The organism is Xanthomonas sp. CFBP 8151 (assembly GCF_011761885.1).
Classification (GTDB): Bacteria; Pseudomonadota; Gammaproteobacteria; order Xanthomonadales; family Xanthomonadaceae; genus Xanthomonas; species Xanthomonas arboricola_B.
Genome location: NZ_JAASQZ010000004.1, coordinates 57,672 through 173,014, shown reverse-complemented (window position 1 = coordinate 173,014; position 115,343 = coordinate 57,672). Strand labels below are relative to the sequence as shown.

Here is a 115,343-nt window from a genome sequence, read left to right as displayed (position 1 = left end):
GCGGACACTTGCAGCGCATCAGGTCTGACGCGGTCGCTCGGGCCGCAGATGGCAGCGCAGCACGCAATGCGTGGCAGAAGCTGCAGCACCCGTCGCCTGCGATGGAAGATGAAGACTTCGTCCTGCCGCCGCACGGCGCACGCGCCCTGCGGGTCAAGCTGCATACCACGCATATTGTCGCGTCCGCCACTCGCCGACGCCTCGCCTCTTCGATGACGCACTCGCCCCACCGCGTACATGACCTGTGGCCCAAGCCCCCGGTGGAAGCAAGCTGCTAGGCTTGTCCGCTCCTCGTTGCGTCCAGTTGTCACCGATGCCCAAATTGTTGCCGCTGTCCTTGTTGTTGCTGGCTGTCACCGCGCATGCGCAATCGGCCACACCGCTCACCATCGAACAGGTAATGGCCGATCCGGACTGGATCGGGCCGTCGGTGGATCAGGCCTGGTGGCAGTGGGACGGCAAACAGGTGCAATACCTGCTCAAACGCAACGGTTCCCCGGTGCGCGACACCTATCGCCAGGGCGCCGGCGGCGGCACCGCCGAACGCGTGGCCGACAACGCACGTGCCGGCCTGGATGCGGATAACCCGAGCTACGACGCGGCCCGCCAGCGCATGCTGTTTGCGCGCAATGGCGACATCTTCCTGCGCGATTTGCGCTCTGGCGCGCTGACCCAGCTGATCCGCAGCAACGAGGTCGAATCGCGGCCGCAATTTGCCAGCGATGGCGGCGCGATCTGGCGCGCGGGCAACGACTGGTACCACTGGCGTGCCGACGGCGGCACTGCGCAGGTTGCGGTGGTCAAGGCCGAGCGCGATCCCAACGCTGCGCCCAAGGCTGATGTGTTGCGCGCGCAGCAACTGGCCACGCTGGCCACGCTGCGGCACGACCGTGAGCAGCGCGATGCGTTACGCACGCAGGAAGACATCTGGCGCCGCGCCGATGCCACACGTGCGGCAGCGCCGGTGTACCTGGGCGATGAGGTGGAGATCGTCGACAGCGCGTTGTCGCCGGACGGCCGCCATCTGCTGGTGGTCACCCAGGCCAAGGCTGCCGAAGAGGGCCACGCCGGCAAGATGCCCAAGTACGTGACCGAATCCGGCTACGAGGAATTCCAGGAGGTGCGCACCCGCGTCGGTCGCAATGCGCCGGTGGCGCATGCGCTATGGTTGGTCGATGTCGGTGCCGGCACTGCAAGACCGCTGTCCTTCGACACCCTGCCGGGTATCGCCACCGACCCGCTGGCCGCGCTGCGCAAGGCCGCCAAGCGCGACGCGCTCAAGGGCAACCGCGCCGTCCGTGTGGAAAGCGACGGCGACGGCAGCGGGCCGGCGGTGCACTGGAGCGATGACGGGCGCAATGTGGCGGTGGAGATTCGCGCGGTGGACAACAAGGACCGTTGGATCGCCAGCGTGGACCTGGCCAATGCCACGTTGCAGCCGCGGCATCGCCTGAGCGACAGTGCCTGGATCAACTGGGACTTCAACGACTTCGGCTGGCTGCCCGACAACCGCACGCTGTGGTTGCTGTCGGAAGAATCCGGCTATTCGCAGCTGTACACCGTGGAAGGCAACGGCAAGCCGCGCCGGCGTACCCGCGGCAAGTGGGAAGTGTCGATGCCGGTGCCCAGCGCAGACGGCAGCAGCATGTTCTTCCTGTGCAATCAGAAATGGCCGGGCGATTACGAGGTGTGCAAGCTGGATCTGGGCAGCGACCAGCTCACCGAGGTCACCGCACTGAATGGCGTGGAAGGCTTCAGCCTGTCGCCAAACGGGCAGCAGTTGCTGGTGCGTTACTCAGGCAGCTACCTGCCACCGCAGCTGGCGGTAGTGCCGGCCGCAGGCGGCCAGGCCACGCTGCTGACCGACACCCGCACGCCCGCCTTCAAGGCGCAGCCGTGGATCGAGCCGCAGTATGTGCAGGTACCATCCCGGCATGGCGCCGGCACGGTGTGGGGCAAGTACTACGGGCCGCAGAACCCCGAGCCCGGCAAGCAATATCCGATCGTGATGTTCGTGCATGGCGCGGGCTATCTGCAGAACGTCTCGCAACGCTATACGCCGTACTTCCGCGAGCAGATGTTCCACAACCTGCTGGTGCAGCAGGGCTACATCGTGCTGGACCTGGACTACCGCGCCTCGGAAGGCTACGGCCGCGACTGGCGCACCGCGATCTACCGCAACATGGGCCACCCGGAGCTGGAAGACTATCTGGACGGGCTGGAGTGGCTGGCGACGCAGAAGCAGGGCGACCGCGCGCGCGCCGGCATCTACGGCGGCTCGTACGGCGGCTTCATGACCTATATGGCGCTGTTCCGCAGCCCCGGCACCTTCAAGGCCGGCGCGGCATTGCGTCCGGTCGGCGACTGGATGCAGTACAACCACGAGTACACCTCCAACATCCTCAACACGCCCGAACTCGACCCCGACGCGTACAAGACCTCGTCGCCGATCAACTATGCCGACGGACTGCGCGACCATCTGCTGATCGCGCACGGCATGATCGACGACAACGTGTTCTTCAAGGACTCGGTCGACATGACCCAGAAGTTGATGGAGCTGCACAAGGACAACTGGCAGGTGGCGCCGTATCCGCTGGAACGCCACGGCTTTACGCGTGCCGATTCGTGGCTGGACGAATACAAGCGCATCCTCAAGCTGTTCAATGAGCAGGTGAAGCCGTAAGCCATGCCGCTGCGGGCGGGCGATGCGTGATGCATCGCCCGCCCGGTGACATGTCGTGCGTCTGCGGCGGCATCCGCATCTTGCAGCAAGCACCAGATCAGCCATGTTGCACGCGTGATGCGCTCCTGCGTTGCGCATCACCACGCCACACCATGCCTGGCACTCACCTGTACGTACGCAACTGGCCCTAAGCTTGGCGCAGGATCGGCAGAATCGCTGGCGCATTGCGCGTCCCTCTGCCGGCCCGCCGCCCGACCGGAGCGCCGCCGGCACCGCGGCGGTTTCCACTTTGTCGCGCGCACAAGGTAATCGCGATGGGCCTGTGGGACCGTTTGTTTGGACGCAAGACCCCGGTGGCGAAGACACCCCGAGCCGAACCGACCGCAGCGCCGGTTGCTGCCGCCGATGACACCGATACCGATGTCGGGATCGAGCCGGCACTGCAGCCCGCACTGACCCTGTTCCAGCACGGCGATCAGCTGGGCGCCTACAACGCTGCGCAGGCACAACTGCACCTGGGTGCCGACGCGCAACGCCTGTGCGCGCTGGCGTTGAGCGCGCTGGACCGCTATCGCGAGGCGTACCCGCACTGGCTGGCGCTGTACGAGCTCGAGCCCACCGCGCACAACGCACTGCAGTTGGCGACCACCTCGGTGATGTGCAACGAGATCGATCGTGGCGAGCAGTGGTTGCTGACTTTCGATGACTTGAACGCGCAGGAGCGCTCCACCTCGCCGGCCACCGCACGCACCAGTTTCCTCACCGCGCTGACCCGGGCCGGCCACGGCGCACACGCGCTGCCACATCTGGAGTGGTTGCGCGAGGCCTACGCAGGCATGTCGATCACCGACAGCCACTTCCTCTACATGCGCGGGCTGCCCTTCTTCGAAGCCTTCCTGGAACGCAGCACACCGTTGCTGCGCCAGTGCCTGCCCGCCGACGCGCTGCCGGGTTGGTACGCGCAGCTGCAGCCGGCCTTGGATCCTCCAGGCCAGGCCGCCGTGGCCGCCCATATCGCATCGCTGCAATGAGCGCGCCGACGCCGGGACCTCGCCCGCGCGGCGGCTTCGTCACGCCGTTGGCATGGGTGTCCCTGTTGCTGGGTGTCGTCAGTGCACTGTCCAACCTGCTGCAGATCGTGATGATCGTGCTGATGCCCGACGCGGCAGCGCTGGGCTTGCCCGAAGGAATCACCCTGCCCGCCTCGTTGCAGTGGTTGATCGATCATGCGTTGTCATTGTCCGTCATAGGCATGGTGCTGTCGGTGGTCTTCGCAGGGCTGAGCTGGGCCTTGCTGCAGCGACGCGAGTGGGCACGGGTCGGGTTCGTGGCGGTGTTGCTGGGGACAGGATTGCTCAATGTCGGTGCCCTGGCGTTGATCGGTCCGCTGTTCGAGGGTGTGCAGGCAATGCTGCCTGCCGATGTCGTGCACAGCCCCGAGTGGCCGCAGCTGCAGGCACGCCTGCAGGCGACCCGCCAGGCAGCGTTACTGCTGACAGGCCTGGGCGTGGTGGCAATCGGCTGTCTCCACGCAGCGCTGGCATGGCGGTTGTGCACGCCTGCAGTGCGCGCCGAATTTACTGCCGCGCGCGGGCGCAACGCATGAGGGATAGAGACTTCGGGCCGTGGCGACGGTTGGACACGGTACGGGCTTGAATCACAAGCTCGGTGAGTCGAGGCCGCGGCAAGGACGCCGCACCGGTTGCCCGCTGTTTTTGTTGAAACCATGCGCGCCGACCAGCGCGACGGGTCCAAGCTAGGGAACACCCGGCATATGGATCCTGGTGTGAGACGACCCGGCAAAGCCTGACTGGTCAGGCACCCTATGCCCACACGATGCACCGCCTGGCCCTGCGACAAATGGGCGCGTTTGCCCGACTGCATGAAGTGCGATGCAGCGCTTAGAATCGTGGCATGAACGAATTCGACCGTGTACGGGATTATTTGACCGGCCTGCAGGACCGTATCTGCACTGCCGTGGAAGCCATCGATGGCAGCGCGCGTTTTGCCGAAGACCTGTGGCAGCGCGAGGAGGGCGGCGGGGGACGCACCCGCGTCCTGCGCGATGGGGCGGTGTTCGAGCAGGCCGGCATCGGGTTTTCAGATGTGTCCGGCTCGCGCCTGCCGCCTTCGGCCAGCGCACATCGGCCCGAGCTGGCGGGGGCGACATGGCGCGCCTGCGGCGTGTCGCTGGTGTTCCATCCACACAATCCGCACGTCCCCACCACGCACGCCAATGTGCGCTACTTCCGCGCAGAGCGCGATGGCGAAGTGGTAGCGGCCTGGTTCGGTGGCGGCTTCGATCTGACCCCGTTCTATCCGGTCGACGAGGACGTGCTGCACTGGCACCGCACCGCGCAGGCGCTATGCGCGCCATTCGGCGAGGAGCGCTATGCAGCGCACAAGCGCTGGTGCGACGATTATTTCTTCCTGCGTCACCGCAACGAGACGCGTGGCGTGGGCGGGCTGTTCTTCGACGACCTGGGTCAGGATTTCGAACGCGACTTCGCCTACCAGCGCGCGGTCGGCGATGGCTTCCTGGATGCCTACCTGCCGATCGTCGAGCGCCGCAAGGACACGCCCTATGGCGAACGCGAGCGCGAGTTCCAGCTCTATCGCCGTGGCCGCTATGTGGAGTTCAACCTGGTATATGACCGCGGCACGCTGTTCGGCCTGCAGAGTGGCGGGCGGGCCGAAAGTATCTTGATGAGCCTGCCCCCGCAGGTGCGCTGGGAGTATGGCTTCACCCCGGAACCGGGCAGCGCAGAGGCACGGCTGATGGACTATCTGGTTCCGCGCGACTGGTTGGGTTGAATCCGTCAATTGGAAAACATAGCGTTGATGAGACGCTGTGTTGATTAATTGAATAAATTAAGCCTATTTAAATTTGTGATTGCCAAGGCTAGCAGTGAATGGTGCAATCCGATGAACCGGTTATGTTGCGTAGCAAAATAACCGGAGGCCGAACAATAAAAAGCCCCGCAGACCAGGGGGAGGTCGGCGGGGCCAGGGAACGGAAAACTTGGGGAGTAGTTTCCGCTCCTAGATCTGCTCCAGGGGATGGGAGAGATCTGCCGACAGGCGTTGCGCCCGTCGAGGGATATAACACCATTTTCTACATTGATGGATCGTGAAGATATCTGTTAAAAAAATGTAGAATTTAACGCTTATTCATTCCATCAGCATATGCGCGACGCGCATTATGTCTGGTCTGCACATTCAACATATCAGCCTGATCTGCTGCGTCAGTGCGCCTGGTCCCAGTTATCGCCAACGCCGCAATCCACCACAAGGGGCACGCGTAATTCGGCAGCGGCCGACATGCGCGTGGTCACTTCGCTCAGCAGCGTATCGACGAAATCGGTCTCGGCTTCGAACACCAGTTCGTCGTGCACCTGCAGGATCATCAGCGCCCGCTCGGCGTGGTCGGCGATCCAGCCGTCCACGCTGACCATGGCGCGTTTGATGATGTCGGCCGCGGTGCCCTGCATCGGTGCGTTGATGGCGGCGCGCTCGGCGCCGGCACGCTGGCCTTGGCTGCCGGCGTTGATGAAGTCCAGATATAGCCGGCGGCCGAACACCGTCTCCACGTAGCCCTTGTCTCGTGCCTGCTGGCGGGTGGTTTCCATGAAATCGCGTACGCCTGGGTAACGGCTGAAGTACAGCGCGATGTAGTCCTGCGCCTCGCCACGGCCGATACCCAGCTGGCGGGCCAGGCCGAAGGCGCTCATGCCGTACATCAGTCCGAAGTTGATTGCCTTGGCGGCGCGGCGCTCGTCAGCGCTGACGGTGTCGATGGTGCGGCCGAACACCTCGGCGGCGGTGGCGCGGTGTACGTCGGCGCCGGACTCGAACGCGCCGACCAGGCCGGGGTCGCCGGACAGGTGCGCCATGATGCGCAGCTCGATCTGCGAATAGTCGCAGGCGACCAGCTTGCGTCCGGCCGGGGCGACGAAGGCGCGGCGGATGCGTCGACCGTCTTCGGTGCGGATCGGGATGTTCTGCAGGTTGGGATCGGACGAGGACAGCCGCCCGGTGGCGGCGCCGGCCTGGTGGTAGCTGGTGTGCACGCGTCCGGACTGCGGGTGGATCATCTCCGGCAGCTTGTCGGTGTAGGTGCTGCGCAGCTTGGTCAGGCCGCGGTACTCCAGGATCACACGCGGCAGCTCGTGCTGGTCGGCAATGGCTTCCAGGGCCTCCTCGTTGGTCGAGGGCTGGCCCTTGGGCGTCTTGACCACGGCGGGGAGCTTGAGCTCGTCGAACAGCAGCGCCTGCAGCTGCTTGGGCGAATCCAGGTTGAAAGTACGCCCGGCCAGCTCGGTGGCTTTCTGCTGGGCGGCAAGCATGCGCTTGGACAGGTCCGCGCTCTGGCGGCGCAGTTCGGTCGCGTCCACGCATACGCCGTTGGCTTCGATGCGTGCCAGCACTTCCACCAGCGGCATCTCGATCGTGCGGTAGACACGCTCCAAACCCGGCTCGGCGGCCAGCCTGGGGCTTAGCACCTGGTGCAGGCGCAGGGTGATGTCGGCATCTTCGGCGGCGTAGCGGGTGGCGTCTTCCAGGCTGATCTGGGCAAACGGGATCTGCTTGGCGCCCTTGCCGCAGACGTCTTCGTACTTGACCGTGTCGTAGCCCAGGTAGCGCTTGGCCAGGCTGTCCATGTCGTGGCGGGCGCTGCCGGAATTGAGCACGAAGCTCTCCAGCAGGGTGTCGTCGCTGTAGCCGGCCAGGGCGATGCCGTGCCGGCGCATCACATGCAGGTCGTACTTGCCGTGCTGGCCGAGCTTGCGCACCGCAGGGTCGGTGAGCAGCGGCGCCAGTTGCGCCAGCGCCTGGGCACGGTCGAGCTGGGCCGGGGCGCCGGGGAAGTTGTGGCCGAACGGCAGATACGCCGCCTGGCCGGGCTCGGCCGCCACGCTGAGGCCGATCAGGTCGGCCTGCAGCGGATCCAGGCTGTCGGTTTCGGTATCGAAGGCGAACTGGCCGGCGGCGCGCAGGCGTGCGATCCAGCTGTCGAGCTGTTCCTGGGTCAGGATGGTGTCGTACTGGCCGGGCGCCGACAGCGCGGGGTCCACTTCCACCGGGGCACTGACCGGGCCGGACACGAAGCCGGTGCCGCGCGCGCGGCCGGGTTCGGTGCGGGCGCTGGCTGCGGCAGCGCCGAGTGCCACCGGCTCGGTCGGCAGGCCGGCCTGGGCGACGGCACCGCCGAGTTCGCGCAGCGCCTGGGTGAAGCCGTAGCGTGCGTACAGCACCGCCAGCGTTTCGGCGTTGGGCTCGCGCAGGTCCAGCGCGCGCGGGCCGCTGGCCAGGGTCACGTCGGTCTTGATGGTGACCAGGTCGCGGTTGAGCGGCAGCCGTGGCAATGCGGCGCGCAGGTTGTCGCCGATCTTGCCCTTGATCTTGTCGGCGTTGGCGATCACGCCATCGAGCGACGCGTACTCGGCCAGCCATTTGGCGGCGGTCTTGGGGCCGCACTTCTCCACGCCGGGCACGTTGTCCACGGTGTCGCCCATCAGCGCCAGCAGGTCGACGATCTGGTCGGGGCGCACGCCGAACTTGGCGATCACCGCCTCGTCCGAATCCATGCGGCTGCCGCTCATGGTGTTGACCAGTTCGATGCCCGGGCGCACCAGCTGGGCAAAGTCCTTGTCGCCGGTGGAGATGGTCACGCTCAGGCCACCGGCGGCCGCCTGCAGGGCCAGCGTGCCGATCACATCGTCGGCCTCCACGCCATCGATGCGCAGGATGTCGATGCCCAGCGCATGCACGATGTCGCACATCGGCTGTACCTGCGCGCGCAGGTCGTCGGGCATCGACGGGCGATTGGCCTTGTAGTCGGCATACAGGTCGTCGCGGAAGGTCTTGCCTGGCGCATCCACCACGAACGCGACATAGGCCGGGCGTTCCTTCAAGGTGGCGCGCAGCATGTTGACCACGCCGAACAAGGCCCCGGTAGGCTCGCCCTGGGCATTGGTCAGCGGCGGAAGCGCGTGGAACGCGCGGTACAGGTAACTGGACCCGTCGATCAGGACTAATCTGCTCATGCGCCAATTCTACGCTGCACACTCACGCCACACCGTGCCAGCGCATACTTGCCGACGACCTAGAACGGATGACGACAATGAAGAGAGCGAGTCTTTTGCTGCTGCCGTTGCTGCTGCTCGGCGGCTGCGCCACCAGCGGTGCGGTCGGCGACGTGCCGGCCGGTGCGGATGTCACCAGCAAGACCATGGGCAACGGCGACAAGGTCGACGAGTACCGCGTCAATGGACAGCTGGAAATGGTGCGGGTAACGCCTGCCCGCGGTGCGCCCTACTTCCTATACGACCGCGATCACGACGGGCATACCGATGCGGAGAAGGACAAGGTCAACAAGGTGTATTGGAAGCTGTATAGCTGGTGATTCGGGATTCGGGATTCGGGATTCGGGATTCGGGATTCGTAGAGCGTAAACCTGGCGGGTCTTGGGGCGCTGGTTCGGTGACGTCCGCCTTGTGTGGCTGATGCCGGGCGAGATGGCCCGCCGGTTTCGGTACGCCGCCGCATGGCGACAGGGATTGCCTGTGCTGTCGCCCTGCGGCGGCTGTCGGCCGGCGGCACTTGGCCGACCCGACGCTTGATCTCAGCGTTGCGCAACCGAGGTGGTGGTTTCTACGCTGGAAGTCGCAGGAAGCGCCTTGGCCGGTGCGACCAGCGCCAAGGTCTGGCGTACGGCACGCAAGGGTTCTTCGGCATCGCCGTAGATGCCGGTCAGAATCTGCAGCGCCTGCTCGGCGTGATCGCGCGCGGCGGCCATCTGGCCGAGCCTGCGCTCGGCTTCGGACAGGCCGCGCAGGATCTCGGCGGTCTGTGGATGCGCACGGCCCAACACGCGTAGGGATGTCGCGAGCGCAGCGCGCTGTTCGGCCAGCGAGGCATCCAGCTGGCCATCGTCCAATAGCCAGAACGCATGGTTGCTGCGATAGGTGATAGTGGCCGGCGCATCGTCGCCAAACAGGGCGCTCGCACGCTCCAGTGTTGCGCGGTAATGCGGGCCGGCCTCTGCCAGCTTGCCCTGCTGCCGCAATGCGTGGGCCAGGTTGCTTTCCACCATCAAGGTGTCGGCGGCGTTGTCGCCGTAGAGCTTGCGGGTCAGGCGCAGCAACGAGGCCAGTTCGGCTTCGGCAGCGGCAAAATCGCGCTGCATCAGCAAGAACACCGCCAGGCTGTTGCGCATCGACAGCACCAGGGGGTGCTCCGGCCCGCGCATGGCGATGCGCTCGCGCAGCAAGCTGCGCTGCAGGGCAATCGCCGGCACCAGCTGGCCGACGTCGGCCAGGATGCCGGCATGGACATTGCCGGCATCGATGCGTTGATCTGCAGTGGTGGCGGCGTTGGCCAGCGCGGCGACATAGGCGTGCCGGCTCTCTGCCATGGCATCGGCCATGCGGCCCTGGTCGCGCAACGCCCAGGCCAGCCGTGCACGCATCTCGTTGCCCAGCGCCTGCTGTTCTGCGTTGCCGCGTGCTGCCTGCGCCATGCCTTGGCGTAGCGCCTGTTCGCCTTCGTTCGCCTTGCCGGCGCCGACGAGCGCCTGGCCGAGCATGCAGGCCGCTTCCAGGGCCGGCACGCTGGCCGCGCCGGTGTGCTGCTGCGCCAATGCCTGGGCGGTACGCAAATGCAGCATCGCCTGCGGGTAATCGCCCAGCGCGATCAGTGTGCGGCCCAGGGTCAGCTCCACTTGCGTGCGCGCGTCCGGCTGATCGGCCAACTCACGCGCGGCGCGCTGCGAGGCCTGCTGCAGCACGCGCAGCATCAGCGTCTTGTCCAGACCCTGCGCAATACCCGGGTCCACGCTGGACAGCACCGAGCTCATGAAGTCGCCAGTGACCTGCGCGCGTTGCGCATCGCGTGCGGCCTGCTGCTGCGACCACAACGAGGCGCCCAGACCGCCGATCAGCGCAATCGATGCCAGCCCACCGGCCAGCACGCCACTGCGATGGCGCTGGGTGAACTTGCGCAGCCGCAACCAGCCGCCGGCCTGCAGTGCGCGTGGCGGATAACCGTCCAGCCAACGGTGCAGATCGTCCAGCAAGGCCGACACCGACGCGTAGCGCGCGCCCGGTTCCGGCGCCAACGCGCGCAGCACGATCGCATCCAGGCCATCGCGCAGCCGATCCTGCAGCTTGCCGTGGGTGGTCGCGCGGACCGCGCAGATCCGCGCGCGCGCATCGGCCGGCACTGACGCCACCCGCTGCGATGGCGGCTGCGGCACGCCGTCGCGGTCTGCCACCGGGGCCAGCCCGCAACTCAGTTCGTAAAACATCGCACCCAGCGCATAGATATCGCTGCGTGCGTCTACGTCCGGCGCGCCGCGCGCCTGTTCCGGGCTCATGTAGCCGGGCGTGCCGCGACCATGCGCGGAGATCATGCCGGGGTTGGACACATCGATGGCGATCCCGAAATCGATCACGCCCGGCATCGGTCGCCCGTCGACCGCGCTGACCAGCACGTTGCTCGGTTTGAGATCGCGATGGATCACGCCTTTCTGATGCGCGTGCTGCACCGCCTCGCCCACCCGCAGCATCAGCAGCACGCGCGCCTGCAGCGACAGCTGGTGCGCATCACACCACCGGGTGATCGGCTCGCCGCGCAGATACTCCATCACCAGATACGGACGGCCATGCGCGTCGGTGCCGACGTCGTGGATCTGCGCGATCGCCGGGTGCACCATCTGCGCCAGCAGCCGGCATTCGAATTCGAACAAGGCGCGGCCCTGCGCATCCAGGGCTTCGGCGGCCACCAGCTTGATCGCCACCTCGCGCTCGTAGGCACCGTCGGCGCGATGGCCCAGATAGACCTGGCCCATGCCGCCGGCGCCGATCAGGCGGTCGATCGCCCATGCACCGAAGCGCGTGCCGGCAGGCAGTTCCGGCAGCGGCGCGCGCAGTGCCGCGGCGGCCTGTTGCAGCGGCGCACGCACGCGCAGGGTGGCCTGCGCTTCCACCGCCAGCATCGCCAGCAACTCATCGCGCAGCGCAACGTCGTCGCCGGCCTGCGCACGCGCGAATGCCTGGCGCGCCTCCACCGGCAGCAGGCACGCATGATGGAACAAGGCCTCCAGCCGCTGCCAGGAGGTAGCGGCACTGCTCACAGCTGCGCCGCCAGCCACACGCGTGCAAAGCGCAGATCGCGCTCCAGCGTCGGCACCGACACCTCCAGTTGCTCGGCCGCCTCGGCCACGCTGAAACCCACCAGCTCGGTCAGCGCGAAGGCCTTGGCCTTGCGCTCGTCCACCCGCGCCAGCTTGTCGAAAGCATCGGCGACCACCATCAAGGCCTCCGGCCGCGGCGCACCGTCGGACAAGCTGATCGTCAAGGTCACTGCCTGCCCAAGCCGCTTGGCACTGACCTGCTGCCGCGCCAGATCCACCAGCAGATGACGCATCTGCAGTGCCGCCACTGCATAGAAATGCGCGCGCGAGCGAAACCCCTGCTGGCCTTGCTCCAGCCGCATCCACGCCTCGTGCACCAGTTCGGTTGCCTGCAGGCCGGCACGCGCATCGCGCCGCAGCTCGCGCAATGCAGTGGCGCGCAGCACCTCGTAGACCTGCCGCGCCAATGCGTCGCTCGCGCCGGGTATGTCGCGCTGCCAGGCCTGCAACAACTCGGTGATCGGCAGCTCGGACATCCGGTCCATCTCGCCTGCGTGGAAGCGCAGTATCCCGCATTGGCGACCGGAGCGCGGTGGCGCATCGAGGACAGGGCCGGCCGGTTGGCCTGGATCGCGGTCGATCGCGCTAATGCGTGACGCAGCGCCGGGTTCACGAAAGACGATGATGGGTTGGCGCAGCTTTTCTCGGTTGATCAGGTGACAGGCCCCGGGGAGTGGGCCGCAGGCAGCACCCGCATGAGCAACACCAGCGATTACAGCGCCATCGTCCCGCAGGCATCGGCATCGGGGGTGGCACCTGCGCCGCTGATGGTCGATCTGCTGGCCTACATCGAGCAGCACATCGGTGAGGCCGAGCTCGGTACCGAGTCCCTGCAGCAGGCGTTCGGGCTGTCGCGTGCGTCGCTATACCGGCTGTTCCAGTCGCGCGGGGGCGTGGCCAGCCATATCCGCGCGCAGCGCCTGTACACCGCGTACCGTTATCTGCAGGCCTACCCGGAGTGCAGCCTGACCTGGTTGCTGTATGAAATGGGCTTTGCATCGGAGCGGCAGTTTCAACGCTGTTTCCAGCAGCGTTTCGGCATGCCGCCGATGCAGTGGCGCCGCCAGTGCCGCGCCGCACCGCCGCCACATGCGCCACGCCGCGGGCACTACATGCCGGTGTGGCGTTTCATGCGCGAGCTGAGCCAGCACACGCACCGGGATGACATGCCGGTGCGTGCAGGCATGCCGCTGATGCACCTCGCACCCCTGCGTACCGACGCGTTACGGCGTGTTGCGCGGCCGACCGGCCGCGTTGCCGCTCAGCCCGAGCCAGTGTAGAAACGCCCCTCAATCGGCGTAGGAGCGTGCCTGCGCGCGAAGAGGCGTTACCGGTAATGCCTCGTCGCGCTCGGGCGCGCTCCTACGACAGAGCGTGCGACTTGAGCGTGGGATGTACCGAGCGTGTCGTTGCGCAGCAGAACATCCGACGATCAGCGGATCACCAGCACCGGAATCGAGCTATGCGTGAGCACCTCCACCGTCTGGCTGCCGAGCAGCATGCGGCGCATGCCACGGCGGCCGTGCGAGGTCATGATGATCAGGTCGCTGTTGCACTCCTTGGCGGTCTGCACGATGCCTTCGGCGGCGAAGCGGTCCAGCACGTGACGCGACGTGGCCTTGATGTTGGCTGCGGCCGCCAGTTCCAGCGCCGGGCGCAGGATCTTTTCTGCGGCAGCTTCCCGCTCCTTGCGGTACTCCGGACTTGCCTCGTAGCCCACGCTCCAGCCCATCGCGTCGTACATGCCCATCGCCCACGGCTCGGACACGGTGACGATATCCACTTTCGCGCCCGTCGCCTTGGCCAGCTCGAGGCCCTGAAACAAACCACGATGCGACAGCTCGGATGCATCAATGGCGATCAGGATACGTTTGTACATGGTGACCTCCGAAGTGACCGGCTGCGTCGCCGGTAATGGCAGCCTGACAGGGTGCAGCGACGTCGACCTTGATGCGGATCAATTCTGCTGCTGGGTTGCAGTAGCACTCAAGCAGGATTGTAGAGCTCGCCTGCTGGCCTCATTTTATGCACATCCGCTCGTGTGTTCCTCTGCGTCCGATTCGATCGCAGGGTGTCATGGATGACGCGGTGATGCATCGGGCAGCGCACAACGGCGCGTCCGCAAGGACAGTCAGATGTCCAGTTTACGACCGCACCTTGGGTGTCGGATGCGTCGCACGTGTGCGCATCATATTGAAGCTTTCGCTGACCGCTATATTGCCCAGACCAACAGCTTTTAACAGGATTGGCTGGAAGTTACGAATGTTCCAGTGTGCTCATCATAGAAAATGTACAGCTGCGCCGTGTCGTGACGAAGACTGCCAATGTCGATCTGCCCTACAAACACCAACGGTCTTCCTTCAACAAAGGGCCAATCGGGACTTTGCAACCACTTCGGTGCAGCTTTCAAGAAGCGAAAATCCTGCGCGATCTTCTTCTTCAACATCCCCACCAGCGCCTTCCCCTTGCTAGCGCCTTCACCATCGATAGCGCGGGAAAAGTACCACGCTGGAAGATCAAGCCATTTAGGCTGAACTTTCAGCGTCAACTCGAATAATTCGCCATATTTTTCACTGCAAATATGCGCAATCTCGTGTTTCTTCAAGAAGCTGCAAAGTAGTTGTTGAACATTGTAGACAGAACCGATCCGACTGTAGTCTTGACTGATCAGATGCGTGTAGAGATCAGCTTCCTGGATGTAGGCAGGCAGTCGCACTTCATTCTTTAGAAGACGTTCAAAGGATGCATCGGACTGAATACTCCGTTCAAATTCCTCCGCAGAAATCGAGGCTTCCACAAAAGCTTTTATAGTAGCTTCCACCATCATTGCCTCGCTCCGTGCTGTCGAAATTTTCTCATCGCCACTGCCAGCGTCGCCGAGCGCATCGATATCTCCTCGACTGCATTGCATGCGAGATCAGCGTTCCAGGCATTATAAGAAGCAACGTTTTGCCTGTCTGCAAGACTAAGTCTGTACAGGCGTGTGGCGTTATATCGCCACGACGTACCCTCATCCGGCGCTGCGCGCCACCTTCTCCCGTTGGGAGAAGGAAACGCCTCGTCGTCCAATTAGCGGCGGCTACTACGGTGCTTCTCCCAGTAATAGAAGAAACGCTTACATCACCGTCAAATTCGCATACGCCATGACCAGCCACTTGGCGCCGACGTCGTCGAACTGCACCTGCACGCGCGCATGCGCGCCGGCGCCTTCGTAGTCCACGACCACGCCGCCGCCGAAGGTGGGGTGTTCGACATTGGCACCGAGCTTGATCGGTGCGGCTTCGACCACGCCATGCACCGGTCCGCCGCGGGCTGCGCCCAGCGAGGCAGTGCGTGAGACCTGCACTTTCGGGCGCACCTCGTGCAGCAACTCGCGCGGGATCTCGCGCAGAAAACGCGAGGGCACGTTGTAGTTGTCCTGGCCGTGGATGCGCCGCGATTCGGCGTAGCACAGCACCAGCTTCTGGCGCGCGCGGGTGATGCCCACATAGGCCAGGCGGCGCTCTTCTTCCAGCCGGCCGCTTTCTTCCAGCGAGCGTGCGCTCGGGAACAGGCCATCTTCCAGGCCGACCAGGAACACGATGGGAAATTCCAGGCCCTTGGCCGAATGCAGCGTCATCAGCTGCACGCCCTCTTCGCCGGCCTGCGCCTGGCCTTCGCCGGCCTCCAGCGAGGCGTAGGCCAGGAAGGCGACCAGCTCGGTCATGCCCTGGCTGTCTTCATCGTCCGGACGGGTGAAGCGCGAGGCCACCGACACCAGCTCGTCCAGGTTCTCGGTACGCGATTCCGAATCCAGCCCGCTGCGGCTTTCCTTGGCCCAATGTTCGCGCAGGCCCGAGCGCATCAGCACATGGTCGATGCGTTCGGCCAGTTCCATCTGCCCGGTTTCGGCATGCAGCTGGCCGACCAGGCTCAGGAACGCGGCCAGCGCATTGCGGGCGCGGGCGGCCAGTGTGTTTTCCTGCGTCGACAGCATCGCCGCTTCCCATAGCGACAACGCATTGGCGCGTGCCAGGCGACGCACTTCATCCAGCGTGCGATCGCCGATGCCACGCGTCGGCGTATTGACTGCGCGCTCGAACGCGGCATCGTCGCTGCGGTTGGTGAGCAGGCGCAGATACGCCAACGCGTCCTTGATTTCGGCACGTTCGAAGAAGCGCATGCCGCCATACACGCGATACGGCAGCTGCTCGGAAATCAGCGCTTCTTCCAGCGCGCGCGACTGCGCGTTGCTGCGATACAGCACCGCCACTTCGCCGTAACTGCCGCCGTCGCGCACCCACTGCCGCGCGCGCTCGACCACATAGCGCGCCTCGTCGACCTCGTTGTAGGCCGCATACAGATCGATCGGATCGCCGTCGCCGGAATCGGTCCACAGCTGCTTGCCGATCCGGTCCGGATTGTGCGCGATCACCGCATTGGCCGCGCCCAGGATATTGGCGCTGGAGCGGTAGTTCTGCTCCAGCCGCACGGTCTGCGCGCCGGGGAAATCCTTCAGGAAGCGCTGCACGTTCTCGACCTTGGCGCCGCGCCAGCCGTAGATGGCCTGGTCGTCGTCGCCGACCACGAACACGTGCCCGGTCTCGCCGGCCAGCACGCGCACGAAGGCGTACTGGATGGCATTGGTGTCCTGGAACTCGTCGACCAGGATCTCGCGGAAGCGCGCACGGTAATGCGCCAGCAAGGCCGGGGTGTCGCGCAGCAGTTCGTGCGCGCGCAGCAGCAACTCGGCGAAGTCCAGCAGGCCGGAGCGGTCGCAACGCTCCTGGTAGGCGGCGTAGACCTGCCGGCGCACCTCGGTCCAGTCGTCGTTGGGCTCGGGCTGGATATGCTGCGGACGGCGGCCTTCGTCCTTCTGCTCGTTGATCCACCAACTCATCTGCTTGGGCGGATACTTGCCCTCGTCCAGCTCCAGCGCCTGCACCACGCGCTTGACCAGCCGCAGCTGGTCGTCGCTGTCCATGACCTGGAAGCCTTCCGGCAGCCGCGCATCCTGCCAGTGCAGACGCAACAACCGATGCGCCAGCCCGTGGAAGGTGCCGATCCACATCCCGCGGCTGCCGTTGCGCAGCTGCAGGTCGGTGCGGTGGCGCATTTCGCCGGCGGCCTTGTTGGTGAAGGTCACCGCGAAGATGCCGTGGTTGGGCACGCCCTGGACTTCATTGAGCCAGGCGATGCGATGGATCAGCACGCGCGTCTTGCCGGAGCCGGCGCCGGCCAGCACGAGGTAGTGCCCCGGCGGCGCGGAAACGGCCTCGCGCTGGGCGGGGTTTAAATGATCGAGCAAATGAGAGACATCCACCGCCGCATTTTACCGGGTGTGGCGTCGCTGCGGCTGAGATTGCGATGAAGCGGTTGGGAATGCGGGGCTTCGCTCGTACCCTCATCCGCCGCGACGCGCCGCCTTCTCCCGGCGGGAGAAGGGAACAGCGCCCCTCACCGCCCCGGCAATTCCAACAGGTCCCGCGCAATCGCCGTTGCCTGCTCACGCAACTCCGGCACTGCCAGGCTTTCCCACAACGACCCGATCCGCAGGCTGCCGATCACCCGCAACCGCGGATTGGCATGCCCATCGGCATCGATCAGACAGCCATCGGCATCGGTATCCACCCCGATCCCATGCGGACCGGCTACCGCAATGCCCTGCCCCAGCAGCTGCTGCAGCAGCGGGTTGCGCATTGCCTGCACGCGCATTTCCACGCCGGTGGCGTTGACCAGCGTCTGCACATCCAGCTGCAAGGCATGCCCTGCACTGGCGCCGGCACTGACCCGCACGCACGCGCCGGCCTGGAATGCCACATCCAGCCGCGCGCGATGCAGCTGCAATTGTCCGCGCGCGCGCATCGCCTGCAGTTGCGCATGCACCGGCGCGGCGATGCGGTGACGATGCACATCCCAATAGCGCACCACGTGGCGCAGGAAGCGGCGTTGGTCGGCAACCGACAGCGTTTGCCACAGAGCCTGACTCAACGGGCGCAGACGCTCCATCACGCTCTGCCAGGGCAGGCCCTGCGCCACCGCAACCCGCGCATGCTGCCGCAAGCTGCGCATCCGCGCACGCAGCGACAGCGCCAGCAACGGTTGCGGATCGAAGTCCGCCGCCACGCAGTGCGCCTGCGGCAACGGCAGCAGCCCATGCCGCGACACCACGTGCACCGCCCCGCGATGCGCCTGCGCGGCCAGCGTCACCACCGTGTCGGCCATGCTCAGTCCCGAGCCGACGATGCATACCGCCGCGTCCTGCGGCAACGCCGCGATTGCGTCGGTATCCCAGGCTTCCACCCGCTGCGCTGCCGACAGGCCGGTGGCCCCGCGCAGCGGCAACGGCCGCAACGCATTGCCTACCGCCAGCACCACGCTGTTGGCCTGCACGGTCTGTCCATCGTCAAGCTGCAACAGCGCGCCATCGGCATCGGTTTGCAACCTCTGCACGCGGGCGCTGTGGACGGTGAGCGTCGCCGGCCCCTGCGCCCGCGCGGCCTGCAGACGATCGCGCAAGTAGGGCGCGTAGTGCCTGCGCCCGACGAAGTGCTGCGGCAGCTGCGCGTCCTCCAGCTCCGGGCAGCAGGCGTGCGCACGCAGGTAATCGACGAAATCCTGCGGCGCCTCCACCAACGCACTCATCCGCGCGGCGGGCACATTGAGCAGATGTTCCGGCCGCGCGGTGGAGTACGCCACGCCCTCGCCCAGCACCGCGTGCGGCTCGATGAGCACGATCTGCACCGGCGCCACGGCCTGACGCAACAGCTGCAGCGCCACCAGCACACCGGATGCGCCACCGCCAACGATGGCGATCACTGCATCGCCGGGATCACGCAGTTCATTCATCCGGCGATTGTAGGCGATGCGTCGCGCCGCACCGATGACAGCGGCCATGCCCGCCGCGATGGCCGGGATAGCCACGCAGACGTGCCGGTCGCCTGACGCGTCCGTTCGAACGCGGGCACGCGCGCACCCAGCGGGAGCTTGCCGGCGCAGGCCGCCTAATCACCACGACACCTGCCGCCGCAGACATCACCCCATGCCCCATGGGCACTGCATCCGCACGGACCGGGTACACACGCAACCTCTACATCAACGCATCGGCCAGGCGCGCAATGCCTTCGCGGCTGCGGCGCCAGGCCGGGCGCGTGCGCCACTGCTCCAGCTCCAGCTGGCGTGCATTGGCCAGATAATCCTGCTCGATCGCACGCAGCCGCTGCACCACGCCCTTGTCGTAGCAGAGCATGCCGATCTCGGCGTTGAGCGCGAACGAGCGGATATCCAGGTTGATCGAGCCGACCAGCGCGATGTCCTCATCCATGCTCAAGTGCTTGGCATGCAGGAAGTGCGGGCGATACAGCGCGATCTTGACCCCGCAGCGCAGCAGCTCTTCGAAATACGCCTCCTGCGCCCATGCCGCCAGGATCTGGTTGTTGCTCTCCGACAGGATCAGCTGCACATCCACGCCCGACACCGCGGCAATGCGCAATGCGCTGAGCAAGGCTTCGTCGGGGACGAAATACGGCGTCACCAGCACCACCTTGCGCCGCGCCAGATGGATCACCGCGTTGATCGCATCGCGCGCGTTTTCGAACGGATACGCCGGCCCGCTGGGCAGCAACTGCGTGGCGATGTTGGCCTCGCACACCGACGCATCCGGCCATACGTCCAGACGCTGTCCGGTTTCGGTGAACCAGTCGCTGGCGAACACCGCTTCCAGATGATTGACCACCGGCCCGCGCACGCGCGCCACCAGCTCGCGATTGGGCACCCCATCGATGAAGCCGGCCTCGGCCAGATTCTGCGAGCCGACAAAGCCCACCTGATTGTCGATCACCGCAATCTTGCGATGGTTGCGCAGATCCATGCGCCCGCTGCGGCGCCAGCGCAGGCCGCCGGGCAACACCGCCAGCACGTCCACCCCACCGGCCTGCAGCCGTTTGCGATAGTGGCGCAGACCGCGCTTGGCGCCCACCGCATCCAGCAGCACGCGGCAGCGCACGCCACGCGCACCAGCGCGCAGCAGTGCGGCAACCACCGCATCGCCCACCGCGTCGTCGAACATCAGGTAATACAGCAGATGCACGCGCTTTTCCGCCGTGTCGATCGCGGCGATCAAGGCCTGCAGCGACTGCGTGTAGTCGTCCAGCAGTTCCACCGCGTTGCCCAGCGTGGGCATGAAATCGCCCTGGCGTTCGATCAGCGGCACCACCTCGGCGCTGCTGGTGTCCGCCTGCGGGGTCCAGCGCAAGGCGTGCAGGGGCAGTTGCTGCTCGCGGATCACCTGTGAGGCGGTGGCCTGGCGCTGCACCCGCACCCGCGACAACCATGGGTGGCCGAACAGCAGATACAGCGGCAGGCCGACCACCGGCACGAAGCCGATCAGCAGCAACCAGCTGCGCGCCGCACCCGGCGTGGTGCGGGCCGGAATCCACAACAGCGCGGCCAGGCGAATCACCCAGTCCAGCGCCAGCAGCCAGGTCCCTTGCAACCAGTCAGGCAGCATCAGCGATCCGTTCTCAAGAAGGCTCCGATTCTGACGGCCCGGTGCGTGAACGCAATGGGTCCGGCATGCCCGGCACCGCTGCACCGAGTGCTGGCGTTTACCGACATCGCCGGCTCCTGGTGTGGCGCATTGCTGCCAACCGGCACCAGGGTGGACGCCCTGGATGGCGTAAAGGTGCTGTCCCGGAGATAGTCGGTGCGGTGCGCGGCATCGGCCCGCAAACTGGCCAGTACTTCGACGGCACCAAGCGCTACCTCGATGCATTGGCGCTTTCCGACGCCGACCAGGGCCAAGTGTTCGAAGGCAATGCGCAGCGGGCGTATCCGCGCCTGGATACGCAATTGCGCGCGCGGCTGCAGCTGTGCTTCCTTCTCCCATCGGGAGAAGGTGTCCCGCAGGAGCGGATGAGGGGGCGCCTCGGAGAACGGTCACCGCCTGCGACGTAAAACGCGTCGCCACGCGCCTTCAGAAGTGAAACGCCGGCTGCTTCGCCTCGAACTGCAAGCCACTGACGGTGCGTGCAATCGGAAAAACGAGGTCTCGCTCCCTTCTCCCATCGGGTGAAGGTGCCTCGCAGGGGCGGCTGAGGGTACGTGCGAAGCCTCTGGTGCTCCAACCACTGCGAGTGGCTTTGCCCCGTACCCTCACCCCAACCCCTCTCCCCGAGGGAGAGGGGAGTGCACGCCGACCATTGTTGCGATCAAACCCCGCAACGCTCCCCAAACGCAAACACCCGCCTTTCGGCGGGTGTTTGCTGGAATGCAGATCGGGTAATCGGTGGATTACTTGATCTTGCCTTCCTTGTACATCACGTGCTTACGCACGACCGGGTCGTATTTCATCATTTCCATCTTCCCCGGAGTGTTTTTCTTGTTCTTGTCCGTGGTGTAGAAGTGGCCGGTAGCGGCCGAGGAAATCATACGAATCTTGTCACGCTTGCCTTTTGCCATGACTGCTTACTCCTCAGACCTTTTCGCCGCGCGCACGCAGCTCTTTCAGAACGGCATCAATCCCGTTCTTGTCGATGGTGCGCAATGCATGCGCGGAGACACGGAGCTTCACCCAACGGTTCTCGCTGGCGACCCAGAAGCGACGCTCGTGCAGGTTGGGCAGGAAGCGACGACGGGTTCTGTTGTTTGCGTGGGAGACGTTGTTACCCGTCTGCACACGCTTGCCGGACACTTGGCATACGCGGGACATTACGCACCTCGATAAATGAATTGCCACCCATAGCCTGGGGAGCGGCGGCCCCGACAGCGTCAAGCTGCCACGCAACGTTGGGAATCAAGAACTTACGCTGGGAACAAGCCGGCAACCCCATCGCGTTGGGTGCCGCCATCCGGAGCGATCCGGGCACAGCGAGCCGCGCATTATGCACGGCTTTCCTATGTGCCGCAAGCACTTAGCCCGCACTGGCAGGCCCCGCCCGCTCGCGGTGCAGCCAGCGATACAGCACCGGCAGCACCAGCAGGGTCAGCAAGGTGGACGAGACGATGCCGCCGATCACCACCGTGGCCAGCGGGCGCTGCACTTCGGCCCCGGCGCCGACATTGAAGGCCATCGGCACAAAGCCCAGTGCGGCCACCAGCGCGGTCATCATCACCGGGCGCAGGCGGCTCAGCGCGCCTTCGCGCAAGGCCTGCTCCAGCGACATGCCCTCGGCCCGCAGGCTGCGCACGAAGGCGATCATCACCAGGCCGTTGAGCACCGCCACCCCCGACAGCGCAATAAAGCCGACACCCGCGGAGATCGACAACGCCAGGCCGCGCAGCGCCAGCGCCACCACGCCGCCGGTCAGCGCCAGCGGCACGCCGCTGAACACCACCAGCGCATCGCGCAGCGAACCGAACGACCAGTACAGCAGCGCGAAGATCAGCAACAAGGTGCCCGGCACCACCCAGGCCAGGCGCTGGCCGGCGGAGATCAGTTGCTCGAAGGTGCCGCCGTAGCCGATCCAGTAGCCGGTGGGCAGCACGACCTCGGCCTGCACGCGCTGCTGCACCTCGGCCACAAATCCACCCAGGTCGCGGTCGCGCACATTGGCGGTGATCACGATGCGGCGCTTGCCGTCTTCGCGATTGATCTGGTTGGGCCCGAGTACGGGTGCGATCCTTGCAACCTCGCGCAGCGGCACCGTGGTCGGTTCGCCGCTCCGCCAGCCAGCCGCGCGGCTGGACTCGTCGACATCGGCGCGCTCGCCATCGCCACGCAGCGGGATCGGCAGATCGGCCAACGCCGTCGGGTCCTGACGCAGGCCTTCCGGCAGGCGCACCACGATGTCGAACCGGCGGTCGCCTTCGAACAACTGCCCGGCCGCCTGCCCACCCACCGCGGCCGACACCGTGTCCTGCACCACGCCGGGATTGAGCCCGTACCCGGCCAGTGCGGCACGATCGGGCACCACCGCCAGCATCGGCAGGCCGGTGGCCTGCTCCAGGCTCACGTCGGCCGCGCCCGGCACCGTGCTGGCAACCTCCTGCACGCGCTGCCCCAGCTTGACCAGGGTGTCCAGGTCATCGCCGTAGACCTTGATCGCCACATCCGCGCGCACGCCGGAAATCAGCTCGTTCATGCGCATCTGGATCGGCTGGGTGAACTCGTAGTTGTTGCCGGGCAGCTGCTTCACCGCCTGCTCGATCTCGGCTACCAACTGCGCCTTGGGTTTGCGCGGGTCCGGCCACCGCGCGCGCGGATGCATGATCAAGAACGTATCGGCCACCGACGGCGGCATCGGATCGGTCGCCACTTCGGCAGTGCCGAGCTTGCCGAACACATGCGCCACCTCCGGAAACTGCTTGATGCGTTTTTCCAGCGTGGATTGCATGGTGATGGCCTGTTCCAGGCTGGTGCCGGGAATGCGCAGGGCGTGCAGCGCGATGTCGCCTTCGTCCAGGTTCGGGATGAACTCGCTGCCCAGGCGCGTGGCCAACACCGCGCACAGCGCCACCGCCGCCACCGCGCCGTGACCGACCCAACGGCCGTGACGCAGCGCGCGATCCAGCAAGGGCGCATACACGCCGCGCGCCCAGCGCATCGCGCGGTTCTCGTGCTCAGCCACCTTGCCGCCGAGCAACAAGGCGACCGCTGCGGGGACAAAAGTGAGCGACAGCAGCATCGCGCCGCTCAGCGCCAGCACCACGGTGATCGCCATCGGATGGAACATCTTGCCTTCGATGCCGGTGAGCGCGAATACCGGCAGATACACCGCCGTGATGATGCCCAGGCCGAACAGGCTGGGCCGGATCACCTCTGCGGTGGCTTCGGCGGTCAGTTCGAAACGCTCGTCGCGCTCGAGCACCCGCCCCAGCCGCAGTTGCGCCTGGCCGAAGCGGCGCAGGCAGTTCTCCACGATGATCACCGCGCCATCGACGATCAGGCCGAAATCCAGCGCACCCAGACTCATCAGGTTGCCGGACACGCCACCGCGCAGCATGCCGGTGAGGGTGAACAACATCGCCAGCGGGATCACCGCCGCGGTGATCAGGGCCGCGCGCACATTGCCCAGCAGCAGGAACAGCACCACGATCACCAGCAACGCGCCTTCGATCAGGTTCTTGGCGACGGTGGCGATGGTGCGGTCCACCAGCGCGGTGCGATCGTAGACCGGCACCGCCTGCACGCCGGCCGGCAAGCTGGCATTGGCCACTTCCAGCCGCTGCGCGGCGGCCTGCGCCACAGTGCGGCTATTGGCGCCGACCAGCATGAACACCGTGCCGAGCACCACTTCGGTCCCGTCCTGGGTGGCCGCACCGGTGCGCAACGCGCGCCCCTCGCCGACCTGCGCCACATCGCGCACCCGGATCGGCACGCCTTGCCGCCGATCCAGCACGATCGCCCCGATCTGCGCGATGTGGTCCACCTGCCCCGGCACCCGCACCAGGAACTGCTGGCCGTTGCGTTCGATATAGCCGGCACCGATGTTGCGATTGCTCGCGTCCACCGCGCGCGCCACGTCGTCCAGCGTGAAACCCAGTGCGACCAGGCGTGCCGGATCCGGAGTGATATGGATCTGCCGCGCATAGCCGCCGATGGTGTTGACCTCGGTCACGCCGGGCACGTTGCGCAACTGCGGGCGCACCACCCAATCCTGCAGGGTGCGCAAATCGGTGGCCGTCCACGCACTGCCATCGGGTTTGCGCGCATTCGGTTTGGCTTCGACCGTGTACATGAAGATCTCGCCCAGGCCGGTGGCGATCGGCCCCAGCTGCGGCTCCAGGTCGGCCGGCAGTTGCGACTTGACCTGCTGCAGCCGCTCGGCCACCTGCTGCCGCGCAAAGTACAGATCGGTGCCATCGGCAAACACGGCGGTGACCTGCGACAAGCCGTAGCGCGACAACGAGCGCGTGGACTCCAGCCCCGGCAATCCTGCCAGCACCGTCTCCAGCGGGAACGTCACCCGCTGCTCCGACTCCAACGGCGAATACCCCGGCGCGGCCGTATTGACCTGCACCTGCACATTGGTGATGTCGGGCGTGGCATCGATCGGCAGGCGCGAAAAACTCCACGCGCCGATCGCAACCAACACCGCCGTCAACGCCAGCATCAGCCACCGCTGCGCGATCGCGAACCGGATGATGTTAGTGAGCATGACGCGCACCTCCGCGCACACTCGGCGCAACGGCGTGCGCAGCCACACCGATCAGTGCGTGCGTACGCACGCACGACGCCTGTGCAATCGCAGCGGGCTGCCGTCGGCCGGCGGCACTGCAGCCGGGATCCCGACCTCCGCCAACATCGCGATCGCCCCTGGCGCATCCGATCTTCGCCGCGCAGATTCTCACCCGGTTGCGTGTGTGATCGCCTGCGACGTGAGCGCGTGGATGACGTAAAAAAGGTTTCACCGAAGAATGGACGAGCTGTTCGCAAGCACGCGCTTGCGGTCGAGGCAGACACAATCCGGAAGCGCAGCGATCAATGATCATGCGACGCCCCCGACTTCTCGATATCGGCCTTCACCAGATAGCTCTGCTCCACCACCACTGCATCCCCGGCCGCCAAACCCGACACCACCTGCACCTGCCGTGCATCGCGCGCGCCCAACTTCACCGGCCGCACCTCGTACACATCCCCCACCCGCACGAACACCACCTCCCAGTTGCGAAACTGCTGCAAGGCCCCCACCGGCACCACCATCGCCGCCGGCTGCTGCGCCACCGTCACCCGCGCCTTCACCGCCGAGCCCGGCCGCCACAGACCGTCGTCGTTGCGCAAGACAGCGCGCGCCACCGTGCTCTGACTCGCGGTGGCCGTGCCCGGCAACACGCGCTCCAATGTGGTCTGCGCCACCACGCCATCGCTGATGCGGGTCACCGTCACCGGTGCGCCGGCGGTGATGTGCCCGGCATCGGCACCGAAGATGTGCAGATCCACCCACAGGCGCGACAGGTCGGCAATCTCGAACAACGCCTGGCCTTCGCTGGCGTTGCTGCCCAGGCTGGCGTTGCGGGCGAGCACGGTGCCGCTGATCGGTGCGCTGACCGAATACGTGGTCAGGCTCAGATTGCTCTCCACCGTGGCCAGCACCTGGCCGGCACGCACCTGGTCGCCGACGTTGACGCGCAGGCTGCGCACCGGCCCGGGAAAGCGCGCGGCGGCCTGCGCCTGCGCACCTTCTGCCGGCGTCAGCAGGCCTTGCACTTCGTGCTGGTCGGCGATGCTGCCGGGACCGACCGGCGCGACCCGGATGCCGGCGTCCTGCGCGATCTTCTGCGCGATGGTGGTGCGCCCTTCATAGCTGGGATAGGCCCAGCGATGCGACTTGTCCTGCACGGTGGCGCGCACCTCCACATCGAACGAATGCGGCTCGCCGACCGTGCTGTCGGCCAACAGGCTGCCATCGTCGCGCGCGCGCAACCGATGCACTTCGTTGATGCCACCGAGCCGGGTCAGGCGCACTTCGACACTGCCGGCGCCGGGCGGCAAAGGCTTGCCGTCGCGGTACAGCCAGGCGCGATAGGTCGGCGGCGTGCCGTCTTCGGCAATCGCCAGCTCCACGCTGTCGCCGTCCTGGCGCAGCAGGCGCCCGCCGTGCGCGCCTTTTTCGGCTTCCTCGCCATGGGCGTCGGCTTCACCTTCGGCGCCGGGCGTTGCGTGGTCATGGGCTTCTTCGCTGTTGCCGCTGTTGCCGCCGCAGCCGCTCAGCAGCAGCGCCAGCACAAGCGGCACAATCAAAAAACTTTTCATCGAAATTGGTCCTGGTTGGCGCCGGCGCAGTGCGTCGGGCGAACGAACGAAGAAGATGTGCGCCGGATGCCTTGGGTGCGCGCTAGGCGCGAGCAGCGCTTGGCGACTGCTGGATGCCGACGCAGTTGCAGGCGTCGATACCGATGCCGGCACAACAGATCCAGGCGGACGCAGGCAGGCAGGGCGAAAACGCGCAGCGGAGGTAGCGCTCATGGCCCCACCTGCGTAGCGCTGTCGGCCACGAACGGCTGCCCGGTCAGGCGCTGGATCTCGATCAATGCGGTCTGCGCTTCCAACGCGGCGGCCAGTTGCTGCTGGCGTGCATCGCTGCGCTGTGCCTGCAGTTGCGCCCAATCCAGATAACTGGTGGCACCGGCGCGGTACGCGCGCTCGGCGGCGGCATCGGCACGCGCAAGTGCGGGCAGCACATCGCTGCGCATGCGCGCCACTTCCAGCTGCGCGGCGCGGTAGCGTCCATGCGCGTCGGCCAGCGTGGTGTAGAGCACCAATGCCTGCGATTGACGTTCGATGTCCAGCAACGACAGCTCCGCTTCGGCGGCGCGGATCTCCGGTTGCGCACGCGCGGCGCTGCCCAGCGCCAGCGAGACGCTGCCGAGCAGTGCGGTGGCATCGTTGGCTTCGAGCCGGCGCACGCCCACCTGCCAGTCCAGATCCGGGCGCGCCTGGCTACGTGCCAGCCGCACCCGTGCCTCGCGCACGCGCTGCTCACCGTTCAAGCGCGCCAGTTCGGGGGTGGCATCGAGCAGCTGCGCCAGCACCTCGAACTCGGGAACCGCCGGCAGCTGCAATGGGTCGCCGGTGACATCGCCGAAGTCCGGCGTGCGCCGCCCCCACAGCACCGCCAGCTGGCGACGTGCGGCCAGCAGTTCCTGCTGGGCGCGATCGCGCTCCAGTTCCGCGCGCGCCTGCAGGGCCTGGGCGGTCAGCAGCACCGATTCGGGCGATGCGCCGGCCTGCAGCCGCTGGCGCGCGGCACCGACGGTGCGTTGACGCTGGGCCAGGGCTTCCAGCGCGACCGCATGCCGCTGCGCGGCCATGCCAATGGCCAGATAGCGCCGCGCGACTTCGGCCAGCACGTCCAGGCGCGCCAGCGCACGCTGCGGGGCCAGTGCGTCGATGCGTGCCTGGGCCAGGGTGCGGCGCGCGTCCAGCTTGCCGCCACGCTCCAGCACGCCGGCCAGGGTGACGGTGAGCTCGGCCTGGTCCAGCGCGCGGCTCGAGCCGCTGCCGAATACGTTTTCCAGTTCGGCACCGACGCGCAACGGCGGACGCAGCGCGTCGCGCTCGGCTTCGGCGGTGAGGACCGTGCGCTGGCCATCGGCCAGGCGCAGGTCGGGGTGCTGCCGGGCGACGCGCGCGATGGCGTCGTCCAGGGTCAGCACGGGTTTGGGCGGTGCGTCCTGCGCCATGGCGCACGGCACGACCGCGAAGACGGCAAGTGCCGTCAGTCGCAACCACATGGGGTGTCTCCGGAATCGGGATCGATGGACAGGCCGGCAGCTGCCGGCGATGCATCAGGCCGCGATCGGGGGACGCAATCCGGTCTCGCTCAGCTGCGAGCGGTAGTGTGCGAACACGGCCACGGGCTGGGCCTGCGGGTACGTGGACAACGGCAGCCAGCCCAGCGCCGGCACCACGGCCGGATTCTGGCCGTGGCAGTAGCCGCTGTGCATCAGGGCGTGCATCAGACCGGCCCCATCACGCTCGCCGGCATCGCCTTCGTCGGCGCCGTCATGGCCGTGCGGCGCGGTGTCATCCAGATGCATCCGGTCGTGCGCCAGCGCATGCACATCGCCCAGCGCGCAGGCCACCGGTGCGACCAGCACGCCCATGGCCAGCACCGCCAGCGCCATCAGCCGCAGCAAGGGGTGCAACAGGCGGGCGCGGCGCAGCAGCATGGGCGCAGCGTATCGGCGCCGGGACAGTTACACAATCGCATGCCTGCCGCGCAGCATCGTAGGAGCGGACCTGGCCGCGACGCCGTCCGGTCGGATCGATGGCATCACGCCAAGATGCCGGTTTCTCGCGCACAGCGCGCGGAACGTCGGTCGCCAGCGACCACCTGGATGACCCAAGCCGCGGCCGCGCCAGGGTCGGCACGGCATCGCGGCCGGGTCCGCTCCTACGTGGAGCGGACCGTTGGCCAGCGCCATCAGACGCAACAGGCGGGCGAGACGCAGCAACATCGGCGCATGCGTATCCGGGGGCCGGGCAGTTACACAATCGCATGCACGGCCTGGCACGCAGCGTCGTAGGAGCGGACCTGGCCGCGACGCCGTCCTGGTCAGCTCGATGGCACTCCGCCTACAGCTGGTTGTTCGCAGACAGCGCCCGGGAGGGCGAGAAGCTGCCGACGATTACCTGGAACTGGGATCGAGGCCATGACGGCGCCAGGGTCGGGACGGCGTCGCGGCCGGGTCCGCTCCTACGTGGAGCGGACCGTTGTCCTGGTCAGGGCGCGGCGGCGCTGGGCTTGGACGTTGCCGGGCGCGCCTTGCTCGCGGCGATAAACGCGCGCACCTGCTGCTCCAGCACCGGCAAGGTCACCGAGCCCTGCTTCAGCACCGCGTCGTGGAAGGCCTTGATGTCGAAGCGGTCGCCCAGCTCCTGTTCGGCCTCGGCACGCAGCTTGACGATGCTGATCTCGCCCAGCTTGTAGCTCAGCGCCTGGCCGGGCCAGGAGATGTAGCGGTCCACCTCGGTGGTGACCTCGTGCTCGCTCAGCGCGGTGCGCTCGCGCAGGTAGGCCAGCGCCTGCTCGCGGCTCCAGCCGTCGTGGTGCACGCCGGTGTCGATCACCAGCCGGCAGGCGCGCCACATCTCATAGGTGAGCCGGCCGAATTCCTCGTACGGGGTCTCGTAGATGCCCATCTCCTGGCCGAGCTTCTCGGTGTACAGCGCCCAGCCTTCGCCATAAGCAGAGATGTAGTTTTCGCGGCGGAACGCCGGCTGGTCGCCCTGCTCCAGCGCCAGCGAGCCCTGCAGCGAATGCCCGGGCGAGGACTCGTGCAGGGTCAGCGCCGGCAGGTTGTACAACGGCCGCGACGGCAGGTTGTAGGTGTTGACCCAGTAGGTGGTGGCGCCGCCGCGGCCGGCGGTCCAGAACGGGGCGATATCGTCCGGCACCGGCTTGATGGTGAAGCGCCCGCGCGGCAGCGTGCCGATGAACCTGCCGACCTGCCCGTCCACCCGCTTGGAGATCCACGCGGCGCGATCGAGCAGTTCCTGCGGGGTCTTGGCGTAGAACTGCGGGTCGGTGCGCAGGAAGCTCAGGAACTGCGCGAAGCTGCCCTTGAAACCGACCTGCTGGATGATCGCGTCCATCTGCGCCTGGATGCGCGCCACCTCGTCCAGGCCGATCGTGTGGATCTGCTCCGGGGTCAGGTCCAGCGTGGTGTATTCGCGGATCTGCTGGCGATAGAACGCCTTGCCCTCGGGCAGCGCTTCGGCCGCCAGCGTGGTGCGCGCCTTGGGCATGTACTCGTCGCGGAAAAAGCTCAGCAGCTTGCTGTAGGCCGGCAGCACTGCATTGCTGAGCGCGGCCTTGGCCTGTGCGCGCAACTGCGCCTGTTCGGAGGCGGACATCTGCGCCGGCAGCTGCTTGAACGGCGCGTAGAAGCTGGACGCGGTGGGATCTTTGACATCGGCCACGGTGGCGATGGAAACGTCGCGGCCATCCAGCACCGCGCGCGGCACGCTGAACCCGCGTGCCAGGCCGGCGCGCATGTTGGCGGTCTGCTGGTCGAAGTAGCGCGGCACATCGTTGAGGCGCGCGATGTAGGCGCGGTATTCGGCAGCGGTCTTCATCGGCCGCTGCGCCATGAAGCCGAGATTGGACCAGAACGAGCTGTCCGAATTGAACGGCATCTCGTACAGGCGCAGGCGCACCTCGGCGGCAAGGTTTTCCACCTGCGGGCGGTAGATGGCGTAGTTGACCTGGTTGGCGGGCGAGAGCTGTGTCGGGTCGATGCCGTCGAGCTGCTTGAGCACGCCGTCCCATACCGCCAGGCGCGCCTGCTGCGCGGCCGGGCCGACATCGGGCAGATGGGTATTGTCGCCGGTGGTGTCGCTGTCTTCGTCGGCCTGGCCGGTCTCGGCCTGGCGCCAGCTCCATTCTTTTTCGTAGATGGCGCGGAAGCGCGCATCGGCGGGGCGCTCGGCGGTCAGCGTGGCAGGCGCTACTGGTGCCGGTGCGGCGGCCTGCGCCGAGGTGGCGGCAAGGCTTGCGCCCAGCAGGGCGAGCGAGAGTGCGGCGGCAAGAGGAGATGTCACGTGCGGGCGGCCTGCGTTCGGATCGAACGTTCGATCATGGCAGCCCGGGCGGCAGCTGCCATGGGCCGGAAGTCCCAGCGTGGGGATTGGGGATTGGGGATTGGGGATTGGGGATTGGGGATTGCGGGTTGCAGAGTGAATGCACGCGACCGGACAGGCCGGCCGTTTCAGCCTGCTTTGCGCACCACCACCAGATGCCGCTCGCCGTCCAGGCCGGGCACCTGCAGCGGATGCACCTCGCCCACCGTCCAGCCGGCGGGCAGTGCGGCGATCTCGTCGTGCGGGTAGATGCCCTTCATCGCCAGCAGGCTGCCGCCCGGGCGCAGCAGGTGGCCGCCGACCTCAATGATGCCGGCCAGCGTATCCAGCGCCCGCGCGGTGAGATGGTCGTAGGCGGCCGGCTCGTCCAGCGCCTCGGCGCGCGACTCGGCCACGCGTGCGTTGCCCAGCGCCAGCTGGCGCAGCGCCTCGCGCATGAAGCGGGCCTTCTTGCCGTTGCTTTCCACCAGGGTCACCTGCAGCTGCGGGCGGGTGATCGCCAGCGGGATGCCGGGCAGGCCGGGGCCGGTGCCCAGATCGGCCAGCGTGCCGCTGGCGATGTAGGGCTGCATGGCCAGCGAATCGAGCAGATGGCGGGTGACCATCTCGCGCGGGTCGCGCACGGCGGTGAGGTTGTAGGTCTTGTTCCAACGCACCAGCAGCGTCAGATAGCGCAACAACGGCGCGGCAAAGGCCGCATCCAGGGACTGGGCCTGCAGGCCGTCGGCCAGCGCAGCGGCTACATCGGGGGGAAGTGCGACTTCGTTCATGCCGCGATTATCGCAGCTGGCTGGCGTGCAGGTGCATGCATGCCGCGCATGCTGGCGATGGTGGCGTGGACCACATGGGTACGTGGGCAGGATCATCCGCTGCTGTGGCACACCTTGTCTCGGTGACGCTGCGCGATCCTGATGGGGTGGCGCTGTTCCGTCAGCCGATTTTGCCGCACGCGGCGGCGCGGCCGGAACGTGCCTGAGACGCCGGTCGGGCCGGCCGCGGCAGGAACCCACGGCCGGCATATCCCGCATTCCGGTCCAGGACGCAGCGCCCACCTGCGCTGCAGACAGGCGGTGAATCGATTGCCGCGCCTATTCGGTGGGCAACGGATAGAACGCCAGTGCCGCGCGGCAGTCCGGTGCGGCCCACCATTCGTGCAACTGCCATCGCGCGGCTTGGCCAAGCGCCGGGTCGCACCACTGCAACCGCAATGCGCCATCGGGCGCCACTGCGTAGGCGAGCCGATGCAGGCCAAACGACAGGCCATGCCCATACGCCTTGAGCAGCGCTTCCTTGGCACACCACAGGCGGAAAAACAGCGCCTGCTGCGCGTCCGGCTCCAGGCCGGCCAGCAGCGCGATTTCATCTGCATGGAAAAATCGCTGCGCGATCTCCAGCAAACGCGCGCGCGCGCGGATGCGTTCCAGGTCCACGCCCAGCCGCACGCCCTGCCCCAGGCCGACCAGCAGATAGCCGCCGCTGTGGCTCCAGCCAGTGTCCCGGTCGGGCAAGGCCGGTTGCAGCGAAGGCCGCCCGCGCTCGTCACGCAGCAGCGGGACCCGGGACGGTTCCAGCGCCAGGGCCTGGCCCAACAGTTCACGCGCCTGTGGTTCGCCGCGCTCGCCGGGCCGGTGCGGACGCAGCCACAGTTGCACCGGACCGATCTGCCAGCTTGCGTGCGCTGTCACGCCACGTGCACCAAGCAGAACAGCCACCCGCGCATGTGATCGCGCTCGACAGTCACTTCACGCCCATCTGCGTTGAATGGCGCCCATGCACTACTTCCGGTGCAATCGCATGAGGAGTTCGGCACCATGGGCATCATCATCTGGTTGATCGTCGGCGGCATCGTGGGGTGGCTGGCCAGCATCATCATGCGTCGCGATGCGCAGCAAGGCATCATCCTGAATATTGTGGTGGGCATCGTCGGCGCGCTGATCGCCGGGTTCCTGTTCGGTGGCGGGATCAATCAGGCCATCACGTTGTGGACCTTCGTGTGGTCGTTGGTGGGCGCGGTGATCCTGCTGGCGATCGTCAATCTGTTTACGCGTGGACGCGTGCGCTAACGTTGCGTACAACGCTGGACCATCCAACGCCCGGGCTCGCCCGGGCGTTGTCGTTTCAGCCATCGGCCGGAGCACGATCGGATGGATGGTGCACCCCGTCTTCCACCGGCACGGCGATATTCAACGCGTAGGGATTGACGCCTTCCAGGCAACCGACGTTGTAGCCGTACTGGTTGGGATTGGAACGCCGCCGATGATGCGTGTAGATACCGCACACGCCGCAGAAGTAATGCGCCGCCGCGTGCGTGTTGAACTGATACAGCCGCAGCACGTCTTCGCCCTGCAGCACGTGCAGGCCATCCAGCGTCACCGAGGCGACGATGGCGCCGCGGCGGCGGCACATCGAGCAGTCGCAACGGCGTGGATCGAGCAGGCCGTGCGGCAGATCCAGATCGATCTGCACCGCGCCGCAGTGGCAACTCAGCCGATGCACCGGCCCCAGGGTGACATCACCGATCTTGTGCGTGCTACGCCGCAGGTGCCGCTCGCTCATGCGCCCGCCTCGGCCAGGCGTACCCAGGCCGGCGCATGGTCGCTGGGACGCTCCCAGGTGCGCGGTTCGCGATCGATGCCCGACTCCACCGCGCGTGCGCGCAAGGCTTCCGAGACCAGGGTGAGATCGATGCGTAGGCCCAGATTGCGACGGAATCCGGCCTGGCGGTAATCCCACCAGCTGAACTGCTCGGCGGCGTCGTGATGCAGCCGGAACGCATCATACAGGCCCAGCGCCAGCAGTTGTTCCAATGCGGCGCGCTCGGCGGTGGAGGTGAGGATGTGGTGCTCGTTCCACACCGCCGGATCGTGCACATCGCGCGCATCCGGGGCGATGTTGAAGTCGCCCAGCAGCACCAGCTGCGGGTACTTGTGCAGTTCCTGCGCCAGCCAGTCGTGCACCGCCGCCAGCCAGCGCAGCTTGTAGGCGTACTTGTCGGTGCCCACGTCCTGGCCGTTGACCACATACAGGTTGACGATGCGCACGCCATCGACGGTGGCGGCGATCACGCGCTGCTGCACGTCGTCGAAGCCGGGGATGCCCATCTGCACGTCCAGCGCCGGCGAGCGCGACAGGATCGCCACGCCGTTGTAGGTCTTCTGCCCGCAGAACACGCTGCGATAGCCGGCAGCGGCCAGCGCCGCATCCGGAAACTTGTGATCCTCCAGCTTGGTTTCCTGGATACCGACCACGTCGGGCGCGAATGTGCCCAGCCACTGTTGCAGGTGCGGCAGGCGCACATTGAGCGAGTTGACGTTCCAGGAGGCAATCTTCATGGCGTGGCGCGGACCGTGGTTCAAACCGCCAATGGTACCGTGGCCCCGCCAGTCAGTCCGGCACGCCCATCCGGCCATGACGCCCGGGGCGTTCCATCATGGCCGCGGTCTGACCACCCGGTCCTGATTGCGCTACTGCTGCGTGGATCGCGTGGGTCGACGTTGGCGCACAAACGCTCTTCACACGGCACGACGTCGCGGTTGGCCACGGCGTGCCTCGATCATGACGGCCAACATGCAAAACGCCGGCACGAGGCCGGCGTTTGCGTATCACTTGACCGCTTGTCCTCAGTGGCCGGATGCACCGGTGGCACCCAGGCCGGTTTCGGCACGGATCTGCTGCGCCTTGAATGCGGCACGTTCGTTGGCGGCCTGCGGGCTGCGATCCAGGATCGAGAACAGCCAGATGCCGACAAAACCGATCGTCATCGAGAACAGCGCCGGCGAGGTGTACGGGAATGGCGCCGAGCCGGCTGCATTGCCCAGCGTGTCCACCCACACCGACGGCGACAGCACCGTCAGCACCAGCGAGGAGATCAGACCCAGGAAGCCGCCGACCACCGCACCACGGGTGGTGCAGTTCTTCCACAGCAGGGACAGGATCAGCACCGGGAAATTGGCCGAGGCCGCGATGGCGAATGCCAGCGACACCATGAAGGCCACGTTCTGCTTCTCGAACACGATGCCCAGCAGCACCGCGATCACGCCCAGCACCAGAGTGGTAGCACGCGAGACCTTCAGCTCCGAACCCGGCGCCGGATTGCCCTTCTTGATCACCGTGGCGTACAGGTCGTGCGACACCGCCGAGGCGCCGGACAGGGTCAGGCCTGCGACCACCGCCAGGATGGTGGCGAAGGCCACCGCCGAGATGAAGCCCATGAACACGTTGCCGCCCACTGCATTGCCGACCAGCACCGCCGCCATGTTGGCCGCGCCCTTGCCGCCATGGATGGTGCCGGTGGCGACATCGGCAAACTGCGGGTTGGTCAGCACCAGTGCGATCGCACCGAAGCCGATGATGAAGATCAGGATGTAGAAATAGCCGATCCAGGTGGTGGCCCACAGCACCGACTTGCGCGCCTGCTTGGCATTGGGAACGGTGAAAAAGCGCATCAGGATATGCGGCAGGCCGGCGGTGCCGAACATCAGCGCCATGCCGAACGAGATCGCCGAGATCGGATCTTTCACGAAACCGCCCGGCCCCATGATCGACAGGCCAGCCTTGGCTGCGTCCTCGGGCGATGCACCGCCATTGGCCGCGATCGCGGTCTTCACCCGTACGCCCTCGGCAAACAGCGCCTCGAAGCTGAAGTTGAAGTGCCACATGATCGCCACCGCCATGAAGGTCACGCCGGTCAGCAGCAGCACCGCCTTGATGATCTGCACCCATGTCGTGGCGGTCATGCCGCCAAACAGCACATAGACCATCATCAGCACGCCGACCAGGGTCACCGCCACCCAGTAGTCCAGGCCGAACAACAGCTTGATCAAGGCGCCGGCACCGACCATCTGCGCGATCAGATAGAACAGCACCACCACCAGCGTGCCCGATGCGGCAAAGCTGCGGATGGCGGTCGGCGCGAAGCGGTAGCCGGCCACGTCGGCGAAGGTGTACTTGCCGAGGTTGCGCAGCCGTTCGGCCATCAGGAAGGTCAGGATCGGCCAGCCGACCAGAAAGCCGATCGCATAGATCAGGCCGTCGTAGCCATTGGCCATCACCGCTGCGGTGATGCCCAGAAACGAGGCGGCGGACATGTAATCGCCGGCGATCGCCAGGCCGTTCTGGAAGCCGGTGATGCCGCCGCCGGCGGTGTAGAAGTCCGACGCCGAGCGGGTCTTGCTGGCCGCCCACTTGGTGATCCACAAGGTGCCCAACACGAAGAAGGCGAACATGCCGATCGCCACCCAGTTGGTGGGCTGCTTGTCGACCTGGCCGAGGTCGCCACCGGCTGCCAGCGCGATGCCGGCCGGCATCAGGCCGGCCAGAATCAGGAGAAGGCGCGAATACTTGCTCATTTGCGGGCGTCCTCGAGGATCTGCGCGGTCAGCTGGTCGTAGGTGTTGTTGGCGCGACGCACGTAGATGGCGGTGATGGCGATGGTGAAGACCATCACCCCGATCGCGATCGGGATGCCGATTGAGGTCACGCCGTTGCCGATCGGTCTGGCCAGGAAGGCCTTGTCGAAGGCGATCAGGCCGATGTAGCCGTAATAGGCCAGCAACATCAGCACGGTGAGGGTCCAGCCCAGCGTATTGCGCTGGCGCTTGAGTGCGTGGTACTTCGGATTGGCATCGATCTTGGCGATCAATGCGTCATTCGAGACGGTCATTGTCTGTCTCCTGGTAGAGCGCGGGTAAAACGACGGTGGCCTCGCCCGTCCCACCGCAGTGGAACAAGCCGCCTGTGGCAAAAACTAGAAGCTGTACTTGGTGGTGAATTGCATGCGCGAGATGTCGCCGCTGTCGCCATTTTCGGCTTCGCGACGGCCGTACATCAGCTCCGCACCCACATCGACCTTGGGCAACGGCGAATAGAACACGTTGGCGCGGATGCTCTGCTGGGATTTGCTCGCAAGCGCGCCGGTATTGGCGATGTCGTGGTCGTAGTTCACGCGCGAATACATGATCGTACTGCGCAGCTTGGCGTTGTAGTCGTGGCGCCAGGCCACCCAGCCGGCGATCGTGCTGACGGTCTGGATGTTGCCGTCCATGTCGATCTCCACATCCGAGCCGTTGCCCAGGCCCAGGTAGCGCCCCAGGCCCTCGCCGTAGCTGAGCTGGTAACGCAGATCGTTGTTGGAATTGATGATCCAGCGGCCGCCGCCGGCAATCGCGCCGCCGAAGTCGGTGTCGTTGGTCAGCGCGCTACGCGTGCGGTACTGCCGCGCGATCGCCGACAGGCCGAACGTGCCCCAGGTGCCCTTCCAGTTGTAGCGCGCGGTCAGGTCCGGCATCGCGCCATGGTCGGAGGCCAGGATGGTGTTGCCGCCCTGGTAGGGCGTGGTCAGCGTCTCGGGGTTTTCCGCCGACACGCTGAAGGCGCCGCGGGTATAGCGGATCTGGGCCTGACGGCTGAACAGCGCGCCGTCGGTCGGCCCGACGATATCGGCCGCCTCGGGCAGGATCGTGGCATCGATGAAGTTGGACCAGGTCTGGCCGGCCAGCCAGTTGTTCCAGCTCATGTAGGCGTGTCGCAAGGTGCCGCCATACAGATTGTTGACCTGGCTGGCCAGCGCGTTGCCGAAGAAATCCAGTTCGATGAAGCCGGTGAGCTTGTCGCCGTTTTCGGTGACCGTGTCCACGCCCAGGTTGAAGCGCGAGAACTTGGCGTGGAAGTCGGTGTCGGTGCTCGAGGCCTGGCCACCGACCGGCGTCTGGGTCGGGATGTACAGGTACCGGCCCACCGCGCCCTCGGGCAATGCGCCGTCGGAGGTGCGGGTGGTCAGGAAATCGGCCTTGATGAAACCACCGTAACGGAACGTCGTCCCCGCCGCCGCGTTCGGTGTGATGCTGGTTATCTGGATCGGCCGCTTGCCTGCCGGCACCGCAGGCGCGGCAGGTGCCTGCGCCTGCACGGCACGCACCTCGGTCACCTGGGTCTGCGTCTGGGCGATCTGGCCTTGCTGCTGTTGCTGCGCGGACACCAGCAGCTGCACCTGACGCTCGAGCTCGGCAATGCGCGTTTCCAGCGCCTTTTCCTTGGCGGTCTGCGCGAACGCCACGCCCGGCAGGAGACTGGCCACAAACAAGGCAGCCGCCAACGGATGGCGCACCAACGGTGCAGTACGGTGTGTCATGGACCCCTCTCCCCGATATGGCCTCGCACTTGATGGCGATGCTGTGCGGAGCGTGAGGCAGTGGGCGCTTTGGAGCCTATTCGCCTTTGGTCGTAGCTGCAACGCAGCATTCCACAAGGTGACAGATCGTCGCATCAGGACCGGCAACGGATTGCGGAGCATCGGCGGTGACGGTTAAGACCAAGGTCTAAGGCCCGGTTGAACACCGGGACAGAATGGATACGGCACACTGATTGTCTACCGAGGGCGGCTGTCGCGCCCTCTTCCGACAAGCTCATCGCAAGTGAGGGTGCCATGGCTGATGTTTATCCCGTCGATTCCGCGTTCGCCGCCGATGCGCGCGTTACGCGCGAGCAGTACGCAACGCTGTACCGCGAATCGATCGAACACCCCGAGCAATTCTGGGGCAAGGCCGCACAGCGGCTGGAATGGTTCAAGCAACCCACCCAGGTGAAGGACGTCAGCTATGCGCTGGACGATTTCCATATCCGCTGGTTCGGCGATGGCGAGCTCAATGCCAGCGTCAATTGCCTGGACCGCCAGCTGGCCACGCGCGGCGACAAGACCGCACTGTTGTTCGAACCCGACAGCCCGGACGCGCAGTCCTACCCGGTCACCTATCGCGAGCTGTACGAGCGCGTCTGCAAGCTCGGCAATGCGCTGCGCAATCTCGGCGTCAAGAAGGGCGACCGGGTCACCATCTATCTGCCGATGATCGTCGATGCCGCCGTGGCCATGCTCGCCTGCGCGCGCATCGGTGCGGTGCACTCGGTGGTGTTCGGCGGGTTTGCCGCCAACTCGATCGCCGACCGTGTGATCGATTGCCAGAGCAAGCTGATCATCACCGCCGACGAAGGCCTGCGCGGCGGCAAGAAGATTCCGCTCAAGGCCAATGTCGATGCGGCGCTGAAACTGCCCGGCACCAACACCGTGGAAACGGTACTCGTTGTGCGTCACACCGGTGGTGCGGTCGAGATGCAGGCACCGCGTGATCGCTGGTTCCACGATGTGGTCGACGGCCAGCCGGCCGAGTGCGAGCCCGAGCGCATGAACGCGGAAGATCCGTTGTTCATCCTCTACACCTCCGGCTCCACCGGCAAGCCCAAGGGCGTGCTGCACACCACCGCCGGCTACCTGCTGTTTGCCAGCTACACGCACGAAGTGGTGTTCGACCTGCGCGAGGACGACATCTATTGGTGCACCGCCGATGTAGGCTGGGTCACCGGCCACAGCTACATCGTCTACGGCCCGCTCGCCAACGGCGCCACCGCAGTGATGTTCGAAGGCGTGCCCAATTACCCGACCGTGTCGCGCTTCTGGGAAGTGATCGACAAGCACAAGGTCAGCATCTTCTACACCGCGCCTACCGCGATCCGCGCACTGATGCGCGACGGCGAGGAGCCGGTCAAGAAGACCTCGCGCAAGAGCCTGCGCCTGCTCGGCAGTGTCGGCGAGCCGATCAATCCGGAAGCCTGGCGCTGGTACTACGAGGTGGTCGGCGACAGTCGCTGCCCGATCGTGGACACCTGGTGGCAGACCGAAACCGGCGGCATCCTGATCTCGCCGCTGGCCGGCGCGGTCGATCTCAAGCCGGGTTCGGCCACCCTGCCGTTCTTCGGCGTGCAGCCGGCGCTGGTGGATGCCGAAGGCAAGATCCTGGAAGGCGCCACCGAAGGCAACCTGGTGCTGCTGGATTCGTGGCCGGGCCAGATGCGCTCGGTCTATGGCGACCATCAGCGCTTCATCGACACCTACTTCCGCACTTATCCGGGCAGCTACTTCACCGGCGACGGCTGCCGCCGCGATGCCGATGGCTATTACTGGATCACCGGCCGCGTGGACGATGTGATCAACGTGTCCGGCCACCGCATCGGCACCGCCGAAGTGGAAAGCGCGCTGGTCTCGCATCCGAAGGTCGCCGAAGCGGCCGTGGTCGGCTTCCCGCACGACGTCAAGGGCCAGGGCATCTATGCCTATGTCACCCTGATCGCCGGCGAAACCCCGAGCGAGGAACTGCACAAGGAACTGGTGAGCTGGGTGCGCAAGGAGATCGGCCCGATCGCCTCACCCGATCACCTGCAATGGGCACCGGGCCTGCCCAAGACCCGCTCGGGCAAGATCATGCGCCGCATCCTGCGCAAGATCGCTGAAAACGCACCCGATCAACTCGGCGACACCTCGACCCTGGCCGATCCGTCGGTGGTGGATTCGTTGGTGAGCGAACGGTTGGCGCGCTGACGCGCGTCGGGAATGGGGAATCGGGAGTGGGGAATGGTTAGAGCCGTTCCCTGAGGAGCGGGGAGTAAATGTTCGGATTGGGGACTCATAAAAGCGGTCCCCGGCCCACTCCTCTCCACTGCAGATCTTGATTTTCAACCCCGTCACACTGACGTCGCCGTTACCTCGCCGTCGCCGTCTTGCTGTTGCTTGCCTTGCTGCCTTCGCTGTTGCCTTTGCGATTCCCGATTCCCCACTCCCAATTCCCGATTCCCGGCCCCTCAATGACCACCCTGCTGATCGCCGATGACCATCCCCTGTTCCGTGAGGCCTTGCGCGGGGCTGTGCAGCGCGTGATGCCGGGGGTGCAGTTGTTCGAGGCCGACACGGTGGATGCGCTGTATACCCTGGCCGATGCGCAACCGGATGCCGATCTGTTGTTGATGGACCTCAACATGCCGGGCGCGCAGGGATTCAGCGCGCTGGTGCACATGCGTTCGCTGCATCCGCAGCTGCCGGTGGTGGTGGTGTCGGCACGCGAAGAGCCGACGGTGATGCGGCGTGCAATCGACCATGGCGCGTTCGGGTTCATTCCCAAGTCCGCCGATTCGGACACCATCGGCCGTGCCCTGGCCACGGTGCTCGATGGCGAGCGCTGGATCCCCGCCGAAGCGCAGAACCTGCCGCCGACCGACAGCGAAGAACGCGAAGTGGGCCAGCGCCTGCGCGATCTTACTCCGCAACAGTTCCGCGTGCTGCAGATGCTCGGCGCCGGGCGTCTCAACAAGCAGATCGCCTACGACCTGGGCGTCTCCGAGGCCACCATCAAGGCGCATGTCACCGCGATCCTGCGCAAGCTCGGCGTCACCAACCGCACCCAGGCGGTGCTGATGGCCGGCAAGCTCGCCATCGATGCCGACGGCATCGTGCTGCCGCCGCCTGAAGAAGACTGAGCGCGTTCGTCGGCCGGCCTGCGAAAACGAAGGCCGATCGCCGCAGCGAAGCGTCGCGTGGGGTCACCACCACAGACGGCAATCAGCGCAACGGCTGGCCCGTGCAGACCTTCGACGCGCTTTGCGGCGAGGGCACATGCCACACCGCGTTTTCGTTTGCGTCCTCGCCTTCATAGATCGCATAGCGCCCATTGTCCTGGCGATGCATGGTGGGGCTGAAGGTGACGAAATCGGTGCGGCCGTCGGGGCCGATGAAATGCATGTCGCCTCCGCACACGATATTGGAATTGGTTTCCTGCCCCAGGGCAGCGCAGGTGACCTGCGAGGTCTCCGCGCGCACCACGCGACTGACGCGTGGCCGGACCAGCCCGCGATCGGCGGCCTCGCAGAAGTAATCGGCAAGCACCGTGCGCATCTCACGCTGCGACGGCATCCAGGACGGGCAGCTGCTGTACGCATCGGCGGTGCAGCTTGAGACCACGGCGGCGGGCTGGCTGCGATCGGCCGCAGCAGCGAGGCTGTCTTGCGGTGGCAGCAACAGGCAGGCGGCGACAGCCAGCAGGGAAACGTAGGAAGGCATCGGAGCGTGGGATTGGAGTGCGCAGGGCGTGCGACTGTACGCCATGGGTGGTTGATACCGTGCATGCCCGCGCTGCGGCATCGGCAGGTGCGTGGCATGCTGTGCGCCTGCGGCGCGTCGGTGCGTGCCGGTGCCAGGGGATCCATGCAGCCACTCTCTTTTCCGCGCGGCCCGCTCTGGCTGCTCCTTGCGCTGGCCGCGCTCGGCTGCGGCAGTGCGCAGGCCAATGACAGCAGCTTCGGCGATGACAACGGCACCATCCGGCTGTTGCATCAGCCCGATATCAGCATGGACAAGGAAGCGCTGCTGCTCAGCGAGGAGCGCGTGCAGGTGGACTACGTGTTCACCAACCACAGCGCGCGCGTGTTGAGCGTGCCGATCGCCTTCCCGATGCCGCCGATGTATTTCGGCATGGCCGATCACAGCGAACTGACCGAGTTCAACCTGTGGGTGGACGGCAAGCCGGTAACCACCACGCGCAAGCTGGTGGTGCTGCTGGACGATGGCAGCGACATCTCCAAGGCCTTCGCCGCAACCGGCTGGAGCGCCGACGATATCGCCGCGTTCGCCGAATCGGGCAACGTGCCGACCGGGCGCACGCCGTTGCCGGCGCGCTGGATCGACCGGGACCAGCAACCGCGCTTCACGCTCAGCGAGTACTTCGTCTGGCAACAGGTCTTCCCCGCACGCGGCAGCGTGCAGATCCGGCATGCCTACGCGCCCAGCCTGTCCACCGGCGTGCCGCAGAGCAGCGCGTTCCTGCTGGAATCATATGCAAAACACACCTGCATCGAACCGGCCACCAAGGCCAGCATGCAGCGGCGCGAGGGTGCGCACGGCCTGGGCTGGGCCAACCTGCGCTATGTGCTGACCACCGGCAAGAACTGGAACGGCCCGATCAAGGACTTCCAGCTGACCATCCGCAAGCAGAACGCCAGCGACATCCTCAGCCTGTGCTTCGACGGCGAGCTGAAGAAGATCGATCCGCTGACCTTCCAGTTCAGGCAGGCCGACTTCGTGCCGATGCGCGATCTGGAGCTGCTGTTCGTGCGCGGCGTCGAATGACCGGCGGCCAACACCCGCTGGCCGAACGCGCGTCGGCATGCTGCCAGCATGTTGAAGCTGCGCTGCAGATCAGCGCTGATGGATCGTGCACCGCTTGTGCTCGCCTGGCGGCAGGGCGCCGCGTCATCGGTCGGCAATGGTCGGTGCCAGCGGCAAGGATCAGATGACGGCGGAAACGCTCGCAGCCACTGATCGCAGGAACACGCGCAGGCGTTGCAGGCACCGTTTCATCAATTTTTCGGATGGTGCTGCGTGCCCCGCAGACACGGCGCAGTGCTGTTGATCGACACGCCACACTACAGTTGCGCAATCGATCCCTGCCAACCGCTGCGAGACTGGCAAGCCCAAGCGCAGCGGCGTGACCGCCTCCACAACCCCGCACCGCGCGACATCGCAGTTGTCGATATCACCATTGACCATCAGCTCATGCCTGGGCAAGGCTCGGGCTTGATGACGCTAACGGAGCTGGCATGGCGCGACGTTTCCCCTGGCTCTGGATCGGGCTGCTGATTGCCTGTGCATTGATCGCCGTGCTGGCATGGCAGAACAAGCAGCTGCGGGCGCAGCAGCAGTTGCTGCAGGCCCGCATCAGCGCGCCGTATGACGGCATGTACGTGCCGCGCATCGAGGTCACCGATACCGCCGGCCAGCGCCATCTGCTCGGCGTACCGCAGGGACAGGCGCAGGTGCTGTTCTTCTTCACCACCACCTGCCCGTATTGCCAGCGCTCGGCACCCACCGTGCTGCGTGCAGCGCGGCAGTTACAGGCCAATCTGCCCGGCCGTCCGCAGTTGCTCGGCGTGTGCCAGTGCGACGCGACGCAGGCTGCGCGCTATGCGCATGTGCATGGCTTCGATTTTCCGGTGGTCACGTTGACCGATCGTCGCGCGTTGATGCTGTTTCGCGCGCGCAACGTGCCACTGCTGATGGCCATCGACGGGCAGGGGCGCGTGCGCCATTCCCGTCTTGGCGTCTTCGATACCACGGAGCAGGTGCAGGACCTGGTCGCCGCCTTGCGCCGCACGGATGCGCCAGCGGCTTTGGCAACGGTGAAGGAGTAATGCATGAAGAAGCGTTGGGGTACCTTGCGGACTGCGTTGATGGCGGCCACGTTCCTGGCCAGTACCGGTTTCGGTGCGTTCCAGGTGATGGCGGTCGATAACGCACAGCCGAAGACCGAATCGTGTAGTGCGTGGGCCTGCAAAGCCGAATGTCCGGAGTTTGGCGGCGACCTGGGGCAGGGCAACGTCTGCTACTGCTGCGGCTGACAGCGGTTATCACACCTACTGCGCAGTTCAGCCTCATCAGTCGCTTTAGGTCTGACGGCGGGGTCCCCCCGGGCCCCGCCGTTTGCCGGCAGCACCGCGCTCAGCGCAGCGCGCGATAGCGGAAATCGCGCAACACCACTGCGCCCTGCTGCGCGGCGTAGATGCCGAGCTGCAGGCTCAGGAAGCCGCCGAATACGTTGTGGTGGAAGCCGGACATTTCCATGCGCGTCGGGTGGCGGATCCACTGCCGGCCCTGGTCGAACGAATAGTCGAAGGTCACCACGTGCGCCTCGTTGCTCAGACGCAGGCGGATGCGTCGGTGCGTGTTGGGCGCGCGTGCCCACACCAATTCTTCTGAATACTCGTAGGTCTTGATGGTGTCGGGCGTAACGCCGATGCCGACGAAGGCCTTGTGGTTGTAGAACAGCAACAGGCCGCCCTCGGCATTGCCGATGAGTTCCAGCGCGACCTCGGCGACGTAGCCGCGATCGGGCACGCCGCAGGTCAGTGGCGAGCTGTCGGCCGGTGAGCTGCCGGAACAGGCCAGCGTGAGCGACCGATCTGCCCGTTGCACGCGCGCCTGCTCGCCGGGCCCGGGCGCATGCAGGCTCCATTGGGTGCCGAACCTGTCGCTGGAAAAATCGTCCGACAAGGCGAAACCGCTGAGCGCCGCGTTGCCGGTGGCGTTTGCGCGCGCAGGCGTGCGCAATCGCCTGGACAGATCGCCACCGGTGGCGCGGAACCAGCCATCGGCGGTCCACTCGATCGGCTCCAGCAGGGTCTGCCGGCCCAGCGTGCGGAAGCCGTTTTCGTAGCCGTGATAGACCATCCACCAGTCGCCACGCGGGCCTTCCACCAGCGTGGCATGCCCGCGCGACCACCACGGCTCCTGTTCGGACTGGGTGCGCACCAGCGGGTTGTGTGGGCAGTGCTCCCATGGCCCATGCACCGAGCGCGCACGCGCGGCGATGACCATATGCCCGGTGACCGGACCGGCGGTGCCGCCGACCGCGGTGACCAGGTACAGCCAGCCGTTGTGCCAGGTCAGCTTGGGGCCTTCGGGGGCAAAGTTCTCCACGATCCAGTCGTCGGGATAGCGCCAGGGCGCGTAGGCCGGTTCCACCTGCCCGTCGGTGGCCAGGCCGTCGTCGCGCAGACGCAGCTTGCGGATGCCGTTGACGAACAGATAGCGCTTGCCGTCCTCGCCCAGCACATGGCCGGGATCGATGCAGCCGGCGATCTGCAGATCGATCGGGTCGCTCCAGGGTCCGCGGATGTCGTCGGCCCAGATCACGAAGATCGACCAGCCGGTGTCGTCCGGATTGGCCGGGATATAGATGAAATAGCGGCCATCGTGCTTGCACAGGTCCAGTGCCCAGATCGTGCCCAGCTGCTTGCGCAGCGCCGGGCCGAGCGGCGTCCAGTTGACCAGGTCGGTGGAATGCCACAGCACGATGCCCGGATAGGAAAGGAACGACGAAAACGTCATGTAGTAGTCGTCGCCATCCTTGAGGATGGTGGGGTCGGGATGATCGCCGGCCACGATGGGATTGAGGTAAGTGCCGTTGCCCAGGTCTGCCTTGCGCTGGCCTTCGATGCCGCGCGCCCACTGCGGAGTGCCGGTGCAGGCCGCGCGCGCGTCGCCCGCCAGTGCGGCCGGCGACAGCGGGGCGACAACGGCGCCGGCGGCAAGCACCTTGAACAGGTCTCGGCGGGTGGTGGTTGGCATGGGTGCGCGTTCGTGCGGGATGGGCTGGTATCTAGCCCCAGGCATCGGACCGGGGCAACCACGCAGGCGGCGTTATAGGAAGCGCTCATGCCAGCTGCGGATTTCGACATAGATCAGCTGCCACGGCGTGCGGAGCTTGCAAACGGGCAAGGTGCTGGAATCGATGCAGGACCCACGTGCTGAACGCCGCCAGCTGCGATGCTGCACTGCAGCGTGATCTGTTCACTTATGATTGCGATATTCATATGCGAACAGTCCGGCACCGGCCGGCTGGTGGACGTTGCGATGCCCAGTGACTGCTTCAACGATTGCGTCAGCACCTGCTCGGCGACCGCCAGATGCGCGGAGCGTGCAGCGTGACCATTGCACGGCAGCGTCTGGGCGACACCGACGTGCAGCTCTCGGCACTGGGCTTTGGCGCCGCGCCGATCGGCAACCTGTATGCCGAGGTCGCTGAAGACCAGGCACTGGCCGCCGTGGCAGCTGCGTTCCAGGCCGGCATCCGCCATTTCGATACCGCGCCTTACTACGGCTACGGGCTGAGCGAGAGCCGCCTGGGTCGTGGCCTGGCCGGCGTGCCGCGCGGCGCCTATACGCTGTCGACCAAGGTCGGCCGCTGCATCTACGACGATGCGCAGGCCGCCGCCGGGCGCGACGGCTTTGCAGTGGCGGGCCGCCGCGCCGAGTTCGACTACAGCGCCGACGGCGTGCGGCGCGCGTTCGCCTCCAGCCTGGAGCGCCTGGGCACCGACTACATCGACGTGCTGCTGCTGCACGACATCGGTGCGCTGACCCACGGCGACAACCACGCCAACGTGCTGCGCCAGGCCTTGGAGGAGGCCTTGCCGTCGATGGCGGAGCTGAAGGCAGCCGGTGCCTGCGGTGCGATCGGGCTGGGCGTCAACGAGCAGGACGTGGCACTGGAGGTGCTGCCACGCTTTCCGCTCGACTGCGTGATGCTGGCCGGCCGCTACACGCTGCTGGAACAGCACGGCGCCCGCGCCCTGCTCGAGCAGGCGCAGCAACGCAACGTGGCGATCCTGTCGGCCGGCCCGTACAGCTCCGGCCTGCTCAGCGACGCGCGCGGCCCCGGCGCCACCTACAACTACGCCCCGGTCGACGCCGCCACCCTGCAGCATGCGCAGCGCCTGTACGCGGCCTGTGCGGCATTCGAGGTGGATATCGGCGCGGCGGCGTTGCAGTTTCCGCTGGCACATCCGGCGGTGACCACGGTGGTGGCCGGCATGCGGACGGTGCCCGAGGTGCAATCGGCCGCCGCGCGCCTGCAGGCGGCGATCGCACCGGCGTTGTGGCAGCGCCTGCGCGATGACGGCCTGCTCGATGCGGACCTGCCCACGCCATGAGCCGCATCGACGCGCACCTGCATTTCTGGCAGCTGGCCCGTGGCGATTACCACTGGCTGACGCCCGAGCTGGCGCCGCTGTATCGCGACTTCGGCCCGGCCGATATCGGCCAGGCGCTGGACGCTGCCGATGTCGACCGCGTGGTGGTGGTGCAGGCCGCCGCGACCGAGGCCGAAACCCGTTACCTGTTCGAGCTGGCGCGCGCCGATACGCGCGTTGCCGGCGTGGTGGGTTGGGTCGATTTCGCCGCGCCGGACGCGGCCGCGCGCATCGACGCGCTGGTGCAAGCCGGCGACGGCGTGCTCAAGGGCCTGCGCCCGATGGTGCAGGACATCGCCGATGTGCAATGGCTGGCCCAACCCGAACTGGATGCCGCCTTCGACGCGCTGCTCGCGCACGACCTGGCCTTCGACGCCCTGATCCGCAGCGTGCATGTGCCGGCACTGCAGGCGCGCCTGAAGCGTCATCCGCAGCTGCGCGTGGTCGTCGATCACGGCGGCAAGCCGCAGATCGCCGCAGGCGAATTCGTCGCATGGGCCGCCGGCATGGCCGCGCTGGCGCAGCATCCCAACGTGCATTGCAAGCTCTCCGGCCTGCTCACCGAAGCGGCGCGCGGCGCCGGCGTGGAGGCGCTGGCACCGTATGTCGCGCATCTGTTCGCACGCTTCGGCCCGCAGCGTGTGCTGTGGGGCAGCGACTGGCCGGTGCTGACCCAGCGTGCCGATTACGCGCAGTGGCTCGACATCGCACAGCACCTGGTCGCCACCTACGCCGACGGCCATGCCCAAGCGGTGTTCGGCGACAACGCACGCACGTTCTATCGTCTGCCACGGCCGGCGGCCCCCACCCACGGAACCTCTTCGGTATGACTGTCTCGATCCCCGCAACTCCCAACGACCGCCTGCATGGCAAGCGCTGCCTGATCACCGCCGCCGGCGCCGGCATCGGCCGCGAAAGCGCGCTGGCCTGCGCACGCGCCGGTGCGCAGGTGATTGCCACCGATATCGACGCCGCTGCCCTGCAGGCGCTGGCGGCCGAATCTCAGGCCATCACCACCCAGCTGCTGGATGTCACCGACGCGGCGGCGGTTGCCGCGCTGGTCGCGGCGCACGGCCCGTTCGACGTGTTGTTCAACTGCGCCGGCTTCGTGCACCAGGGCAGCATTCTGGATTGCGACGAGCCGGCCTGGCGGCGCTCATTCTCGATCAACGTCGATGCGATGTACTACACCTGTAAAGCGGTGCTGCCAGGCATGCTCGAACGCGGCCGCGGCAGCATCATCAACATGTCCTCGGTGGCCTCCAGCATCAAGGGCGTGCCCAACCGCTTCGTCTACGGCGTCACCAAGGCCGCCGTGATCGGCCTGAGCAAGGCCATCGCCGCCGATTACGTGGCCCAGGGCGTGCGTTGCAACGCAATCTGCCCCGGCACCATCAAGACGCCGTCGCTGGGCCAGCGCGTCAAGGCACTGGGCGGCGACGAACAGGCGGTGTGGAAGAGCTTCACCGACCGCCAGCCGATGGGCCGCCTGGGCGACCCGCGCGAAATCGCGCAGCTGGTGGTGTATCTGGCCTCGGACGAATCGTCGTTCACCACCGGCCAGACCCACATCATCGATGGCGGCTGGTCCAACTGAGAACGGCAACGAACCGCGCTGCGGCTCATTGCAACGTGGCTAGCGGCACATGCGATCTCTATCGCTCGTCCGCCTCGATCTGAGCACGCCGCCCTTATCCACTTGATGCACGCGCGCCAGCGTTGCTGGCCGCTCCATTCCTCACCTGCAAAGGAAGACTGCATGAAACTCGTACGCGTTGGCGCCCCCGGCCAGGAACGTCCCGGCCTGATCGATGGCGAAGGCCGCATCCGCGATTTGAGCGGCGTGATCGACGATGTGGCCGGCGCGCACATCACCAATGCCGGCCTGGACACACTGCGTGCGCTGGATGTGTCCACGCTGCCGCTGCTCGACGGCGAACTGCGCTATGGCGCCGCAGTGGGGCAGATCGGCAAGTTCATCTGCGTGGGCTTGAACTACGCCGACCACGCTGCCGAATCGGGCATGGACGTGCCCAAGATGCCGATCCTGTTCATGAAGGCCACCACCGCGGTGACCGGCCCCAACGACACCGTGATCATCCCGCGCGGCTCGGTCAAGAGCGACTGGGAAGTGGAGCTGGGCGTGGTGATCGGCGATGTGGCGCGCGATGTCTCGGTGGACGACGCGCTGAACCACGTCGCCGGCTACGCGGTCATCAACGATCTGTCCGAGCGCGAATTCCAGCTCGAACATGGCGGCCAGTGGGTCAAGGGCAAGAGCGCCGACACCTTCGGCCCGATCGGCCCGTGGCTGGTCACCCGCGATGAAATTGCCGACCCGCAGAACCTGTCGATGTGGCTGGAGGTCAACGGCCACCGCTACCAGAACGGCAGCACCCGCACGATGGTGTTCGGCGTGGCCGAGCTGGTCAGCCACATCAGCCGCTACATGACGCTGATGCCGGGCGATGTGATCAGCACCGGCACCCCGCCGGGCGTGGGCCTGGGCCAGAAGCCGCCGGTGTACCTGAAGCCGGGCGACGTGATGGAGCTGGAGATCGAAGGCCTGGGCCGCCAGCGCCAGCCGGTGGTGGCGCATCCGCGTGATGCTGCCTAAAGCCCCTCTCGCACCGGGGCACTAAGGCACGGCTTGCGCGCCACTGGCGCGCGTGCGTTGGTGCGCCCGCGCCACAAGCGCGGGCCGGGGCGCGTAGCGGGGGTTGGGGTGAGGGTACGTAGCGACAGATCCAAAAAGTTCGTCGCGATGTGCGTTTGTCGTTAGGCGTGACATGTTGGCATGTGTGTTGATGTGTCATGCGCAAATTTTTTAAGCGACGTGCGAGAGCGTTGAACTTCCAGGCGCTGTCGCGCGTTGATATCAACACGCAGTTGGTCGTGCAGTGATGCGTTGATCTGTGTTGTTCGTTGATCTGCGTTGCAAACGCATGAGTACCTGCAGCGCTTCAACATAGTCGGCGCTTCGCGTCCGTACCCTCACCCCAACCCCTCTCCCGAGGGGAGAGGGGCTCAAGCGCACTGCGTTGCTTACGTTTTTTTTGCCAGTTTTCCCATTTTCCGTTTCCATCGCCCAGGACTTCCATGAGTACCATCATCGCCCTCGACACCCACGACGTCCGCTTCCCCACCTCGCGCGAGCTGGATGGGTCGGATGCGATGAATCCGGACCCGGATTACTCGGCCGCCTACGTCGTGCTGCGCACCGATGCGCCGGATGACCTGGCCGGCTACGGCCTGGTGTTCACCATCGGCCGCGGCAACGATGTGCAGACCGCCGCGGTGGCCGCACTGGCCGAGCACGTGGTCGGCCTGTCGGTCGAGGAAGTCATTGAAGATCTGGGCGCGTTCGCGCGCCGGCTCACCAACGACTCGCAGCTGCGCTGGCTGGGCCCGGAAAAGGGCGTGATGCACATGGCGATCGGCGCGGTGATCAACGCCGCCTGGGACCTGGCCGCGCGCGCGGCGAAAAAGCCGCTGTGGCGCTACATCGCCGAGCTCAGCCCGGAACAGCTGGTCGACACCATCGACTTCCGCTACCTCACCGACGCGCTCACCCGCGACGAAGCGCTGGCAATCCTGCGCGCTGCGCAACCGCAGCGTGCGCAACGCATCGCCACGCTGATCGAACAGGGCTATCCCGCCTACACCACCTCGCCCGGCTGGCTCGGCTACTCCGACGAAAAGCTGGTGCGGCTGGCCAAAGAAGCCGTCGCCGACGGCTTCCGCACCATCAAGCTCAAGGTCGGTGCCAACGTGCAGGACGACATCCGCCGCTGCCGCCTGGCGCGTGAGGCGATCGGCCCGGATATCGCGATGGCGGTGGATGCCAACCAGCGCTGGGACGTGAGCCCGGCGATCGACTGGATGCGCCAGCTGGCCGAATTCGACATCGCCTGGATCGAGGAACCGACCAGCCCGGACGACGTTCTCGGCCACGCCGCGATCCGCCAGGGCATCACCCCGGTGCCGGTCTCCACCGGCGAACACACCCAGAACCGCGTGGTGTTCAAGCAGCTGCTGCAGGCCGGCGCGGTGGACCTGATCCAGATCGACGCCGCGCGCGTGGGCGGCGTCAACGAAAACCTCGCCATCCTGCTGCTGGCCGCCAAGTTCAACATCCGCGTGTTTCCGCATGCCGGCGGCGTCGGCCTGTGCGAGCTGGTGCAACACCTGGCCATGGCCGACTTCGTCGCCATCACCGGCAAGATGGAAGACCGCGCGATCGAATTCGTCGACCACCTGCACCAGCACTTCCTCGACCCGGTGCGCATCCGGCACGGCCGCTACCTGGCCCCGCAAGCCGCCGGCTTCTCCGCCGAGATGCACCCGGCCTCCATCGCGGAATTCAGCTACCCCGACGGCCGCTTCTGGGTCGAGGACCTGGCCGCAGCGAAAGCGTGACCCAACACGCCGCATCACCTGATCGCAGAATCTGTAGGAGCGGCTCAAGCCGCGACGGGCTTTCCCGATGCCTGATCGCGACCGAGGCCGCTTCTGGTTGGGGCATATGCGATGCAGCTGTCACGCCTTCGCTACGCAGCGCAGCGCCACTCACGATGTGCCTGCAAAGACACCCTGCTTTAATGCTCGGCGCCAGCGCAGCAGCAAAGATACCCAAGACCAACGCCCCACTGCGGATGCACCACATCCGCAAAAAACTCAGGGCAACACCCTAACCCTGCGCCGCTTCAACCGCCGCACTCAAGGCAAAAATCCGCCCGGCCTCGCGCCACTTCTCTCCCGGCGCACTGCCAGGCAACGGCTTTTGAAACCGCCACATCAAGTCTTCCCAGGCCTGGATGCGCGGATCGGCCGCATCCCGCGCCGCCTTGGCTGCCGGATCGTAGTCGTCGCCGACCTGCATCAGCATCACCAGGCGGTCGCCGCTGCGAAAGATCTCCAGCTCCTCGATGCCGGCCTGCTGCAACGAGGCCACCACTTCCGGCCAGACCTCGCCGGGCCGATGCCAACGCTCGTACTCGGCGATCAACTGCGGGTCGTCGTGCAGATCCAGCACGTAGCACAGACGCCGCGTGCTCATGCGCCCGCTCCTGCAACTACCGGCGCAGCGCGGCGTGCGCGCAACGCGAACAGCAGGATCACCGCAAAGCAGCCGCCCGGCACCACCATCGCCCAGTGGATACCGGCCATGTCCGACACCGCGCCCATCACCGCCGTGAGCAGCGCGCCACCGATGATGGACATCACCAGCAACGACGAGCCCAGCTTGCGCGCATCGTCGTGCATGCCATCCAGGCCCAGCGCAAAGATGGTCGGAAACATCACCGACATGAACACGCTTGCAGCCACCAGCGCGTACAACCCGGTCCACCCCGGCAACGCGATGGCAACGGCGCACAACACCAGATTGATCGTGGCAAAACTCGCCAGCAATCTGGCCGGCGCCAGGTAGCGCAACAGCGCGGTGCCGATGAAGCGGCCGGCCATGAACAGCACCAGCGAGATGGTGAGGTAGGTGGCGGCGGTTTTTTCCGGCGTGCCCGGCACCGCGTCCTGCAGGTAACGGATCAGATAGCTCCAGATACCGACCTGCGCGCCCACGTAGAAGAACTGCGCCACCACCGAAAACACGAACAGCCGGTTGCGCAGCAACTCGCCGAAGCGTGCACGCCTGGGCGCAGCCTCGCCCACGCCGGCATCGCCGGTGGGAAAGCGCACCAGCGCGATCAGGATCGCCCACAGCACCACCACCACGCCGATCACCAGGTACGGCGTCTGCACTGCCGCCGATTCGGTGGCGAAGAACGCAGCGCGCGCGGCCGGCGTCATCGCCGCCAGCTCGGCCGGGGTGTGTTCCACCCCGGAGAAAATGAAGTGCTGGCCGACCAGCACGCCGGTGATCGAGCCCAACGGGTTGAATGCCTGGGCCAGGTTCAAGCGCCGCGCCGCGCCTTCTGCCGGGCCGAGCACGGTCACCAGCGGGTTGGCGGTGGTTTCCAGGAACGCCAGGCCGCTGGCGATGACGAACAAGGCCAGCAGGAACAGCCAGTAGGTGTGCACCTGCGCGGCCGGATAGAACAGGAACGCGCCGCAGGCATACAGCAGCAGGCCCAGCACCACGGCCGCCTTGTAGCTGTAGCGGCGCATGAACATCGCCGCCGGCATCGCGAACACGAAATAGCCCAGGTAGAACGCGCTCTGGACCAGCCCTGCCTGCAGATCGGTCAGCTCGAAGGCCTTCTTGAACTGCTTGATCAGGATGTCGTTGAGGTTGTTGGCCATGCCCCACAAGAAGAACAGGCTGACGATCAACAACAGGGGAACCATGGCGGTACGCGCCAGGTTGCCGCGCGGCGACGCGGCAATGTCACTGTGATGCATGCGACCGATCCCCTCCCAAGGCTGTGGCGCTTGCGTTGCTGTGCGGCGAGCGTACTGCGCACGCCAGCGCCATGCAAATATAAAATCTTTGTTTATATTTGCACGCAAGCGCCATATCTCACCGCTGCCCGCGATGCCTGTACGCTGGCGCGCCGCAGCCTTGCCTGGAGCCGCAAACGGATGAGCACCGAACCCGCCAAGTACCGCGCCCCTGCCCTTGACAAGGGTCTGGACATTCTCGAGCTGCTTGCCCGCCAGGCGCAGCCGATGAGCATGGGCGCGATCTCGCAGGGCATCGGGCGCTCGCGCGGGGAGATCTTCCGCATGCTGCAGGTGCTGGAGGAGCGCGGCTATCTCACCCGCGACGGCGAGGGCGACTACGTGCTGACCAATCGGCTGTTCATGCTCGGCATGCAGCAGCCGCAGGTGCAAAGCATCAGCGAAGCGGCATTGCCGGTGATGCGGCGGCTGGCCGATGCGATCTATCAGCCCTGCCACCTGGTGGCGCCGTCCGGCGACCAGATCGTGGTGATCGCGCAGATGGACGTGCCCAGCGACCTGGGCCTGGTGGTGCGCCCGGGCCATCGCCGGCCGCTGACCCATTCCAGCTCCGGGCTGGTGCTGTTCGCGTTCCAGCAGCCGGAGGTGCAGGCGCGCTGGCTGGACATGCTCGACGCCGGCGAGGTGCCGTTCGAGCGTGCGCAGTTCCTGGCGGCCGCGGCGCAGGCGCGCAACGATGGCTACGCCATGCAGCCCAGCGAAGCGGTGGTGGGCGTGGTCGACCTGACCGCACCGATCCTGCAACGCGGCAGTGCGAGCTATACGCTCACCGTGCCGTTCATCGCACGTCGCCCGGAGCTGGTCGGCCCGCACGCGGCCTTGCAGGCCCTGTGTGCGGCGACGGCGGAGATCTCCGCCGCGTTGATGTAGCCGCGGCACGCGCCGGGAATCTGCGTTGGTGCCGGTGTCTGCTGTCGCGCGCGTCCAAAGGCTGACTTCTGCGTTCCTCCCGCAGCGCGGCCGACCCCGTGCGTGGGGCGCTACGCGCTGTTTCCGCAGTGCTGCGATGGCAGCCTGGCCATCGCACTCCATCCCAACCGCTTCGCCAGTACCCGCAAGCCGTGCAAATCGAGACGCCATGGAGATCGCGGCATGGTTGCCGATCGCTGCACTCCGGCACGACGTCCTGAAAGACAGCACGAAGCAGGCGCTGGCGCATGCACGCGCATCCAGACATGACGTTCCCCTCTCGCGCTGCTTGCAGCACACCCCACATCAGCGGCTTTCCCTGCGTTTTCCGCTGCCTGCTTCACCGGCATGCAGACCGTTCGTCGCTATAGCCAAGGCTATCGGGCGCCGCATCGCGCCGTTGCGTGGACATGCCTTCCTAGCTCTCACGCCTGAAAACAAGGCAAAAAACCGCCTCACCCCTGGTCGCAATAGCCATGGCTATAAAGATCAGGCCGACCTTCGCGTGCAGCGCAGACGCACCGGAAGCGGCCATGCGTTGGTACACTGCGCGCCCCTTGGGGAGTAGCCTGCTTTCGCATCGTCGGGAGCGCCTGCATCAACATACTCGGCCGTTGCGCCGTGGTGCAGGCAACCAGTTCCGGTTTGGCGAGACCAACGGCATGCGTGCACGACGACGGTTGGCGCGGGCGCATGTCGTTGTGACCGTGCCCAACCCGAGAATGCCGATGTCCCCTTTTTCCATTGTTTTGATCGGTTTCGCGATGTCGACCGATGCGTTTGCCGCGGCGATCGGCAAGGGCGCGGCGATGCGCAAGCCACAGTGGCGCGATGCGCTACGCGCCGGCTTGATCTTCGGCTGCATCGAGGCGATCACCCCGGTGATCGGCTGGCTGCTGGGGCGCGCCGCGTCCAGTTATGTGTCCGACTACGACCACTGGATCGCGTTCGTGCTGCTCGGTGCGCTGGGCACGCACATGATCGTGGCCGGGCTGCGACACGATGCGGACGACGCTGAAGAAGCAACGTCCGAGACGCCGAAACGGCATGGTTTGCTGGCCCTGGCCACCACCGGTTTTGCCACCAGCATCGATGCGATGGCGGTCGGCGTGAGCCTGGCGTTTCTGGACGTACATATCGGCGTGGTGGCGGTGGTGGTCGGGCTGTGCACCTTCAGCATGGTTACTGCAGGCGTCATGCTGGGCCGCGTGCTCGGCAACCTGATCGGCAAGCGCGCCGAGATCCTCGGCGGCTTGATCCTGGTGATCGTCGGCAGCGTCATCCTCTACGAACACCTGAGCGGCGCAGCGTAAGCACCTCCCCTCGTAGGAGCGTGCCTGCGCGCGACGGAGCGTTATCGGTAATGCCCAATCGCGCGCAGGCACGCTCCTACGCTGCAGTCGCACCGGTCAGCGCGTTTTCGCATCGTGATGCGCACTCAGGAACGCGCGTAGCGAGGCCGGCTTCACCGGTTTGGTCAGCAGGCGATAGCCACGCGCACGCGCCAGTTGCTTGAGTTCGTCGCGACCATCGGCGGTGAGCAGGGCGCCGGCAATCGGTGCGGTGGCGACGGCCTGCAGCGCATCCAGCGTGTCCAGGCCATCGAGCCGGTCGTGCAGGTGGTAATCGACCAGCATCAGGTCCGGTTGTTCGCGCGCGCGTTCCAGCGCCTGATCCACCGTGCTGGCGGTGATCACCTCCACCTGCCAGCGACCGAGCAGCGCGCGCATGCCGTCGAGGATTTCGCGGTCGTTGTCCACGCACAGCACGCGCAGGCCCGCCAGCGAATCGCCGCTGGGCAGCGCGCGCGCAACGGCCACCGGCCTTGCCGGCGGCAGCGGGACTGCCGCCACACGTGGCAGCAGGATCGAAAACATGCTGCCGCGGCCGACCTGGCTGCGCGCGCTCAGGTCGTGGTCAAGCAGGCGCGAGATGCGCTGGCAGATCGACAGGCCCAGCCCCAGGCCCTGCTCGCCCCAGTCGAACGGCTGCTGATAGCGGCGGAATTCTTCGAAGATCTGCCGCATGTGGTGCTCGGGAATGCCCGGGCCGGTATCCCATACCTGCAGCTCCACCTGGTCGCCGCGGCCGCGCATGCCCAGCACGATGCGGCCCTGGCGCGTGTAGCGCAGCGCATTGGCGAGGAAGTTCTGCATCACCCGGCGCAGCAGGCGGCGGTCGCTGCGCACCCACAACGGGCGGCAATGCACCTGCAGCTGCAGGCCGCGGCTGGACGCCACCGGCGCATATTGCGCGGCCAGTTCGTGCATCAACGCGCTGGCATCGAAATCCTCGACCGTGGGCCGCAGGCCGCCGGCGTCCAGCCGCGAGACGTCGAGCAGGCCATCGAGCAATTCCTCGGCCGCGCGCAGCGAGGCATCCACGCGCTCGGCCAGGTGGCGTTGCTCCTCGTTGTTCTGATGGCTCTCGCGCAGGGCCGAGGCGAACAGCCGCGCGGCATTGAGCGGCTGCAACACGTCGTGGCTGATCGCAGCCAGAAAGCGCGTCTTGGATTGCTGCGCCAGCTCGGCCTCGCGCGAGCGGTCGGCCACGCGCTGTTCCAGGTTCTCGTTGGCGTCCAGCAGCGCGCGTTCGGCGCGCTTGTAGTCGGTGATGTCGTTGTAGCTGGTGACATAACCGCCGCCGGGCAGCGCCTGGCCGCGCATCTCGATCACCTTGCCGTCGCTGCGGGTGCGCTCGAACACATGCGGCGAGCCGGCGCGCATGTGACGGATACGGCGATCGATCTGATCTTCGATATCGCCCTCGCCCAGCTCGCCGCGCTCGGCGTTGTAGCGGATCAGATCCGCCACCGGGCGGCCGACATACAGCATCCCGTCCGGATAGCCGAACAGCTGCTGATAGCGGCGGTTCCAGGCGGTCAGGCGCATTTCCGGGTCGACCACGCTGACCGCCGCGCTGATGTTTTCCAGCGTGGTGGACAGGATTTCGCGATTGAAGCGCAGCTCCTGGCCGGCCTCGTCCAGCACCGCCACCACCTCGCCCAGGTCCATGCCCGAGCCGCGCAACAGGCTGGTCAGCACCAGGCGTGCGGAGGCCGCACCGATCGAGGCGGCCAGCAGGCGTTCGGTGAACTGCACCCAGGCGCGATCGGCTACCACGCTGGGTTGCAGCTCGCGCTCCAGCAGCGCCGCCTGGTCGACGAAGGCGCGGTGCGCATGCCGCTCGCCCACCACGCGCTCGGCCAGGGCCTGCAGGTCGGCAACGCGCACATGCCCGGGCCAGTCGCCGGCCACCGCCGGACGCTGTGCGTACGGGTCCAGGAATGGGGCGGCGCGCAGGCGTTCGTCCACCCCGGGGCGCCAGCGTGCGGAAACCAGCATCATTGCGCCGACATTGATCAGCAGCGACCAGAACGTGCCGTGCGCCAGCGGGTCCCAGCCACGCATGCCGAACAGCTGCTGCGGCTGCAACCAGGCGATGCCGAACGGCCCGTCCACCAGCCAGTCCGGCTGCATCCATCCTGCGCGCGTGGCAGCCGGCAGCAGCAGCGTGTAGATCCAGGTCATGAAGCCCAGCACCATGCCGGTCTCCACGCCCCTGCGGCTGGCCCCGCGCCAGTACAGCCCGCCGATCACGCCGGGGGCGAACTGCGCCACTGCCGCAAAGGCCATCAGGCCGTAGGCCGCCAAGGTGGTGTCGTTGGCCACGCTGCGGTGGTAGCCGTAGGCGATCAACGCCAGCAACAGGATGGCGACGCGACGGATCCACAACACCCGCGACGCCACTGCCGCGCGCGCATCGGCGCTGCCACGGCGGCGCAGCAGCACCGGCATCACCAGGTCGTTGCTGATCATGGTGGCCAACGCGATGCTGGCCACGATCACCATGCCGGTGGCGGCGGAAAACCCGCCCACATAGGCCACCAATGCCAGCACGGTATTGCCCTGACTCAGCGGCAGCGCCAGCACCACCGCGTCGTCGACCACCGTGCTGCCCTTGCCGAACAGGGCCATGCCGGCCGATGCGATCGGCACGACCATCGCCGAGATGATCACCAGATAGGCGCCGAACCACCAGCGCGCGCGACGGATATCGCCCACGTCGCTGCATTCCACCACCGCCACATGGAACTGGCGCGGCAGGCAGATCACCGCCAGAAAGCTCAGCAAGGTTTGCGAAATGAACCCCATCGACGGGGTGTGCTCGAACAAGGTGCGCGCCGAGTCGGCGATGGGCATCTGGTGATCGCTCAGCCACACCCAGGCGAACAGGCCCACTGCGACGATGGCGACCAACTTGATCACCGACTCCAGCGCGATCGCCAGCATCATGCCGCGGTGATGTTCGGTGGCATCGACCTGGCGGGTGCCGAACAAGGTCGCAAACAAGGCCATCAGCAGCGCCACGTACAACGCCGGATCGGCAAAGATGCCGCGCCCGGCGCTGCTATGCCCGGTCAGCACCTCCAGGCTCATTGCCACTGCCTTGTACTGCAGCGCCAGATACGGAACGATGCCGACCAGCGCGATCACCGCCACCAACGCCGCCAGCCGCCGCGAGCGGCCATAGCGCGAAGAAATGAAGTCGGCGATGGAGACGGTGTTTTCGGCGCGTGCGATCAGCGCCAGCCGCTCGATGATGCGCCAGCCGAACAGCAGCAACAGCAGCGGGCCCAGGTAGATCGGCAGATAGCCGATGCCGTTGCGCACCGCCGAGCCGACCGCGCCGTAGAAGGTCCACGACGAGCAGTACACCGCCAGCGCCAGGCTGTAGACCGCCGGCCGCAGCCAAGGCCGCTCCGGATACAGCGGGCGGCGGTCGCCCCACCACGCCACGCCGAACAGCAGCGCGGCATAGCCGACGGAAACCAGCAGCAGGATCCAGCTTGATACCAAGGGGCGTTCCTAGGCGGCGCTTCGCGAGCCTGGGAGTTTACGCAGTGGGGATTGGGGATTGGGGATTGGGGATTGGGGAATCGGGAATCGGGAATCGGGAATCGGGAATCGGGAATCGGGAATCGCGACAGCGGGACACGGCTTGACCCTTGGCGCAGCTCGAGTGGGAAAAGGTGCATCGAAAACGCGGGGGTTCTGTGCGGTCAGTGGCGTAGGTGGCGTAGAGCGTGTGGTGGATGCCGCGCCGGACGACGGCTGTGCCCGCCTGATAGTGCGCCCAGCCGTTTTGTGTGTCGCTCTTGGAGCGGCTGATAAAACGCCTTCGGGCTGTCTATGCAGAGCGGATGATCTGGGCCTTCGCTGCTGGGCGGCTGGGCTGCGGCTGGGCTGCAGAGCGGCTGATCTGGGGCCTGATTGCAGGGCCCTTGCCCGCCCACCATCGCAGGACACGCCGCAAGGACGTCCATGTAGGCTCTTACGCGGCATCCATGCCGCGTAAGGTCCCGCGACGGTGAGCGGGCAAGGACCAGTCGAGATGGTCGGTATGTGGTTGCAAGCAGAGCGTGACGCACCGTTGTTCGAGTCGTGATGCGTGCGAATCATCCGTCGCGCCTGACAAACGCCAGATTTTCAGCAGGCAACCTACAAAACTTTCAGCGAGCCAGCGCAAGGCTTGCAACAAGCAGTTTTCACCAAACGGCCGACCAACTTCCTGGTGCCGTGTCCTCGCCGATTGCAGGCCCCTTGGCGGCATGGATGCCGCCAAGGGGCCTCCGTGGACGGATTCACGACGTGTCCTGCAAGCGGTGAGGGCACCGCGCCCTCCGGCCAGCCAGGCGTTTGACTGCATCCAACAAGACGAGGCGCTGATGCTGCCGCGGCGCTCACCACCAGACCGGCGCTACGGCTTGTCATCCTCCCCTAGCCAGGCAGGCGCACCTGCACCTGATAGGTGCGGCCAGCCGCGATGTCGTAAACGCGCTGATCCGGGCTGGCTTCGCCGTCCACCAGTACCTCGATGTCGCGACGCCCCGGTTCACGCGTCAGCGTCACCTCGAACTGCGCACCGCGGAACTGACGCGTCGCCCGCGCCTGCGGCCAGTGCGAGGGCAGCTGCGGGCGGATCGCCAATGCATCGCCTTCGCCGACCAGGCCGAACAGACCTTCCAGCACGCAGCGATACACCCAGGCCACCGTGCCGGTGTTGAACAGCTGGCTGGAACGCCCGGCCGTGCGCGGGTACTGGTGCCAGGCACCGCGGTAGTAGTTGGGCAACGACACCGGCAGGTGACCACGCTGCAGCACGTCCTCGCGGGTGGGGCCGGGCAGCAGCGCGCGCAGGATCTCCCAGGCGCGGTCGGCTTCGCCGATCTGGTACAGGCTGTACAGGTAGAACGCCGCCGCGTGGTTGTAGACCGCGCCGTTTTCCGCAGCGCCCGGCCACTTCTGCGTCAACCGGCCCACGTCATCGCGCATCCGCGTATAGGCCGGGGCCAGCATCACCGGGCCGTACGGCGTATGCAGCTGCTCGCGCACCGCCTCCAGCAAGGCTGCGCGCTGCGCGCTATCGGCGGTGCCGGCCAGCAGCGCAAAGCTCTGCGGATTGAGATAGATGCGTCCCTCCACATCCTCGGCGATACCGAAACGCACGCCATCGTCGGTGATGCCGCGCGCATACCAGTTGCCGTCCCACAGCTCGCGGTTGGCATCGGCGTTGATCGCCTGTACGGCCTGCGCAAACGTGTCCGCCTGCGCGCTTCGTCCATGCGCTGCACAGATGCCCGACCACAGCCGCAGCGCATACGCGGTGGCCACGGTAAGCCAGCCGGAGACGCCCTTGCTGCGCCAGCCGACCATGTTCATCGGGTCGCACCAATCGCCCTGTGCGATGAAACTCAAGCCACGTGCATCGCGCGCGTCCAGCAGCCACTGCATCGCCGCATCCAGTCGCTCGGCCACGCTGAGCGCCTGTCCATCGTGCGTGCGGACCACCGCATCGAGCACGCTGGCATCGCCGGTTTCGGCCACATAGGCGCTCAGGAAGATCGGCAACCACACGCAGTGATCGGTATGCGGCACCTGGTTGATGTATTTCAGCTCGGCGCCTTCCACCAGCAGGATGCCGTCCGGCATCGCACCGCTGGGCTCCTGCTGCGAGAGTGCGTGCAACAACGCCGCGCGTGCGGTGGCAGGCTGCAGGTAGGCCATGCCCATGTGGTCCTGCAGATAGTTGCGCGTCTGCGGATCGGTGGTCAGGCGATTGACGTCGCCGTGATAGAACACCTGCCGCGGCAACCAATGATTGACCAGGTTGTCCAGGGCCGGATCGGGCGTGGCGATCTGTGCACAGCCCTGCCCGCCCTGCAGATACTGCGCGTAATCGCGCGCGGCGGCGGCAAAGCCGGCTTCGGACAGATAACGCGCACGCAGCGCGGCGATTTCTGCGTCGTCCCGGGCCGGCCCGAACGCGAAGCGATAGACGCGTGCCGCATCGGCGTCCAGCGTCAGCCGATACTGCAACGCGGCGGCCGGGTTCTCGTAGTGCGCATCGCTGTTGCCCAGCTGCTCGGCCTGGATGGCCGAGGGCGCATGCAGGCCGCCCTCGCCTTCGAAGGCCATCTGCTGCGCATCCCAGGCCACCGGCGGCTGCTCGTGCAGCAGGAAGGTGCAGTCCTTGAAATCGCGCTGACGGAAATAGTCGTCCACCTTCTGGTACGGCGCCACGCTACGGCAGACGATGCCGCCCAGCGCCGGCTCGTAAGCGCCGCCCTGATGCATCCACGACATGTAGCCGATCGGAAAGTAGGGGTACAGGCTGAGCCGGCGGGTACGCCCGGACTGGTTATGCACGCGGCATTCCCACAGCTCCACCGCATCGTCGGTGGGCAACGCCACGCACAGGTCCACCACGATGCCGTCGTGGCGCACCCGCCAGCGCACATCGTGCTTGCCCGCCGAGAACTCGAACTGTTCCGGCGTTGCGCGCACCGGCTCGTGCGGCACCGAATACAACGCGCCGCTGTCTTCGTCCTTGAGATAGAAGAAGCGCCCGGGATGATGCGCGTAGTACGGCTGCTCAGGCATCATGAAGTTGCGCGCTTCCAGCAGCGGCGCATGCGCGTATTTGGCCGGTTCCGGCTGCATGAACTGCCCGGTGGCGTAACCACGGCAGGTCAGCTGCAGCATCATGCGGCGGTTCCACAAGAACCCGCCCGCGTTCGGCATCGCGGTGGGGCTGTAGAGCGCATAGCGCGTGCCGTCGGCGCTGGGCGCGAGCAACGCGGAAAGATCGTCGTTGGACGTGGAACTGGAATCGGCGTGGGAGAGTGCAGACACGGTCAACGGTGCTCCTGTTCGTCGCGCTTGCGCGCGGCCAGTTCGTGTTGGATGCGGCGCAACAAGCCATCATCGAGTCGATAGAAACGCATGGTCCAGGCTGCCAGCAGCGCCACCGCGCCAGGGATCACCGTCAGCAGCAGCACGATGCCGGTCAACGACCCCGCCGACTGCGCACTGTTGGCCACATAGCCCATGCCCGCCAGCACCCAGGCAATGCCGGCCGACGCCAGCGCGCCACCGAGCTTTTGCGAGAAGGTCGCGGCGGCGAAGGTCATCGCGGTGGCGCGCCGGCCGGTGCGCCATTCGGTGTAGTCGGCGCTGTCGGCATACATCGAAAATGCCAGCGGCGACTTCGGCCCCAATGCCAGCCCGATCAGCATGTTCAGCGCAAAGATCGCCCACACCGCATCGGCAGGAATGAAAAACATCAGGCAACTCAACACGCCCACCACCGCCATCAGCGCGGTCATCAACTGGCGCTTGTCCCAATGCCGTGTCAGCAACGGCGTGATCGCCGCGCCCACTGCCAGCGACACCGAATAGCCGCCCAGAAACAGCCCGGTCAGGTCCGTCCGCTGCACGTAGTACTTGAGGTAATACACGCCCGCCCCACCGCGCATGACAATGGTGATCATGATGATCAGCGACAGCACGAACAGCACGCACCACGGCTTGTTCTGCAGCAGGTCGGCGATATCCCGGCGGATCGGCGTGCGCTGTTGCGGCGGTGGCTGTACGCGCTCGCGCGTGGTCAGCGCCACGGTGACGAACAGCGCCACCGCCACCGCGCCGTACAGCATCATGGTGCGCTGCCAGCCCAGCGCATCGTTGCCGGCGCCGAACCAGGCCACCAGATCCAGGGTGCAGTAATTCACCAACGTGGTGCCGGCGAACGCGGCGATGAAGCGCAGGCTGATCAAGCTGGTGCGCTGGCTGCTGTCGGCAGTGATCACGCCGGACAATGCCGAGTACGGAATGCTCACCACCGTGTAGGCCAGCATCATCACCAGGAAGCTGATCGTGGCCCACCACATGCGCCCGTTCTGATCCAGCGCCGGCGTGGTGTAGGCGAGCACGCCGGTCACCGCCATCGGCACGGCGCCCCACAACAGATACGGACGGAATTTGCCCCAGCGGCTGCGCGTGCGATCGGCCAGTGCACCCATCGCCGGATCGGCGATCGCATCGGCGATCTTGGTCAACAGGATCATCGTGCCCACCGCCGCTGCCGGCAGATGCATGGTGTCGGTGTAGAAGATCAACAGGAATGCGGAGATGTTGGCCCAGTACAGATTCAGGCCCAGATCGCCGGCGCCGTAGCCCAGCTTTTCGCGCCAGCGCAGGCGCGCCGATGCAGGAGACCTTGCAGGCGATGACGTCATCGGCAGACCTTGGAGTGCGTTGAACCCGGCCGAGCGCGCCGTTACGCTGGGCGGCCCGCGCACCTGGCGAGGAGCGCCGACGCTACACCACGCATCGGCTGCCGCCAACGTGAAATCCGGCAGAATGCCGAATCGATCCGGAGATATAACCTGACGTGATGGACACCGCCTCCCCCGCTACACCCGCGTCCGCTTCACCCGTGGCCATCGTGGTGATGGGCGTTTCCGGCAGCGGCAAGACCACCATCGCACAGGCCCTGGCAGCGCATTACGGATACCGCTTTCTGGATGCCGACGACTACCACAGCGTGGCCGCGCGCGCACAGATGGCTGCAGGCCAGCCACTCACCGATGCGATGCGTCTGCCGTGGGTGGAGTTGCTGGCCGCCACCCTGCGCGACTGCGTAGAGGCCGGCGAGTCGGTGGTACTCGCATTCTCGGGCTTGCGCGGCACGCACCGTCAATTGCTGCGCCGCAGCGGCATTCCGATCCGCTTCGTGTTCCTGCACGCGGCCCCGCATGTCATCGCCGCACGCCTGAGCGCACGCGCCGGCCACTTCATGCCGCCAAGCCTGCTGGATAGCCAGTTGCAGACCCTGGAATTGCCGTTGGACGAAGCCGATGTGGTGTCGGTGGATGTGGACGCCACGGTGGCGGAGGTGGTGCAGGATGCGATCGCGCAGTTGGCGCTGATCGGTCCCGCTGCAGTGCATATAGCCGAGAACTCGCCTCAAAGCGCATGACGCGCCAGATAACGTAGCCGTACATGCCTATTCCCTTCTCTCTCCGGGAGAAGGTGCCCCGAAGGGGCGGATGAGGGTACGTGCGAAGCCTCGTGCATTTTGACGACACAGAGGCTTTGCCCTCACCCCAACCCCCGCTCCGCGCCCCGGCCCGCGTTTGCGACGCGGGCGCTCCAAGGCACGCGCGCCAGTGGCGCGCAAACCGTGCCTTCTCGCCCCGCGGGGTGAGGCGCTCTGTTCAACACAGTGGCCAACCTCACAAGGTAGCGCAACATTTCCTGGTTACTTTTTGCAGACCATTGATTTGCTGGCAAATACACACACGCCGCGACCAATCATTTTTTCTATCGCAATGGCGCCATCGACGGTGAATCATCACCATTTGTGCGAATAACGAGCGTGCTGAACGCAATTTTTTCGAGCTGGTGGCACCAGATGCGAGCGGACCCGACCGCTGAATGAATGCGGCGACCTTGCTGTGTTGCACGGTCGCCACAATCGGCCATCTTCACTCGGCAGATCTGGGGGGATCCAGCGCTTCCTTCCATCTATGGACATGCCGTGATGACATATTCAATTCGCCGCTTGCGATTTCGCAGTTTGACGCTCGTTCCCTGCCTGCTTGCCAGCGCAGTGGCCTTTGCCCAGGCCGGCCCCGCAACCGCACAACAGTCGGTATCGTCGCTGGATACCCAGGCTTTCGCACGCTCCGGCCAGATCTGGCGCAGCTTCGGCAATCAACTGCCGTTCGCCAGCCCCAGCAGCTGGACCACCGCCGGTGGCGGCTACTTGAACCAGCGCTTCGCGCCGGGCGAGTGGAAGATCAATCGCACCACTGCCAGCACGCTCAAGCCGGCCTGGACCCTGACCACCACCGGCGACATCTCGGCCACGCCGAGCGTGGAAGGTGGAACGCTGTACGTGCCGGACTGGGGCGGCACGCTGTATAGCGTCGACACCCAGACCGGCAAGCCGAACTGGCAGGCCAAGCTGTCCGACTACACCGGCAATGCCAACTCGGTGACGCGCAACACCCCGGCCATCAGCGCCAACAGCATCATCGTCGGCGACCAGGCCGCCGGCACCGTGCTGGCCATCGACAAGAAGACCGGCAAGCTGCTGTGGAAGACCACCGCCGAAGCCAACCCGCAGGCGCGCATCACCTCTTCGCCGGTCATCTACGGCAACCGCGTTTACGTACCCGTGTCCTCCGGCGACTGGGGCAACCTCGACCCGACCCACACCTTCAGTTTCCGGGGCAGCGTGGTGGCGCTGGATCTGAACACCGGCAAGAAGGTGTGGCAGTTCTATAACGTGCCCGAGGGCTATACCGGCGCATCGGTGTGGGGCCAGGTGGCGATCGACCCGATCAGCCGCCGTCTGTATTTCGGCACCGGCAACAACTACAACATTCCCGCCAGCGTGGGTAACTGCGTCTCCAACGCGCGCTCCTACCGCGGCAGCGAACTCACCGTGCAGGACGAACTGGCGTGCATGGCGCCGGACAACTACGTCGACTCGGTGGTCTCGCTGAATCTGGACACCGGCAAGCTGGTCTGGGCCGACCGTGCACAGGGCTACGATGCCTGGAACCTGTCGTGCATCGTGGCGCCCACCAATGGCCTGTGCCCGAACACCCAGGCAACCAACCTGACCGGGCCCGATTACGACTTCGGCGGTGCCGGCGTGCAGCTGTTCACCGTGTGGCGCGACGGCAAGGCGCAGCAGCTGGTCGGCGCAGGGCAGAAGAGCGGCATCTACTGGGCCTTCGACGCCAAGACCGGTGCCAAGGTGTGGTCGACCCAGGTCGGCCCCGGCGGCACCACTGGCGGCGTCGAGTGGGGCACTGCGTTCGATCCGTACAAGTCGCAGGTCTATGTGGCCATCAACAACAGCTCCAACGCTACCTATACGCTGGGGCCAGCAAACACCCAGAGCCACAACGGCGGCTCGTGGGCAGCGCTGGATGCCGCCACCGGCAGGATCAAGTGGCAGGTCAAGGTGCCCGGCATCAACCGCGTGAATCCGAACGTGCCGGCCGGCGGTCAAGGCTCGCTGACGGTGTCGCCGAACCTGCTCTACGCCGGTTCGATGGCCGGCAATATGGTCGCCCTGGATACCGACACCGGCGCCACGCTGTGGAACCACGACGCCACCGGCTCGGTGATCAGCTCGCCGGCCATCGTGGACGGTGCGCTGTACTGGGGCGCAGGCTACGGCCGCTTCAACTTCGGCACTGCCGCAACGGCCAACCAGCTGACCAAGTTCGTGCCGGAGGCCAGCCCGGCCAAGTAAGCGTCAACCCATGTGATCTGCGTCGAGCGACGCACAATCACGGCAGAACGACGGCGCCACCTTCGGGTGGCGTCGTTGTGTGTCACGCCGCTACAGCCGCGTGACCTGGCACAAGCGGATCTGCCCCGCTTCCAGCCCATGCGCCTCCGCCGCACGGCGGCGCAACGCGGTGACCAGCCCGGCGGCATCCAGCACGCCATCGGCAGGCACGTCCACGCTATGGGCCAGTTGCCCCCACAGCACCGGCCGACCGTCGCAATAGCCCTCGTAATCGGCGAAGTAATGCAGCTGGCGCAGCTCAGGTACCGACGTGGACATCGCCCTGGATCTCCGTGCAGCCCAGATGTTCAAGCGCGATTTCCAGCCCGAGCAGATAGCTCTGCGCGCAGTAACCGCGCACCGTCGCAATGCGTTGCCCGAATCCCTCCGGCAGGCAACGCTCCGGACGGTCTACGCTATCGTCGTGAGCTTCCACGAACGGATACGGCAACGCGCTGAGCACACGGTGCAGGCGCGCACTGTCCACGCAGCTACCCGGATCGATCAACGCGATTTCCATCCGCGCCTGCCCGGCCACACGCAAGGCATCCAGCAGCTCCTGCTCCGACCCACAGGCACGCAAGGCCACCGTCTTGCCCGCGTCGCCGGCACATTGCACGAGCTGCCGAATGACGGCCCGCGGCAACGGCTGCGGCCCACGCACCAGCGGCATTGCCGCCTCCGGCCCACGCACGATCATGATCGACATGGCGGCCTCCTCAGGCAGCAGCGCGCAAGGGCGCGCATAGCGACGGCAGACAACGCGCCGCAATACCCAATGACATCGCATAGGCGCGCGGCGCATCGTGCGGCGTAATCACCACCGCCAGCGGCGCATGCTGCGGATGCAGCCACGGCTCCAGTTCCTGGTCGGCATCGGTGTGCAGCTCGATATACGGCGCAGACAGCGCATCCAGTGCAGCACGCAATGCGCTCGCATGCACCTGCGCACGCTCCGACGGCGCCAGATCACCCGAATCCAGCAACACCAGCTCCACCTCGGCATCGCCACCGGCGGCCTGTAAGCCGGCGATCAAGCCATCGACATCGGCACACGCCAGCGTGCGCAACGCACGTCCGGCACACTCAGGCAGCTGCATCGGCGCCACCTGCGCCGGATCGGCCTGCGGACCTTGCAAAATCAGGATACACATCGTGTTCGACTCAGCGCACCACAGTGCGGGAGTGCCAAGGTAGGCGCGCAGGGCATAAAGGGGCTATTTGCGGATTAGTGGTCGGGCATAAAGAATGCGTACTATTTTCCACGCGCAGTACCAAACACAACTGGAACCTGTTCTCACACTGTGGCAACCTAGACGTGGGGCGTATAGGTTCGAATTGGGGAAACAGGGGCGATAAGAAACAATTATTCCAGTCACCGGATCTGTAAGTACAGGACCGGCAGCGCATTGAACAACGCAGCTTGAATTAATTCACTCACCTTACTTCGGTATTTTTATGATCCGTAGACTATTTTTTCTAACTTTGATGTTGGCAAGCTCCCAATGCTTCGCGGCCTACTCACTCGGGGGACAGAAGATAAAGAACATAGCCACTGGATGGGGAGGAGAAGCCATATACGTAGTCACTGAAGGCCCGCTACCTGCGGGAACAGGCTGCGGCGGTGGAAATCGTTTCATGATTACACCCAACGCATTGATGTACAAAGAGATTCTTTCTATGGCACTAACATCTCTGCAAAGCAAGAATACGGTAGAAATTTACGTGGACGGTTGCAACGGAACTTCAATGCAAATTAAGGCCTTCACTGTAGCTGAATGAGTGAAGACTTAAACACCAAGTGCGGACTCCCCAATAAATAGTGCCAGCTTAAATTTAGAGGTCTGCGGAGATATGGATCACGGAACTCGGCGGGCGTTAGCCCGCCCAAGCTGTCGTGCGAGATCTGTTGGTTGTAGTCGGCCAGCTAATGTCAGGTCTGATCGCGGACTTCGCTCATGGTGCGGTAAAAATGTGCATTTCTAGTACGCCGCGTCGGTAGCTGTCGTTGGAACGTTCGATGAAGCCGTTTTGCATCGAACACCTCGGCCCGATGAAACTCAATGCAATGCTTTTGCGCTCAGCCCACTCAACCAAGTCAGCGCGACAAATTAAGGTCCTTCGTCCAGACAAAGCCTGTTCAGATTGCCGCGCCAGGCCGCGATGCGTTCCGATGTTCGGATGACGCGTGCAGCCGGCAGATTCAAGTCCACTTCGATCGCCAAGGCTTCCCGACTGAAATCGTCGATGACACTGAACGTGCGGAACCGTCGACCGTCCCATAGCGCATCGGACATGAAATCGATCGACCATCCAGCCTTGGGTCGATCACCGCATGCCAGGGGCTGTGATTGGCGCATCAGTATCCGGCGCTTGCTGCGACGACAATGATTGAGCTCCATCAGGCAGTGCACATGCCAAACGCTCCGGTTGTTCCACACATGTCCGCGACAACGGATGGTCTGAAACAGCTCTCCAAAACCACGCCCAGGAAGGCGCTCGGCCAACTCGGACAACAGCGCAATGGCTTCTTGGTCGCGATCGGGACGACACCGATAGCGCGCTGTCGAGTGAGCCACGCCTGAGCCACGCCAACCACTGAACAGTCGCGGCGCTCGCTCCAGCCATGCTGCTCGACGAACCAGGCAAGAAGCGGGCGCTTGTGCGCCGGGTCTACAGCTTTTTTGCGATTAAATCCTTCAAAGCATCGTTCCCACCGCAAGCTCGGCATACATGCGCTTGAGCTTGACGTGCTCGGTCTTCAGCTCGCGAAGACGTTGCACATCAGCAGCCTCCGTGCCTCCGTACTTGACTTCCGGACGTAGTACGTCGCGTCGGAAATTCAGCTCACGGCATACATCCTTGACTTGGCCCCCCCCTCCCAACCTGCTTCAGTGTGGCGACGATCTGGTCATCGGTAACCTTGCTCTTGCGCATCGTTGTTCTCCTTGGGGACTAATGTAATCGGAGACCTGAAGTTATGGCTGGATCAATTTTACGTGAGGCTGACAAACCATGGACTCTAAACCCGCCCCCACTCAGACCGCGGACGTCGGAACGACCGCAAATGTCATCTGGATCGGAAGGCTCACCTCCGCTAAAGAGCGGATAGTAGATGCGTCCGCAAATAGTTCACATGTCCCACCACCGAAATCATCTGAATATTTCGCAAAAAATATATCTAGAAAAGCATAACTCACGCCAGGAATTTCAAAGCATGAAATCGAATTTTTAGCAACAACCCCGCATATTCTTTGAATAATCTCTGAACACTCTTCCCCTGCGCCTTGCAAAGATAACTTCCAAAGCCCTGTTTTTTCAACAACCTCCTTGCCACTAGAAGTTAGCCAAGACTTTCCTTTCGCATGGGACTTAGTTGGTTCAACACCCAACATCTCAGTCACCACGCTTGGTTCAAGCTCATCACCTTTGAGGTAAAGAGCAACTTCTATAGAATATTCATTTTTGATCATATCTTAACCACTCTCCAAGTTACCGATAACCTCACCCTCGGGATTCACTACATCGCCGGTGTCGGGATTTACCCCATAATTGTCTAGTCCTTTACCTCCGCCCTGACCTTTATCATTTTGCTTTATCCCATGAAATATTCGCCTTCCCTCGATTGCCCCAATTCCCCTGCGGCGTCCCCACTCCTCAGAACCTCGATCCGCAGGCCAGTAGCCCGGCGGATGCCGACGAGATTCTTGCCAGCTCAGCTCACCACATCGTGCTCCACCGCAGGCATCGGGTGAAGCGAAAAATAGTACTGGTGTTAATACTATTGAGCCCGCAATCGGCGAAACCCAGCTCACAGCAGCCGGAGCTGTTCTTTCCACCAGGACGGCTCCCAGTGTTAGTACAGCTGGTAGTTGTACAGGCTGGGGGGCAGGCGCGACAGCCGTAACTCGTTCCATGTCTCGAATTTTTGTTGATTCTCTACCATCTGGATCAGTAAAACTGTACGGGTTATTGTCAGCGTACCAATATCGGTTGAAAGCTCTTATCGGGCTGCCATAGGCTTGAATAGGATCCACCGATAGAAACCTTCCGACTTCCGCGTCATAATATCTCTGTTGCATATACGTTAGCCCGGTCGCTGAGTCCATTGGATGTCCGGTGTAGCCAACGCCATCTACAGTCCCTCCCAGGCTTGCTCCATAGGGCTCATATTCTCGCCACTCAGTAATATTGCGGTTTGCATCTGTCAGAACGGTAACAGAGCCTATACCATCGGTGTGCACATAACGAACAGTCTGCGCCGAGACGCTCCAGCAGAATCCTAAGTTCACCGTCACCAGAGCAGTTGCCAGTAACAAACTAGCAAATAGTTTTTTGATTCTACTCATCCATGCCACCCTTATAGCTTAAAAATACATTACTCGATGGTTAGAGTTTTTGGTCAGAAATAGAATTTATTCACCTGAGATAAACCTCAATTATTTCACAACCAGCAGCGTGGCAATCTACCTTCAGCTTATTTACCAGTGCAGATACTAGTAACGCATCGATGACTTAACTTTCGACTTAGCATTGTCAAACGAATTTTCGGACGGCTCTGCATTCCTGCGATAAGAATACAAACCAAAAAAATGGTGTGTTGTCTCTTGATATGCTTTTAGCTGAGTTACGTCTACATCTCGTGTCCACTCGTTCGCTGGCGCTTGAGACGTCGAAAAAATGAGCACTACCAGCAGACCAACCAGAAAAAAAATCATGTCATCGCCTCTTATCTATATAGACTGCTTCTGCATTTGAAATGCACTCATTGGAGCTTTAGTGCTTTCTAAATTCAAATTTCGCGCTAGTCAATTGAGCAGAAGCTGATAGAGCAGCGGGACGATATCTGCCACAGAACGCTTGACATGCGAAACGCCGGACAAAGCACTGCACATACCGCCCTGCGTACAGGCAAGCACACGATACGAATACGTTCCTGAGGGACGGGACAGCGAAGTCCACGTGGTTTGATCGCCCTCGTAAACGGAAGTCCAGGTCAGCCCGTCGATACTTTCCTCAACCACATAGCGCACGCTCCCTGGGCTTGCAGTCCAGGTTAGAGCGTCTTTCATCGCTGGCGCTTGTCCAAATGACCACTCGACTTCCGCCACGTTGCTGCCACCCAACAAAACATATTCTGTCATTTTGGAACGGCGTTGATTCTTCTGAAAGCGTAAAACGCCAGATTGATCATACATCGACCCTACGGTGCCGCTCGATTGTGTTGCCTGGGTACGCCTACCGTTGCCGTCGTACCGATAGCTTTCTTTATTTATTGCCTCACGCAAGCGATTCCCGAAGTCGAAAACGTACCCCTGCCCATTCTTGTTGGTGAGATTACCCTGCAGATCGTATGCAAGACCGACAACGGTGCTTCCGGAGCACTCGTTAATCTTAATATTGGTGAGATGCCAATACGGATCGTAGCAATAGAAATGCTCGCGTCCAGGTGCTTTAACGTAGGTCAGATTATCCAGTGCGTCGTAGCGATACTCCGCGGTGCCGAACATTGGAGATACGGTAGATCTCAAACGATCCAGCCCGTCATATGTCATCGTTCGGTTACCGCGCTGATTGCGGCCAGTCGCCCCGTCTGTTATGGCTGCAACATTACCGTTTGCGTCATAGTCATAGCCATCACTTAATACGACATTGCCACCAAAAGCATCTTCGCTAGTGTCGGGCAGCTGTCGTGCATTCTGCACCATATTGTGAACAATGCCATTTCCATATGTAAACTGCCGAAGCGCTCCGTTTGGATAATAGCTAGCACCTGTCGCGTAGCTCCCGGCCTGCAGGGCTTGACCCAACGCGTTTGGCGCGTAGTCAACAGTCATACCGGTTGGATAACGTTGCATCGCTAGGTGACCGTTTGCATTGTAGATCGAGCTGATCGCCCAGGTTTCTCCATCAGCCTGCGCTTGGCTCTCTCCAACAAGAAGACGACGCCTGTTATAGGTATAGCTGTTGTAATTGGCTACGCCGCTGTTGATCGTCGTGATTTGCTTGACCAAGCCATCCGGCCAGTACGTCCAGCGCTGATTTCCGTTTCCATCAGGGAAGAGCAAGGCGCTTAAACGGTTGCGAGAATCATAGGTTCGATCTACTCGACGCGCCGCGATCGTTCCGTTTGAGCCATTCTGGTCGCACCCAGTATCTGACGGCAATCCGGCAGCTGACCATTTCATGTTTCCGACAGGGTCGTATCCCATCAACGTGGCGCCCGTCTCAGGCTCCACTGAACGGCAGAGCTCTTGGTTCGCGTTGTAGACGTAACTACGCGTCAGCACTTGAGAGGAGCTAGCGTTGCGTCGGGTGATCGATGTTGGTTTGCCAAACAGATCCCGCGCAATATCGGTGTAAGTTCCTTCAGGATGCTGGATCCAAACAGGCTTTTCATAAGCCGGCTGGTCGAAGACCTGATAGCCCGTCACAGTGACCTGGCCGCGTGGATTAGCAACACTGGTCTGATTGCCAGCGAGATAGCTAGTGATTGTATTTAGTCGACCAAGCTCAGAGTCCTGAGATGATGAAGTGATTCTTCCTAGAACATCGTAGCCGTTTCGATAGCCCGTACTCAGCGAGCTATTACTTCCCGGGTAGGAAGAAAATATCAACTGACCTACCGTGTCATATGAAAAACGCTGAAACCGCTGCGTCCCAGTCTCATTTGCCGCATCGTACTCACGCGTAATTAGCGGCTTCAGCATCGCATCGAAGTACGTGATCTTTCGAGCGTTTCCGGTAACTACCGTTTGGCGCCAATGACCCGGCGCGATATCGTACTCCGAAGCACCTATTTGCTCGAAGGATTGCACAGTTGCATTCCATGCCAAGCTGTCGTTCGTAGGATACGCGGTTGTAGCCAGGCGCCCCATCGCGTCATAGCTATAATTAGTCGTGTAACCATTCTGGTCAGTCACTGACGTTATCCAACCATTGTCATTGACGCTTGCGGAAATTGCGGTTCCGTCCATGAAGCGAATAGATTGTGGCACTCCCCTCTTCCAGGAACCAAGCGTAGTGGAATTGTTATTAGCATCCGTAACATAAGCAATATTTCCATCACCGCTATAGCCAATGGTTTGCTTTAGTTTTCCGAATTCCGTAATGGAGACTGGCTGGGCATTACCATTATAAGAGATTTGCCGCTCTACTAAACCGGTGTCGCTATTCGTAGAGCTTGCTTCTTGGCCAAGTATCCATTTCTGAGTGTTGTCATAATATGCCGTGACATCAGTTCGGCCATGCCAAGGGGTATACCTCGCAACCGTGGTCGGCCTTGCAAAAGCGTCGTAACCGCGCACCGAATATGTATATGCCGTACCGTCCTGACCTATCACTCTTGAGCTGAGTGGGGAGACACGTGTCATTTGATCTGAATTTAAATTATTTGCAAAAGTTGCTCCGTAACGAGCCGGCCACGGTCCATTCGTAGCGGAGGCATATGAAATTTGCTGAGTTTTAATCAGGTTCGTGCCGACAGCTCCTGAGAACTGCTCGGATTTCAGCAATTGACTTTCGCTCACGTCAAATCTGTTGCTATAGGTATAGCGCGTTGCGCTCCCCATAGGATCTATAACGTCGGTCCAGACTGTAGAAGCGCAACCGGCATTGCAATCCTTACTCCAGCTATTGTTTGGAGGCGAGTACGCATAGGACCATACCCGAGACGCAACTCCCGGGCCATAAAATTCTTTCTTTGCAAGTGTCCGAGCGCCATAGACATTGGGATGAACGAGCGTTCTACGATTGAACGAATTATCACAAAGATAAGGGACGTAAGAACGACCTCTGATTGTCGAGCCCACTGTAAAGACGCCTGTTAGCCCCGAAGGGTGGCGTATGGTTCCTGTGGCGGTAGCTGTGCTTGGCTTGGTGACAAAAGAGCATCCGTTGTCAGTTGGATAAGTAATAGCCGAATATTCCCCCGCTCGACTAAATCCTCCGAGGTCAAATGCCCATGACGAGCCATCGGGCTGTGTCAGCCCAACTAGATGTGTACGCGTGTCTGCAAGTACGCCATACTGATACGACCACGTTCTAGGTGCGCTATCTGAAGTTTGCAGCACAGTCGACGTGATGCGATTACCAGATTCAGTTGTGCCGGATGCCCACTGCTGGGACCATGGTTCGTAGTTTATAGAGAGAACTCGCCCGTCACTCGCGATTATTCTCGTCAAATTCCCGTCAGCATTGTATTGATAGTTAAGCGAGTTTCCGAACCTGTCCTCTATCTTGGATACGAGTCGCATCGCTACACTACGTGCAACACCACCAAAGTTTGGCTGAGCAAAGCCTACGTTGTCGTATCGCTTAGTAACTGCCCAATCCATCCAGTATTTTGTACCCTCTGGAGAGACCACAAAGAATCCATCGCCTCCAGCCAAACCATTAGAGGTTTTCTGCAGGCAACCGATCATCCATTGACTTTTTGTCAGAATCGGAAAATCGACTGCAGCGCCGTCTACATTCATAGCTTGCGGTGCCAAGCCGTTAGATACATCGCGCTTTAATAAATCTTGGCGGCCACTTCCAGGTATGACTAGCTGATAGCCTCCCCACCACTGTTCAGGGGGATAAAAGATCGGACTGGACGAGGCACTACTGTTCAAAACAATAGTTGGCGCGCCCGAAATGTTCACGCATTTTAGGTTGAATCTTTCGGCAATTATTGTTTCGATTCGCGGCACTTCCAGGCGCCAGTCGGTAAAAGCACGCGAATCAGTTGTGAAAAAACTGCGATCGTTAATTTCTAACGTTCTGGAAAGCTCGATGGGAAGACCTTGTCCTTCTTGAACTATGTCTACCTGCCTAAATGAGACTGCGCCCGTGTAGAGGTCGATGAGCTCACCAAACGGCTTATCGCCAAGTGGTTGAACTGACTGAGAGCTACGTACACGCTTATCGAACTCGGACTCAGGAGTAACTATTTGTGCCCACAACGGCGCTGCCGACATAGCCATCAGCAGTGCAGCAATGCTTTTTGATCTTAGACCCAACATAGAAACCCTCTGATTCTTAGGTAATTCGATAACACGAGCAATGCACTTCTTGAAAAAGTGGCACACTTCCATTGTTATTATTAAATTCGAGAATTCTAGCGCTAATATCAATGGAGCCCCCCGCCTCATTGCGTGAATTCAGCACAGCTTGAATTGTGTCATGACGTGTTTGGTCGCTCAGTTCTCAAGGTATAAGAACTTTCCTTTGCACAATTTGTCGTCATCGTCAATGATGAAAGTTATTTTCTTCCCTGTGGTCAGCGAAGTTACCAGTGCAGCATAAATAGCTTTGTTGTTATCTATACTTGGATTTGCCCAATACACTGGCTTTCCTGCAGGACAAGCGGCATTTCCTGAATTCAATACAAAGGGAATTTGCGAAGGCATATAACTCGCTTCAATGGATGTCACTTGACCTGAAATGTACTGAAGTGCATCCGCCTTACCACAAGCTATTGCCAGACCAAACAGAACAATAGGATAGAGACTCTTTCTCACTTATCCACCTGAATTGTAAAGAATTGATGTCAGATTACATACCCGCATGATCATCGCTTGAGCGGCAAGCATGAGATCACTAGTTTTTTAAACAGTAGTCAAAGGCGGCAACTTCTATTTACTCGACCGTATCGCCATTATTTTAGTGCGCCCACCAAATCCACAGTCGCCTTTTTCTACAATCAGCTGCACATCAAGATCACGCGTATACGCTGTCAGAGCCATGGCAAGCAGCTCTTGGTATGCCGCATGGTTGCGATCAATAACGAAGTCGTTTGGACCAGCGCTGCAACCTGTGATCGACGCAGTGGAATGATGTAGAGCGATGCCCTCGCCATACCAGCCATTCTCTACGTAAGTGGTTTTTCCGGGGCCAGTTCCCTCGGCGGCCATCGTCGCACCAGACAATGACGCCATTAGCGCCAGCAAGTACTGCAAGCACGACCTTTTACCGAGATGCACCTTAGCTTCCCTTGCTATCAGCTATAAAACGATATCAACGGCCACAAATAGCGCCACGCATGTGCGCAGGCTAGTTAGTAGTTACGTTCCCCTGGTACCTCTGCACGACAAGCAGAGCTAGCCACCCCGGCACAATGAACAGCCAAGTCAGCTTTGTCAATATGTGATGAAGAGCAAGCGGCGGGTTATTTTTCCCGCCGCCAGTTCACAGACCCCTTGGTCTCCACCGTGCTGGATTCGGCTTCGATGTCGAAGCCGCGGCTGAGCAGGTATTTCAGTGTCAGGACCGAGCCGCTGCCGACCATCGAGACGCCGTAGCCCACATAAAGTTTCGGCGAGAGATACTTGCCGAAGCCCACGACCGAGCCGACGGTGCTGGATTCGCTCACCCCCGCTTCGTCCAGGCCGAGCTTGGCGCCGATCTGCGAGGCGATCAGGCTGCTGCCGGCCGACAAGGCGGCCGAGGCCGCGCTGACCTGCTGGGTTTCGTCGCTGCTGGCGGTGGACAGGCCGCGGCCGAGCACCAGGTACGACAGCGCTTCGGATTGCGACATCGCCGGTTCCGACCACACATCGGCACGTGGCGATTCGGCACGGCCGCTGACGTCGATGCCGGCGGTGACATCGCCGACCTTGCGCTCGGCGCGCAGGCTCACGCGCGGGTCGGAGACGATGTTGTTGTTCCAGGTCAGCTGGCCGCGGCTGATGGTCAGGTCCTGGCCGTAGGCCTTGTAGCGGCCGCGCACGTCCAGCCCGCCGTTGGCAGTCATTTCGCGGCCCGGGCGGGCGCGGATCTGCATCTGCCCGCTCAGCCCGCCCTTCAGGCCGAAGCCGCTCATGTTGACCTTGTCGCCAAGCACGATGGCCAGGTCCATATCCAGCGGCGAAGCGGGCGCTTCTTCCGGATCCACCGGGTCCAGCACCACCACGTCCTCGGATACCGAGGTGCCGCGATCCAGGCGTTCCAGGTCGATGTCGGCTTCGGGCACGGTAACCTTGCCACGCAGTTGCATGGTGTTGTCGGTGATGCCGAACTGCATGTCCGGGTTGGCAATGATGCGCAACTCGCTGGTGTTGTAGGCCAGCACGTTTTCGCCGCGGATATTCAGCAGCAGCGGCGTGCTGGTGCCGAACCACGACAGCCCGCCATCGATGTTGAGCGTGCCCTGCCCCGACTTGGCAGAAGCAGTGATCTTGGCCGAGCCATCCGGTAGCGCGTCGAAGCGGCCCTTGCCCTCGCTCAGGGTCAAACCCATCGACGGATATTCAGCAGTGAAATTGCTCAAGGTGGCGTCGCCGCCCAGCAGCGGCTTGTCGCGGGTGCCGCGCAGGCTCACATGGCCTTCGACCAGGCCCTTGGGCTGCACCACGTCGGCCACCACCAGCTCCAGCCAGTACAGCCGCGACATATTGAGATACAGCTCGCCGTTGAGCGGCGCGTACGCATCCCAGCCGGTGTTGAACTTGGCATCGACAAAGCCGGCGCCCTGGAAGCCGATACCCAGCTTGGCCTGGATCTGCTGCGGGGTGAAATCGGCCTGCACGCTGAACTGGTCGTAGCGCAGCAACTCGCCGCGATTGGGATTGCCGGCCACCGCCGCATAGCGGGTTTCGCCCAGGCGAATGCCGCCTTCGGGCGAGGCGATGCGGAACGAGCCTTCCCAGGCATTGCCGCGCGGCTTGAAGCTGCCATCGAGCGCAAGTTCGCCACGCAGATAGATCTGCCGCCCCTCCTGCTTGGGCAGCCACGGTTGCACCAGCGACAGCGGCAGTGCATCGCCATGCACCACCATGCCCTCGCGCGGCCAGTTGGCGCTGGCGCAGAGCGCACCGCCGGTGGCCGCGCCCAGGCAGGTGTCGGAGAGGGTAAACGCGGCGCCATCGGTGCTGAACTGCGCCGGCTGGCGCAACGCCCAGGCATCGCCCTTGGCCGGTGCGATCCGCAGCGTGGCGACCTGGCCTTGCCAACGCTCGCCATTGCGACGGACATCGCCCTGCAGCGCGACGTTGGCCATGCTGTTGGCGATATCGGCATCCAGGCGCAGCGCTTCCACCGCGCCGCGTGCCTGCACGCGCACGCTGTCCAGCACCACGCCGGCTTCGATCGCGGTGCCCTGCAGGGCCAGTTGTCCGTCGCTGCCGCGCCACGGCAAACGCCCGCGCAAGCTGATGCTCTGCGCGCTGTAGTCGTTCCAGCGCAAGCCGTTGCCGACCAGGTCGGCAGTGATGTCGGGCGCGTCGCGACGGCCGCTGACCTGCAGCTGCCCGCGCATCGTGCCGGTGGCGCCGGGCAAGACATCGTCCAGCTGCAGCGGCTGCAATTGCGCGGCGATATCCAGCTGGTCGCCGACCTTGCCTTTGGCAGTGATGCGGCTATTGCCCAGCGACAGCTGCAATTGGCCCTCGCCCTGTTCACCACGCAAGGCGAACTTGCCGTTGGCCGACAGCGCGCGTTGACGCAGCTGGCCGGTCAGGCTGGGGATATCCGCAGTGGCCTCGAAGCCCGGCGACACGCCACCAGCCGGTGCCGGCAGCTGGCGGCCCTTGGAGGCGACCTTGCCGGAGAGATTGCCGTTCCAACCCGGCGCGAAGTAGCCCGGATCGAACTTGGCCAGCTGGGCGCTGACATCCCACTGCAGCTCCGGGGTCCAGCCCACCTCGCCGGTGAGATCCAGCGAGCCGCCCGGGGTCTTGGCCTGCACCTGCTTGAGCTGCGCACGTTGATCGTTGCCGCGGCTGTCGAACACCAGCGCGGCCTGCTGCCCATCGCGCTCCAGCGTGGCACGGCCGATCGCCGCCCACGCCTTCAGGTTACCGGCCACGCCCAGGCGTGCATCGACCAATTCCACCGGCACCACCGGCGCATCGGGGGTGGCGGGGTCCGGCGTCGGGGTGAAGCGCAGGCCACTGGCGTTAACCGCAAAACGGAAGCTCGGATTCTGCGTGTCGCGGAAATCGGCAGTCCCACGCAACTGCGCGCGGCCTTCGAAGGCATCGATCACCAACGGCGCGACGGTGATGACTTGGTCCAGCAGGCTGATGTGCGAAGGCTGCAAGGTGGCGCTCAGCTCGCCCTGCTTGACGCTGCCTTGCAGGTCGGCGTTGCCGCCCTTGCCGGAGGCCTGCAGGTTCAATGCGATCGGTGTGGCCGGGGCGGCGTACTGCCCATTGGTGGCCGGCATCAGCAGCGAGGTATCCAGCGCGTCGGTGACGGCCTTGAAGGCCCAGGTCGGATCGTCGCGCCCGGTGAACACCAGGCTGGCCTGCAGCGGTGCCGGCGCGCGGCCGGCGATGGCCACTTCCATCTTGTCCAGATCGCCGCGTGCGACCAGCCCCAGGCTGGCCGGGGTGCGCCCACGTGCGGCCGGCAGCACTGCGGTGGCGGTCAGGTCGGCGCGGTAATCGTCGTTGGGCACGTAGTCGCCGTGCAGGCGGAAGTCGCCCATGTCGGTATCGACCACCAGATTGCGCGTGCGCAATTCGCCGGTGGCCACTTCCAGCCCGCCCTGCACCTTATGCAGGACGATCATCGGCTGCTGCAGCTGGGTGATGCGCAGATTCTCCACGGCGATCTTGTCGGCCTGGATCGCCAGCGGCACGTTGATCTGCGGCAGCGATTCGGGCCAGCTCGGCAGCGTGAACGGCTCCTCGCTCTTGCCCAGATTCAGGCTGGCATTGCTGACCTGCACTGCATCCAGTTGCAGCTTGCGCCCGAGCAGCGGGCGCAGGTCCGGCTCCAGGTACACACGCTCGGCGGTGAAGTGGATGTCCTGATAACGGAAATCGACATCGCGCAGGGTCAGCGGGCCGGCCACCGGGCCTTCGACCTTGCCGTAGGTAAAGGTGGCACCGACCGGCAGGCGCGCGGTCACCTGCGCCAGCAACACGTCGCGCCCGGCCACAGTCTGCAGCAGCCAGTACACCGCGATCAGCGCCAGCAACACCAGGCCCAGCACGGTCAGCCCGGAGCCCACCCAGAAGCGGCGGCGGCGGTAGAAACGCGCGCGGCGCGGTGCGGGGGGTGGCGTAGGGGTCGGCGTACTCACAGGTTGGCCCCGATATCGATATAGAGCTGGAACTGCGAGTCGGGGTCGTTCAGGCCATGCGCGATGTCCACGCGCACCGGGCCCACCGGCGAGCGCCAGCGCAGGCCGAAGCCAATACCGGTGTGCCAGTCGGGCGTGTCGTCGAAGGCACTGCCGCTATCGACGAACACCGCGCCGCCCCAGGGGCCGCCCTTGAGGTAATGCTCGTATTCGGCACTGGCGGTGACCACGTGCTTGGCACCGAGTGCGAATTCGTCCGGCTTGGGCGTGCGCGGGCCCACTTCGCGGAAGGCATAGCCGCGGATGCTGTTGGCGCCACCGGCAAAGAAGCGCAGGCTCGGCGGCATCGCCACCAGGTCGCTGGTCCAGGTGGTGCCGCCTTCTCCGCGCAGGATCACCCGGCCGTTGTCGCCGGCCCCCAGGAACCAGCGCAGCTGGCCATAGAGCTGGCCGAAATTGGTATCCGAGCCGGCGCCTTCGGCACCGCCGCGGATGAACGCCTGCCCGGATACGCCACTGCGTGGGAACAGGCGGTCGTCGACATTGACGTAATTGACCTGCAACTGTGGATAGATCAGCGTGGAGGTCTCGTAGACCGCATCGGTGAAATCGCTGCCGCTGCTGAACCGCCAGCGCTCGCGCAGGGCGTTGATCGAGGCGATCGCACTCCAGCGCTCGTTGATCTGGCCGCTGCGGCTGCCGGTGAGTTTGACGTTGCGCAGGTCGATGTATTCGGTCTGCTCGTCGTAGAGCCGCGCCGACGCGGTGTACCAGCCATCCAGCCAGCGGAACGCCGGCACGCGGTAGCTGGTGGTCAGGCTCTTGCGGTTCTGCGCGTAATCCAGCTGCGTGTCCATCTTGTGGCCGCGCGAATTGACATAGCGCCGCTCCACGCCGCCACGCACACCGGCGCCGCTCTCGCTGCCGTAGCTCAAGCCGGAGGTGTAGACGGTACGCTTGGCGCGGGTGAGCTTCACATCCACCGGTACCCGGCCCTGGTCGTCGGCTTCTTCCGGCTTGGGCTGGATGTCGATGGTGCTGAAGTAATCCAGCTTGGTCAGCGACTCGCGCAGGCGATCCAGCTTGCCTTCGTGGTAGTAGCTGCCCTCGTCCCAATACACCAACGGCTCGAACAGGCCAGGACGGAAATAGTCGTAGTCAAAGCGCACCTTGCCCATGTCGTAGCGGCGGCCGCTGTCCCAGTTCAGATCGATATCGGCGGCGTGCTCGGCGCGCGTCACCGCGACGCGGCGTTGGGTGAAGTCGGCATCGAAGTAACCGCGCTCGGCCAGCCGGCGGGTGATGCGCACCTTGCTCGCTTCGTACTGCGGATGGCTGAAGACCTGGCCTTCGCGCGGTTCGAACTGCTTGAGATCCTGGCCCAGGTAACGGTCCTGCTCGGCCCAGCCGGTAATGGAGATATGCGACTGCCGCACGCGTACCGGCTCGCCGCGCTCCACGGTGATCACCACCGTCACCTTGTCGCCGGTGCGCGGCGCGGCCAGCTCGATGGTGGGCGAGTAATAGCCGAACGGTTCCAGCGCCTCGCGCGTCTGCCGTTCGGCCTGTGCCAGCAGATATTCCAGTCGCGACTCGCCCTGCTCCTTGCCGACGGCCTCATACAGAGACAGGGAGACCTCGATGTTCTCGATCATCTCGGCGTCGTCGTCGTCGTCCAAGCCCTTGATTTCGATCTTGTCGATGGTCGCCCGGGCAACCGCTTGCAGCGGAACGAACAGGGTGCACAGCAGGGAGAGAGCAAACGCGGCTTTAAGCATCGCCCAAGGATACCTAGCCTGGGCGTGAAGGGACAAAAAAACTGAAGAAACACGCCTATACGGCATCGGATAGAACTCGGTACAGTCGGCACGTTGTTAACGTTTCGTTGACACCCATTGCGTGCGGCCCCCCCGATTGCCGCGCGCCCGTTCATACCTTTGGAGAGAGAGGTGCGTTTCATGAAGCGTCATTTGCTGGTCACCGCCGTGTGCACCGCCCTGACCATGCCATCGCTTGCGATGGCACAGGATTCAGGTGAAGTGACTCAACTGGACAAGGTCACGGTGACAGGGTCGTTGATTCCCCGGTCCCAGGTCGAAACCGCGACCCCGGTGTTTTCGATCACCGCCCAGGACATCCAGCGCCGCGGCTTCAAGGACGTCTACGACGTGCTGCGCTCGCAACCGATGGCTACCGGCTCGGTCCAGGACGGTCAGTTCAGTGGCGGCTTCACTGCCGGCGCCAAATCGCTGAGCCTGCTCGGCCTGGACCCCGGCTTCACCCTGGTGCTGATCGACGGCCGGCCGATGGCCGATTACCCACTGCTCTACAACGGCCAGAGCAATTTCGTCGACCTGGCCAGCGTGCCAGTGGGCATGGTCGAACGCATCGACGTGGCGCCGGGCAACCAGTCCTCGATCTACGGCTCCAGCGCCATTGCCGGCGTGGTCAACATCATCCTGAAGAAGCGCATGGACGGCGTGCAGATGAATTACCGCATGGGCACCTACGACGGGGGTGGCGGCAACAACCAGCGCTTCCAGCTCACCGGTGGCAACGAAATCGGTGGCGCCAACATCGTGTGGGGCCTGCAGCTCAACAATCAGGATCCGATCTACGGCTACCAGCGCCGCGATTTCGATTCCACCAGCGACAATCCTGACCCGACCCTGCGTTACGGCTCACGCATTGCCTTGCATAACCTGCCCGCCACCTATCTCGATCCGGGAGCCGAAAATTGCGCTGCATTGGGACCGCTGTTCAATGGCTCGGTGCAGTACGACAACCGCGCCAACCGCGGCAACTTCTGCAGCAGCCGCACCGAGCCGGGCTACGCCAGCATCCTTAACAAGGAACGCAGCGCCAGCGGCTATGCCAACCTGAGCTATGCCTTCAACGACAACGTCGAGCTGTACTCGACCCTGCTGCTCAATCGCACCAAGGTCGAGGTCAATAGTGGCCCCCGCTTCTGGCAGACATCCTCCGATACCGGTGGTTATTTCTACAATCAGGACAGCCAGCAGCTCGAAAGCTATCAACGCATCTTTGCGCCGGAAGAAACCGGCAATCAAAACTTCAACAACGACCGCCAGACTGCCGATTCCTACAACATCGCGCTTGGCCTGAAAGGCGGCCTGGGTGCCAGCAACTGGACCTACGATGCCTACTACGCACGCTCGGAGTATCGCATCGAAAGCCGTCAGCAGTGGCCGCTGGCCGATCGCATCGAAGATTTCTTCCGCGAACAGTTCCTTGGCGCTCCGCAGGGCGAGTACTACGGCTACCCGATCTATTCGCCCAACGATGCCAACTTCTATCGCGCCTTGACGCCGGCGCAGTACCGCAGCTTCAACGACGAAATCCGCACCAAGTCCCGGACCTGGACCCAGAACGTCAACCTGCAGCTGACCAACACCGAGTTGTTCAACCTGCCGGCCGGTGCGGTCGGCGTCGCCGGTGTGGTGCAGGCCGGTAATCAGTACTGGACCAACCCGACCGACCAACGCGTGATCGCTGGCGACTTCTACCAGCTGACCGGCACCCAGGGCAGCGGCAAGCGCGAGAACTGGGCGGCGGCCTTCGAAATGCGGGTGCCGATCCTGAGCACCTTGACCGCCAATCTGTCGGGCCGCTACGACGACTACAAGAACCAGGGCGGCGGTGGTGATTCCAAGTTCACCTACAAGGCCGCGCTGGAATTCCGTCCGATCGATTCGCTGCTGTTCCGCGGCAATTACGCCACCGCGTTCAAGGCACCGGACATGGCGTTTTCCTTCGCTGGCGATAGCGGCTTCTTCCAGGGCGTCAACGATTACTACCGTTGCGCACTCGAAGAACCCAACGTGCCGATCGCCGACTGCACCTATGGCGGCACCAGCATCCAGGGCCGTCGGTCCGGCAATGCGGATCTGAAGTCGATCACCGCAAAGTCCTGGGGTGCCGGCGTGGTGTGGTCGCCGAGCGCAAGCTTCAGCGTCAACGCCGATTACTACAACATCAAGATCGATGACAAGGTCAGCGACCTGAGCACCGATGCCCTGCTGCAGAACGAATCGGCCTGCCGGCTCGGCGCCCTGGATATCAACTCGCCGACCTGCGTCGACGCGCTGTCGCGCATCGATCGCACGGCCGCCGATGCGCCGGTACCCAATCGCCTGAGCAACATCCGCATCAACCCGGTCAATATTTCCAACGAGGAAATCTCCGGCGTGCTGACCAAGGCGACCTACAACCTGGCTACCGACTCCTGGGGCCTGTTCGTGTTCGACGCGCAATACAACCTCACGCTCAAGCATGAAAGTCAGCAGTTCCCGCAAGACCCGGTGCGCGACCTGCTGAGCGAGCCGTTCTTCTCTTCCGAGTTCCGCAGCATCACCAATGCCTCGATCACCTGGCAGAAGGATGCGTGGACCACCACCTTGTTCGGCCAGCGTTACGGACGTACGCCCAACTTCACCGCACAGCAAAGCACCGATGGCTATGCGGTGGAAGGCGCACGCAAGGTCGGTGCGTGGACCACGCTCAATGCCACGCTGGACTATGCGGTCAACGACGACATCTCGCTGACCGCCACGGTCAACAACCTGGCTGACACCCGGCCGCCGCGCGATCGCACCTACAGCAGCTATCCGTACTACAACATCTTCAACTACACCGGTTACGGGCGTTCCTACATGCTGGAGCTCAACTGGCGTTTCGGCGCGCACTGAGTCAGCCAGAGTGGTATTTGCCAACGGCAGCCACGGGGCTGCCGTTGGCGTTTTGAGACAAGCGTTTTTGGATCGAGCGCTTGGGGATCGCCGCTGCTGCGAGTGGGCGAACTTGGAGTGGCCAGACACGACGAGGCTGGCGACACGCAGGCACTTTGTTTGCTGCCACACTGCATGCGTCGCGGCGGCGTCTCCGCGTCGTTTCGCTGGCCGTTGTCAGCGTGCGTCGGTCTGGATCAGGCCGGCATGCAACAAGGCCTGCCGCAGCGGCTCCAGCTGCGTGGCGTAGCGCCGCCATTCTTCGACGTTGCGCCCATGCACGCCTTCGCGCACCTGCACGCTGCTCAGCGTGGCCGATGCGGCCGCATTGCGGGTGATATCGATCTGCCCAGGCTCGATCTGCAGCCCACAGCGCGCCATCAACTGCTGCAACACCGCGGATGGATCGCGCACCATCTGCGCATAGTCCACATCGATCACCCGGCCCGGCAATGCCGCGCGCCACTGCGCCATCAGGGCGTGATACGCCTGATAGTGGCGCGCCAGCGTGTGCAGGTCGTAGCTGTAGGCGTAAGAATCACCGAACAGCGCGCGGTAATTGGAGAAGCACACCGCCATCGGCTCGCGTACCAGCTGCACGATCAATGCCCCCGGCAAGGCGCGCGCGATCGCGCCGATCGCCACTGCATTGGCCGGTAGCTTGTCGATGTACCAGCGTGCCGATCCGGCTCGCCATTGCGTCTGTTCCAGGTAACGCGCGCCGATCTGCGCGTAGTCCAGCGTCGGCAAGGCCTGCAGCAGCCGCGCATCCAGCAGGCTGCGACCGGCCTGGTCGGCGCCCCAGCGTAGTTGATGGCCGAAGTCGTTCAACTCGCCAGCCGACACCACCTGAGAATGATTACCCAGCATCCGCTCCAGCACCGTGGTGCCCGAGCGCGGCAAACCGAGCACGAAGATCGGTTGCGGGCCGTGCGCGACAGGGGCTTGCTGCGCGGCGAACACGCCCTGGTCGGCCAATGCACCCAGCTGCGCGTACAACGCCGCCTCGGCTTCGGCGTCATGACGCAGGCGTGCATGCATCACCGCGTTGCCGTGCTGTAGCGCGTCCCAGGCGGCCTCGGTCTGGCCGAGGTCTTCCAGCTCCTTGTACAGCGCGAACGCCAGCCCGGCGCGATCTTCGCTGTCGGGCTTGGCGAGCTGCAACTGTTGACGCAGTTGTTCCACATGGTTGCTGCTGGCGCTCTGCCGGCGCAGGCGCGCACGCGTCAACGCCGCGCGGCCATAGCCGGGCGTGTGCGCCAGCGCATGCTCCAGCGCCTGCGCCGCTTCATCGAGGCGACCATTGAACTGCAACTGCACCGCAAGGAAAAAACGGAAATCCGGTCCATCGAATCCGCAGGCCTGCGCGCGCTGCATCATCGCCAGTGCGTCGACATGTTCGCCCAGCGATTGATGCACGTGCGCGAGCAAGGCCAAGGTCGCGCCGTCCTGGCACTGCGTCACCGACGGGTGCCGCAGCAAGGCATGCAGTGCGCGATGCTCGCCGACCCGCAACAAGGCCTGCGCCACGCGGCAACGCATCGCCACGTCGTCGCCGAGATCGCCTGCGGCCAGCCGCAGCTGCGCAACCGCCTCGCGCATCCTGCCATTGGCCAGCACGGTGCCGGCCAGCAGCACGCGGGCCGACACATGCGCCGGCTCCACCTCCAGCAGCGCCTGCAACGCAGACGCCGCCACACCCAGGTCGCGGCGTGCCAACGCGGCCTGCGCGGTCTGCCAGTGCACCGCGCCGGCGGACGCGGCCATCAGCTGGACAGATGCTCGATGGCGGCGACGCTGCCGAGACGGTCGCCGAGCTTCTTCAGCAGGGCCAGGCGATTGGCGCGCAGTTGCGCGTCTTCGGCATTGACCATCACCCCGTCAAAGAACGCGTCCACCTGCGGGCGCAACCGCGCCAGGCGTGCGAGCACGGCGACGTAGTCGTGCCGGTGCAGCGCATCGCCGGTATCGCCGATGGCCGCTTCCACCGCTTCGGCCAGGGCTTCTTCGGCCGGTTCGCGCAGCAGGCTGGTGTCGATGTCGCCGGGGATCTCGCCCTCGACCTTGCGCAGGATGTTGCGGATGCGCTTGTTGGCTGCCGCCAGGGCCTCGGCTTCGGGCAGCGTGGCGAAGATGCCGATCGCATCGATACGGCGGTCGAAGTCGTAGAGGGAGCCGTGGGTCGCGCCCAGGTGCGCTCCTACGAGCCCTGTAGGAGCGCCCTCGGGCGCGACCGAGAACAGTGCGGCGACCGCGTTGAAGTGCGTGGCAGGAACGCCCTTGTCTGCGTAGTAGCCGCGTAGGCGGTCGAGGATGAAGTCAAAAATCTCTGCATCTTGACCCGCCTGCGCCAACGCGGTGTGTGCGTCCTTTTCAACAGATGGCGGCAAGGCAGCACCGGCATCTTTTGCTTTGGTGATCGCAGTTTCTGTCTTGAGCAATTGTCTGGCACTTGCTTGGACATTGATCTGATTTCTAGCCTCTACAAGCAACTCTTTCAAATCCAGATCAAACCCACTCTCAATCACCGTCCGCGCCAACCCCAGGGCATTGCGCCGCAGCGCGAACGGGTCCTTGTTGCCGGTCGGCTTCAAACCGGCCGCAAAGCCACCGGCCAAGGTATCCAGCCGTTCGGCAATCGCCAGCACCTTGCCCAGCGGCGACAGTGCGATGTCGTCGCCGGAAAAACGCGGCTGGTAGGCCTCGTCGATGGCCAGCGAAATCTCGCTCGGCTCACCGGCGGCCTTGGCGTAATGACGCCCTGCAATGCCCTGCAGCTCCGGGAATTCGTTGACCATGCGCGATTGCAGGTCGTTCTTGGCCAGCTGCGCGACGCGGCGCGCCTGCGCCGGATCGGCACCGACCTGCGGCGCGATCGCCTCGGCCAGCGCCGCCACGCGCGCGACCTTGTCGGCCACCGTGCCCAGCTTGGCCTGATAGGTGACGCTGGCCAGACCGGCGCCCATCGCCTCCAGGCCCTGCTTGAGGTCTTCGTCGAAGAAGAACTTGGCATCGGCAAAACGCGGACGGATCACCCGCTCGTAGCCCTTGGCAACTTCGGCCACGTCCTTGGAGGCGATATTGGCGATGCCGATGAACTGCTCGGTCAGCTTGCCGCCGTCGTCCAGCACCGGGAAGAACTTCTGGTTGATCTCCATGGTTTCGATCAGCGCTTCCTGCGGCACCGCCAGGAAGTCGCGCTCGAAACTGCACAGCACCGCCGACGGCCATTCGACCAGGTTGACCACCTGCTCCAGGTTGTCGTCGCTGATGCGCGCACTGCCGCCGGCCTGCCTGGCGGCGGCTTCGACCTCTTCGACGATGCGCGCACGGCGTGCGTCCGCATCCACCAGCACATGCGCCGCGCGCAAGGTCTCGACGTAATCGCCCGGTGCCGCCAGCGATACCTCGCCCTGATGCATGAAACGGTGCCCGCGGCTGAGGCGATCGCCGCGCACGCCCAGCAGCTCGGCCGGAACAACGCTGTCGCCGAACAGCAGCACCAGCCACTGCACCGGCCGCGCAAAGGCGTATTCGTGCGCGCCCCAGCGCATCGGCTTGGGGATCGGCATCGCGGCGATCGCCTCGCGCAGGATGTCGGGCAGCAGGTCGGCGGTGCGCGCGCCCGGCGTCACCGCGCGGTGCACGAAGCGCTCGCCCTTGGCGTCGCTGGTGCGCTCCAGCGCGGTCCAGTCGATCCCGGCCTTGGCCGCGAAACCGGCCAGCGCCTTGGTCGGCTTGCCCTCGGCATCCAGCGCGATGTTGAGATACGGCCCCAGCACTTCCGAGCGCTGCTCGGGCTGCTCGGTGGCCACGCCCGGCAGCAGCACCGCCAGGCGGCGCGGCGTGGACAGCGGCTTGGCATCGCCACGGGTGACCGCGACGCCGCGCTTTTCCAGACCATGCAGCACGCCATCGAAGAAAGCCTGCGCCAGACCCGGCAGCGCCTTGACCGGCAGCTCTTCGGTGCCCAGTTCGATCAGCAGGGGAAGTTGTTCGCTCATAAGACGTGGACCTTTACGTGTTCCCTTCTCCGGTCGGGAGAAGGTGCCCCGAGGGGGCGGATGAGGGTACGGGCGAAGCTCTGAGGAGTCTGGGTGCAGGAGGGCTGCGCCTCGTCCCCTCACCCCAATCCCTTTCCCGAGGGGAGAGGGGCTTGCGGGTCCCTTCTCCCACCGGGAGGAAGGTGCCCCGAAGGGGCGGATGAGGGTACGGGCGAAGCTCTGGGGAGTCTGGGTGCAGGAGGGCTGCGCCTCCGTACCCTCACCCCAACCCCTCTCCTGGGGGAGAGGGCTCGGTTACTTCTTCACCCCGGGAAAGCCCAGCTTCTCGCGTTGTGCGTAATACGCCTGCGCCACGCCCTGCGCCAGCGCACGCACGCGCAGGATGTAACGCTGGCGTTCGGTCACGCTGATCGCGCGGCGCGCATCCAGCAGGTTGAACGCATGGCTGGCCTTGGTGACCTGCTCGTAGGCCGGCAGCGGCAGGCCGACCTCGACCAGGTGCCTGGCTTCGGCTTCGCAGGCGTCGAAGCGATGAAACAGCTCGGCCACATTGGCATGCTCGAAGTTGTAGGCGCTGTGTTCCACCTCGTTCTGGTGGTACACATCGCCGTAGCTTACCGGCGTGCCGTCCGGGCCGTAGGTCCATACCAGGTCGTAGACGTTGTCGCAGCTCTGCAGATACATGCACAGCCGTTCCAGCCCGTAGGTGATCTCGCCCAGCACCGGTTTGCATTCCAGTCCGCCGGCCTGCTGGAAGTAGGTGAACTGGGTGACCTCCATCCCGTTGAGCCAGACTTCCCAGCCCAGGCCCCAGGCGCCGAGCGTCGGCGACTCCCAGTTGTCCTCGACAAAGCGCAGGTCGTGCACCAGCGGATCGATGCCCAAGGCCTTGAGCGACCCCAGGTACAGGTCCTGGATGTTGTCCGGGTTGGGCTTCATCGCCACCTGGTACTGGTAATAGCGCTGCAGGCGGTTGGGGTTTTCGCCGTAGCGGCCGTCGGTGGGGCGGCGCGAGGGCTGCACGTAGGCCGCATTCCACGGCTCTGGTCCCAGCGCGCGCAGGAAGGTGGCCGGATGGAACGTGCCTGCGCCCACTTCCAGGTCCAGCGGCTGGATCAGCACACAGCCTTGCTCGGCCCAGTACTGGTTGAGGGTCTGGATCAGGCCCTGGAAAGTGATTGGAACGCGCCGAGAATCGGACATGCAGCAAAGGCCGTGCGGAAGGGGTGCGCTAGTATACCGGCCGGCCCGCAGCGCTTTGCCGCGGAGCACCGCTGCAGGGGAACATCGAACATGGAACAGCGGCGTACGGCCGATCCAGAGGGTACGGTAGCGATCCTGCCGCGCGGCCGGTTGATGTTCGACCCGGTGGCTGCCGCGTTGCTCGCCGATGGCATGGTGGTGCCGCACGAACACGAGCGCGTGCAGTTCTCCGCCGCCGGCGTGCGCAATGCCAGCGAGGTGCATCCGCTGGTGCTGCTGGCCAACCTCAAATTGCATGCCGCGCAGCCGCCGGCCGGCGAACTCGGGCTGGAACGGCTGACCGAATGGCTGGCCACCCGCACCGGCCTGCGCTATCTGCGCATCGATCCCACCCGCATCGATGTGGCCGCGGTTACCGGCGTGGTCTCGCATGCGTATGCGCGCCGCCACCGCATTCTGCCGCTGGCGCTGGATGCCGAGCGCGTGCTGATCGCCACCAGCGAGCCGCTGGCGCTGGACTGGCTGGCCGACGTGCAGCATCTGAGCCGGCGTCGCATCGAGCTGGCACTGATCAACCCGCTGGACCTGCATCGCTACACGATGGAGTTCTTTGGGGTGACCCAGTCGGTGCGCGGCGCGCGCGGCGATGTGCGCAGCGCCGAACCGGGTGCCGGCCTGCCCAGTTTCGAGCAGCTGGTGGAACTGGGCCGCGCCGGCGACGTCAATGCCGACGACCACCACATCGTGCATATCGTCGACTGGCTGCTGCAGTACGCCTACGAACAGCGCGCCAGCGACATCCATCTGGAGCCGCGTCGCGAGGCCGGGCGAATGCGCTTCCGCATCGACGGGGTGCTGCACAAGGTGCTGGAAGTGCCGCCGTCGGTGATGACCGCGGTGGTCAGCCGCATCAAGGTGCTCGGCCGCATGGACCTGGCCGAACGCCGCCGCCCGCAGGACGGCCGCATCAAGACCCGTTCGCCGGGCGGGCGCGAGGTGGAAATGCGCCTGTCCACGATGCCCACCGCGTTCGGCGAGAAGTGCGTGATGCGCATCTTCGACCCGGATTCGGCGTTCAAGAGCATCGAGCAGCTCGGCTTCAGCCCGGAAGAGGCCGCCGGCTGGAGCGCGCTGGTCGAGCGCCCGCACGGCATCGTGCTGGTCACCGGCCCGACCGGTTCGGGCAAGACCACCACGCTGTATTCCACGCTCAAGCGTTTGGCCACGCCGGACGTGAACGTATGCAGCGTCGAGGACCCGATCGAAATGATCGCGCCCGAGTTCAACCAGATGCAGGTGCAGCAGAACATCGACCTGGATTTTGCCAGCGGCGTGCGCACGTTGCTGCGCCAGGACCCGGACATCATCATGATCGGCGAAATCCGCGACCTGGAGACCGCGCAGATGGCGGTGCAGGCCTCGCTGACCGGGCATCTGGTGCTGTCCACGCTGCACACCAACGACGCCGCCTCGGCGATCACCCGTCTGCTGGACCTGGGCGTGCCGCATTACCTGGTGGCGTCCACGCTCAACGGGGTGCTGGCGCAGCGGCTGGTACGCACCCTGTGCGTGCACTGCAAGCGCCCGCACACGCTCAGCGACGATGAGTGGGCGGCGATCCGCGAGCCGGGCGAAGCGCTGCCGGAGGTGCTGAACGTGCATGCGCCGGTCGGCTGCCTGGAATGCCGCCGCACTGGCTATCTGGGCCGTGTCGGCCTGTACGAGTTGCTGCCGGTGAACCCGCGCCTGCGCAGCCTGATCCGCGCCGACACCGACCTGGCCAGCTTCAGCCACGCCGCGCGTGGCGAGGGCTTGCGTACGCTGCGGCGCACCGGCCTGGAAAAGGTCGCCGCCGGGCTGACCACGGTGGAAGAGGTATTGTCGGTGTTGCCGCCGCGGGACTAGGCCGATCGCCTGGGACGTGCACTGTTGTCGGCACAGGCGATCCCTCATCCCAACCCCCGCTCCGCGCCCCGGCGCGCGTTTGCGACGCGGGCGCTCCAAGGCACGCGCGCCAGTGGCGCGCAAGCCGTGCCCGCTGGCCCCGGCGGGAGAGGCGCCCAGCTCTCCCACCGTTTGCTCCCTTCTCCCACCGGGAGAAGGTGCCCGACGGGCGGATGAGGGTACGTCGGCACGCACATGCCGCCATTGGCAGGAACCAGGCATCACCATTGACCAACTACACGGCACGGCCGAGTACAACCAGATCAGCGGCGCACGATCACCGCGGCAACCGAGTCGGGAACCGACGTGGCACAAACCATCTCAGCCATCACTGCTCTTACATCTACACAGCGCAGGTAACCAACCCCAGCCATCAGCACATAGCCATTCGGCATAACCTTAGCTGCATGCGTTGGCACGCCAATTGAAAAAAACCGGCCGGTGCTGCCTACAATCGGGCGCATCCGTCGCTGCTGGATCTTCGTCCGCATGTCCGCCCTGCCGTTCCTGATCATCGAAACCGGGCATCCCGTGCCGGAGATGAAGCGATACGGCCGTTTTCGGCACTGGATCCGGGTCGCGGCCGGGCTGGCCGAGCATGAGACCGTCGCCATCGACGTCGCCAACGGCGGCCGCCTGCCCGACCGCGGCGGCTTTGCCGGCACCATCGTCAGCGGCTCGGCCGCCTACGTCACCGACCGTGCCGACTGGAGCGAGCGCAGTGCCGCATGGCTGCGCGATGCCGCCCACCAGGGCATGCCGCTGCTGGGCATCTGCTACGGGCACCAGCTGCTGGCGCACGCGCTGGGTGGCGAAGTCGACTACAACCCGGCCGGGCGCGAGTCCGGCACCATCGCGCTGGAATTGCACCCGCCAGCCGAGCAGGACCCGTTGTTTGCCGGCTTGCCGGCGCACTTCCCGGCGCATGCCACGCATCTGCAGACGGTGGTGCGCGCCCCGGATGGCGCCATCGTGCTGGCGCATTCGCGGCAGGACCGCTGCCATGCCTTCCGCTGGGGGCAGGCCACCTGGGGCGTGCAGTTCCACCCCGAGTTCGCCACCCACCACATGCGCGGCTATGTGCAGGCGCGCGCCGAGTGCATCGCCCGCCACGGGCACTGCGCCCGCACGGTGGCCCGCGAGGTCACCGCCGCGCCGATCGCCCGCAAGCTGCTGCGCCGGTTCGTGCATCACGCACGCGGCCTGCAAACAGTGAACGCTCATCCCGCCGCACACACGCAAAAGCAGCGATAATCGCGCTACGCCGGATGGTCCGGTGCGTATCGATCCGGAATGGGAATGAGCGAAATCCGCAAGGTGCCGGCGTCTGCCGGCGCAGAATGGCTGTTGACCGGTTTCTCGCTGTTGAAGCGGGCGCCGCTGGCGCTTGGCTCGCTGGGGGTGATCTGGAGCGTGGCGGCCACCCTGGTGGTGTCGCTGTCGGTGCTGGTGCCGCTGCTGGGCCCAGCCCTGCAGTTCCTGCTGGTGCTGGCCGGCCCGCTGTTCATGGGCGGCCTGCTGTGGGCGATCCGCGAGGTCGACGAAGGCCGCATCGCCAAGCCGTCGCATCTGCTGCACGGCCTGCAGGACGGCCGCGCGCCGCATCTGCTGGTGTCGCTGCTGCCGCAGCTGATCGCCGGCCTGCTGCTGGGCGTGCTGTTGCTGGTGATGATCGGCGCCAGCGGGCTGCAGCAGTTGTCCGAGGTGATGATCAAGATCAACCAGATCAGCCAGTCCGGCGCGCAGCCGGACCCGGTGCAGATCGAGCAGCTGGCCGCCAGCCTGCCGGCCGGCCGCATCCTGCTGTGGCTGCTGCTGACCATCGCCACCTTCGCGGCGATGACGCTGGCACTGTTCGTGATGCCGCCGCAGGTGATGTTCGACCGCAGTACCGGCGGTCATGCGCTGCGCGAGAGCCTGCGCGCCAGCCTGCACAACCTGCCGGCGATGCTGGTGTTCTTCGTGCTGGCCTTCATCGCCATCTTCGCGATCTATTTCGCGGTGATGATCGTGGCGCTGATCGTCGGCCTGGTGGCCGGCCAGACCGTGGCGATGTGGCTGGCCCAGCTGCTGCTGATGGCGGTGCTGATGCCGGTGTTCGCCGGCTCGGTCTACGCCGCCTGGAAGCAGATGTTCAGCCACGACGGCGCCGTCGCCCGGCCGGCCCCGCCCTCGCGCCCGGACGTGTTCGCGGCCTGATCGTATTGACCGGGGATGTGGTTGCCGCCGCAGGCCCTCGCTCCGTAGGAGCGCACCTGGGCGCGACGAAGCCTTCCTCGGGAAAGCCCGGTCGCGCCCGGGTGCGCTCCTACGTGGGTGATTGCGTCCGGGGCGATGCCGGGTTGCGCACCTGCATGTCGGCGCGCGCCTGCAGCCAAGGCGCTAGGCGGGCTTGGGCCCCACCGCACGCGAGGCGATGATGCCCAGCTCGTAGAGCAGGCACATCGGAATGGCCAGCATCAGCTGCGAGACCACGTCCGGCGGGGTGAGCACCGCGGCCAGGATGAAGATCCCGACGATGGCATAGCCGCGGCCTTCGCTCAGCTGCTTGGGGCTGACCCAGCCCAGCAGCACCAGGATCACCAGCGCCACCGGCAGTTCGAAACTCGCACCGAAGGCGAAGAAGATCGCCAGCACGAAATCCAGGTACGAATTGGCGTCCGGGGTAATGGCAATCACGTCCGGCTTGAACGTGGTCAAAAAGTGGAACACCGCCGGCAACACCAGGAAATACGCGAATGCGCAGCCGATGTAGAACAGCGCCACCGCCGAGGCCAGCAAGGGGAATGCGAGTTTCTTTTCGCGCTGGTACAGGCCCGGCGCCACGAAGGCCCAGGCCTGGTACAGCAGCCACGGCACGCTGACGAACACCGCCACGAAGAAGGTCAGCTTGAGCGGTGCGAAGAACGCGCCGGCCGGGTTCATCGCGATCATCGTCTGCCCCAGCGGCAGCTGCGAAATCAGCGGCGCGGCCAGCCACGAATAGATCGCCCGCGAAAATGGCAGCAACGCCAGCAGCACCACGCCCAGGCCGATCAGGGCGCGCACCAGGCGCGCGCGCAATTCGACCAGATGCTCGATCAGACTGCTTTCGGCCTGTGCGTCGTCGAACAGGCTCACGGCGGTTTCTCCTGGATCTTGCCCGGCGCGGCCAGCGGCGTCGCGGTGCCCGGCTCGATCGGCGTCGCGCTCACCGGTGTCTGTGCGCTGGTGGTATGCGCGGCATGCGGGGCCGGTACCACCGTTTGATGCGGTGCCGGCGCAATCGGCTGGGCCTGGGCAATGACCGGCGCCGCAGATTCAGGCGCGTCCGCGCCACCTCCTGCCGACGCGGCGGTCGCCCCGGCAGACAGATCCGCATGCGCCAGCTCCAGCGGCGTCGCCACCGGTGTGGCCGGGCTGCGGATATCGATATCGCGCCCGACCTCGTCGTGCAGCGCGCGGGCGCCCTGCTCCAGATGCTGCTGCTTGTTGCGCAGCTGGTCTTCGGCTTCGCGCAGCGAGGCCTGCACATCCTGCAGGCTACGCTTGAGCTCTTCGGCTTCCAGCTCGCGCTCCAGTTCCTGCTTGACCGAATCCCACTGCATGCGCGCGCGGCGCACCCACAGTCCGGCAAACCGGGCCGCCTTTGGCAGGCGCTCGGGACCGAGCACGACCAGGGCGACGATCGCAATCAGCGTCAGTTCGCCAACACCTATGTCAAACACCGACGCCGCTCCGGATCAACGCGCGTCGCGATCGCGCTCGGCCTGCGCCTGCCGTGCCTGTTCGGCCGTGCGGGTGTCGTCACCGAGCTTGCCGGCCGGCTTGTCGTCGTCGTGCATGCCTTTCTTGAATTCTTTGACCGCGCTGCCGAGATCCTTGGCACCGCTGGTGAGCCGCTTGGTACCGAACACCAGCAACACGATCACCAGCACGATCAGCCAGTGCCAAATGCTGAAACCGCCCATGATCTGCTCGCTTGCTGAAGAAGAAGGAGCACGCAGGATACCCCAGCGCACCGCGCAGGGGGATGACAGCCCGTCAGCGGTTGCCGTCCAGCGATTCGGTGCGGATTTCGCCATCGGACACCGGCTGGAAGCCCTGCTGCGGCGGTGGCGTCGTGCTGGGCTGCATCGGCACGGTGCTGGCCTCGTTGACCGCCGGCGGCGGCGTGGCGGCCGCCTGTGCCGGTGGCGGCGTTGCCGGACGCGGCGCGCCGGACGCGTCGTCGGCACTGCCATCGGTACCGCGATTGGCGCGTGCGGTGTAGGTCGCCTCTTCCAGGCGGTCGCGGAAGGCGGTCACGTCGGTGGAGGCACGCTCGTTGGTGCGCCCTTCGAAGATCATGCGCGGGGTGGCGCCGCCACCGTAGGCGTTGAGGTCGGCGGCATCGTCGATCTGCAGCACCGCGCCGTCCAGCGCCACGCCGGCGAACAGGCCCCGGGCGCGCGACCACGACCAGATTTCGGCCTTGAGCTGGCCGTCGGTGGCGGCGGCGGCATTGCGGCCGACCGGGCCGGCGGCCACGCCGGCATCGGCCCCGAGGGTGAACTTGCCGTTGACGATGTTGTCCAGGCTACGGTCGTTGCGGAACACCAGCACCACGTCGGAGGACTGCACGCCGGCCTGGAAGCCGATGCTGCCGCCGGTGAGCTTGACGAACACCGGCTGCGACCAGCTGCCGTCGGCGTTTTTCATCGACATCAGGCCGTGCCCGCGCCGGCCGCCGATCACCAGCCCGGCCTTGAGCGTGTCGGGGATGACCACGATGGCGCGCGCTTCGTCGAGCAGCTTGTCCGGGATCGCCTGCTCGGGAATCTTCATGATCTCATTGAGCACGCGCACCGCGTTACGCGCGCGCTGGTCCTCTTCCGGACCGGCGACGGCATGGCCGGCGGCGAAGGTGAGCGACAACAACAGGGCCAGGCGCGACAGACGAGGCATGACAAGCTCCAAAGGACAATCGTCAAAGATAGCAATGGCGCGACGTTAGTGGTGGCGCAATGAATCGGTGGTGAGCGCAGCCGGGGGGTGTCAGAGGCGGTCAATGGGAGCGATCGATGCGCTGTCCTCGGCAGCACCGCTGCGCTCTGCCAGAATGGGACGCATGAACACCCCCCCCGATACCGCCCTGCTGGTCGTCAATCTCGGCACCCCCGAGTCGCCCACCGCCCCGGCCGTGCGCCGTTACCTAGCCGAGTTCCTCAGCGACCGCCGCGTGGTGGCGATCCCGCCGCTGTTCTGGAAGCCGCTGCTGTATGGGGTGATCCTGCCGATCCGCGGGCCCAAGTCGGCCGAGAAGTACGCCAAGGTCTGGCTGCCGGACGGCTCGCCGCTGGCGGTGTACACGCGCCGTCTGGCCGAGGGCCTGAAAGAGGTCATGCCGGGCTGGCACGTGGAGTGGGCCATGCGCTATGGCGCCCCGGCGCTGCGCAAGACGCTGGATGGTCTGCGCGCGCGCGGTATCAGACGCATCGTGGTGCTGCCGCTGTATCCGCAGTATTCCACCACCACCACCGCCTCGATCCAGGACGTGATCGATGCCTGGCGCCCGAGCGCGCCGGAGATCGCGGTGGAGGTGATCCAGGACTATTGCGAAGACGCCGGCTGGGTCGCGGCGATCGCCGATTCGATCCGCGCGCACTGGCAGGCGCACGGGCGCAGCGAGAAGCTGATGTTCTCCTTCCACGGCCTGCCGCAGCGCGTGGCCAATGCCGGCGACCCGTATCCTCAGCAATGCGAGCGCAGCGCGCAGGCCATCGTCACCGCGCTCGGCCTGGGCGCGGACGAATGGCAGATGGGCTACCAGTCGCGCTTCGGTTCGGAACGCTGGCTGCAGCCGTACGCCGAGCCGACCTTGTGGAAACTGGCCGAAGGCGGCGTGCGCAGCTTCGACCTGGTCTGCCCGGGTTTTGCCACCGACTGCCTGGAAACCCTGGAAGAAGTGGCGCTGGGCTTTGCCGAAACGCTGGCCGAACGCGGCGCCACGCTCAGCTATATCCCCTGCCTCAACGCCAGCCCGGCGCATGCGCAGGCACTGGCCGCGTTGGCGCGACGCGCGTGAGGTTGGAGCCGTTTGCGTGCGACCTGGCGATCGGCCGGGTCACCGGGCTGCGCAATCCCGAACGTGGCCCGCGCCGGGTGCTGGCGCTGCATGGCTGGCTCGACAATGCCGCCAGCTTCCTGCCGCTGAGCGCGCATCTGCACGCGCGGGACCTTGACCTGGTATTGCTGGATCTGCCCGGTCACGGCCACAGCGCGTGGTTGCCGACCGGCGCCGAGTACACGCTCAGCAGCGCAATCGCGATCCTGCTGCAGGTGGCCGATGGTCTGGGCTGGGAGCGCTTCAGCGTGCTCGGGCATTCGCTGGGCGGCGGCGTTGCCAGCCTGCTGGCCGCTGCGGCGCCGGAACGCATCGAGGCACTGATCGCGATCGAGGCGCTGGGCGCGCTGGCCGAGCCGGTCGAGAGCACCGCCACCCGCCTGCGCGACGCGGTGGCCTCGGCGCGCACGCTGGCGCAGCGGCCGTTGCGGGTGTTTCCGTCGATGGAGATGCCGGTGCGCGCACGCATGATGGCCAACCAGCTCACCGAAGCGGCCGCGCGGCTGCTGGTGGAGCGCGGCGTGCGCGCGGTCGAAGGCGGCTACAGCTGGTGCAGCGACCCGCGCCTGACCTTGCCCACTGCAATCCGCATGACCGAAGCGCAGATCGACGTGCTGCTGGCCTCCATCGCCTGCCCGACCCAGGCCATCTTCGCCACGCCGGCGCAGGTGTACTTCCCAGATGCCTTGCGCGATCACCGCGTGGCGCTGATGCGCGATGCACGCCTGCATCTATTGCCGGGCACGCATCATGTGCACATGGAAGCACCGGAAGCGGTGGCGGCGGTGATCAATGGTTTTCTGGCGTCGTTGCCGCCGCCGCACACGTGATGCGTGGAATGCGTGCATGCGTCCTGCGCGATGCCACGCCGCTGACGTTCGTGCTTGTTGCCTTGCATGCGACAGCAGACCTCAGTGCCAGCAGGCATCGTCAGCGGCACACGGCATCCTGGCACGGTTGAGCTAGCGCAATGGGCCATCCAGACCGGCTTGTCGCCGCGATCGAATCCTTCGAGCAGTGGAGTTTGCCAGGGACGTTCCTGGAGACGGTGCACGCGTCGCCGCAACTGGATCCGGACGATCGCCGGCGCCTGGATGAGGTCTGGTCGGTGGCCTGCGACGCCGACCATTGGGGATCGGCACGCGAGCTGCAGGCCGGCATCGCGGCCATCGAGTGTGCCCTGACCAGGCGCTTTGCGTGGCTGTCGCCGCTGGCCTGCCGGCACCTTGCGCGCGCCGCGTCTTACCAATGGCGCTAGCGCAGCCGCGTGACGCTATGGCGCTTCGCTAGCCGCGTCATCGCGCAGCATCTCTCCGAAAGCCCGAAGCGCACTGGCGCCCCGACTTCGCGCCTTAATCGTTGCAGGAGCGCTGCCACAGCGACGGCAACTGCATCGCGACGACCTGCCTCACTCCACCTGCAACAACCGCCGCAACTGTGCCTTGAGCTGGCGGCCGTGCTCGTGGAAATAGCTGCGCTCGTCGCGCCAGGCGGGGAAGCGTTGTTCCACCTCGGCCCAGAACGCGGGCGAGTGGTTGGCATGCAGCAGGTGGCAGAGCTCGTGCACCAGCACGTATTCGAACGCCGACGGGCGGCCGAGCACCAGCGCCAGATCCAGCGCCATCGAGCCATCCGGCGCCAGCGAGCCCCACTGCGAGGACATCACCTTCAGCCGCACCCGCGCCGGTGCGCGCGGCAGGCCGGGCAGATAGGTGGGCAACCAGCGGCCGACATCGGCGCGCGCCTGCGCCTCGTAGAATTCCTTCAGCGTGCGGCGCAGGCCTGCATCCCCCAGGCGGGGCGGCACATGGAACTGCGCGCCGTCATCGGTAACCTCGATGCGTGCATAGCGCCCGTCGTGCCAGCTGAGCGGCAACAGGGCCCCGCGTAGCGGCAACAACCCTGGCACGCCACGCTCCAGCACCGGAAACGCATCGACCTGCTGATAACGCGACAACTGGATGCTCAGCCAGTCCAGATGCGCCTGCAGAAAGCGTTCGCCGGCCACCAGGCTTGCGCGCAGCGGCAAGGTCAGCCGCGCGCCGCGTTCGTCCACGCTGAGCTTGACGCGCCGCGCACGCGGGTCGCGCACACGCAGCACCGCGATCTCGCGCCCGTCCAATTGCAGGCGCAGGCAATCGCGTTCGACAACCTGCGGGGCGGGCGCGACAAGGCGGCGGACGGGCTTGAACATGGGCACAGGATAGCGCTGCGATGTGTCAGGTGGTGAGACCGGGCGATTGATGCATTCGATGCTGGCGCTACTTCTTTGAGCGGCTGGCAAACGACGCAGCCCACCGCCAGGTGGGTGCAGCCGACGTCGGTAGATCTACGGCCTGGCTGCAGGCCCCTTGCCCGCCCAGCACGGCCAAGTTTCTGTGCCTTGGGCCTCGTACTGGATAGCGCGAATGGAACAGCTGCAGAGCGGCGGATCTGCGCCTTGGCTGCGGGGCCCTTGCCCGCTCACCATCGCAGGACACGCCGCAAGTACGTCCATGTAGGCTCTTACGCGGCATCCATGCCGCGTAAGGTCCTGCGACGGCGAGCGGGCAAGGGCCAGTCGAGATGGTTGGTCTTTTTGAAGCAGTCGCCCGTGCGATAGCTCAATCGTAGAGCAGATGATCTGCGGCCTGGCTGCAGGGCCCTCGCCCGCCCACCATCGCAGGACACGCCGCAAGTACGTCCATGTAGGCTCTTACGCGGCATCCATGCCGCGTAAGGTCCCGCGACGGTGAGCGGGCAAGGGCCAGTCGAGATGGTTGGTGTGCATGTTTGCAAGCAGGGCATGACCTGCGCCGGTCGGATCACCGTGCGTCGACCAGCGTCTCATCACCCCCATCGCATGCCGTGCGGTGGACAGGCTTTCAGCACGCAACCTGCAAACTTTTCAGTGCCTGGCGCAGCGCAGCCGGACAACACGCTTTCAAGAAAGCAGCCGACCAACTGTCTGGCGCGGTGTCCTCGCCGGTTGCAGGCCCCTTGGCGGCATGGATGCCGCCAAGGAGCCTCACGAACGGATGCACGGCGTGTCCCGCGAGCGGTGAGGGCACCGCGCACTCGACTCAACGGGCTTTGACTCGAGCATCCGATCGCGACGACACCACGCCTTACTCGGCCTTGCTCAGCTTCAACGCGGTCTCCAGCAGCAGGAACAGGCGCCGGATTTCTGCGCTCATCAGCGCGAAGCGGGCATCGAGTTCGGCGCGTGCGCCGTCGTCTTCGCTGTGTTCGAGCTGGTCCAGTGCGCCATCGAGGAACTTGAGCTTGCGGATCACCAGATCGTCGCCGAGCACGAACGACAGATTGTCGTCCAGCACCAGTGCCAGCTTGGTGACCTGCTTGCCGGCTTCCAGGTGCTTGTCGATCTCGTCGCCGCGCAGTTCCTGGTGCTGGCACTTGACCACCGCGCCGCCTTCGATCGGGTCCTTCATCTCGCACTCTTCGCCCAGGCTCAGGCCTTCGGGCAAGGGTTCGCCGGCGATCCAGCCGGTGAGGATGGCGCGGGGTGCGACTTCGGCATTCAACGGCAGCGCCGGGAAGCTGCCGAGCGCGCCGCGGATCTCGCTCATCACGTTCTCGCCGCTCTTGCGGCTGGAACTGTTGACCGCGATGTAGCCGTGCTGCAGGTCCAGGATGGCATCGGTGCGCGAGCTCTTGACGAAGGCGCGCGGCAACAGCTCGTGGATCAGGTCGTCCTTCAGGCGCTTGCGGGCCTTGCCGCCGGGGCGACGGCCTTCCTTCTCTTCGATCTCGGCGACCTTGCGCTCGAGCAGGTCGTTGACCACCGCGCCGGGCAGGATCTTGTCCTCGCCACCGACGGTGAGCCAGAGAAAGTCTTCCAGACGGTGCGAAAGCACTTCCTGCTCGTCGCGGCCGAACGGGGAGATGAAACCGCGCGAGCTCATTTCCAGCGGGCCGACCGGCTTGAGCTGCACTTGCGGCAACAGCGTGTCGATCTCGGAAAAATCCAGCGTGGTCGGGAAACGGAACAAAGTGAGATTACGAAAGAACATGCGTCGGACCGAGGAGGAGGAAGAAACGTGGAGGGTGGAAAGACTGCCGGCGCCGCGGTAGCCGCGTCAGTCGCTGTCGTGTGCGCTCTCGCCGGCGGCGAGCCAGGCGCTGGAATCGGGATCAGGATCGGGTGGTGCTGCATCGCCGCTATGGCCCAGCGCCAGGAAATCGAACAGGGTGCGGTCGGCCAGTTGCTCGGGCCGCACATCGCCCAGCGCGCGGGCGATCTGCTCGACCCGCCCAGGCTGCTCGCGGTCCCACTGCTGCAGCATCCGCCCGACCTGCTGGCGCTGCAGGTTTTCCTGGCTGCCGCACAGGTTGCACGGAATGATCGGGAACTGGCGCGCCTGCGCGTAGGCGGCGATATCGGCCTCGCGCACATAGGCCAGCGGGCGGATCACCACATGCGCGCCGTCGTCGCTGCGCAGCTTGGGCGCCATCGCCGCAAGCCGGGCGTGGTGGAACAGATTCATGAAGAACGTGGCCACGATGTCGTCGCGATGGTGGCCGAGCGCGATCTTGGTCACGCCATGCGCCTGCGCATAGGCGTACAGCGCGCCGCGCCGCAGCCGCGAGCACAACGAACACATGGTCTTGCCGGCCGGAATCACCCGGCTGACCACCGAATAGGTGTCCTGCTCGACGATGTCGAACCGTACGTTCAGCCCGCGCAGGTAAGTGGGCAGCACCTGCGCGGGGAAGTCGGGCTGCTTCTGGTCCAGATTGACCGCCACCAGGGTGAACGGCACCGGCGCCTTGCGCTGCAACTGCAGCAGCATGTCCAGCAAGGTGTAGCTGTCCTTGCCGCCGGACAGGCACACCATGATCTTGTCGCCGGCGGCGATCATGCCGAAGTCGGCAATCGCCTGGCCTACCTGGCGCTGCAGGCGTTTGCCCAGGCGCAACTGCTCACGCTGCAGCCGCTGGCGCGGGTCGCGCGGCGCGGGGTCGGCCAGGGGTTGCGGCAGCGGCAGGACAGCGGTCATAAGCCGGCCATTGTAGCTGCCCCGCGCGCGGCGAGCCGGCGCCGCGCGTGCGCGGCTGAATGCGCGGTCGGCCGCTTGCGGGCGAGGCGTTCGGCGCGGGTTTGGCGGTGCTGCGGCATCAGCGAACCGATCACGGCTGGCAGGTCGGCCGCAGGTGGTTGGCGCAGCGCACATCTCGCAGCGCAGCAAGCCTTTCGGCGCCGGGCTGGGTAAAGTCGGGCAGACCGCTTCACTCGGGATCGGCATGGCATCTTCAGCTTCGCTCCACCGCGCGGCTTTTTTCGGTCGCGATTGTGGTAGCGCTAACATTCTGCGCGGCATGGGTCAGGCCCTGTGCCGGCGTCCGTCTCCGGCGCTGATTGAGAGTGCGCGCCAGTGGCGGCGGTGACGACCTGCATGCGCGATCGCTGCGCTGCGTGACTGACCACTTGCTTGCAACACCCTTCCCTCTCCCCTCGCCTTTGCACAGGAGTTTTACCCCATGAGCAACACCGTCTACATCGGCGCCAAGGAATATTTCCCCGGTATCGGCAAGATCGGCTTCGAAGGCCGCGACTCGGACAACCCGCTGGCGTTCAAGGTCTACGACGCCACCAAGCAGGTCGGCGACAAGACCATGGCCGAGCATCTGCGCTTTGCCGTGGCCTACTGGCACAGTTTCTGCGGCAACGGCGCCGATCCGTTCGGCCCGGGCACGCGCGCCTATCCGTGGGATATCGGCAACACCGCGTTGAATCGCGCCGAAGCCAAGGCCGATGCCGCGTTCGAATTCTTCACCAAGCTCGGCGTGCCGTATTACTGCTTCCACGACGTGGATCTGTCGCCGGATGCCGACGACATCGGCGAGTACGAAAGCAACCTCAGGCACATGGTCGGCATCGCCAAGCAGCGCCAGGCCGACACCGGCGTCAAGCTGCTGTGGGGCACCGCCAACCTGTTCTCGCACCCGCGTTACATGAACGGCGCATCCACCAACCCGGACTTCAACGTGGTGGCGCGTGCGGCGGTGCAGGTCAAGGCCGCGATCGATGCCACGGTGGAACTGGGCGGCGAGAACTACGTGTTCTGGGGCGGCCGCGAAGGCTACGCCTGCCTGCACAACACCCAGATGAAGCGCGAGCAGGACAACATGGCGCGCTTTTTGACCCTGGCACGCGATTACGGCCGTGCGATCGGCTTCACCGGCAACTTCCTGATCGAGCCAAAACCAATGGAGCCGATGAAGCACCAGTACGACTTCGACAGCGCCACGGTGATCGGCTTCCTGCGCCAGCACGGCCTGGACCAGGACTTCAAGCTCAACATCGAAGCCAACCACGCCACGCTGTCGGGCCACAGCTTCGAGCACGACCTGCAGGTGGCATCCGATGCCGGCCTGCTGGGCAGCATCGATGCCAACCGCGGCAACCCGCAGAACGGCTGGGACACCGATCAGTTCCCGACCGACCTGTACGACACCGTCGGCGCGATGCTGGTGGTGCTGCGTCAGGGCGGGCTGGCACCGGGCGGGCTGAACTTCGATGCCAAGGTGCGTCGCGAGTCGTCCGACCCGCAGGATCTGTTCCTGGCGCATATCGGCGGCATGGACGCGTTTGCACGCGGGCTGGAAGTGGCCAATGCGCTGCTGACCTCCTCGCCGCTGGAGCAGTGGCGCGCCGAGCGTTACGCCAGCTTCGACAGCGGTGCGGGCGCGGACTTCGCCAACGGCAGCAGCACGCTGGTGGATGTGGCCAAGTACGCCGCCGGTAACGCACCCAAGCAGCTCAGCGGCCGTCAGGAAGCCTACGAGAACCTGATCAACCAGTATCTGACGCGTTGATGTTGTGCCGATGGTCGCCTGCACGCGCAGGCGATCACCGGCAGCCTGCGCGCACAACCGCGTGCGGTGTCATTGCTGTTCCGTTGCATCCGGCGCTGCCGGTGCGGCCACCGAATCCCGCTTGACCAGCAGGTGCGCGACCACATGATCGACCATCTTCGCCGTGCGCTCCTTGGCGCGAATCGTCTTCAGCAGGATGTCCAGCGCAGCGTCGGCCATGGCGGCGATGGGCTGCTGCACGGTGGTGAGTTCTGGCCATACCGCAGTGGCCGCGGAGGTGTCGTCGAAGCCGACCACCGACAGATCGCGCGGCACATCCAGCCCGCGCCGATGCGCGACCGAGATCGCGGCGGCGGCCATGTCGTCGTTGCTGGCGAAGATGGCGCTGGGGCGGCGTTTGCGCGCCAGCAGTTTTTCCGCAGCGACCAGGCCGGATTTGTAGGTGTAGTCGCCCGGCTGCACCAGATGCCGATCCAGCCGCAGGCCCGCATCGGCCAGCGCCGCCTGGAACCCTTCGAAGCGACGCGTGCTGGCGGACAGGTTGGGATGCCCGGCGATGTAGCCGATACGCGTGTGGCCCTGCGCGATCAGATGCTCGGTGATCTCCTTGGCGGCGGCGAATTCGTCGATGCGCACGCAGGCCACATCCGGACTGAAGTGGTTGGAGGCGATCGCCACCACCGGCACCTTGGCGCGTACCAGTTCCAGTACCGCGGCCTTGGATTCGCACAGCGGCGGCGGCAGGATCACCCCGGCCACGCCCTTGGCGAGCTTGCGCGCGGCACGGCGCTCGGCGTCGGCATCCAGGTCGTCCCAGCAATCGATCACCAGCTGGATCGGCGTGCGCGAGGCAACCCGCAACACGCCCAGCAGCAACTCACGCAGGTAGGCACCGCTGGGATCGCTGTAGATCAACGCGATGCGCGTGCTCTGCGCGGCGGCCAGGGCGCTGGCCGCCAGATTGGGCGTGTAACCCAGCTTGTCGACCGCGCGCAGCACGCGTGCGCGGGTGGCATCGCGCACGCTGCCGTTGTTGTTGACCACGCGCGAGACCGTCATCGGCGAAACCTTCGCCAGCGCCGCCACCTCGTCGATGGTGGTCGCGCGGCTGGTGCGGCGGACCGATTTCCTGACCTTCTCCAAGCGTGGCCTCTTCAAGTGGGTGGCGAACCTGCACGATGCACACAACCCGCTGCAATAACGCAAGCGTCGACTGCGTGCGTGACGATGCGACGCATGGTACCGGGAAGCAGGCAGAGCGGCGATACGCCGCCGCGTGCGGCGATGTCGCTGGAGCATGCCGCATGAGCGCGCGTGCAATGCGGCGCTGCGTCGCGTATTGCGCTGCATTGGCGCATCCGTGGTGGCTGGCGATGACGCTGCTGTGTGGATTGATGCTGGCCAGTGCCGGCGCGCGGGCCGAGGACGGCTACGAGTTATGGTTGCGCTACCACCGGATGGCTGACGCGGCGCAGTTGCGTGGCAGCGCAAGCGAGTTGATCGTCGCCGGCGACTCGCCGAGTCTGCAGGCTGCACGCGAGGAATTGCAGCGTGGACTGTCGGGCCTGCTTGGTGCTGCGCCGCAGTCGTCCGCCACGGTCACACGCGATGGTGCGATCTTGCTGGGTGCGGCCGCAGCGCCGCAGATCGCGGCGTTGAACCTGCAGACCGCCGGCCTGGGCCGCGAGGGCTATCTGATCCGCAGTGTCCGCGCGGACGGGCATCGCATCACCGCCATCGTCGGCGGCAGCGATATCGGTGCGCTGTATGGGGCATTCCACTTCCTGCGCCTGCTGCAGACCGGCCAGTCGCTGGCCGCGCTGGACCTGCGCGAGTCGCCGCGGTTGCAACTGCGCATGCTCAACCACTGGGACAACCTGGACGGGGTGGTCGAGCGCGGCTACGCCGGCGCCTCGTTATGGAACTGGCAGACCCTGCCGGGGTATCTGGATCCGCGCTATACCGACTACGCGCGCGCCAATGCATCGCTGGGCATCAACGGCAGCGTGCTCAACAATGTCAATGCCAAGGCCTGGAGCCTGACGCCGCAGTATCTGGACAAGGCGGCGGCACTGGCCAAGGTGTTTCGTCCCTACGGCATCCGGGTGTTTCTCAGCGCGCGTTTCAGCGCGCCGATCGAGATCGGTGGCCTGAAGACCGCCGACCCGCTGGATCCGCAGGTGCGGCAGTGGTGGCGCAACAAAGCCGACGAGATCTATGCACGCATTCCGGACTTCGGCGGTTTGTTGGTCAAGGCCAACTCCGAAGGCCAGCCCGGCCCGCAGGACTACGGGCGCAGCCATGCCGATGGCGCCAATCTGCTGGCCGACGCGCTGGCGCCGCACGGGGGCGTGGTGATGTGGCGCGCGTTCGTCTATTCGCATGCGCAGCCGGACGATCGCGCCAAGCAGGCGTACAGCGAGTTCCTGCCGCTGGATGGCCAGTTCCGCGACAACGTGATCGTGCAGGTCAAGAACGGGGCGATCGACTTCCAGCCGCGCGAGCCGTTCCATCCGCTGTTCGGCGCGATGCGCAAGACGCCGTTGATGCCGGAGTTCCAGATCACCAAGGAGTATCTGGGCTTTTCGACCCATCTGGCCTACCTGGGAACGCTGTTTGCCGAAACCCTGCAGGCCGACACCCATGCGCGCGGCAAGGGCTCGACGGTGGCCAGGACCGTGGATGGCAGTTTGTTCAAGGATGCCGGTCGCACGCGGCTGACCGGTATCGCCGGGGTGGCCAATATCGGTGCGGACCGCAACTGGAGCGGCTCGATCTTCGATCAGGCCAACTGGTATGCATACGGGCGGCTGGCGTGGAACCCGCAGTTGTCGCCGCAGGCGATCGCGCAGGAGTGGGCGCGCATGACCTTCTCCAACGATGCTGACGTGGTGACGCCCGTGGTCGACATGCTGCTGCGCTCGCGCGAGGCAGTGGTGGACTACATGACCCCGCTCGGCCTGCATCACCTGATGGGGCGCGGCCATCACTACGGCCCGGCACCGTGGGATGCGGGCAGCGAGCGCCCGGATTGGGACCCGGTCTACTACCACCGTGCCGATCGCGACGGCATCGGTTTCGATCGCACTGCCAGCGGCAGCAATGCGGTGGCGCAATACGCCAGGCCGGTGGCGCGCGTGTTCGGCGATGTGCAGCGCGTGCCGGAGCATTACCTGCTGTGGTTCCACCATGTGCCCTGGGAGCACCGCATGGCCTCCGGACGGCCGCTGTGGGACGAGCTGGTATGGCATTACGACCACGGCGTGAACGAGGTGCGTGCCATGCGCGCGACCTGGCAGGGCCTGGCCGGCAGGATCGATCCGCCGCGTTACCGGCAGGTGGCCAGTTTCCTGGCGATCCAACAGGACGAAGCGCAGTGGTGGCGCGATGCCAGCATCGCCTACTTCCAGAACGTGTCCGGGCGGCCGTTGCCGGCCGGCACGGCGCCGCCGGCGCATCCGTTGGCGTATTACCAGGCATTGCAGTTTCCGTATGCACCGGGGAATCCGAAATGAGCGCGCGCAGCTCGACGGTCCTCATGGCAGCGCTCTGCGCAGCGCTGCTGCCGCGCCTGGCGCAGGCGGCCGACGCGCCGTTGCTGCATGCGCTGTTTCAGGAGCATGTGGTGTTGCAGCGCGATGCGCCGATCCGCGTGTGGGGCGATGCACCCCCTGGCACGCGCGTGAGCGTGCAACTGGATGCGCAGCAGGTGCAGGCACGCGCAGATCGGCAAGGCCACTGGGAAGCGCGCCTGCCTGCGCACGCCGCAGGTGGCCCGTACACCTTGAGCGCACGCACCAGCACCGGTGTGACGCAGCAGGTCGACGACGTGCTGATCGGCGACGTGTGGCTGTGCTCGGGCCAGTCCAACATGGAATTGCAGGTGCATCGCACCTTGGATTCACGCAGCGAGATTGCCGATGCCGACAACCCGCGCATCCGCATGTTCAAGGTGCCGGCGCAGTCCAGCCCGACGCCGCAGCGCCGCTTCGGTGGCACTGCCGCATGGCAGCGCACCACGCCGGAGACGGTGAAGGAGTTTTCTGCGGCCTGCTATTACTTCGCGCGTGAGTTGCAGAAGACCGTCGATGTGCCGATGGGCCTGATCAATGCCTCCTGGGGCGGCTCGCAACTGCAGGCCTGGATCGGCGAGAAGGCACTGCGCGCTGCCGGCGACGACGGCCCGGCGCTGGATGTACTGGCGCGTTATGCACGCGACCCGGTGGATGCCGCGCCGCAGTGGGGCGCGCTGTGGGAGGCCTGGTGGCATGCGCACGGCGAAGGCGAGCCCTGGCAAGCGGATGCGCCCGGCGCCTGGCAAACCGCACCGGCGGCATTGGGCGCATGGGACGACTGGGGCGTGCCGCAGCTGGTCGGGTTCAACGGCATGGTCTGGTACCGCACCAGCGTGGAGCTGACGCCGGCGCAGGCCGCACAGGACGCCAGCTTGCTGCTCGGGCCGGTGGACGAGCTGGACCAGACCTGGGTCAACGGGCGCGGCGTGGGCAGCAGTTACGGTGCCGACCAGCCGCGTCGCTACAGCGTGCCGCGCGGCCGCCTGCATGCCGGGCGCAACAGCATCGTGCTCAATGTGCTCAACACCTATCGGCGCGGTGGGCTGCTGAGCGATGCGCAATCGCGTGCGCTGCAGTTCGCCGATGGCAGCACGCTACCCCTGGATGCGCCCTGGCAGTACCGCATCGTGCCGCCGCAACTGGGCTCGCCACCGCGCGCGCCGTGGTCGTCGGCGGCCGGGCTGACCACCTTGTACAACGGCATGATCGCCCCGCTCGGCCAGCTCGGCCTGCGTGGCGTGCTGTGGTACCAGGGGGAATCCAATGCCGGCGATGCGGTGCATTACCCGGCCTTGCTCGCTGCATGGCAACGCGATTGGCGGCAGCGCTTCGGTGCGCAGTTGCCGCTGCTGATCGTGCAACTGGCCAACTATGGCGCGCCGCCCACGCAGCCGGTGGAGAGCGGATGGGCGCAACTGCGCGAGGCGCAACGCCGCTTCGTCACCAACGATGCGCATGCGGGCCTTGCGGTGGCGATCGATATCGGCGACCGCTACGACATCCATCCGGCCAACAAGCAGGAGCTGGGCCGGCGCCTGGCGCGCGCGGCAAGGCGTGCGGTGTATGGCGAAGCGCTTGCGCCTTCCGGCCCGGTGCCGCGCGGCGCCCAGCGCGAAGCCGACAGCGTGCGCATCGCCTTCGACGATGTGGACACCGCCTTGCTCAGCTATGGCGCCGATGCGCCGGTCGGGTTCGAGCTGTGCGGCGCCGCGCCCAACAACTGTCGCTATGCCGTTGCCAGCTTGCACGACCACACCATCAGCCTGCGCATTCCCACCGGCCTGGCCGTCACGCGCGTGCGCTACTGCTGGGCCGACAGCCCGGTGTGCACCCTGTACGACCGCAGCGGCCTGCCGGCCGGCCCATTCGAACTCCCCCTCACTGCTGCCACTTCTCCCTGAGCGAGACCACGATGTCACAGACTCCCGACTCCCCTGCTCCGCTGCAAGGCTCGGCCCGCGATCGCGAGATCGTCGAGGCGCGCGTCATCGTCACCTGCCCGGGCCGCAACTTCGTCACCTTGAAGATCCGTACCCGCTCGGGCATCACCGGGCTGGGCGATGCCACGCTCAATGGCCGCGAACTGGCGGTGGCGGCGTATTTGCAGGAACACCTGGTGCCGAACCTGATCGGCCGCGATGCCGGCCGTATCGAAGACATCTGGCAGTTCTTCTACCGCGGCGCGTACTGGCGACGCGGCCCGGTGACTATGAGCGCGATCGCCGCGGTGGACGTGGCCTTGTGGGACATCCTGGGCAAGATGGCCGGCCTGCCGTTGTATCAGCTGCTCGGCGGGCGCTCGCGCGAGGGCGCGCTGGTGTACGGCCATGCCAATGGCCGCGATATCGCCGAAACCAGCGATGAGGTCGGCCGCTTCCGCGAGCTGGGCTTCATCGCCATCCGCGCGCAGTGCGGCGTGCCCGGCATCAAGAAGACCTACGGCATTTCCAGCGGCGGCAAACCGTATGAGCCGGCCGAGAGCGAACTGCCGAGCGAAACGGTATGGTCCACGCCACGTTATCTCGGCGTGGTGCCGAAGCTGTTTGCGCAATTGCGCAACGACCACGGCGACGAGATCGAACTGCTGCACGACGCGCACCACCGGCTCACTCCCATCGAGGCAGCGCGCCTGGGCCGTGACCTGGAACCGTACCGGTTGTTCTGGCTGGAAGACGCCACCCCTGCAGAAAACCAGCGCGCGTTCGAAGTGATCCGCCAGCACACGGTGACGCCATTGGCGGTGGGCGAGGTGTTCAATTCGCTGTGGGATTGCAAGCACCTGATCGAGCAGCAGCTGATCGACTACATCCGCACCACGATCGTCCACGCCGGCGGCATCACCCATGTGCGCCGGCTGGCCGATTTCGCCGCGCTGCATCAGGTGCGCACCGGCTTCCACGGCGCCACCGATCTGTCGCCGGTGTGCATGGGCGCGGCATTGCACTTCGACACCTGGGTACCCAACTTCGGCATCCAGGAATACATGTTCCATTCCGACGCGGCCAACGCGGTGTTCCCGCACGATTACGTGTTCCGCGATGGCCGCCTGCATTGCGGCGAAACGCCCGGGCATGGCGTGGACATCGACGAAGCGCTGGCCGCGAAGTATCCCTACGTGCCCAAGCAGTTGCCAGTTGCGCGCCTGGAGGACGGCGCGATGTGGGACTGGTGATGCGTCTGCTGCCGGCCGCGCTTGCGGCACTGCTGCTTGCCGTGGCCGCGCCTGCGCGCGTGCACGCGCAAGCGCAGGCCGATGTCGCCTTCGACTGGTTCGAATATCGCGGCGACGATGCGGTGTTCGCCACGCCGTTGCCGCCCGGCCACTACCGCAACCCGGTGCTGGCCGGGTTCTACCCGGACCCCAGCGTGACGCGCGTGGGCGAGCGCTATTACCTGGTCAATTCCACGTTTGCGTATTTCCCGGCGATCCCGGTGTTCGAGAGTACCGACCTGGTGCACTGGACGCAGATCGGCAATGTGGTCGAGCGCCGCAAGCAGCTCGACTACGACGGGCTGGGCGTGTCGCGCGGCATGTTCGCTGCCAGCATCCGTCATCATGCCGGGCGTTTCTATGTCGTGGGGACCTCGGTCGACAGCGGCGGCAACTTCATTGCCAGCGCCAGCAATCCCGCAGGCCCATGGTCGGCACTGACGTGGTTGCCGGGCATCGACGGCATCGACCCGTCGTTGTTCTTCGATACGGACGGCAGCGCCTACCTGCTCAACAACGGCCCGCCGGAAGGTACGCCGTTGTACGAAGGCCACCGTGCGATCTGGATGCAGCGCTTCGACCTCGCCAGCAATCAACCGGTCGGCCCGCGCAAGGTGGTGCTCAACGGCGGGGTGGATCTGGCCAGCAAGCCGATCTGGATCGAAGGCCCGCATCTGTACCGACGCGACGGGTGGTATTACCTCTCGTGTGCCGAAGGCGGCACCGGCCCGCAACATTCGCAGGTGGTGCTGCGCAGCCGCACTGTGTGGGGGCCGTTCGCGGCATCGCCGCACAATCCGATTTTGACCCAACGCGACCTGCCGGCCAATCGCGCACACCCGGTCAGCAATGCCGGGCATGTGGATCTGGTGGACACACCGGACGGGCACTGGTGGGCGGTGTTCCTGGCCAGCCGCCCGTATGCGGGCGAACGCTACAACACCGGGCGCGAAACCTTCCTGCTGCCGGTGCACTGGCGCGATGGTTGGCCGTCGATCCTGCCGGCCGGCGAGCCGATTCCGTATCACGCACAGAGCCCGCGCGGCGGCAAGACACCGGCCGATCAAGCCCCGTTGTCGGGCAACTTCACCTGGCGCGACGACTTCGCCGGAACCTCATTGCAGCGCGAATGGCTTTATTTACGTGTGCCCAAACATGAAGTGGCCAACCTGCGCACGCGCGCCGGTTGGGTGACGCTGCATGCCAATGCACACGGCCTGGACAGCACCGCCACACCTGCCTTCCTCGCGCGTCGCCAGCAGCACACGCGCTTTACCGCAAGCACGGCCTTGGCGGTACCCACGCAGGCCGGCATCAGCGCAGGGCTTGCTGCTTTTCAGAATTCCAACGTGTGGTATGCACTGGGCGTGCGACGCAACGGCGATGCGCTGGACGTCTTCCTCGACAAGCGCGAGGGCGCAAGAACCACCACGCTCGCACGCACCCGCGTCCCCACAACGGCGCAGCTGCGCCTGCAGATCAGCGGCGATGGCGGCGCGTACAGCTTCGCCTTCGATGCCGATGGGCGCGGCTGGCAGTCGCTACGCCGCAACGATGCTGCGGGCATGCTCAGCACCACACAGGCCGGCGGTTTCGTCGGCAGCATGATCGGGCCGTTTGCCCAGCTGGAACCGCACCGCACCCAGGAGGACTGACCATGCATTCGCACCCCGCCCATCTCGCCACCGCCCCACATCGCGCACTCGCACGCGGCTTACTGCTGGCGATGGCGCTTGCCGCCACCGGCGCGCAGGCCGCAACGCCGCCGCCATACCTGGACACCCAGCGCCCGTTCGATGTACGCGCGGCCGACCTGGTGGCGCGCATGACGCTGGAGGAAAAGGCCGCGCAGATGCAGAACGCCACCCCGGCGATCCCGCGCCTGCAGGTGCCCGAATACGATTGGTGGAACGAAGCGCTGCACGGCGTAGCGCGTGCCGGTGGCGCCACCATGTTTCCGCAGGCGATCGGCCTGGCTGCTACGTTCGACACCCCATTGATGGCCGAGGTGGCCACCGCCATCGGCGACGAAGCACGCGCCAAGCACCATGCATTCCTGGCGCGCGGCGAGCACAAGCGCTACCAGGGGCTCACCTTCTGGTCGCCCAACATCAACATCTTCCGCGACCCGCGCTGGGGCCGCGGGCAGGAAACCTATGGCGAAGACCCGTTTCTGACCGCGCGCATGGGCGTGACCTTCGTGCAGGGCCTACAGGCGCAGCAAGGGCCGTACCGCAAGCTCGATGCCACCGCCAAGCACTTCGCCGTGCACAGCGGTCCGGAGGCCGACCGTCATCATTTCGACGTGCATCCCGGCGAGCGCGATCTCCATGAAACCTATCTGCCCGCGTTCCAGGCCCTGGTGCAGGAAGGCAAGGTCGCTGCGGTGATGGGCGCCTACAACCGCGTCAATGGCGAGTCCGCCTCGGCCAGCACGCGGCTGGAAGGCATCCTGCGCCGCGACTGGGGCTTCGAAGGCTACATCGTCAGCGACTGCGCCGCCATCCGCGATATCTGGCAGAACCACAAGA

Annotated in this window: 86 protein-coding genes, 2 pseudogenes and 1 riboswitch (1 of these 89 only partly in view); of the genes and pseudogenes, 36 read left to right on the top strand and 52 right to left on the bottom strand. The window is 65.2% G+C overall.

The features are described from left to right. Positions 1-322: 322 nt before the first annotated feature. The 4 genes from FHT08_RS17505 to hemF all read left to right on the top strand — a co-directional run bounded on the left by FHT08_RS17505 (position 323) and on the right by hemF (position 5,497). Positions 323-2,683: a S9 family peptidase gene (locus FHT08_RS17505; protein ID WP_166776253.1), complete on the top strand. Its 2,361-nt coding sequence runs from the start codon at positions 323-325 to the stop codon at positions 2,681-2,683. Positions 2,684-2,997: 314 nt separating this feature from the next. Further along, the gene (locus FHT08_RS17500; protein ID WP_104607452.1) at positions 2,998-3,714 is read left to right on the top strand and encodes a hypothetical protein; all 717 of its coding nucleotides are present in this window, start codon (positions 2,998-3,000) and stop codon (positions 3,712-3,714) included. Further along, a complete protein-coding gene (locus tag FHT08_RS17495; protein WP_166776047.1) occupies positions 3,711-4,289 on the top strand; it encodes a hypothetical protein in 579 nt (192 codons plus the stop codon). The genes FHT08_RS17500 and FHT08_RS17495 overlap by 4 nt, the downstream gene beginning before the upstream one ends. 308 nt (positions 4,290-4,597) lie before the next feature. Next, positions 4,598-5,497 carry an oxygen-dependent coproporphyrinogen oxidase gene (gene hemF / locus FHT08_RS17490; protein ID WP_104537627.1) on the top strand — a complete coding sequence of 300 codons (900 nt, stop codon included), beginning with the start codon at positions 4,598-4,600 and terminating at the stop codon, positions 5,495-5,497. Between the two features lie 431 nt (positions 5,498-5,928). Here the strand turns inward: hemF and polA are convergent, their stop codons facing one another. Next, entirely contained in the window at positions 5,929-8,730 is a 2,802-nt protein-coding gene (gene polA / locus FHT08_RS17485; protein WP_166776045.1) for a DNA polymerase I, read from the bottom strand. Positions 8,731-8,807: 77 nt separating this feature from the next. Between polA and FHT08_RS17480 the strand changes: the two genes are divergently transcribed. After that, entirely contained in the window at positions 8,808-9,089 is a 282-nt protein-coding gene (locus FHT08_RS17480; protein ID WP_039515413.1) for a DUF2782 domain-containing protein, read from the top strand. 219 nt (positions 9,090-9,308) lie between these two features. Here the strand turns inward: FHT08_RS17480 and FHT08_RS17475 are convergent, their stop codons facing one another. Both FHT08_RS17475 and ecfK read right to left on the bottom strand, forming a co-directional pair. Then, positions 9,309-11,837, bottom strand: coding sequence for a serine/threonine-protein kinase (locus FHT08_RS17475; RefSeq protein WP_166776044.1), 2,529 nt, complete (start codon positions 11,835-11,837; stop codon positions 9,309-9,311). Beyond that, a complete protein-coding gene (ecfK, locus tag FHT08_RS17470) occupies positions 11,816-12,355 on the bottom strand; it encodes an ECF-type sigma factor EcfK (protein ID WP_166776251.1) in 540 nt (179 codons plus the stop codon). Before ecfK ends, FHT08_RS17475 begins: the two co-directional genes overlap by 22 nt. A gap of 153 nt (positions 12,356-12,508) precedes the next feature. Here ecfK and tagK point away from each other — a divergent pair, with 153 nt between their 5' ends. Then, on the top strand, positions 12,509-13,159 hold the full coding sequence (gene tagK, locus FHT08_RS17465; RefSeq protein WP_104607457.1) for a transcriptional regulator TagK: 651 nt from the start codon (positions 12,509-12,511) through the stop codon (positions 13,157-13,159). 152 nt (positions 13,160-13,311) lie between these two features. On the opposite strand, the gene FHT08_RS17460 is transcribed toward tagK, so the two are convergent. From FHT08_RS17460 to cls, 5 genes are all read right to left on the bottom strand, one after another. After that, a complete protein-coding gene (locus FHT08_RS17460) occupies positions 13,312-13,758 on the bottom strand; it encodes a universal stress protein (protein WP_016902734.1) in 447 nt (148 codons plus the stop codon). A 357-nt stretch (positions 13,759-14,115) separates the two neighbouring features. Beyond that, positions 14,116-14,706 carry a hypothetical protein gene (locus FHT08_RS17455; protein WP_104607605.1) on the bottom strand — a complete coding sequence of 197 codons (591 nt, stop codon included), beginning with the start codon at positions 14,704-14,706 and terminating at the stop codon, positions 14,116-14,118. A gap of 288 nt (positions 14,707-14,994) precedes the next feature. Next, positions 14,995-17,181 carry a DNA helicase II gene (gene uvrD / locus FHT08_RS17450; RefSeq protein ID WP_104537621.1) on the bottom strand — a complete coding sequence of 729 codons (2,187 nt, stop codon included), beginning with the start codon at positions 17,179-17,181 and terminating at the stop codon, positions 14,995-14,997. 134 nt (positions 17,182-17,315) lie between these two features. Further along, positions 17,316-18,707, bottom strand: a complete 1,392-nt coding sequence (locus FHT08_RS17445; RefSeq protein WP_166776042.1) for an FAD-dependent oxidoreductase — start codon at positions 18,705-18,707, stop codon at positions 17,316-17,318. Between the two features lie 241 nt (positions 18,708-18,948). Next, entirely contained in the window at positions 18,949-20,367 is a 1,419-nt protein-coding gene (gene cls, locus FHT08_RS17440) for a cardiolipin synthase (protein ID WP_166776040.1), read from the bottom strand. Between the two features lie 62 nt (positions 20,368-20,429). Here cls and FHT08_RS17435 point away from each other — a divergent pair. Further along, positions 20,430-20,544, top strand: a pseudogene (locus tag FHT08_RS17435) (4-oxalomesaconate tautomerase); the annotation flags it as partial. A gap of 605 nt (positions 20,545-21,149) precedes the next feature. Here FHT08_RS17435 and rpmG read toward each other — a convergent pair. The 9 genes from rpmG to FHT08_RS17390 all read right to left on the bottom strand — a co-directional run bounded on the left by rpmG (position 21,150) and on the right by FHT08_RS17390 (position 32,567). Beyond that, on the bottom strand, positions 21,150-21,317 hold the full coding sequence (gene rpmG, locus FHT08_RS17430) for a 50S ribosomal protein L33 (protein WP_002809462.1): 168 nt from the start codon (positions 21,315-21,317) through the stop codon (positions 21,150-21,152). Between the two features lie 13 nt (positions 21,318-21,330). Further along, a complete protein-coding gene (gene rpmB / locus FHT08_RS17425; RefSeq protein ID WP_002809459.1) occupies positions 21,331-21,567 on the bottom strand; it encodes a 50S ribosomal protein L28 in 237 nt (78 codons plus the stop codon). Positions 21,568-21,769: 202 nt separating this feature from the next. Beyond that, positions 21,770-24,955: a CusA/CzcA family heavy metal efflux RND transporter gene (locus tag FHT08_RS17420; protein WP_166776039.1), complete on the bottom strand. Its 3,186-nt coding sequence runs from the start codon at positions 24,953-24,955 to the stop codon at positions 21,770-21,772. Between the two features lie 323 nt (positions 24,956-25,278). After that, positions 25,279-26,550: an efflux RND transporter periplasmic adaptor subunit gene (locus tag FHT08_RS17415; protein ID WP_166776036.1), complete on the bottom strand. Its 1,272-nt coding sequence runs from the start codon at positions 26,548-26,550 to the stop codon at positions 25,279-25,281. 209 nt (positions 26,551-26,759) lie between these two features. Then, on the bottom strand, positions 26,760-28,031 hold the full coding sequence (locus tag FHT08_RS17410; RefSeq protein ID WP_166776034.1) for a TolC family protein: 1,272 nt from the start codon (positions 28,029-28,031) through the stop codon (positions 26,760-26,762). Positions 28,032-28,085: 54 nt separating this feature from the next. After that, positions 28,086-28,469: a hypothetical protein gene (locus tag FHT08_RS17405; protein WP_104607213.1), complete on the bottom strand. Its 384-nt coding sequence runs from the start codon at positions 28,467-28,469 to the stop codon at positions 28,086-28,088. Between the two features lie 553 nt (positions 28,470-29,022). Beyond that, positions 29,023-30,843, bottom strand: coding sequence for a DUF885 family protein (locus FHT08_RS17400; RefSeq protein WP_104607218.1), 1,821 nt, complete (start codon positions 30,841-30,843; stop codon positions 29,023-29,025). Between the two features lie 167 nt (positions 30,844-31,010). After that, positions 31,011-31,652 carry a 16S rRNA (guanine(527)-N(7))-methyltransferase RsmG gene (rsmG, locus tag FHT08_RS17395; protein ID WP_166776033.1) on the bottom strand — a complete coding sequence of 214 codons (642 nt, stop codon included), beginning with the start codon at positions 31,650-31,652 and terminating at the stop codon, positions 31,011-31,013. 318 nt (positions 31,653-31,970) lie between these two features. Further along, a complete protein-coding gene (locus FHT08_RS17390) occupies positions 31,971-32,567 on the bottom strand; it encodes a 4'-phosphopantetheinyl transferase superfamily protein (protein WP_166776031.1) in 597 nt (198 codons plus the stop codon). A gap of 126 nt (positions 32,568-32,693) precedes the next feature. On the opposite strand from FHT08_RS17390, the gene FHT08_RS17385 reads away from it, so the two are divergent. Next, positions 32,694-32,945, top strand: coding sequence for a GlsB/YeaQ/YmgE family stress response membrane protein (locus FHT08_RS17385; RefSeq protein WP_016901812.1), 252 nt, complete (start codon positions 32,694-32,696; stop codon positions 32,943-32,945). 55 nt (positions 32,946-33,000) lie between these two features. Here the strand turns inward: FHT08_RS17385 and FHT08_RS17380 are convergent, their stop codons facing one another. The 5 genes from FHT08_RS17380 to FHT08_RS17360 form a co-directional block, all read right to left on the bottom strand. Continuing rightward, positions 33,001-33,438 (bottom strand): GFA family protein, encoded by a 438-nt coding sequence (locus FHT08_RS17380; RefSeq protein WP_104537612.1) that lies wholly within the window; start codon positions 33,436-33,438, stop codon positions 33,001-33,003. Continuing rightward, positions 33,435-34,214: an exodeoxyribonuclease III gene (gene xth / locus FHT08_RS17375; protein ID WP_104607221.1), complete on the bottom strand. Its 780-nt coding sequence runs from the start codon at positions 34,212-34,214 to the stop codon at positions 33,435-33,437. The genes FHT08_RS17380 and xth overlap by 4 nt, the downstream gene beginning before the upstream one ends. A gap of 288 nt (positions 34,215-34,502) precedes the next feature. Next, complete coding sequence (locus FHT08_RS17370; RefSeq protein ID WP_104537610.1) at positions 34,503-36,230, bottom strand: cation acetate symporter; 1,728 nt, start codon at positions 36,228-36,230, stop codon at positions 34,503-34,505. Beyond that, entirely contained in the window at positions 36,227-36,544 is a 318-nt protein-coding gene (locus FHT08_RS17365; protein WP_104537609.1) for a DUF485 domain-containing protein, read from the bottom strand. The genes FHT08_RS17370 and FHT08_RS17365 overlap by 4 nt, the downstream gene beginning before the upstream one ends. Before the next feature lie 84 nt (positions 36,545-36,628). Next, on the bottom strand, positions 36,629-38,011 hold the full coding sequence (locus FHT08_RS17360) for a DcaP family trimeric outer membrane transporter (RefSeq protein ID WP_166776029.1): 1,383 nt from the start codon (positions 38,009-38,011) through the stop codon (positions 36,629-36,631). A 294-nt stretch (positions 38,012-38,305) separates the two neighbouring features. On the opposite strand from FHT08_RS17360, the gene acs reads away from it, so the two are divergent. Together acs and FHT08_RS17350 are read left to right on the top strand one after the other, a co-directional pair. After that, the gene (gene acs / locus FHT08_RS17355; protein ID WP_166776028.1) at positions 38,306-40,249 is read left to right on the top strand and encodes an acetate--CoA ligase; all 1,944 of its coding nucleotides are present in this window, start codon (positions 38,306-38,308) and stop codon (positions 40,247-40,249) included. 263 nt (positions 40,250-40,512) lie between these two features. Next, on the top strand, positions 40,513-41,181 hold the full coding sequence (locus tag FHT08_RS17350) for a response regulator transcription factor (protein ID WP_016901792.1): 669 nt from the start codon (positions 40,513-40,515) through the stop codon (positions 41,179-41,181). 82 nt (positions 41,182-41,263) lie between these two features. Here the strand turns inward: FHT08_RS17350 and FHT08_RS17345 are convergent, their stop codons facing one another. Beyond that, positions 41,264-41,761 carry a hypothetical protein gene (locus FHT08_RS17345; RefSeq protein WP_166776027.1) on the bottom strand — a complete coding sequence of 166 codons (498 nt, stop codon included), beginning with the start codon at positions 41,759-41,761 and terminating at the stop codon, positions 41,264-41,266. Positions 41,762-41,905: 144 nt separating this feature from the next. Between FHT08_RS17345 and FHT08_RS17340 the strand changes: the two genes are divergently transcribed. The 3 genes from FHT08_RS17340 (at position 41,906) to FHT08_RS17330 (ending at position 44,094) form a co-directional block, all read left to right on the top strand. Beyond that, positions 41,906-42,826, top strand: a complete 921-nt coding sequence (locus FHT08_RS17340; RefSeq protein WP_166776026.1) for a DUF4424 family protein — start codon at positions 41,906-41,908, stop codon at positions 42,824-42,826. A gap of 497 nt (positions 42,827-43,323) precedes the next feature. Continuing rightward, positions 43,324-43,887 carry a TlpA disulfide reductase family protein gene (locus FHT08_RS17335; protein WP_179466138.1) on the top strand — a complete coding sequence of 188 codons (564 nt, stop codon included), beginning with the start codon at positions 43,324-43,326 and terminating at the stop codon, positions 43,885-43,887. A 3-nt stretch (positions 43,888-43,890) separates the two neighbouring features. Further along, entirely contained in the window at positions 43,891-44,094 is a 204-nt protein-coding gene (locus tag FHT08_RS17330; RefSeq protein WP_016901788.1) for a hypothetical protein, read from the top strand. Between the two features lie 100 nt (positions 44,095-44,194). Here the strand turns inward: FHT08_RS17330 and FHT08_RS17325 are convergent, their stop codons facing one another. Continuing rightward, positions 44,195-45,823, bottom strand: coding sequence for a family 43 glycosylhydrolase (locus FHT08_RS17325; RefSeq protein ID WP_166776024.1), 1,629 nt, complete (start codon positions 45,821-45,823; stop codon positions 44,195-44,197). A gap of 338 nt (positions 45,824-46,161) precedes the next feature. Here FHT08_RS17325 and FHT08_RS17320 point away from each other — a divergent pair, with 338 nt between their 5' ends. From FHT08_RS17320 to FHT08_RS17300, 5 genes are all read left to right on the top strand, one after another. Further along, the gene (locus FHT08_RS17320) at positions 46,162-47,187 is read left to right on the top strand and encodes an aldo/keto reductase (RefSeq protein WP_166776249.1); all 1,026 of its coding nucleotides are present in this window, start codon (positions 46,162-46,164) and stop codon (positions 47,185-47,187) included. Further along, positions 47,184-48,056, top strand: a complete 873-nt coding sequence (locus tag FHT08_RS17315) for an amidohydrolase family protein (protein ID WP_166776022.1) — start codon at positions 47,184-47,186, stop codon at positions 48,054-48,056. The genes FHT08_RS17320 and FHT08_RS17315 overlap by 4 nt, the downstream gene beginning before the upstream one ends. After that, the gene (locus FHT08_RS17310; RefSeq protein WP_166776020.1) at positions 48,053-48,823 is read left to right on the top strand and encodes an SDR family oxidoreductase; all 771 of its coding nucleotides are present in this window, start codon (positions 48,053-48,055) and stop codon (positions 48,821-48,823) included. Before FHT08_RS17315 ends, FHT08_RS17310 begins: the two co-directional genes overlap by 4 nt. A 162-nt stretch (positions 48,824-48,985) precedes the next feature. Further along, positions 48,986-49,843 (top strand): fumarylacetoacetate hydrolase family protein, encoded by an 858-nt coding sequence (locus FHT08_RS17305; RefSeq protein ID WP_104607227.1) that lies wholly within the window; start codon positions 48,986-48,988, stop codon positions 49,841-49,843. A 482-nt stretch (positions 49,844-50,325) separates the two neighbouring features. Further along, entirely contained in the window at positions 50,326-51,645 is a 1,320-nt protein-coding gene (locus tag FHT08_RS17300; protein WP_104537601.1) for an L-fuconate dehydratase, read from the top strand. A 271-nt stretch (positions 51,646-51,916) separates the two neighbouring features. On the opposite strand, the gene FHT08_RS17295 is transcribed toward FHT08_RS17300, so the two are convergent. Together FHT08_RS17295 and fucP are read right to left on the bottom strand one after the other, a co-directional pair. Beyond that, positions 51,917-52,285, bottom strand: coding sequence for an L-fucose mutarotase (locus FHT08_RS17295; RefSeq protein ID WP_166776018.1), 369 nt, complete (start codon positions 52,283-52,285; stop codon positions 51,917-51,919). Next, complete coding sequence (gene fucP / locus FHT08_RS17290) at positions 52,282-53,586, bottom strand: L-fucose:H+ symporter permease (RefSeq protein WP_104537599.1); 1,305 nt, start codon at positions 53,584-53,586, stop codon at positions 52,282-52,284. Before fucP ends, FHT08_RS17295 begins: the two co-directional genes overlap by 4 nt. A gap of 180 nt (positions 53,587-53,766) precedes the next feature. Between fucP and FHT08_RS17285 the strand changes: the two genes are divergently transcribed. Together FHT08_RS17285 and FHT08_RS17280 are read left to right on the top strand one after the other, a co-directional pair. Then, complete coding sequence (locus tag FHT08_RS17285) at positions 53,767-54,516, top strand: helix-turn-helix domain-containing protein (RefSeq protein WP_104537598.1); 750 nt, start codon at positions 53,767-53,769, stop codon at positions 54,514-54,516. 592 nt (positions 54,517-55,108) lie between these two features. Next, a riboswitch (yybP-ykoY riboswitch) is annotated at positions 55,109-55,271 on the top strand. 12 nt (positions 55,272-55,283) lie between these two features. Continuing rightward, entirely contained in the window at positions 55,284-55,868 is a 585-nt protein-coding gene (locus tag FHT08_RS17280; protein ID WP_104537915.1) for a manganese efflux pump MntP family protein, read from the top strand. A 96-nt stretch (positions 55,869-55,964) separates the two neighbouring features. On the opposite strand, the gene FHT08_RS17275 is transcribed toward FHT08_RS17280, so the two are convergent. From FHT08_RS17275 to FHT08_RS17260, 3 genes are all read right to left on the bottom strand, one after another. Continuing rightward, positions 55,965-59,414, bottom strand: coding sequence for a PAS domain-containing hybrid sensor histidine kinase/response regulator (locus FHT08_RS17275; protein WP_166776017.1), 3,450 nt, complete (start codon positions 59,412-59,414; stop codon positions 55,965-55,967). Between the two features lie 921 nt (positions 59,415-60,335). Further along, on the bottom strand, positions 60,336-62,639 hold the full coding sequence (locus FHT08_RS17265) for an NdvB protein (RefSeq protein ID WP_243849087.1): 2,304 nt from the start codon (positions 62,637-62,639) through the stop codon (positions 60,336-60,338). 113 nt (positions 62,640-62,752) lie between these two features. Further along, positions 62,753-64,135, bottom strand: a complete 1,383-nt coding sequence (locus FHT08_RS17260) for an MFS transporter (protein WP_166776014.1) — start codon at positions 64,133-64,135, stop codon at positions 62,753-62,755. A 158-nt stretch (positions 64,136-64,293) separates the two neighbouring features. Between FHT08_RS17260 and FHT08_RS17255 the strand changes: the two genes are divergently transcribed. After that, positions 64,294-64,878 carry a gluconokinase gene (locus tag FHT08_RS17255; protein ID WP_166776012.1) on the top strand — a complete coding sequence of 195 codons (585 nt, stop codon included), beginning with the start codon at positions 64,294-64,296 and terminating at the stop codon, positions 64,876-64,878. Positions 64,879-65,442: 564 nt separating this feature from the next. After that, a complete protein-coding gene (locus FHT08_RS17250; protein WP_166776010.1) occupies positions 65,443-67,173 on the top strand; it encodes a PQQ-binding-like beta-propeller repeat protein in 1,731 nt (576 codons plus the stop codon). A gap of 90 nt (positions 67,174-67,263) precedes the next feature. On the opposite strand, the gene FHT08_RS17245 is transcribed toward FHT08_RS17250, so the two are convergent. From FHT08_RS17245 to FHT08_RS17195, 11 genes and pseudogenes are all read right to left on the bottom strand, one after another. Next, positions 67,264-67,491: a hypothetical protein gene (locus tag FHT08_RS17245; RefSeq protein ID WP_016903869.1), complete on the bottom strand. Its 228-nt coding sequence runs from the start codon at positions 67,489-67,491 to the stop codon at positions 67,264-67,266. Further along, on the bottom strand, positions 67,472-67,921 hold the full coding sequence (locus tag FHT08_RS17240; protein WP_046345097.1) for a 3-dehydroquinate dehydratase: 450 nt from the start codon (positions 67,919-67,921) through the stop codon (positions 67,472-67,474). Before FHT08_RS17240 ends, FHT08_RS17245 begins: the two co-directional genes overlap by 20 nt. A 10-nt stretch (positions 67,922-67,931) precedes the next feature. Continuing rightward, positions 67,932-68,366 (bottom strand): hypothetical protein, encoded by a 435-nt coding sequence (locus FHT08_RS17235; protein ID WP_166776008.1) that lies wholly within the window; start codon positions 68,364-68,366, stop codon positions 67,932-67,934. A gap of 611 nt (positions 68,367-68,977) precedes the next feature. Continuing rightward, positions 68,978-70,149, bottom strand: a pseudogene (locus FHT08_RS17230) (IS3 family transposase). 101 nt (positions 70,150-70,250) lie between these two features. Beyond that, complete coding sequence (locus FHT08_RS17225) at positions 70,251-70,685, bottom strand: DUF4279 domain-containing protein (protein ID WP_166776007.1); 435 nt, start codon at positions 70,683-70,685, stop codon at positions 70,251-70,253. Positions 70,686-70,688: 3 nt separating this feature from the next. Further along, positions 70,689-71,561, bottom strand: a complete 873-nt coding sequence (locus FHT08_RS17220; protein WP_166776005.1) for an RHS repeat-associated core domain-containing protein — start codon at positions 71,559-71,561, stop codon at positions 70,689-70,691. Between the two features lie 459 nt (positions 71,562-72,020). After that, positions 72,021-76,289 carry an RHS repeat domain-containing protein gene (locus FHT08_RS20095; protein WP_243849080.1) on the bottom strand — a complete coding sequence of 1,423 codons (4,269 nt, stop codon included), beginning with the start codon at positions 76,287-76,289 and terminating at the stop codon, positions 72,021-72,023. 105 nt (positions 76,290-76,394) lie between these two features. Further along, positions 76,395-76,715, bottom strand: coding sequence for a hypothetical protein (locus FHT08_RS17210; protein ID WP_102581237.1), 321 nt, complete (start codon positions 76,713-76,715; stop codon positions 76,395-76,397). A gap of 114 nt (positions 76,716-76,829) precedes the next feature. Beyond that, positions 76,830-77,153: a hypothetical protein gene (locus tag FHT08_RS17205; protein ID WP_166776004.1), complete on the bottom strand. Its 324-nt coding sequence runs from the start codon at positions 77,151-77,153 to the stop codon at positions 76,830-76,832. 209 nt (positions 77,154-77,362) lie between these two features. Then, positions 77,363-81,223 carry a translocation/assembly module TamB domain-containing protein gene (locus FHT08_RS17200; protein WP_166776002.1) on the bottom strand — a complete coding sequence of 1,287 codons (3,861 nt, stop codon included), beginning with the start codon at positions 81,221-81,223 and terminating at the stop codon, positions 77,363-77,365. Beyond that, entirely contained in the window at positions 81,220-83,001 is a 1,782-nt protein-coding gene (locus FHT08_RS17195) for an autotransporter assembly complex family protein (RefSeq protein WP_166776001.1), read from the bottom strand. The genes FHT08_RS17200 and FHT08_RS17195 overlap by 4 nt, the downstream gene beginning before the upstream one ends. A gap of 240 nt (positions 83,002-83,241) precedes the next feature. Here FHT08_RS17195 and FHT08_RS17190 point away from each other — a divergent pair, with 240 nt between their 5' ends. Further along, positions 83,242-85,932: a TonB-dependent receptor gene (locus FHT08_RS17190; RefSeq protein WP_208409118.1), complete on the top strand. Its 2,691-nt coding sequence runs from the start codon at positions 83,242-83,244 to the stop codon at positions 85,930-85,932. Between the two features lie 216 nt (positions 85,933-86,148). Here FHT08_RS17190 and FHT08_RS17185 read toward each other — a convergent pair whose 3' ends face one another. From FHT08_RS17185 to glyQ, 3 genes are all read right to left on the bottom strand, one after another. Next, the gene (locus FHT08_RS17185) at positions 86,149-87,738 is read right to left on the bottom strand and encodes a sulfotransferase (protein WP_166775997.1); all 1,590 of its coding nucleotides are present in this window, start codon (positions 87,736-87,738) and stop codon (positions 86,149-86,151) included. After that, positions 87,738-89,975 carry a glycine--tRNA ligase subunit beta gene (glyS, locus tag FHT08_RS17180; RefSeq protein WP_166775995.1) on the bottom strand — a complete coding sequence of 746 codons (2,238 nt, stop codon included), beginning with the start codon at positions 89,973-89,975 and terminating at the stop codon, positions 87,738-87,740. The genes FHT08_RS17185 and glyS overlap by 1 nt, the downstream gene beginning before the upstream one ends. Positions 89,976-90,269: 294 nt before the next feature. Continuing rightward, a complete protein-coding gene (glyQ, locus tag FHT08_RS17175) occupies positions 90,270-91,178 on the bottom strand; it encodes a glycine--tRNA ligase subunit alpha (protein WP_047130550.1) in 909 nt (302 codons plus the stop codon). Positions 91,179-91,268: 90 nt separating this feature from the next. Between glyQ and FHT08_RS17170 the strand changes: the two genes are divergently transcribed. Continuing rightward, on the top strand, positions 91,269-93,083 hold the full coding sequence (locus FHT08_RS17170) for a GspE/PulE family protein (protein WP_166775993.1): 1,815 nt from the start codon (positions 91,269-91,271) through the stop codon (positions 93,081-93,083). A gap of 302 nt (positions 93,084-93,385) precedes the next feature. On the opposite strand, the gene FHT08_RS17165 is transcribed toward FHT08_RS17170, so the two are convergent. Beyond that, positions 93,386-93,613, bottom strand: a complete 228-nt coding sequence (locus FHT08_RS17165; RefSeq protein WP_146096319.1) for a hypothetical protein — start codon at positions 93,611-93,613, stop codon at positions 93,386-93,388. Between FHT08_RS17165 and FHT08_RS17160 the strand changes: the two genes are divergently transcribed. Together FHT08_RS17160 and FHT08_RS17155 are read left to right on the top strand one after the other, a co-directional pair. After that, entirely contained in the window at positions 93,612-94,376 is a 765-nt protein-coding gene (locus tag FHT08_RS17160) for a glutamine amidotransferase (protein WP_047130548.1), read from the top strand. The genes FHT08_RS17165 and FHT08_RS17160 overlap by 2 nt on opposite strands. Positions 94,377-94,421: 45 nt before the next feature. Beyond that, positions 94,422-95,321, top strand: coding sequence for a BPSS1780 family membrane protein (locus tag FHT08_RS17155; protein ID WP_047130547.1), 900 nt, complete (start codon positions 94,422-94,424; stop codon positions 95,319-95,321). A gap of 183 nt (positions 95,322-95,504) precedes the next feature. Here FHT08_RS17155 and tatC read toward each other — a convergent pair whose 3' ends face one another. From tatC to FHT08_RS17135, 4 genes are all read right to left on the bottom strand, one after another. Continuing rightward, positions 95,505-96,242: a twin-arginine translocase subunit TatC gene (tatC, locus tag FHT08_RS17150; protein WP_016904254.1), complete on the bottom strand. Its 738-nt coding sequence runs from the start codon at positions 96,240-96,242 to the stop codon at positions 95,505-95,507. Further along, on the bottom strand, positions 96,239-96,829 hold the full coding sequence (tatB, locus tag FHT08_RS17145) for a Sec-independent protein translocase protein TatB (RefSeq protein ID WP_166775991.1): 591 nt from the start codon (positions 96,827-96,829) through the stop codon (positions 96,239-96,241). The genes tatC and tatB overlap by 4 nt, the downstream gene beginning before the upstream one ends. 15 nt (positions 96,830-96,844) lie before the next feature. Continuing rightward, positions 96,845-97,072, bottom strand: coding sequence for a Sec-independent protein translocase subunit TatA (tatA, locus tag FHT08_RS17140; protein ID WP_047130545.1), 228 nt, complete (start codon positions 97,070-97,072; stop codon positions 96,845-96,847). Between the two features lie 73 nt (positions 97,073-97,145). Then, positions 97,146-98,048 (bottom strand): YSC84-related protein, encoded by a 903-nt coding sequence (locus FHT08_RS17135; RefSeq protein WP_166775989.1) that lies wholly within the window; start codon positions 98,046-98,048, stop codon positions 97,146-97,148. A 154-nt stretch (positions 98,049-98,202) separates the two neighbouring features. Between FHT08_RS17135 and hemH the strand changes: the two genes are divergently transcribed. The 3 genes from hemH to FHT08_RS17120 all read left to right on the top strand — a co-directional run bounded on the left by hemH (position 98,203) and on the right by FHT08_RS17120 (position 100,465). Beyond that, positions 98,203-99,168 carry a ferrochelatase gene (gene hemH / locus FHT08_RS17130; RefSeq protein WP_047130578.1) on the top strand — a complete coding sequence of 322 codons (966 nt, stop codon included), beginning with the start codon at positions 98,203-98,205 and terminating at the stop codon, positions 99,166-99,168. Between the two features lie 2 nt (positions 99,169-99,170). Continuing rightward, a complete protein-coding gene (locus FHT08_RS17125) occupies positions 99,171-100,037 on the top strand; it encodes an alpha/beta hydrolase (RefSeq protein ID WP_166776245.1) in 867 nt (288 codons plus the stop codon). Between the two features lie 140 nt (positions 100,038-100,177). Continuing rightward, positions 100,178-100,465: a hypothetical protein gene (locus FHT08_RS17120; protein ID WP_024937605.1), complete on the top strand. Its 288-nt coding sequence runs from the start codon at positions 100,178-100,180 to the stop codon at positions 100,463-100,465. A gap of 150 nt (positions 100,466-100,615) precedes the next feature. Here the strand turns inward: FHT08_RS17120 and FHT08_RS17115 are convergent, their stop codons facing one another. The 3 genes from FHT08_RS17115 to ttcA form a co-directional block, all read right to left on the bottom strand. Further along, on the bottom strand, positions 100,616-101,401 hold the full coding sequence (locus tag FHT08_RS17115) for a SprT family zinc-dependent metalloprotease (protein WP_166775987.1): 786 nt from the start codon (positions 101,399-101,401) through the stop codon (positions 100,616-100,618). A gap of 913 nt (positions 101,402-102,314) precedes the next feature. Further along, entirely contained in the window at positions 102,315-103,220 is a 906-nt protein-coding gene (locus tag FHT08_RS17110) for a recombination-associated protein RdgC (RefSeq protein ID WP_007974628.1), read from the bottom strand. A 66-nt stretch (positions 103,221-103,286) separates the two neighbouring features. Continuing rightward, positions 103,287-104,207 carry a tRNA 2-thiocytidine(32) synthetase TtcA gene (ttcA, locus tag FHT08_RS17105; protein WP_166775984.1) on the bottom strand — a complete coding sequence of 307 codons (921 nt, stop codon included), beginning with the start codon at positions 104,205-104,207 and terminating at the stop codon, positions 103,287-103,289. A gap of 481 nt (positions 104,208-104,688) precedes the next feature. Between ttcA and xylA the strand changes: the two genes are divergently transcribed. Next, complete coding sequence (xylA, locus tag FHT08_RS17100; protein WP_166775982.1) at positions 104,689-106,026, top strand: xylose isomerase; 1,338 nt, start codon at positions 104,689-104,691, stop codon at positions 106,024-106,026. A gap of 69 nt (positions 106,027-106,095) precedes the next feature. Here the strand turns inward: xylA and FHT08_RS17095 are convergent, their stop codons facing one another. Further along, a complete protein-coding gene (locus FHT08_RS17095; RefSeq protein WP_258078529.1) occupies positions 106,096-107,112 on the bottom strand; it encodes a LacI family DNA-binding transcriptional regulator in 1,017 nt (338 codons plus the stop codon). Here FHT08_RS17095 and FHT08_RS20230 point away from each other — a divergent pair. The 6 genes from FHT08_RS20230 to FHT08_RS17070 all read left to right on the top strand — a co-directional run. Next, the gene (locus FHT08_RS20230) at positions 107,063-107,227 is read left to right on the top strand and encodes a hypothetical protein (RefSeq protein WP_016903660.1); all 165 of its coding nucleotides are present in this window, start codon (positions 107,063-107,065) and stop codon (positions 107,225-107,227) included. The two genes, FHT08_RS17095 and FHT08_RS20230, sit on opposite strands and share 50 nt — an antisense overlap. Before the next feature lie 118 nt (positions 107,228-107,345). After that, a complete protein-coding gene (locus FHT08_RS17090) occupies positions 107,346-109,541 on the top strand; it encodes an alpha-glucuronidase family glycosyl hydrolase (RefSeq protein WP_166776243.1) in 2,196 nt (731 codons plus the stop codon). Continuing rightward, a complete protein-coding gene (locus tag FHT08_RS17085) occupies positions 109,538-111,502 on the top strand; it encodes a sialate O-acetylesterase (RefSeq protein ID WP_166775980.1) in 1,965 nt (654 codons plus the stop codon). Before FHT08_RS17090 ends, FHT08_RS17085 begins: the two co-directional genes overlap by 4 nt. An 11-nt stretch (positions 111,503-111,513) precedes the next feature. Then, positions 111,514-112,773 carry a D-mannonate dehydratase ManD gene (gene manD, locus FHT08_RS17080; RefSeq protein WP_047130538.1) on the top strand — a complete coding sequence of 420 codons (1,260 nt, stop codon included), beginning with the start codon at positions 111,514-111,516 and terminating at the stop codon, positions 112,771-112,773. Continuing rightward, positions 112,773-114,467 (top strand): glycoside hydrolase family 43 protein, encoded by a 1,695-nt coding sequence (locus FHT08_RS17075; protein WP_208409103.1) that lies wholly within the window; start codon positions 112,773-112,775, stop codon positions 114,465-114,467. Before manD ends, FHT08_RS17075 begins: the two co-directional genes overlap by 1 nt. Before the next feature lie 2 nt (positions 114,468-114,469). Beyond that, positions 114,470-115,343, top strand: the beginning of a protein-coding gene (locus tag FHT08_RS17070) for a glycoside hydrolase family 3 protein (RefSeq protein WP_166775976.1). Its footprint extends 1,814 nt past the window's final position; only the first 874 of its 2,688 coding nucleotides appear in the window; the start codon lies at positions 114,470-114,472; its stop codon lies beyond the right edge, outside the window.

Coding starts and splice junctions, on each gene's coding strand:
- tatA (WP_047130545.1), bottom strand. CDS start 97,072: ATGGGCGGTTTCAGCATTTGGCACTGGCTGATCGTGCTGGTGATCGTG.
- FHT08_RS17240 (WP_046345097.1), bottom strand. CDS start 67,921: ATGTCGATCATGATCGTGCGTGGGCCGGAGGCGGCAATGCCGCTGGTG.
- FHT08_RS17260 (WP_166776014.1), bottom strand. CDS start 64,135: ATGACGTCATCGCCTGCAAGGTCTCCTGCATCGGCGCGCCTGCGCTGG.
- FHT08_RS17495 (WP_166776047.1), top strand. CDS start 3,711: ATGAGCGCGCCGACGCCGGGACCTCGCCCGCGCGGCGGCTTCGTCACG.
- FHT08_RS17235 (WP_166776008.1), bottom strand. CDS start 68,366: ATGTGTATCCTGATTTTGCAAGGTCCGCAGGCCGATCCGGCGCAGGTG.
- FHT08_RS17165 (WP_146096319.1), bottom strand. CDS start 93,613: ATGCGGACGAAGATCCAGCAGCGACGGATGCGCCCGATTGTAGGCAGC.
- FHT08_RS17225 (WP_166776007.1), bottom strand. CDS start 70,685: ATGATCAAAAATGAATATTCTATAGAAGTTGCTCTTTACCTCAAAGGT.
- manD (WP_047130538.1), top strand. CDS start 111,514: ATGTCACAGACTCCCGACTCCCCTGCTCCGCTGCAAGGCTCGGCCCGC.
- xylA (WP_166775982.1), top strand. CDS start 104,689: ATGAGCAACACCGTCTACATCGGCGCCAAGGAATATTTCCCCGGTATC.
- FHT08_RS17360 (WP_166776029.1), bottom strand. CDS start 38,011: ATGACACACCGTACTGCACCGTTGGTGCGCCATCCGTTGGCGGCTGCC.
- fucP (WP_104537599.1), bottom strand. CDS start 53,586: ATGCATCACAGTGACATTGCCGCGTCGCCGCGCGGCAACCTGGCGCGT.
- FHT08_RS17330 (WP_016901788.1), top strand. CDS start 43,891: ATGAAGAAGCGTTGGGGTACCTTGCGGACTGCGTTGATGGCGGCCACG.
- glyS (WP_166775995.1), bottom strand. CDS start 89,975: ATGAGCGAACAACTTCCCCTGCTGATCGAACTGGGCACCGAAGAGCTG.
- FHT08_RS17405 (WP_104607213.1), bottom strand. CDS start 28,469: ATGCTGCTGCGCCGCGCCCGCCTGTTGCACCCCTTGCTGCGGCTGATG.
- FHT08_RS17445 (WP_166776042.1), bottom strand. CDS start 18,707: ATGAATGAACTGCGTGATCCCGGCGATGCAGTGATCGCCATCGTTGGC.
- FHT08_RS17250 (WP_166776010.1), top strand. CDS start 65,443: ATGACATATTCAATTCGCCGCTTGCGATTTCGCAGTTTGACGCTCGTT.
- FHT08_RS17460 (WP_016902734.1), bottom strand. CDS start 13,758: ATGTACAAACGTATCCTGATCGCCATTGATGCATCCGAGCTGTCGCAT.
- FHT08_RS17085 (WP_166775980.1), top strand. CDS start 109,538: ATGAGCGCGCGCAGCTCGACGGTCCTCATGGCAGCGCTCTGCGCAGCG.
- FHT08_RS17500 (WP_104607452.1), top strand. CDS start 2,998: ATGGGCCTGTGGGACCGTTTGTTTGGACGCAAGACCCCGGTGGCGAAG.
- FHT08_RS17190 (WP_208409118.1), top strand. CDS start 83,242: ATGGCACAGGATTCAGGTGAAGTGACTCAACTGGACAAGGTCACGGTG.
- FHT08_RS17325 (WP_166776024.1), bottom strand. CDS start 45,823: ATGCCAACCACCACCCGCCGAGACCTGTTCAAGGTGCTTGCCGCCGGC.
- FHT08_RS17170 (WP_166775993.1), top strand. CDS start 91,269: ATGGAACAGCGGCGTACGGCCGATCCAGAGGGTACGGTAGCGATCCTG.
- FHT08_RS17300 (WP_104537601.1), top strand. CDS start 50,326: ATGAGTACCATCATCGCCCTCGACACCCACGACGTCCGCTTCCCCACC.
- glyQ (WP_047130550.1), bottom strand. CDS start 91,178: ATGTCCGATTCTCGGCGCGTTCCAATCACTTTCCAGGGCCTGATCCAG.
- FHT08_RS17195 (WP_166776001.1), bottom strand. CDS start 83,001: ATGCTTAAAGCCGCGTTTGCTCTCTCCCTGCTGTGCACCCTGTTCGTT.
- FHT08_RS17220 (WP_166776005.1), bottom strand. CDS start 71,561: ATGAGTAGAATCAAAAAACTATTTGCTAGTTTGTTACTGGCAACTGCT.
- FHT08_RS17075 (WP_208409103.1), top strand. CDS start 112,773: ATGCGTCTGCTGCCGGCCGCGCTTGCGGCACTGCTGCTTGCCGTGGCC.
- FHT08_RS17295 (WP_166776018.1), bottom strand. CDS start 52,285: ATGAGCACGCGGCGTCTGTGCTACGTGCTGGATCTGCACGACGACCCG.
- FHT08_RS17370 (WP_104537610.1), bottom strand. CDS start 36,230: ATGAGCAAGTATTCGCGCCTTCTCCTGATTCTGGCCGGCCTGATGCCG.
- FHT08_RS17320 (WP_166776249.1), top strand. CDS start 46,162: ATGCGCGGAGCGTGCAGCGTGACCATTGCACGGCAGCGTCTGGGCGAC.
- FHT08_RS17310 (WP_166776020.1), top strand. CDS start 48,053: ATGACTGTCTCGATCCCCGCAACTCCCAACGACCGCCTGCATGGCAAG.
- ecfK (WP_166776251.1), bottom strand. CDS start 12,355: ATGTCCGAGCTGCCGATCACCGAGTTGTTGCAGGCCTGGCAGCGCGAC.
- rsmG (WP_166776033.1), bottom strand. CDS start 31,652: ATGAACGAAGTCGCACTTCCCCCCGATGTAGCCGCTGCGCTGGCCGAC.
- FHT08_RS17120 (WP_024937605.1), top strand. CDS start 100,178: ATGGGCCATCCAGACCGGCTTGTCGCCGCGATCGAATCCTTCGAGCAG.
- FHT08_RS17410 (WP_166776034.1), bottom strand. CDS start 28,031: ATGTGGTTGCGACTGACGGCACTTGCCGTCTTCGCGGTCGTGCCGTGC.
- FHT08_RS17160 (WP_047130548.1), top strand. CDS start 93,612: ATGTCCGCCCTGCCGTTCCTGATCATCGAAACCGGGCATCCCGTGCCG.
- xth (WP_104607221.1), bottom strand. CDS start 34,214: ATGAAGATTGCCTCCTGGAACGTCAACTCGCTCAATGTGCGCCTGCCG.
- FHT08_RS17365 (WP_104537609.1), bottom strand. CDS start 36,544: ATGACCGTCTCGAATGACGCATTGATCGCCAAGATCGATGCCAATCCG.
- FHT08_RS17350 (WP_016901792.1), top strand. CDS start 40,513: ATGACCACCCTGCTGATCGCCGATGACCATCCCCTGTTCCGTGAGGCC.
- hemH (WP_047130578.1), top strand. CDS start 98,203: ATGGGACGCATGAACACCCCCCCCGATACCGCCCTGCTGGTCGTCAAT.
- FHT08_RS17380 (WP_104537612.1), bottom strand. CDS start 33,438: ATGAGCGAGCGGCACCTGCGGCGTAGCACGCACAAGATCGGTGATGTC.
- hemF (WP_104537627.1), top strand. CDS start 4,598: ATGAACGAATTCGACCGTGTACGGGATTATTTGACCGGCCTGCAGGAC.
- FHT08_RS17415 (WP_166776036.1), bottom strand. CDS start 26,550: ATGAAAAGTTTTTTGATTGTGCCGCTTGTGCTGGCGCTGCTGCTGAGC.
- rpmG (WP_002809462.1), bottom strand. CDS start 21,317: ATGGCAAAAGGCAAGCGTGACAAGATTCGTATGATTTCCTCGGCCGCT.
- FHT08_RS17255 (WP_166776012.1), top strand. CDS start 64,294: ATGGACACCGCCTCCCCCGCTACACCCGCGTCCGCTTCACCCGTGGCC.
- FHT08_RS20095 (WP_243849080.1), bottom strand. CDS start 76,289: ATGGAAGTGTGCCACTTTTTCAAGAAGTGCATTGCTCGTGTTATCGAA.
- FHT08_RS17115 (WP_166775987.1), bottom strand. CDS start 101,401: ATGTTCAAGCCCGTCCGCCGCCTTGTCGCGCCCGCCCCGCAGGTTGTC.
- FHT08_RS17185 (WP_166775997.1), bottom strand. CDS start 87,738: ATGGCCGCGTCCGCCGGCGCGGTGCACTGGCAGACCGCGCAGGCCGCG.
- FHT08_RS17155 (WP_047130547.1), top strand. CDS start 94,422: ATGAGCGAAATCCGCAAGGTGCCGGCGTCTGCCGGCGCAGAATGGCTG.
- FHT08_RS17110 (WP_007974628.1), bottom strand. CDS start 103,220: ATGTTCTTTCGTAATCTCACTTTGTTCCGTTTCCCGACCACGCTGGAT.
- FHT08_RS17285 (WP_104537598.1), top strand. CDS start 53,767: ATGAGCACCGAACCCGCCAAGTACCGCGCCCCTGCCCTTGACAAGGGT.
- FHT08_RS17340 (WP_166776026.1), top strand. CDS start 41,906: ATGCAGCCACTCTCTTTTCCGCGCGGCCCGCTCTGGCTGCTCCTTGCG.
- FHT08_RS17315 (WP_166776022.1), top strand. CDS start 47,184: ATGAGCCGCATCGACGCGCACCTGCATTTCTGGCAGCTGGCCCGTGGC.
- ttcA (WP_166775984.1), bottom strand. CDS start 104,207: ATGACCGCTGTCCTGCCGCTGCCGCAACCCCTGGCCGACCCCGCGCCG.
- FHT08_RS17345 (WP_166776027.1), bottom strand. CDS start 41,761: ATGCCTTCCTACGTTTCCCTGCTGGCTGTCGCCGCCTGCCTGTTGCTG.
- FHT08_RS17090 (WP_166776243.1), top strand. CDS start 107,346: ATGCGGCGCTGCGTCGCGTATTGCGCTGCATTGGCGCATCCGTGGTGG.
- FHT08_RS17455 (WP_104607605.1), bottom strand. CDS start 14,706: ATGATGGTGGAAGCTACTATAAAAGCTTTTGTGGAAGCCTCGATTTCT.
- cls (WP_166776040.1), bottom strand. CDS start 20,367: ATGCTGCCTGACTGGTTGCAAGGGACCTGGCTGCTGGCGCTGGACTGG.
- FHT08_RS17245 (WP_016903869.1), bottom strand. CDS start 67,491: ATGTCCACGTCGGTACCTGAGCTGCGCCAGCTGCATTACTTCGCCGAT.
- FHT08_RS17305 (WP_104607227.1), top strand. CDS start 48,986: ATGAAACTCGTACGCGTTGGCGCCCCCGGCCAGGAACGTCCCGGCCTG.
- FHT08_RS17480 (WP_039515413.1), top strand. CDS start 8,808: ATGAAGAGAGCGAGTCTTTTGCTGCTGCCGTTGCTGCTGCTCGGCGGC.
- rpmB (WP_002809459.1), bottom strand. CDS start 21,567: ATGTCCCGCGTATGCCAAGTGTCCGGCAAGCGTGTGCAGACGGGTAAC.
- acs (WP_166776028.1), top strand. CDS start 38,306: ATGGCTGATGTTTATCCCGTCGATTCCGCGTTCGCCGCCGATGCGCGC.
- polA (WP_166776045.1), bottom strand. CDS start 8,730: ATGAGCAGATTAGTCCTGATCGACGGGTCCAGTTACCTGTACCGCGCG.
- FHT08_RS17385 (WP_016901812.1), top strand. CDS start 32,694: ATGGGCATCATCATCTGGTTGATCGTCGGCGGCATCGTGGGGTGGCTG.
- FHT08_RS17135 (WP_166775989.1), bottom strand. CDS start 98,048: ATGCCTCGTCTGTCGCGCCTGGCCCTGTTGTTGTCGCTCACCTTCGCC.
- FHT08_RS17265 (WP_243849087.1), bottom strand. CDS start 62,639: ATGCCGAACGCGGGCGGGTTCTTGTGGAACCGCCGCATGATGCTGCAG.
- FHT08_RS17280 (WP_104537915.1), top strand. CDS start 55,284: ATGTCCCCTTTTTCCATTGTTTTGATCGGTTTCGCGATGTCGACCGAT.
- FHT08_RS17420 (WP_166776039.1), bottom strand. CDS start 24,955: ATGCTCACTAACATCATCCGGTTCGCGATCGCGCAGCGGTGGCTGATG.